93 protein-coding genes, 4 tRNA genes and 1 pseudogene (2 of these 98 cut by a window edge) are annotated in these 115,343 nt (G+C 71.5%); 75 read left to right on the top strand and 23 right to left on the bottom strand.

Features of this window, described 5'->3' with window-relative positions; genetic code table 11:
* Positions 1 to 2,482: the 5' portion of an aminopeptidase N gene (pepN, locus tag NMK44_RS09890; RefSeq protein ID WP_254740513.1), read on the bottom strand. The gene continues 89 nt to the left of window position 1, outside the view; only the first 2,482 of its 2,571 coding nucleotides appear in the window; the start codon lies at positions 2,480 to 2,482; its stop codon lies off the left edge, out of view.
* Between the two features lie 122 nt (positions 2,483 to 2,604).
* Positions 2,605 to 3,630, bottom strand: a complete 1,026-nt coding sequence (locus NMK44_RS09885; protein WP_254740511.1) for an aspartate-semialdehyde dehydrogenase — start codon at positions 3,628 to 3,630, stop codon at positions 2,605 to 2,607.
* A 322-nt stretch (positions 3,631 to 3,952) separates the two neighbouring features.
* Here NMK44_RS09885 and NMK44_RS09880 point away from each other — a divergent pair, with 322 nt between their 5' ends.
* Complete coding sequence (locus NMK44_RS09880) at positions 3,953 to 5,686, top strand: TIGR03767 family metallophosphoesterase (protein WP_254740509.1); 1,734 nt, start codon at positions 3,953 to 3,955, stop codon at positions 5,684 to 5,686.
* 49 nt (positions 5,687 to 5,735) lie between these two features.
* On the opposite strand, the gene NMK44_RS09875 is transcribed toward NMK44_RS09880, so the two are convergent.
* Positions 5,736 to 6,776 (bottom strand): hypothetical protein, encoded by a 1,041-nt coding sequence (locus NMK44_RS09875; protein ID WP_254740507.1) that lies wholly within the window; start codon positions 6,774 to 6,776, stop codon positions 5,736 to 5,738.
* Between the two features lie 111 nt (positions 6,777 to 6,887).
* Positions 6,888 to 9,488: an aminopeptidase N gene (pepN, locus tag NMK44_RS09870; protein ID WP_254740505.1), complete on the bottom strand. Its 2,601-nt coding sequence runs from the start codon at positions 9,486 to 9,488 to the stop codon at positions 6,888 to 6,890.
* Between the two features lie 166 nt (positions 9,489 to 9,654).
* Here pepN (NMK44_RS09870) and NMK44_RS09865 point away from each other — a divergent pair, with 166 nt between their 5' ends.
* Positions 9,655 to 10,290 (top strand): mycothiol-dependent nitroreductase Rv2466c family protein, encoded by a 636-nt coding sequence (locus NMK44_RS09865; RefSeq protein WP_254740503.1) that lies wholly within the window; start codon positions 9,655 to 9,657, stop codon positions 10,288 to 10,290.
* Positions 10,291 to 10,438: 148 nt separating this feature from the next.
* On the opposite strand, the gene NMK44_RS09860 is transcribed toward NMK44_RS09865, so the two are convergent.
* A complete protein-coding gene (locus NMK44_RS09860) occupies positions 10,439 to 11,080 on the bottom strand; it encodes a superoxide dismutase (protein ID WP_254740501.1) in 642 nt (213 codons plus the stop codon).
* Positions 11,081 to 11,305: 225 nt separating this feature from the next.
* On the opposite strand from NMK44_RS09860, the gene NMK44_RS09855 reads away from it, so the two are divergent.
* Both NMK44_RS09855 and NMK44_RS09850 read left to right on the top strand, forming a co-directional pair.
* Complete coding sequence (locus NMK44_RS09855; protein ID WP_254740499.1) at positions 11,306 to 11,728, top strand: hypothetical protein; 423 nt, start codon at positions 11,306 to 11,308, stop codon at positions 11,726 to 11,728.
* A gap of 106 nt (positions 11,729 to 11,834) precedes the next feature.
* Positions 11,835 to 12,179, top strand: a complete 345-nt coding sequence (locus NMK44_RS09850) for a hypothetical protein (RefSeq protein ID WP_254740498.1) — start codon at positions 11,835 to 11,837, stop codon at positions 12,177 to 12,179.
* Positions 12,180 to 12,193: 14 nt separating this feature from the next.
* On the opposite strand, the gene NMK44_RS09845 is transcribed toward NMK44_RS09850, so the two are convergent.
* Complete coding sequence (locus tag NMK44_RS09845; RefSeq protein WP_254740496.1) at positions 12,194 to 13,615, bottom strand: amino acid permease; 1,422 nt, start codon at positions 13,613 to 13,615, stop codon at positions 12,194 to 12,196.
* A gap of 291 nt (positions 13,616 to 13,906) precedes the next feature.
* On the opposite strand from NMK44_RS09845, the gene NMK44_RS09840 reads away from it, so the two are divergent.
* Entirely contained in the window at positions 13,907 to 14,521 is a 615-nt protein-coding gene (locus NMK44_RS09840) for a biotin transporter BioY (RefSeq protein WP_254740494.1), read from the top strand.
* Between the two features lie 150 nt (positions 14,522 to 14,671).
* On the opposite strand, the gene NMK44_RS09835 is transcribed toward NMK44_RS09840, so the two are convergent.
* Positions 14,672 to 16,138: an amino acid permease gene (locus NMK44_RS09835; RefSeq protein ID WP_254740492.1), complete on the bottom strand. Its 1,467-nt coding sequence runs from the start codon at positions 16,136 to 16,138 to the stop codon at positions 14,672 to 14,674.
* A 182-nt stretch (positions 16,139 to 16,320) separates the two neighbouring features.
* Between NMK44_RS09835 and NMK44_RS09830 the strand changes: the two genes are divergently transcribed.
* Complete coding sequence (locus NMK44_RS09830; protein WP_254740490.1) at positions 16,321 to 16,809, top strand: ribose-5-phosphate isomerase; 489 nt, start codon at positions 16,321 to 16,323, stop codon at positions 16,807 to 16,809.
* On the top strand, positions 16,809 to 17,618 hold the full coding sequence (locus NMK44_RS09825) for an Fpg/Nei family DNA glycosylase (RefSeq protein WP_254740488.1): 810 nt from the start codon (positions 16,809 to 16,811) through the stop codon (positions 17,616 to 17,618). The genes NMK44_RS09830 and NMK44_RS09825 overlap by 1 nt, the downstream gene beginning before the upstream one ends.
* 16 nt (positions 17,619 to 17,634) lie before the next feature.
* On the opposite strand, the gene NMK44_RS09820 is transcribed toward NMK44_RS09825, so the two are convergent.
* Entirely contained in the window at positions 17,635 to 18,864 is a 1,230-nt protein-coding gene (locus NMK44_RS09820) for a GNAT family N-acetyltransferase (protein WP_254740486.1), read from the bottom strand.
* Between the two features lie 128 nt (positions 18,865 to 18,992).
* Here NMK44_RS09820 and NMK44_RS09815 point away from each other — a divergent pair, with 128 nt between their 5' ends.
* The 3 genes from NMK44_RS09815 (at position 18,993) to NMK44_RS09805 (ending at position 23,630) form a co-directional block, all read left to right on the top strand.
* The gene (locus NMK44_RS09815) at positions 18,993 to 20,135 is read left to right on the top strand and encodes a PP2C family protein-serine/threonine phosphatase (protein WP_254740484.1); all 1,143 of its coding nucleotides are present in this window, start codon (positions 18,993 to 18,995) and stop codon (positions 20,133 to 20,135) included.
* A 124-nt stretch (positions 20,136 to 20,259) separates the two neighbouring features.
* Positions 20,260 to 21,108: an ABC transporter ATP-binding protein gene (locus NMK44_RS09810; protein WP_254740482.1), complete on the top strand. Its 849-nt coding sequence runs from the start codon at positions 20,260 to 20,262 to the stop codon at positions 21,106 to 21,108.
* A complete protein-coding gene (locus NMK44_RS09805) occupies positions 21,105 to 23,630 on the top strand; it encodes an ABC transporter permease (RefSeq protein ID WP_254740480.1) in 2,526 nt (841 codons plus the stop codon). Before NMK44_RS09810 ends, NMK44_RS09805 begins: the two co-directional genes overlap by 4 nt.
* Positions 23,631 to 23,724: 94 nt before the next feature.
* On the opposite strand, the gene NMK44_RS09800 is transcribed toward NMK44_RS09805, so the two are convergent.
* A complete protein-coding gene (locus NMK44_RS09800) occupies positions 23,725 to 24,915 on the bottom strand; it encodes an acyltransferase family protein (protein ID WP_254740478.1) in 1,191 nt (396 codons plus the stop codon).
* A gap of 617 nt (positions 24,916 to 25,532) precedes the next feature.
* Here NMK44_RS09800 and NMK44_RS09795 point away from each other — a divergent pair.
* A complete protein-coding gene (locus NMK44_RS09795) occupies positions 25,533 to 25,727 on the top strand; it encodes a hypothetical protein (RefSeq protein WP_254740476.1) in 195 nt (64 codons plus the stop codon).
* 97 nt (positions 25,728 to 25,824) lie between these two features.
* Here the strand turns inward: NMK44_RS09795 and NMK44_RS09790 are convergent.
* Positions 25,825 to 25,898, bottom strand: a tRNA-Gly gene (locus NMK44_RS09790).
* Positions 25,899 to 26,071: 173 nt separating this feature from the next.
* Here NMK44_RS09790 and NMK44_RS09785 point away from each other — a divergent pair.
* From NMK44_RS09785 to clpX, 5 genes are all read left to right on the top strand, one after another.
* A tRNA-Pro gene (locus NMK44_RS09785) sits at positions 26,072 to 26,148 on the top strand.
* A 154-nt stretch (positions 26,149 to 26,302) separates the two neighbouring features.
* A complete protein-coding gene (tig, locus tag NMK44_RS09780; RefSeq protein WP_254740474.1) occupies positions 26,303 to 27,727 on the top strand; it encodes a trigger factor in 1,425 nt (474 codons plus the stop codon).
* Positions 27,728 to 28,028: 301 nt separating this feature from the next.
* Positions 28,029 to 28,631 carry an ATP-dependent Clp protease proteolytic subunit gene (locus tag NMK44_RS09775; RefSeq protein WP_254740846.1) on the top strand — a complete coding sequence of 201 codons (603 nt, stop codon included), beginning with the start codon at positions 28,029 to 28,031 and terminating at the stop codon, positions 28,629 to 28,631.
* A 61-nt stretch (positions 28,632 to 28,692) separates the two neighbouring features.
* Positions 28,693 to 29,349, top strand: a complete 657-nt coding sequence (locus NMK44_RS09770) for an ATP-dependent Clp protease proteolytic subunit (RefSeq protein ID WP_254740844.1) — start codon at positions 28,693 to 28,695, stop codon at positions 29,347 to 29,349.
* A gap of 178 nt (positions 29,350 to 29,527) precedes the next feature.
* Entirely contained in the window at positions 29,528 to 30,814 is a 1,287-nt protein-coding gene (gene clpX / locus NMK44_RS09765) for an ATP-dependent Clp protease ATP-binding subunit ClpX (RefSeq protein ID WP_254740472.1), read from the top strand.
* A 130-nt stretch (positions 30,815 to 30,944) separates the two neighbouring features.
* On the opposite strand, the gene NMK44_RS09760 is transcribed toward clpX, so the two are convergent.
* Genes NMK44_RS09760 through NMK44_RS09750 form a run of 3 tightly spaced genes read right to left on the bottom strand, consistent with a single transcriptional unit; the run spans position 30,945 to position 33,793 of the window.
* Positions 30,945 to 31,790 carry a hypothetical protein gene (locus tag NMK44_RS09760; RefSeq protein WP_254740470.1) on the bottom strand — a complete coding sequence of 282 codons (846 nt, stop codon included), beginning with the start codon at positions 31,788 to 31,790 and terminating at the stop codon, positions 30,945 to 30,947.
* Positions 31,791 to 31,820: 30 nt separating this feature from the next.
* Complete coding sequence (locus NMK44_RS09755) at positions 31,821 to 32,855, bottom strand: hypothetical protein (protein WP_254740468.1); 1,035 nt, start codon at positions 32,853 to 32,855, stop codon at positions 31,821 to 31,823.
* Between the two features lie 29 nt (positions 32,856 to 32,884).
* Entirely contained in the window at positions 32,885 to 33,793 is a 909-nt protein-coding gene (locus NMK44_RS09750) for a hypothetical protein (RefSeq protein WP_254740466.1), read from the bottom strand.
* A gap of 122 nt (positions 33,794 to 33,915) precedes the next feature.
* Between NMK44_RS09750 and NMK44_RS09745 the strand changes: the two genes are divergently transcribed.
* The 17 genes from NMK44_RS09745 (at position 33,916) to obgE (ending at position 58,414) form a co-directional block, all read left to right on the top strand.
* Complete coding sequence (locus tag NMK44_RS09745) at positions 33,916 to 36,546, top strand: valine--tRNA ligase (RefSeq protein ID WP_254740464.1); 2,631 nt, start codon at positions 33,916 to 33,918, stop codon at positions 36,544 to 36,546.
* Between the two features lie 195 nt (positions 36,547 to 36,741).
* Positions 36,742 to 38,190, top strand: coding sequence for a peptidoglycan D,D-transpeptidase FtsI family protein (locus NMK44_RS09740; RefSeq protein ID WP_254740462.1), 1,449 nt, complete (start codon positions 36,742 to 36,744; stop codon positions 38,188 to 38,190).
* A gap of 52 nt (positions 38,191 to 38,242) precedes the next feature.
* Positions 38,243 to 39,754 (top strand): bifunctional tetrahydrofolate synthase/dihydrofolate synthase, encoded by a 1,512-nt coding sequence (folC, locus tag NMK44_RS09735; protein WP_308358450.1) that lies wholly within the window; start codon positions 38,243 to 38,245, stop codon positions 39,752 to 39,754.
* 1 nt (position 39,755) lies between these two features.
* Positions 39,756 to 40,112 carry a DUF4233 domain-containing protein gene (locus NMK44_RS09730; protein ID WP_254740460.1) on the top strand — a complete coding sequence of 119 codons (357 nt, stop codon included), beginning with the start codon at positions 39,756 to 39,758 and terminating at the stop codon, positions 40,110 to 40,112.
* Positions 40,113 to 40,187: 75 nt separating this feature from the next.
* Entirely contained in the window at positions 40,188 to 40,601 is a 414-nt protein-coding gene (gene ndk / locus NMK44_RS09725; RefSeq protein WP_254740458.1) for a nucleoside-diphosphate kinase, read from the top strand.
* Between the two features lie 318 nt (positions 40,602 to 40,919).
* Positions 40,920 to 41,939, top strand: coding sequence for a rod shape-determining protein (locus NMK44_RS09720; RefSeq protein ID WP_060944038.1), 1,020 nt, complete (start codon positions 40,920 to 40,922; stop codon positions 41,937 to 41,939).
* A gap of 152 nt (positions 41,940 to 42,091) precedes the next feature.
* A complete protein-coding gene (gene mreC / locus NMK44_RS09715) occupies positions 42,092 to 43,129 on the top strand; it encodes a rod shape-determining protein MreC (protein WP_254740456.1) in 1,038 nt (345 codons plus the stop codon).
* A gap of 6 nt (positions 43,130 to 43,135) precedes the next feature.
* The gene (gene mreD / locus NMK44_RS09710) at positions 43,136 to 43,852 is read left to right on the top strand and encodes a rod shape-determining protein MreD (RefSeq protein ID WP_254740840.1); all 717 of its coding nucleotides are present in this window, start codon (positions 43,136 to 43,138) and stop codon (positions 43,850 to 43,852) included.
* Positions 43,849 to 45,993 (top strand): penicillin-binding protein 2, encoded by a 2,145-nt coding sequence (gene mrdA / locus NMK44_RS09705; protein WP_254740454.1) that lies wholly within the window; start codon positions 43,849 to 43,851, stop codon positions 45,991 to 45,993. Before mreD ends, mrdA begins: the two co-directional genes overlap by 4 nt.
* Positions 45,990 to 47,192 (top strand): rod shape-determining protein RodA, encoded by a 1,203-nt coding sequence (rodA, locus tag NMK44_RS09700; RefSeq protein ID WP_254740452.1) that lies wholly within the window; start codon positions 45,990 to 45,992, stop codon positions 47,190 to 47,192. Before mrdA ends, rodA begins: the two co-directional genes overlap by 4 nt.
* Before the next feature lie 70 nt (positions 47,193 to 47,262).
* Entirely contained in the window at positions 47,263 to 48,840 is a 1,578-nt protein-coding gene (locus NMK44_RS09695) for a CYTH and CHAD domain-containing protein (protein WP_254740450.1), read from the top strand.
* A 102-nt stretch (positions 48,841 to 48,942) separates the two neighbouring features.
* Positions 48,943 to 50,868, top strand: a complete 1,926-nt coding sequence (locus tag NMK44_RS09690; RefSeq protein ID WP_254740448.1) for a TIGR03960 family B12-binding radical SAM protein — start codon at positions 48,943 to 48,945, stop codon at positions 50,866 to 50,868.
* A gap of 137 nt (positions 50,869 to 51,005) precedes the next feature.
* Positions 51,006 to 51,782, top strand: coding sequence for a TIGR03936 family radical SAM-associated protein (locus NMK44_RS09685; RefSeq protein WP_254740446.1), 777 nt, complete (start codon positions 51,006 to 51,008; stop codon positions 51,780 to 51,782).
* 220 nt (positions 51,783 to 52,002) lie between these two features.
* Positions 52,003 to 55,995, top strand: a complete 3,993-nt coding sequence (locus NMK44_RS09680; protein ID WP_254740444.1) for a ribonuclease E/G — start codon at positions 52,003 to 52,005, stop codon at positions 55,993 to 55,995.
* A 264-nt stretch (positions 55,996 to 56,259) separates the two neighbouring features.
* The gene (rplU, locus tag NMK44_RS09675) at positions 56,260 to 56,580 is read left to right on the top strand and encodes a 50S ribosomal protein L21 (RefSeq protein ID WP_176182991.1); all 321 of its coding nucleotides are present in this window, start codon (positions 56,260 to 56,262) and stop codon (positions 56,578 to 56,580) included.
* 14 nt (positions 56,581 to 56,594) lie between these two features.
* Positions 56,595 to 56,852: a 50S ribosomal protein L27 gene (gene rpmA / locus NMK44_RS09670; protein WP_009717948.1), complete on the top strand. Its 258-nt coding sequence runs from the start codon at positions 56,595 to 56,597 to the stop codon at positions 56,850 to 56,852.
* 128 nt (positions 56,853 to 56,980) lie between these two features.
* A complete protein-coding gene (obgE, locus tag NMK44_RS09665; RefSeq protein ID WP_254740442.1) occupies positions 56,981 to 58,414 on the top strand; it encodes a GTPase ObgE in 1,434 nt (477 codons plus the stop codon).
* 84 nt (positions 58,415 to 58,498) lie between these two features.
* On the opposite strand, the gene NMK44_RS09660 is transcribed toward obgE, so the two are convergent.
* Positions 58,499 to 60,586 (bottom strand): CDP-glycerol glycerophosphotransferase family protein, encoded by a 2,088-nt coding sequence (locus NMK44_RS09660; RefSeq protein WP_254740440.1) that lies wholly within the window; start codon positions 60,584 to 60,586, stop codon positions 58,499 to 58,501.
* Between the two features lie 338 nt (positions 60,587 to 60,924).
* Here NMK44_RS09660 and proB point away from each other — a divergent pair, with 338 nt between their 5' ends.
* From proB to NMK44_RS09635, 5 genes are all read left to right on the top strand, one after another.
* Positions 60,925 to 62,058: a glutamate 5-kinase gene (proB, locus tag NMK44_RS09655; RefSeq protein ID WP_254740838.1), complete on the top strand. Its 1,134-nt coding sequence runs from the start codon at positions 60,925 to 60,927 to the stop codon at positions 62,056 to 62,058.
* 358 nt (positions 62,059 to 62,416) lie between these two features.
* Complete coding sequence (locus tag NMK44_RS09650) at positions 62,417 to 62,899, top strand: DUF8830 family protein (protein WP_254740438.1); 483 nt, start codon at positions 62,417 to 62,419, stop codon at positions 62,897 to 62,899.
* Positions 62,900 to 62,990: 91 nt separating this feature from the next.
* Complete coding sequence (locus NMK44_RS09645; protein ID WP_254740436.1) at positions 62,991 to 64,289, top strand: glutamate-5-semialdehyde dehydrogenase; 1,299 nt, start codon at positions 62,991 to 62,993, stop codon at positions 64,287 to 64,289.
* 106 nt (positions 64,290 to 64,395) lie between these two features.
* Positions 64,396 to 65,034: an SCO2584 family spore wall biosynthesis protein gene (locus NMK44_RS09640; protein WP_254740434.1), complete on the top strand. Its 639-nt coding sequence runs from the start codon at positions 64,396 to 64,398 to the stop codon at positions 65,032 to 65,034.
* 145 nt (positions 65,035 to 65,179) lie between these two features.
* A complete protein-coding gene (locus NMK44_RS09635; RefSeq protein ID WP_254740432.1) occupies positions 65,180 to 66,262 on the top strand; it encodes an SCO2583 family membrane protein in 1,083 nt (360 codons plus the stop codon).
* 40 nt (positions 66,263 to 66,302) lie between these two features.
* Here NMK44_RS09635 and NMK44_RS09630 read toward each other — a convergent pair whose 3' ends face one another.
* Positions 66,303 to 67,490, bottom strand: a complete 1,188-nt coding sequence (locus NMK44_RS09630) for a M48 family metallopeptidase (RefSeq protein WP_254740430.1) — start codon at positions 67,488 to 67,490, stop codon at positions 66,303 to 66,305.
* Between the two features lie 104 nt (positions 67,491 to 67,594).
* Here NMK44_RS09630 and NMK44_RS09625 point away from each other — a divergent pair, with 104 nt between their 5' ends.
* The 7 genes from NMK44_RS09625 to NMK44_RS09595 all read left to right on the top strand — a co-directional run bounded on the left by NMK44_RS09625 (position 67,595) and on the right by NMK44_RS09595 (position 71,973).
* On the top strand, positions 67,595 to 67,747 hold the full coding sequence (locus NMK44_RS09625) for a hypothetical protein (protein ID WP_254740428.1): 153 nt from the start codon (positions 67,595 to 67,597) through the stop codon (positions 67,745 to 67,747).
* Between the two features lie 127 nt (positions 67,748 to 67,874).
* Positions 67,875 to 68,042, top strand: a complete 168-nt coding sequence (locus NMK44_RS09620; RefSeq protein WP_254740426.1) for a hypothetical protein — start codon at positions 67,875 to 67,877, stop codon at positions 68,040 to 68,042.
* 59 nt (positions 68,043 to 68,101) lie between these two features.
* The gene (gene nadD / locus NMK44_RS09615) at positions 68,102 to 68,713 is read left to right on the top strand and encodes a nicotinate-nucleotide adenylyltransferase (protein WP_254740424.1); all 612 of its coding nucleotides are present in this window, start codon (positions 68,102 to 68,104) and stop codon (positions 68,711 to 68,713) included.
* Between the two features lie 14 nt (positions 68,714 to 68,727).
* Positions 68,728 to 70,542 (top strand): LCP family protein, encoded by a 1,815-nt coding sequence (locus NMK44_RS09610; protein ID WP_308358449.1) that lies wholly within the window; start codon positions 68,728 to 68,730, stop codon positions 70,540 to 70,542.
* 195 nt (positions 70,543 to 70,737) lie between these two features.
* A complete protein-coding gene (gene rsfS / locus NMK44_RS09605) occupies positions 70,738 to 71,178 on the top strand; it encodes a ribosome silencing factor (RefSeq protein WP_254740422.1) in 441 nt (146 codons plus the stop codon).
* Positions 71,175 to 71,828: a histidine phosphatase family protein gene (locus NMK44_RS09600; RefSeq protein ID WP_254740834.1), complete on the top strand. Its 654-nt coding sequence runs from the start codon at positions 71,175 to 71,177 to the stop codon at positions 71,826 to 71,828. The genes rsfS and NMK44_RS09600 overlap by 4 nt, the downstream gene beginning before the upstream one ends.
* Positions 71,829 to 71,900: 72 nt before the next feature.
* Positions 71,901 to 71,973, top strand: a tRNA-Ala gene (locus NMK44_RS09595).
* Positions 71,974 to 72,051: 78 nt separating this feature from the next.
* Here the strand turns inward: NMK44_RS09595 and NMK44_RS09590 are convergent.
* Complete coding sequence (locus NMK44_RS09590) at positions 72,052 to 73,002, bottom strand: helix-turn-helix transcriptional regulator (RefSeq protein ID WP_254740420.1); 951 nt, start codon at positions 73,000 to 73,002, stop codon at positions 72,052 to 72,054.
* 183 nt (positions 73,003 to 73,185) lie between these two features.
* Here NMK44_RS09590 and NMK44_RS09585 point away from each other — a divergent pair, with 183 nt between their 5' ends.
* The 9 genes and pseudogenes from NMK44_RS09585 to NMK44_RS09545 form a co-directional block, all read left to right on the top strand.
* Positions 73,186 to 74,718, top strand: a complete 1,533-nt coding sequence (locus tag NMK44_RS09585) for an MFS transporter (protein ID WP_254740418.1) — start codon at positions 73,186 to 73,188, stop codon at positions 74,716 to 74,718.
* Positions 74,719 to 74,794: 76 nt separating this feature from the next.
* Positions 74,795 to 74,953 (top strand): hypothetical protein, encoded by a 159-nt coding sequence (locus NMK44_RS09580; protein WP_254740416.1) that lies wholly within the window; start codon positions 74,795 to 74,797, stop codon positions 74,951 to 74,953.
* Positions 74,954 to 74,958: 5 nt separating this feature from the next.
* Positions 74,959 to 75,192 carry a hypothetical protein gene (locus NMK44_RS09575; RefSeq protein ID WP_176183008.1) on the top strand — a complete coding sequence of 78 codons (234 nt, stop codon included), beginning with the start codon at positions 74,959 to 74,961 and terminating at the stop codon, positions 75,190 to 75,192.
* A 102-nt stretch (positions 75,193 to 75,294) separates the two neighbouring features.
* Positions 75,295 to 75,367 (top strand) — tRNA-Ala (locus NMK44_RS09570).
* 298 nt (positions 75,368 to 75,665) lie between these two features.
* Entirely contained in the window at positions 75,666 to 78,542 is a 2,877-nt protein-coding gene (gene leuS, locus NMK44_RS09565) for a leucine--tRNA ligase (RefSeq protein WP_254740414.1), read from the top strand.
* Positions 78,543 to 78,686: 144 nt separating this feature from the next.
* On the top strand, positions 78,687 to 79,415 hold the full coding sequence (locus NMK44_RS09560) for a hypothetical protein (RefSeq protein ID WP_254740412.1): 729 nt from the start codon (positions 78,687 to 78,689) through the stop codon (positions 79,413 to 79,415).
* A 134-nt stretch (positions 79,416 to 79,549) separates the two neighbouring features.
* The gene (locus NMK44_RS09555; protein WP_254740410.1) at positions 79,550 to 80,395 is read left to right on the top strand and encodes a DegV family protein; all 846 of its coding nucleotides are present in this window, start codon (positions 79,550 to 79,552) and stop codon (positions 80,393 to 80,395) included.
* Between the two features lie 684 nt (positions 80,396 to 81,079).
* Positions 81,080 to 81,772 carry a ComEA family DNA-binding protein gene (locus NMK44_RS42670; RefSeq protein ID WP_374215254.1) on the top strand — a complete coding sequence of 231 codons (693 nt, stop codon included), beginning with the start codon at positions 81,080 to 81,082 and terminating at the stop codon, positions 81,770 to 81,772.
* Positions 81,769 to 84,324, top strand: a pseudogene (locus NMK44_RS09545) (ComEC/Rec2 family competence protein); the annotation flags it as partial. The gene NMK44_RS42670 and the pseudogene NMK44_RS09545, both read left to right, overlap by 4 nt.
* Here the strand turns inward: NMK44_RS09545 and NMK44_RS09540 are convergent.
* Both NMK44_RS09540 and NMK44_RS09535 read right to left on the bottom strand, forming a co-directional pair.
* Complete coding sequence (locus tag NMK44_RS09540) at positions 84,320 to 84,787, bottom strand: pyridoxamine 5'-phosphate oxidase family protein (RefSeq protein WP_254740406.1); 468 nt, start codon at positions 84,785 to 84,787, stop codon at positions 84,320 to 84,322. The pseudogene NMK44_RS09545 and the gene NMK44_RS09540 sit on opposite strands and share 5 nt — an antisense overlap.
* Positions 84,788 to 84,933: 146 nt before the next feature.
* Positions 84,934 to 85,830: a winged helix-turn-helix transcriptional regulator gene (locus NMK44_RS09535; RefSeq protein WP_254740404.1), complete on the bottom strand. Its 897-nt coding sequence runs from the start codon at positions 85,828 to 85,830 to the stop codon at positions 84,934 to 84,936.
* 58 nt (positions 85,831 to 85,888) lie between these two features.
* On the opposite strand from NMK44_RS09535, the gene NMK44_RS09530 reads away from it, so the two are divergent.
* From NMK44_RS09530 to holA, 3 genes are all read left to right on the top strand, one after another.
* Entirely contained in the window at positions 85,889 to 86,557 is a 669-nt protein-coding gene (locus NMK44_RS09530) for an O-methyltransferase (protein ID WP_254740402.1), read from the top strand.
* Between the two features lie 72 nt (positions 86,558 to 86,629).
* Positions 86,630 to 86,908, top strand: coding sequence for a hypothetical protein (locus NMK44_RS09525; RefSeq protein ID WP_374215253.1), 279 nt, complete (start codon positions 86,630 to 86,632; stop codon positions 86,906 to 86,908).
* 95 nt (positions 86,909 to 87,003) lie between these two features.
* Positions 87,004 to 87,993, top strand: coding sequence for a DNA polymerase III subunit delta (holA, locus tag NMK44_RS09520; protein ID WP_254740400.1), 990 nt, complete (start codon positions 87,004 to 87,006; stop codon positions 87,991 to 87,993).
* Between the two features lie 43 nt (positions 87,994 to 88,036).
* Here the strand turns inward: holA and NMK44_RS09515 are convergent, their stop codons facing one another.
* The gene (locus NMK44_RS09515; protein WP_254740398.1) at positions 88,037 to 88,936 is read right to left on the bottom strand and encodes a hypothetical protein; all 900 of its coding nucleotides are present in this window, start codon (positions 88,934 to 88,936) and stop codon (positions 88,037 to 88,039) included.
* A 254-nt stretch (positions 88,937 to 89,190) separates the two neighbouring features.
* Entirely contained in the window at positions 89,191 to 89,457 is a 267-nt protein-coding gene (rpsT, locus tag NMK44_RS09510; RefSeq protein ID WP_254740396.1) for a 30S ribosomal protein S20, read from the bottom strand.
* A 205-nt stretch (positions 89,458 to 89,662) separates the two neighbouring features.
* Between rpsT and lepA the strand changes: the two genes are divergently transcribed.
* The 5 genes from lepA (at position 89,663) to NMK44_RS09485 (ending at position 97,351) form a co-directional block, all read left to right on the top strand.
* Positions 89,663 to 91,543 (top strand): translation elongation factor 4, encoded by a 1,881-nt coding sequence (lepA, locus tag NMK44_RS09505; protein ID WP_254740394.1) that lies wholly within the window; start codon positions 89,663 to 89,665, stop codon positions 91,541 to 91,543.
* A 286-nt stretch (positions 91,544 to 91,829) separates the two neighbouring features.
* Positions 91,830 to 93,719: an AMP-dependent synthetase/ligase gene (locus tag NMK44_RS09500; RefSeq protein WP_254740392.1), complete on the top strand. Its 1,890-nt coding sequence runs from the start codon at positions 91,830 to 91,832 to the stop codon at positions 93,717 to 93,719.
* Positions 93,720 to 93,913: 194 nt separating this feature from the next.
* On the top strand, positions 93,914 to 95,911 hold the full coding sequence (locus tag NMK44_RS09495; protein ID WP_254740390.1) for an ATP-binding SpoIIE family protein phosphatase: 1,998 nt from the start codon (positions 93,914 to 93,916) through the stop codon (positions 95,909 to 95,911).
* A gap of 65 nt (positions 95,912 to 95,976) precedes the next feature.
* On the top strand, positions 95,977 to 97,209 hold the full coding sequence (hemW, locus tag NMK44_RS09490) for a radical SAM family heme chaperone HemW (protein WP_254740388.1): 1,233 nt from the start codon (positions 95,977 to 95,979) through the stop codon (positions 97,207 to 97,209).
* A gap of 4 nt (positions 97,210 to 97,213) precedes the next feature.
* Positions 97,214 to 97,351 (top strand): hypothetical protein, encoded by a 138-nt coding sequence (locus tag NMK44_RS09485; protein ID WP_254740386.1) that lies wholly within the window; start codon positions 97,214 to 97,216, stop codon positions 97,349 to 97,351.
* On the opposite strand, the gene NMK44_RS09480 is transcribed toward NMK44_RS09485, so the two are convergent.
* Positions 97,344 to 98,171 (bottom strand): DUF3097 domain-containing protein, encoded by an 828-nt coding sequence (locus NMK44_RS09480; protein ID WP_254740384.1) that lies wholly within the window; start codon positions 98,169 to 98,171, stop codon positions 97,344 to 97,346. The two genes, NMK44_RS09485 and NMK44_RS09480, sit on opposite strands and share 8 nt — an antisense overlap.
* Before the next feature lie 22 nt (positions 98,172 to 98,193).
* Positions 98,194 to 98,931, bottom strand: a complete 738-nt coding sequence (locus NMK44_RS09475; protein ID WP_254740382.1) for an MBL fold metallo-hydrolase — start codon at positions 98,929 to 98,931, stop codon at positions 98,194 to 98,196.
* A gap of 175 nt (positions 98,932 to 99,106) precedes the next feature.
* Here NMK44_RS09475 and hrcA point away from each other — a divergent pair, with 175 nt between their 5' ends.
* The 12 genes from hrcA to NMK44_RS09415 all read left to right on the top strand — a co-directional run bounded on the left by hrcA (position 99,107) and on the right by NMK44_RS09415 (position 113,266).
* The gene (hrcA, locus tag NMK44_RS09470) at positions 99,107 to 100,123 is read left to right on the top strand and encodes a heat-inducible transcriptional repressor HrcA (RefSeq protein WP_254740380.1); all 1,017 of its coding nucleotides are present in this window, start codon (positions 99,107 to 99,109) and stop codon (positions 100,121 to 100,123) included.
* A complete protein-coding gene (gene dnaJ / locus NMK44_RS09465; RefSeq protein WP_254740378.1) occupies positions 100,124 to 101,260 on the top strand; it encodes a molecular chaperone DnaJ in 1,137 nt (378 codons plus the stop codon).
* A gap of 85 nt (positions 101,261 to 101,345) precedes the next feature.
* Positions 101,346 to 102,437: a nitronate monooxygenase gene (locus NMK44_RS09460; protein WP_254740376.1), complete on the top strand. Its 1,092-nt coding sequence runs from the start codon at positions 101,346 to 101,348 to the stop codon at positions 102,435 to 102,437.
* Positions 102,434 to 103,177, top strand: a complete 744-nt coding sequence (locus tag NMK44_RS09455; RefSeq protein WP_254740374.1) for a 16S rRNA (uracil(1498)-N(3))-methyltransferase — start codon at positions 102,434 to 102,436, stop codon at positions 103,175 to 103,177. The genes NMK44_RS09460 and NMK44_RS09455 overlap by 4 nt, the downstream gene beginning before the upstream one ends.
* Positions 103,178 to 103,278: 101 nt before the next feature.
* Positions 103,279 to 103,842, top strand: coding sequence for a hypothetical protein (locus NMK44_RS09450; RefSeq protein WP_254740372.1), 564 nt, complete (start codon positions 103,279 to 103,281; stop codon positions 103,840 to 103,842).
* 124 nt (positions 103,843 to 103,966) lie between these two features.
* A complete protein-coding gene (locus NMK44_RS09445) occupies positions 103,967 to 104,326 on the top strand; it encodes a histidine triad nucleotide-binding protein (RefSeq protein ID WP_254740370.1) in 360 nt (119 codons plus the stop codon).
* Positions 104,327 to 104,330: 4 nt separating this feature from the next.
* Complete coding sequence (locus NMK44_RS09440; RefSeq protein WP_254740368.1) at positions 104,331 to 105,251, top strand: ribonuclease Z; 921 nt, start codon at positions 104,331 to 104,333, stop codon at positions 105,249 to 105,251.
* Positions 105,252 to 105,484: 233 nt separating this feature from the next.
* Entirely contained in the window at positions 105,485 to 106,588 is a 1,104-nt protein-coding gene (locus NMK44_RS09435; protein ID WP_254740366.1) for a PfkB family carbohydrate kinase, read from the top strand.
* A gap of 169 nt (positions 106,589 to 106,757) precedes the next feature.
* Entirely contained in the window at positions 106,758 to 107,762 is a 1,005-nt protein-coding gene (locus NMK44_RS09430; protein WP_254740364.1) for a PhoH family protein, read from the top strand.
* Positions 107,763 to 107,774: 12 nt separating this feature from the next.
* Positions 107,775 to 108,272, top strand: a complete 498-nt coding sequence (ybeY, locus tag NMK44_RS09425) for an rRNA maturation RNase YbeY (protein WP_254740362.1) — start codon at positions 107,775 to 107,777, stop codon at positions 108,270 to 108,272.
* Complete coding sequence (locus tag NMK44_RS09420) at positions 108,269 to 109,582, top strand: hemolysin family protein (RefSeq protein WP_254740360.1); 1,314 nt, start codon at positions 108,269 to 108,271, stop codon at positions 109,580 to 109,582. The genes ybeY and NMK44_RS09420 overlap by 4 nt, the downstream gene beginning before the upstream one ends.
* A 432-nt stretch (positions 109,583 to 110,014) precedes the next feature.
* The gene (locus tag NMK44_RS09415; RefSeq protein ID WP_254740358.1) at positions 110,015 to 113,266 is read left to right on the top strand and encodes a beta strand repeat-containing protein; all 3,252 of its coding nucleotides are present in this window, start codon (positions 110,015 to 110,017) and stop codon (positions 113,264 to 113,266) included.
* A 144-nt stretch (positions 113,267 to 113,410) separates the two neighbouring features.
* Here the strand turns inward: NMK44_RS09415 and NMK44_RS09410 are convergent, their stop codons facing one another.
* Complete coding sequence (locus NMK44_RS09410; protein WP_254740356.1) at positions 113,411 to 114,895, bottom strand: MFS transporter; 1,485 nt, start codon at positions 114,893 to 114,895, stop codon at positions 113,411 to 113,413.
* Between the two features lie 119 nt (positions 114,896 to 115,014).
* On the opposite strand from NMK44_RS09410, the gene NMK44_RS09405 reads away from it, so the two are divergent.
* Positions 115,015 to 115,343 carry the 5' end (the start) of a helix-turn-helix transcriptional regulator gene (locus tag NMK44_RS09405; RefSeq protein ID WP_254740354.1) on the top strand. The gene runs 607 nt beyond the window's last position, so only the first 329 of its 936 coding nucleotides appear in the window; the start codon lies at positions 115,015 to 115,017; its stop codon lies off the right edge, out of view.

Here is a 115,343-nt window from a genome sequence, read left to right as displayed (position 1 = left end):
TCGGGTCGGCCGAGGCGAGCCAGGCGTCGGTGGCGTCCAGGGTGTCCTGGGAGACCTGGAGGGCCGGGTAGAGGCCGACCGCGATCTGCTGCGCCATCTCATGGCTGCGGCTGTTCCAGATCTCCTTCACCGTGGCGAAGTACCGCTCCGTGTACGGCGCCAGCAGCTCCCGCTGGTCGGTCTGGACGAAACCGCCGATCACCGCTTCCTGTACCGCGTTCGGCAGCTTGTCGCTCTCCACGACCGAGGCCCACGCCTCGGCCTTGGCCTCGGGGGTCGGCCGCGCGGCACGGGCGGTGGCCGCGTGGCGCTCGCCCGCCGAGGTCTTGTCGCGCTCCAGCTCCGCGGCGACGGCCGCCTCGTCGGCCCGGCCGGTGGCCGCCAGCCGCTCCAGCAGCGTCCAGCGCAGCTCGGTGTCGACGGCCAGGCCGTCGATCGTCTCCGTGCCGTCCAGCAGCCCGGCGACCAGGTCGAGCTGGGCGTCGGTGCGGGCGGTGGCGGCGAACGCCCGCGCCCAGGCGAGCTGGTGGTCGCTGCCGGGGGCCGCGGCCCGCAGGTGGGCGAGGGTGGCCTCGGTCCACGCGGTCAGGCCGGTGGGCCGCCAGTCCGGTGCCGCGTACAGCTCCAGGGCCAGCTTGACCTGGCGGTGCAGCGACTGGACGACGCCGATGTCGGACTCCTTGGCGATGCCCGACAGCACCAGCGACAGATAGTCGCGGGTGGCCAGTTCGCCGTCCCGGGTCATGTCCCAGGCCGAGGCCCAGGACAGGGCGCGCGGCAGGGACGCCTCGAAGTCGCCCAGGTGCTCGGTGACCACGGCCAGCGAGTCCGGGTCGAGCCGCACCTTGGCGTAGGACAGGTCGTCGTCGTTGAGCAGGATCACCGCGGGGCGCTTGGTGCCGGTCAGCCCCTCCACCTCGGTCCGCTCACCGTCCACGTCCAGCTCGATCCGCTCGGAGCGGACCAGCTTGCCGGTGGCGTCCAGGTCGTACAGGCCGATGGCGATGCGGTGCGGCCGCAGCGTCGGCTCACCGGTGGCGCCGGGCGGCAGCGCGGGGGCCTCCTGCCGGACCGCGAAGGAGGTGATGGTGCCGGTGGCGTCCGTGGTGATCTCCGGGCGCAGTACGTTGATGCCCGCGGTCTCCAGCCACTTCTTCGACCAGGTCTTCAGATCGCGGCCGCTGGTCTCCTCCAGTGCGCCGAGCAGGTCGGAGAGCCGGGTGTTCCCGAAGGCGTGGCACTTGAAGTACGCCTGGACGCCGGTGAAGAACTCCTCCATGCCCACGTAGGCGACGAGCTGCTTCAGCACGCTCGCGCCCTTGGCGTAGGTGATGCCGTCGAAGTTGACCAGGACGTCGTCCAGATCGCGGATCTCGGCCATGATCGGGTGGGTGGACGGAAGCTGGTCCTGCCGGTAGGCCCAGGTCTTCATGGAGTTGGCGAAGGTGGTCCAGGCGTGCGGCCACTTGCTGCCCGGGGCGTGCGCCTGGCAGGCGATGGAGGTGTAGGTGGCGAACGACTCGTTCAGCCACAGGTCGTTCCACCACTCCATGGTGACCAGGTCGCCGAACCACATATGGGCCAGCTCGTGGAGGATCGTCTCCGCGCGGGTCTCATAGGCCGCGTCCGTCACCTTGGAGCGGAAGACGTACTGGTCGCGGATGGTGACCGCGCCCGCGTTCTCCATCGCGCCCGCGTTGAACTCCGGGACGAAGAGCTGGTCGTACTTGGCGAACGGGTACGGGTAGTCGAACTTCTCCTCGAACCAGTCGAAGCCCTGCCGGGTCACCGCGAAGATCGCGTCCGAGTCGAGGAACTCGGCCAGCGAGGGACGGCAGTAGATGCCCAGCGGCACCGAGCGGCCGTCCTTCTCGTAGGAGCTGTGCACACTGTGGTACGGGCCGACGATCAGGGCCGTGATGTACGAGGAGATCCGCGGCGTCGGCTCGAAGCGCCAGACGTTGTCCTTGGGCTCGGGCGTCGGCGAGTTGGAGATCACCGTCCAGCCCTCGGGCGCGGTCACGGTGAACCGGAAGGTGGCCTTGAGGTCCGGCTGCTCGAAGCTGGCGAAGACCCGGCGCGCGTCCGGCACCTCGAACTGCGTGTACAGATACGCCTGCTGGTCCACCGGGTCGACGAACCGGTGCAGTCCCTCACCGGTGTTGGTGTACGCGCAGTCCGCCACCACCCGCAGTTCATTGCGCCCGGCCAGCAGCCCCGGCAGCGCGATCCGCGAGTCCGCGAACACCTCGGCCGCGTCCAGCGCCTCGCCGTTGAGCACCACCTCGTGCACCGTGGGCGCCACCAGGTCGATGAACGTCCCGGCGCCGGCCTCGGCGGCGTCGAAGCGCACCGAGGTCACCGAGCGGTAGGTGCCGCCCTCCTGCGCGCCTGAGAGATCGAGGTCGATCTCGTACGAGTCGACGGTGAGCAGGCGGGCCCGCTGCTGTGCCTCGTCGCGGGTGAGGTTCGTTCCAGGCACCTGGCATTCTCCTTGTGTCGCGTTTCCGGCCATCCTTCCACGGACACCCGCCCTCGCGGCGGTACGAAAAAGGGCCGGAGCGGACGGTCCGTCCGCTCCGGCCCCGGGTGCCTCCGGGCGGCTCAGCCGAGCTCGGCCGCCACCAGCTCCGCGATCTGCACCGCGTTCAGCGCGGCGCCCTTGCGGAGGTTGTCGTTGGAGAGGAACAGCGCGAGGCCGTGCTCCACGGTCTCGTCCGCCCGGATCCGGCCGACGTAGCTCGGGTCCTGGCCGGCGGCCTGGAGCGGGGTCGGGATCTCGGAGAGGGCCACGCCCGGGGCGCCGGCCAGCAGCTCATAGGCGCGCTCGACGCTGATCGGACGCTCGAAGCGGGCGTTGACCTGGAGCGAGTGGCCGCTGAAGACGGGCACCCGGACACAGGTGCCGGAGACCTTGAGCTCCGGGATCTCCAGGATCTTGCGGCTCTCGTTGCGGAGCTTCTGCTCCTCGTCGGTCTCATGGCGGCCGTCGTCGACGATCTTCCCGGCCAGCGGGAGGACGTTGAACGCGATCGGCCGGGCGTAGACACCGGGCTCGGGGAACTCGACGGCCGCGCCGTCGTGGGTGAGCTCGGCCGCGCGGTCGGCGGTCTTGCGGATCTGGCCGTCGAGTTCCGCGACACCGGACAGACCGGAACCGGAGACGGCCTGGTAGGTGGTGGCCACCAGGGCGGTCAGCCCGGCCTCCTGGTGCAGCGGGCGCAGCACCGGCATGGCGGCCATGGTGGTGCAGTTCGGGTTGGCGATGATGCCCTTGGGGCGGTCCACCGCGGCGTGCGGGTTGACCTCGGAGACCACCAGCGGGACCTCGGGGTCCATCCGCCACGCGGAGGAGTTGTCGATCACGACGGCGCCCTGCCCGGCGACCTTCTCGGCCAGCGCCCGGGAGGTGGCACCGCCCGCGGAGAAGATCACGATGTCCAGACCGGAGTAGTCGGCGGTGGCCGCGTCCTCGACGGTGACCTCGGTGCCGCGCCACGGCAGTGTGCGACCCGCGGACCGGGCCGAGGCGAACAGGCGCAGCTCCTCGGCCGGGAAGTCGCGCTCGGCGAGTATGTTGCGCACCACTCCGCCGACCTGCCCGGTCGCACCGACGATTCCGATCCTCATATCTACCCTTTTCCTCAGTCGTGCCTGTTCCGGACCCCCTACCCAGCGGCCAGTCTCTCAGGCTGTGACATAGCCCGCTCCTGGGTTTCGCCGCGGCGGCGTGCCGGCCGGGTTCCCTCCGGGATGAACACGGGGTGAGCGGAAGAATGCCTGTTCACCAGGGTGCGGTAACCGTTTGCTACCGCGGAGATCCACGTGTGGAGATCGGCGGCCGGCGTTGCCGCCGCGTTCACGCGTAAGCCACCCCCGGTGCCAACGATCCGGAGTGAGGGGCAGTTCCCTGCCCCGCCCGCTTCCGCGTATCCACCCGGGGAGATCGCGTATGTCCCGCATACGGTCCGCCGCCTCTGCCGTCACCGCCCTCGACCGCCGCACCTTCCTGGCCGCCACCACCGCCACCGGCGCCACCGCGGCGCTGGGTATCGCCTTCGGGCCCGGTACCGGCTCCGCGACCGCCTCACAGCCCCCCATGGCGCACGGCGCGGCCCGCCGGGTGGTGCAGGCGCCCGCAGCCCCCTCCAAGGCCGGCACCACGCTGGAGACGGTCTCGGCGGCGCACGGTGCGATCGGCTACCGCAGGCTCGCCGAGGGCCCGGCCTGGGCGCGCGGGGTGCGGACCGACATCGTGGCGGGCAAGGGGGGCCGGGAGGACCGGCGCACCGCGCTCGCCTCCTTCGTCCAGCTCACCGATCTGCACATCACCGATGTCCAGCACCCGATGCGCTACGAGTTCATGCGCTCGGGCCGCACCGGTGCCTGGCGGCCGCACGAGGCGCTGACCGTGGTCGGCGCCACCTCGCTCATCGAGCGGGTCAACGGACTGCGCGGCGGACCGGTCACCGGGGCGCCGCTGTCCTTCGTGATGACCACCGGCGACAACACCGACAACAACTCCACGATCGAGCTGGACTGGTTCCTGACCGCCATGAACGGCGGCCGGATCACCCCCAACACCGGCGACCCCCGGCAGTACGAGGGCGTCCAGAACAGCGGGATCAAGGAGTTCTGGCACCCGGACCGGGCGCTGCGCGACGCCGACAAGCAGCGCGGCTTCCCGCGCATCGACGGGTTCCTGGAGGCGGCGCTGCGCACCGTGCACAGCCCCGGGCTGCGGCTGCCCTGGTACTCGACCGTCGGCAACCACGACGACCTGGGCGGCGGGGTCTACTCCTTCGGCGGCGGCTATCTGGCGGAGCTGGCCACCGGCGACCGCAAACTCCAGATCATCCCGGCCGCCGAGGCCGCCAGGATCTACCAGGGCGAGCGCCAGGGGGCCGATCCGCGCGGCAAGGACATGAAGGCCCTGCTGCGCGCGCACGCCAGGGACATGCGCAGGGTCACCCCCGACGAGCGCCGCGCGCCGTTCACCCGGGCCGGGTACCTGGCCGCGCACCTCGACCCGGCGCGCACCGGCCCCGGCCCCGTCGGCCACGGCTACACCAAGGCCAATCAGGAACAGGACACGCTCTACTACTCGTTCCGGATCTCGGACGACGTCATCGGCATCAGCCTGGACACCACCGACCCCGGCGGCCACTACACCGGTTCCCTCGGCACCGCCCAGCTTCGCTGGCTGGAGCGGACGCTGAAGGCGCACCGGGACGACCACGTCCTGGTCTTCAGCCACCACTACAGCCGCAGCATGACCAATATGAATCACGACCCGGCCCGCCCCGGCGAGGCCCGCCACGGCGGTGACGAGATCATCGCGCTGTTCCGGCGCCACCCCCAGGTACGGGCCTGGATCAATGGCCACAGCCACCAGAACGAGATCACCCCGCACGGCACCTTCTGGGAGATCACCACCGCCTCGCATGTGGACTTCCCCCAACTGGCCCGGGTCATCGAGGTGGTGGACAACCACGACGGCACCCTGTCGCTGTTCACCACGCTCATCGAGGCGGCCGCCCCGCGCCGCACCGACCACTCCGACCTCTCCCAGACCGGTCTGGCCGCGCTCTACCGTGAACTGTCCTTCAACGCGCCCGGTGCCAGCCAGAAGCTGGCCGGGGACCCGGGTGACCGCAACACCGAACTGCTGCTGCGCAAGGGCTGATCACCCCACCGCACGGCGGCCACCGGGCGGCGGCCCGGTACCGCGCCCGTCACCGCGGCAGCACCACGACATACGGGGCCGGCTCGCGGTCGGCCGCCGCGATCAGGGCGGTGCGCACCACCGCCGCCTGCTCCTCCAGCCCCTCCCGCAGCCTCCGCGGGGTCGTCCGCACCACCGTGATGCCCAGCCCCTCCAGGTGCTCGCGCTTACGGGCGTAGGCGCCGCGCAGCGCGCACTCGTCGTGGCGCGGCGCCCGTGCGTCGATCTCCAGCGCCACGGCGTGGTCGCGCCAGTAGGCGTCCACCTCGCCGAGGGCCTGGCCGCCGGGCAGCCGCAGTTCGACGTTCCACAGCGGCTCGGGCAGCCCGTGGCCGCGCACCATGTCGTACAGCCGGCCCTCGGCGATGGCCCGGCCCTCGGCCAGCAGCGCGTCCACCGCGTCGATCACATACGGCCGGGAGAGCAGCCGGGCCTGGCTCAGCTCCTTGACCACGGCCCCCGCCTCGCAGTGGCCGTGGCGTACGGACTCGGTGAGCAGTCTGCGCACCAGCACCGCGTCGCCGAGCCGGGCGACCGCGTCGGCGAGCGCGCGGGCGACCGGGGCGGTGGGCACCCCGGCGAGGTACCGCGGGCCGGGCATCGTCTGGGAGCGGACGAACCGCACATAGCCGGTGGCGCGCAGCCGCCGGGTGCGCGGCACCAGCACATCGACGTGGTCCAGCGAGGCCAGCGGGGGAGCGGCGGAGAAGTGGTGCAGGGCCAGTGCCGCGAGCCCGGTGACCATCGCCTCGCCGTACGGCCCCTCGTCCCCGGCACCGCTGCCCGCCCCGCTCCCGGCCGCCGCCGTCTGGCGGCGGCTCGCGGTGTACAGCAGCGCCGCGTGCAGCCGCTCCTCGCTGGTGGCCGGGCCGGGGTGGAGCAGATGGACGCCGGGCAGGATCTGCTGCCACGGCCCGCCCTCCCGGCAGCGCTCCGCGGCGACGGCCGCGGTGACACCGTGTTCCCGGAGCTGGCGGGTGGTCAGGACCCGGCGCTGGACGTCGGTGAGGTGGTGGAGCGGACGGGGGGACAGCGGCGTGTCGTGGCTCATGCCCCGGCCATTCCCGCTCGCCCCACCCCACTCACCGCTGTTACCAACTCGTCGACAAACCCGGACAACACCGTCCTAAAGTACGGGAGTTCGAATCCCGAAAACGGTCCGTCAGACGGCTGCCCGGGTATCGCACTCCTGACCGCGCAGGGCGCGCGCCAGATCGTCCCGCGCCTCCAGCACCAGCCGTCGCAGCGCGGGCGCCGCGTCCGGCCGGGCGGCCAGCCAGTCGTCGGTGGCCTTCAGCGTGGTGGCGTCGCCCTGGGTGGCCGGGAACAGACCGCGCACGATGCCCATCGCGATCTCGATCGAACGCTCCTGCCAGATCCGCTCGATCATCTCGAAGTAGCGCGGTGCGTACGGCGTCAGCAGCTCCCGCTGGCCCGGCTGGTCGAAGCCCGCGATGGTGGCCTCCACCAGGGCGTTGGAGAGCCGGTCGGAGTCCACCACGGCCGCCCACGCCTCCGCCTTGACCTCGGCCGAGGGCCGCGAGGCCAGACAGCGCACCTGGTGGCGCTTACCGGACGCGGTGTCGTCCCGGGCCAGTTCGGCCGCGATATCCGACTCGTCCGCCGCCCCGGTCGCCGCCAGTGCCGCCACGAAGGTCCAGCGCAGCTCCTGGTCGACGTCGAGCCCGTCGATCCGGGCCGTACCGGCCAGCAGCCCGCGCAGCAGCCGCAGTTCGGAGTCGTCCGTGGCGAGCTGGGCGAAGAACCGCGCCCATGCGAGCTGGTGTCCGCTGCCCGGCTCCGCGCGCCGCAGTTCGGCGAGCGCGCCCTCCGCCAGCCGGGCCCCGGCCGCCTCGCGCGCCTCGGGCGCGGCGTAGTGGTGCAGGGCGGACAGCGCCCATGTCTGGACCATCTGGAGCACGCCGATGTCGGACTCGGACCCGGCGAAGCGCAGCACCAGACCCAGATAGTCACGGGCGGGCATCAGCCCGTCCCGGGTCAGGTTCCACACCGCGGACCAGCACAGCGCACGGGCCAGCGGATCGCTCAGCTCGCCCAGGTGCTCGCGCAGGGTGGCCAGCGAGCCCTCGTCGAAGCGGATCTTGCAGTAGGTGAGGTCGTCGTCGTTGACCAGGACCAGATCCGGCCGCTCGGCACCGGTCAGCTCGCCGACGACCGTACGGGGCCCGTCGACGTCGGTCTCGGCGCGGGCGTAGCGCACCAGCGCCCCGTCCTGGTCCTTCCGGTACAGCCCCACCGCGATCCGGTGCGGGCGCAGCGTGGGGTGACTCGCGGCGGCCTCCTGGACCACCGCCAGCTCGGTGATGTGCCCGGCCGCGTCACAGGTGAGCTGCGGGGTGAGCACATTGACGCCCGCCGTCTCCAGCCACGCCCGGGACCATGCGGCCATGTCCCGGCCCGAGGTCTCGGTGAGCACCGCCAGCAGGTCGGACAGCCGGGTGTTGCCGAAGGCGTGGCGCTTGAAGTAGCGCCGCGCGCCCTCCAGGAAGGCGTCCTGACCCGCGTAGGCCACGAGCTGCTTGAGCACCGAGGCGCCCTTGGCGTAGGTGATCCCGTCGAAGTTGAGCTTGGCGTCCTCCAGGTCACGGATGTCGGCGGTGACCGGGTGGGTGGAGGGGAGCTGGTCGGCGCGGTACGCCCAGGACTTGCGGCGGTTGGCGAAGGTGATCCAGCCGTCGGTGAACCGGGTGGCGCCGACCAGCGCGAAGGCGCCCATGAAGTCCGCGAAGGACTCCTTGAGCCACAGGTCGTCCCACCACTCCATGGTCACCAGGTCGCCGAACCACATATGCGCCATCTCGTGGAGGATGACGTTGGCCCGCCCCTCGTACGAGGACCGGGTGACCTTGCCGCGGAAGACGAACTCCTCGCGGAAGGTCACGCACCCCGGGTTCTCCATGGCGCCGATGTTGTACTCGGGCACGAACGCCTGGTCGTACTTGCCGAACGGGTACGGGTAGTCGAAGCGGTCGTGGAAGAAGTCCAGTCCCTGCTTGGTGACGGTGAAGATGTCGTCCGCGTCGAAGTGCTTGGCCAGCCCCGCCCGGCACAGCGCGCCCAGCGGGATCACCAGCTCCGTGCCGTCGGGCAGGGTGCGCCGGTAGGTGTCCGTCTTGTAGTGGTACGGGCCCGCGACGACCGCCGTGATGTAGCTGGAGATGGGCAGCGTCGGGGTGAAGTGGGTGGTGGTTCCGGAGCCGGAGGCGGCCGGTTCGCTGCGCGCCGCGGTGCCGTTGCTCAGCACGGTCCAGTGGCCGGGCGCGGTCACCGCGAAGGTGAACGGGGCCTTGAGGTCCGGCTGTTCGAAGGTGGTGAAGACCCGGCGGGCGTCGGCCGGCTCGTACTGGGTGTAGAGGTAGACCTCGCCGTCCTCGGGGTCGGCGAAGTGGTGCAGCCCCTCCCCGGTGCGGCTGTACGCGCACTGGGCGTCCACCACCAGCTCGTTCTCGGCGGCGAGCCCGTCCAGCGCGATCCGGGCCCCGTCGAAGACGGCCGCCGGGTCCAGCTCCCGGCCGTTGAGGGTCACCGAGGTGACCTCGGGCGCCACCAGATCGGCGAACGTCGAGGCCCCCGGCTCGGCGCAGCGGAACCGCAGGGTGGTGGTGGAACGGAACGTGCGCGGCCCCGGACCGGTGTGCGGCTCGACGGCCGACCGCACATCGAGCGCCACGTCGTAGGCGTCCACGGTCAGCAGCCTCGCCCGCTCCCGGGCTTCGTCACGGGTCAGGTTCTCACCAGGCACGACGCGGACTCCCTCGCTCTCGTCTCGAATATCGGACAGCGCGCATCATGTCACGCCGTACTCCCCGGGGGAATCGGGGAATGGGGCCCGATCACGCGTGCGTTGTCCGGAGGAGAGACCCGATATCGCCCTGCGTTCCGTAGGCCCCCCGCCCGAGGAGACACCCGTGACCGAGACCGCCAAGACCCCCGCCGACTTCTGGTTCGACCCGCTCTGCCCCTGGGCCTGGATGACCTCGCGCTGGATGCTCGAGGTGGAGAAGGTGCGCCCGGTCGAGGTGCGTTGGCATGTGATGAGCCTGGCCGTGCTGAACGAGCCCAAGCTGGACGAGCTGCCCGAGGAGTACCGGGAGCTGCTGAAGACGGCCTGGGGGCCGGTGCGGGTCTGCATCGCCGCCGAGCAGAAGCACGGCAGCGAGGTCCTCGGCCCGCTCTACACCGCCCTGGGCACCCGCTTCCACAACCAGGGGCTGGAGAAGAACCGCGAGACGATCGTGGCCGCCCTGGAAGAGGCCGGGCTGCCCGCCGAGCTCGCCGATGCCGCCGACTCCGACGCCTATGACACCGAGCTGCGCGCCTCCCACCAGGAGGGCATCGAGCTGGTGGGCCAGGATGTGGGCACCCCCGTGATCGCCGTACCGGGCCCGGAGGGCGAGCGCATAGCCTTCTTCGGCCCGGTGGTGACCCCCGCGCCCAAGGGCGAGGAGGCGGCGAAGCTGTGGGACGGCACCCTGATGGTGGCCTCCGTCCCCGGTTTCTACGAGATCAAGCGGACCCGGACGGTCGGCCCGATCTTCGACTGACCGGCGACCGGACGGCCGGTCACCGGACGGCCGTCGGAAGACGGCGGGGCCCCCGCGCGAGTCGACCGCGCGGGGGCCCCTTTTCCGCCTGCCAGGTGTTCGGTGAGAAGACGATCACGCAAGCAGGAGGTCTCTTACGGCAGGTCCGTTACGGCGCGAGCAGCAGGTTGTTCGCACGCTCCTTGGCGGCCGTGTAGCGACGCGCCACGTCCTGCCAGTTCACGACCTTCCACATGGCCTCGATGAAGTCCACCTTCTGGTTCTTGTACTGCAGGTAGAAGGCGTGCTCCCAGGCGTCGAAGACCAGGATCGGCACCGAGCCCTGGCCGACGTTCCCCTGGTGGTCGTAGACCTGCTCGACGATCAGCCGCCCGCTCACCGGCTCGTAGGCGAGGACACCCCAGCCGGAGCCCTGCGTGGTCGCCGACGCCTTGGACAGCTGCGCCTTGAACGCCGCGAAGGAGCCGAAGTACTCGGTGATCGCGTCGGCGAGCTCGCCCACCCCGTCCTTCTCCAGCGGCTCGCCGCCGCCGTCACCGGTCATGTTCTGCCAGTAGATGCTGTGCAGGATGTGGCCGGACAGATGGAAGGCCAGGTTCTTCTCCAGGCCGTTGATGGAGCCCCACTGGTCCTTGTCCCGCGCCGCCGCGAGCTGCTCCATCGTGTCGTTCGCGCCCTTGACGTAGGCCGCGTGGTGCTTGTCGTGGTGCAGCTCGATGATCTCAGGGCTGATGACCGGGGCCAGCGCCGAGTAGTCATACGGAAGTTCAGGAAGTGTGTAGATGGCCATGCGAAGCCCTCCGGGACCGGCTTAATGCAATTAGCTTGCAACTGCACGCTACCAGCAAGAACCTTCTCCGCCAGTGGGGAGTGGATCTCTGGTCCGAAAGAAGGAGGCGCGGTGCGTCCCCGGACCGAGGACCCACCCCGCCGCTCACCTGGGCGTGGCCTGATCCGACGCATGCGCGTGAGGAGCGGCGGACCTATGATCAAAGGTCGCTCGAAGGGGGAGGGCATGGATCCTCAGATCGCCGATCTCGCCAGGACCGCCGGCACCACCATGGTCACGCTGATGACCACCAACGCCTGGGAATCGGCCCGGGACGGCCTCGTCTCGCTCTGGCAGAGGTTCCAGCCCGCCAGGGCCGAAAGCATCGGCGAGGAGCTCGAGGCGAGCCGTGCCGATCTGCTGCTCGCGCGCGAGACGGGCGACGCGGAGTCCGAGGCGGAGCTGACCACGGAGTGGCAGGGCCGGGTGCGCCGGCTCCTGGTGGCGCGGCCGGAGGTCGCGGAAGAGCTGCGGCGCATCCTGGACGAGCTGAACCCCCGGCTGCCGGATCAGCGCCCCGCCGTCGGCGAGATCCATCTGACGGCCGAGGCGTCCGGCAGCGGCCGGATCTACCAGGCCGGCCGCGACCAGCACATCACCGAGCGGTGAGCGCCCCCATGCCGATCGACGGCCGCGCCTCCGGCCAGGCCCGGGTCTTCCAGACCGGCGGCGACCCTCATCGGCCGGCCGCCGGGCATCCTGCGGGACCGCGCCGATGCGGCGTGCCGCGGCTGACCCGGTCTGGCACTACCCGGACCACGCCGCCCAGCACCGACTGCTGGTCCTGGACAACGTGGACGATCCGACGGTCCTGGACGAGCACGACCGGAAGCTGAGCGAGGACTCGACGGCACTCGTCGACCAGGGTGCGGCGGGCACCGGCAGCGGCCGGTCCCGCCATCTTGTCGGCCACACCTGGCAGTTGTGCCTGGACGCCCTGGCCGGACAAGGACTGCCGGAGGCGTCAGCGGCAGCTCCTCGAACGACGCGAACGGGTGCTCGGACCCGAGCACCCGTTCGTCGTTCAGAACCGCGAGCGGCTAACCGACTGGCGGGCTGAAGCCCACCCCTGAGTCAGACCTTGCGGGTCACCGCCCGCTGGCGGACGTAGCCGATGATCGCCAGGGCGACCGTCAGACCGGCCGTGGCGTACAGCTGGCTGCGGGTGTCGGCCTCGCGGAGCATCAGGCCCAGCACACCGATCGTGGCGGCCAGCGCCACCCACGTGAGGTAGGGGAACAGCCACATCTTGACCACCAGCTTCTCCGGCGCCTCGCGCTGGAGCCTGCTGCGCATCCGGAGCTGGGCGACGGCGATGAAGGCCCACACCACCAGCACCGCGGCACCGACCATGTTGAGCAGCCACTTGAAGATGGTGTCCGGCCACCAGTAGCTCAGCAGCACCGCGACGAAGCCGAAGAAGGACGAGGCGAGCACGGTGAGCCGGGGGACACCGCCGCTGACCTTGCCCAGGAAGGCCGGGCCCTCACCGCGGGCGACCAGCGAGTACGACATCCGGGAGGCGCCGTAGATGTTGGCGTTCATCGCGGAGAGCAGGGCGATCAGCACGATGACGTTCATGATGTTGCCGGCCGCGGGGATGTCGAGGTGGTCCAGGACCGCCACGTACGGGCCGTCGGCCAGGATCGCCTTGTCGTCCCACGGGATCAGCGTGACGACGACCAGCATGGAGCCGACGTAGAACAGCGCGATCCGCCACATCGCGGTGCGCACGGCCGAGGCGACGCTCTTGACCGGGTTCTCGGACTCGGCGGCGGCGATGGTCACCGTCTCCAGACCGCCGTAGGCGAACACCGAGGCGAGCAGACCCACCACCAGGCCGTCCACGCCATTGGGCAGGAAACCACCGTCCCCGGAGAGGTTGGAGCCGCCCGGGGCGTCGGTGCCCGGGAGCACACCGGCTATCGCCAGGATGCCGAGAACCAGGAAGAGGGTGATCGCTGCGATCTTGAGCGCGGCGAACCAGAACTCGAACTCACCGAAGTTGCTGACCGCCGCCAGGTTGGTGCCGCAGAAGATCACCATGAACAGGGCGACCCACATCCAGGAGTCGGTGCTCGGGAACCACTGGACCATGATCCCGGCGGCGCCGATCGCCTCGGCCGCGATGCCCACGCACAGCAGCACCCAGAACATCCAGCCGGCGGTGAAGCCCGCCCACGGCCCGATCGCCCGCTCCGCGTGCACGGAGAAGGATCCCGAGGCCGGATTGGCAGCCGACATCTCGCCCAGCATCCGCATGACCAGCATCACCAGCAGCCCGGACATGGCGTAGGCGAGCACGATGGAGGGGCCGGCGGCGGCGATTCCGGCACCGGAGCCGACGAACAGGCCCGCTCCGATCACCCCACCAAGGGCGATCATCGACAGATGGCGCTGCTTGAGGCCGTGCGAGAGCGCGGGCGAGGCGGGTGTGCCCGCGCCGCTTGCCTCCATGTCGCGCTGTGGCGCGGAGGACGCAGGAGTCCGATTCATGTGCTCTTCTCTGTCCCTTGGGTGGGGGCGGACGGGTGCAAAACGAGCTCAGTGTGAGGCGTGTGTCCGGTGAGGACAACACTGAGAGCTGGATTGTCTGGATATCGGACACCTCGGTGACGCTCCGTATCGCTCCGTATCGCGGCGTATCGCGGCGCTATGCCAGAAGCCGCCAAGGGCGCGCTCCGCGCTTTGTGGTCAACCGATGGTGATCGGCACGGCCCCGCCGGGTTAGCGTCGCCCTATTGTTCACCACCGCTGTCCACCACCTCTCACCTGGGAGCTTCGCTGATGAGCACCGCCTCGCCCACCGCCCCGACCGGTACGGTCCTCGCGGACGTGGTCTTCCCCGCCCGCGCCGCCGGACGCCCCGACCGGCGCACCCTGGCCCGTGACGCCGTACTGGTGCTCGGCGGCGCCGCGCTGACCGGGCTGGCCGCGCAGGTGTCGGTGCCGGTTCCCGGTTCGCCGGTGCCGGTGACCGGCCAGACCTTCGCCGCCCTGCTGGTGGGCACCTCGCTGGGCGCCGGACGCGGTTTCGCGTCCCTGCTGCTGTACGCCCTGGCCGGGATGGCGGGTATGCCGTGGTTCGCCGAGGGCAGCTCCGGCGCCGCGGCCCCGTCCTTCGGCTATGTGCTGGGCATGATGCTCGCCGCGACCGTGGTGGGCGCCCTGGCCCGGCGCGGCGGCGACCGCGGGGTGCTGCGCACCGCGGGCACCATGGCGGTCGGCTCGGCGATCATCTACGCGGTCGGCGTTCCCTACCTGGCGCTGGCCGCCGACATCTCCTTCTCCCAGGCGGTCGCCGCCGGGCTGACCCCCTTCCTGATCGGGGACGCCCTGAAGGCCGCGCTGGCGATGGGCGCGCTGCCCGCCGCCTGGAAGCTGCTCGGCCGCCGCGGCTGAGCACCCGCCGTACATCGCCGTACACCGTCGTACGCCCTCCCCAGGGGCCGTATACGGAGCCGGGGCCCGCACCATCCACTGGTGCGGGCCCCGGCCCGTTGCGGCGTCGCTCGTCGTCACCCGGAGCCCCCGGAAGGGGCGGGGAGGCGGTTACGGAGCCACGGACTCCTTGGTCTTGCTCTCGGTGCTCTTCGCCTGGTGGCTCGGCGACATCTTGTCGCGGACCAGGGCGAAGGCCACCACCAGCGCGGCCACCAGCGCGGAGAGGAGCACCTGCTCGCGCCCGGCGTCGTCGGTGAGCATGTAGACCAGCACGAACGAGATCATGGCGATGGTCAGCCAGGTCAGGTACGGGAACAGCCACATCCGGACGACCAGCTTGTCCGGGTTCTCCCGCAGGATGATCCCGCGCATCCGGAGCTGGGTGAAGCAGATGACCAGCCACACGAAGAGCGCGATGGCACCCGAGGAGTTCAGCAGGAAGTCGAAGACGGTGTCCTTCCACTGGTAGTTGAACCAGACGGCGACGAAACCGAAGACGACCGAGCCGAGGATCGCGGCCTGCGGGACACCGCGGGAGTTGGTCCGGGCGAAGGCGGCCGGGGCGTCACCGCGCTGGCCCAGCGAGAACGCCATCCGGGACGCGGTGTACAGACCGGAGTTCAGGCAGGAGAGCACGGCGGTCAGCACGATGACGTTCATGACCTGGCCGGCGTGCGGGATGCCGATGGAGTCCAGCGAGGCGACGTAGGAGCCCTTGTCGGCGATCTGCTTGGAGTCCCAGGGCAGCAGGGTGATCACGACGAAGATCGAGCCCAGGTAGAACACCGCGATACGCCAGATGACGCTGTTGGTGGCCTTGGAGACGGCACGCTGCGGGTCCTCGGACTCACCGGCGGCCAGGGTGACGATCTCACTGCCCATGAACGAGAAGACGACCAGCAGCACACCGGTGAGGATCGCTCCCGGTCCGTTCGGCAGGAAGCCTCCGTGGTCGGTCAGGTGGTCCAGACCGGCTCCGGGGTTGTCCGAGCCCGGCAGGACGCCGAAGACGGCCAGTCCGCCGATCACGATGAAGGCGGCGATGGCGACGACCTTGATGCCCGCGAACCAGAACTCGAACTCGCCGTAGGAGGCGACCGAGACCAGGTTGGTGGCGGTCAGCACGACCATCACTATGAGCGCCCAGGCCCACTGCGGTACGGACGGTACCCAGCCCTCGAGGATGACCGCGCCCGCGGTCGCCTCCACGGCCAGCACCACGACCCAGAAGAACCAGTACAGCCAGCCGATGGAGAAACCGGCCCAGCGGCCGAGCGCCCGGTCCGCGTACGCGGAGAACGAGCCGGAGGTGGGGTCGGCCGCGGCCATCTCACCCAGCATCCGCATCACCAGGACGACCATCAGGCCGACGAGGGCGTAGGAGATCAGAATGGCGGGGCCCGCCTTGGCGATGCCCGCACTGGAGCCCACGAAGAGGCCGGCGCCGATCACTCCGCCGATGGCGATCATCGACAGATGTCGGTTCTTGAGTCCGGCCTTCAGGCCGTCGGGGGAGCCGGGGCCGGGGTCACCGGGCCTCTGCTGCTCCGAGGTGGTCGTGGGTTGTGCGCTCATGGGCTCGGTTCCTTTGCTCTCGGGTTACGAGCGACGCCAGTGAATCTCAGGAAGACCGTTTGATGAACCTTTGATTCCGGATTGTTACTTGAGCTTTCCTTGAGGTTCCTTGGTTTCGGCCTGGTTTTCGGGGTCGCATACCCGGCGCGGCAAGGGGGACACGGGCGTGTCACACTCGGGACATGCGCGTGTACCTCGGTTCCGACCATGCCGGTTACGACCTCAAGAACCACCTCGTGGAGTGGCTCAGGGCGGGCGGGCACGAGCCCGTCGACTGCGGCCCGCACATCTACGACGCCCAGGACGACTACCCGCCGTTCTGTCTGCGCGCCGCGGAGCGGACCGCCGCCGACCCGGACAGCCTCGGCATCGTGATCGGCGGATCCGGCAATGGTGAACAGATCGCGGCCAACAAGGTCAAGGGCATTAGGGCCGCTCTCGCGTGGAGTGAGCAGACGGCTGCGCTCGGTCGCGAGCACAACAACGCCAACGTGATCAGCGTGGGCGCCCGTATGCACACGGAAGAAGAGGCGACCAAGTTCGTCGAGATCTTCCTCAACACCCCCTACTCGGGTGAGGAGCGCCACACCCGGCGGATCGAGATGCTCGCCGCGTACGAGACCACCGGCGAGCTGCCCCCGATCCCGGCGCACCACCCCGATCACGGCTGATGCCCGAAGGGCACACCATCCACCGGCTGGCCGCCGACCACCTTCAGCGATTCGGCGGCCGGCCCGTCCGGGCCAGCAGCCCGCAGGGCAAGTTCGCGGACGGTGCCGCCCTGATCGACGGCCGCCCGCTGCACCACGCCGAGGCCCACGGCAAGCACCTCTTCCTGGATTTCGCCGGCTCCGGCTGGGTCCACGTCCACCTCGGGCTCTTCGGGAAGTACGGCTTCGGCCCGGCCCCCGCCCCGCCGCCCACCGACACCGTCCGGCTGCGGCTGGAGAACCCGGAGGGCTTCGCGGATCTGCGCGGCCCGACGGCCTGCGCGCTGATCACCGAGGACGAGAAGCAGGCGGTGCACGACCGGCTCGGCCCCGACCCGCTGCGCCCGGAGGACGACGGTGAGCGCGCCTGGGACCGGATCTCCCGCAGCCGGGTCAGCGTCGCCGCCCTGCTCATGGACCAGAAGATCGTCTCCGGGGTGGGCAATGTGTACCGCGCCGAGGTGCTGTTCCGGCACGGCATCGACCCGTACCGCCCCGGCCGCGGGCTCATCCGCACCGAATGGGACGCCATCTGGGCCGATCTGGCGGAGCTGATGCGCGAGGGCGTGCGGAACAACCGGATCGACACCGTCCGGCCCGAGCACACCCCCGAGGCCATGGGCCGCCCGCCCCGCGTGGACGACCACGGCGGCGAGGTCTACGTCTACCGCCGCGCCGGTCAGCCCTGCCACATCTGTGGCGGCGAGGTCCGCACCGCCGACCTCGCCGCCCGCAATCTCTTCTGGTGCCCCGGCTGCCAACGGGCCTGAGCGCCCGCTGACCGCCTCAGAAACCGTGCGGGAGCCAGGGGGCCCGGGTGCTCAGGAAGGCCGCCGACGCCGTCTGCAGCGCCCCCTCGCGCACCTCCCGTACCCGGCCCGCCCCCGCCAGGGCGTCCAGTGACACTCCGCCGAGGTACGCGGCCCCCAACTCCCGCACACCGAGCCGGAGATCGGGGGCGTCGGAGGTACGGGCGCAGGAGGCGCCCTTGGCGTCGCCGGTCAGCCGCCAGCGCCCCTCGTTCCAGGGGCAGAAGGAGTCGGTGACCTCCAGGACGACGTCCAGCGGGGCGGTGTACGCACGCGCCTCCAGCGCCGCGCCCACGTCCACCAGCCGTACGTGCAGCGAGTCCCGCAGCCGCACCTGGCACCGCCGGATGTCCGAGACCAGGTGCTGCCAGGGATCGTCGACCGGCCGGCCACCGGTGCGGATGACCGAGGTCAGGTCGATCTCGAACAGGAAGCGCCACAGCGCCGCGCGGGACGCCGGGTCCAGGGCCTCCAGATCGCGCAGCACGATCGTGCCCTTGGGGCCCGCCAGGTCCCAGTCCGGTTTGATGGCGAACCGGACGTACCCGGTGACCTCGCCGTCCGACTCGGCCAGCACACAGCGCAGCGGGGACGCGCCCTCGCGCTCACCGGGCGGGTCGAGCACCGGCAGCCGCTCCCACTCCGGCAGCCGCTCCAGCATGCCCGGCCGGGTGGGCACCAGCCGGGCGTAGACGGCCTCGCAGGCCCCGGTCCCGTCGGCCGGGGCCACCTCCCGCAGGGTCACCCGGTCGGTGCCCTCGGGGACGGTGAGCCGCACCCGGTCGGTGTCGATCTCCGCATACGCGCTCTGGGTGGCGATGCCGTAGCCGAACCGGCCGTAGATGTCCGGTTCCGATGCGGTCAGCACCGCCAGCGGCTCGCCCGTGGCGCGGATGTCGTCGAGCTGGCGTCTCATCATGGAGCGCAGCACACCGCGCCGCCGGTGCGTCGCCTGCACACTGACCATGGTCACACCGGGTGCGGCCACCGAGGCCCCGCCGGGAACCGTCATCCGGAAGCTGAAGAGGCCCGCGGTGCCGACGATGTCCGCGCCGTCCCAGACCCCGATCGAGCGCTCGCATTCGGTCAACTCCCGCCAGAGCCCCGATTCCTCGGGCGCTTCGGGAACTCCGCCGAATGCGAGTACCAGCTTTCCGTACCAATCATCCCAAACCGCAGGATCGAGCACGCGCAGCTCAGTCGTCATATTCCCATGCCTAGCAGCCGTTTCCCGTACACGCGAACGAATTTCGCTTACGATTGCCCCCCTGCGCGGGTGGTTCGACGCGCCACGAATCGACGCGCGTCCAAACGGGTGGGTAGGGTCCCGGTGCAATGACAGGCGGCGTGGACACTCCGATGGCCCGGATGCGCAGAGCACTGCACCGGGCTCGCACCGGCGTGCGCAAAGCCGGAGTGGACTACTTCCGCGGCGAGGGCTCCGACCGGCTGGCCCTGGCCATGCTGCTCCTCGGGGTCCCCGCCATCGCCTGCGGCACCATCGCCCAGCCCGACTGGTGCGCCCCCTCCGCCCTCGTACTGCCCATCGTCGCGGGCGGTCTGCTGCTGCGCCCGGCCAGCCTGCTCGCCCTCTACGCGGCCGCCGCCACCGCCCTGATCGTGGAATCCGCCGTCCTCGGCCCCTACACCGAGGAGGACGCCTCCTCCCGGGTCACCCCCGGCACCATCCTGGTCGTCGCCGCCGTCGGCTTCTTCGGCCTGCTGATCGCCCAGTTCCGCAGCCGGGTCGGGGTGCCCTGGCGGCGCGGCGGCACCATGCTGTTCGACCTGCGCGAGCGGATCCGGGTGCAGAGCAAGCTGCCCGGGCTGCCGCGCGGCTGGCACCGCGAGATGGCGCTGCGCCCGGCCGGGGGCCAGTCCTTCTCCGGTGACTTCGTGGTGGCCGCCCGCACCGGCGGCGGCCGCACCCTCGAGGTCGTTCTCACCGATGTCTCCGGCAAGGGCATGGACGCGGCCTCCCGCGCCCTGCTGCTCTCCGGCGCCTTCGGCGGACTGCTCGGCTCCCTGCCGCCGCACGGCTTCCTGCCCGCCGCCAACGGCTACCTCCTGCGCCAGGACTGGGACGAGGGCTTCGCGACCTCCGTCCACCTCGTCCTGGACCTGGACAGCGGCGACTTCGAGCTGTTCTCCGCCGGGCACCTCCCCGCGCTCCAGCTCAGCGCGGGCACCGGCAAATGGGAGGAGAAGGCCGCCGACGGCCCGCTCCTCGGCGTCTACGACGGCGCCCAGTTCGACCCCATCAAGGGCACCCTGCGCGCCGGAGACGTCCTGATGCTCTTCACCGACGGCCTCGTGGAGACCGCCGACCGCGACATCAGCGAGGGCATCGACCGGCTCACCGGCGAGGCCGACCGCTATGTCTCCTCGGGCTTCCACGGCGCCGCCTGGCATCTGATCGAGACCGTCGCCAAGGACGTCAACGACGACCGCGCGCTGCTGCTGATCTGCCGCGACTAGGACGGCCCCCCAGGTCACCGGGGGTTAGCCCCACCCCATACACACCGGAAACCGCCATGGCCGCGGCCGCTCCGCGCTCCGTACGTTCGAGGGGATCGGACGAACTCCTCGGAAGGCGGAAACCATGCGGCTGCGCGGGCGGCGACGCGGGCACCACACCAGCGGGCATCACACCGGCGAGCACCACCCGGCCGGAACCCGCGACCACGCCGTCGAACTGCGGGACGTGCGCCGCAGTTACGGCCGCGGCGGCAGCGCCGTACACGCCCTGCGCGGGATCGACCTCGCGCTGCCGCGCGGCAGCTTCACCGCCGTGATGGGCCCGTCCGGATCCGGCAAGTCCACGTTCCTCCAGTGCGCCGCGGGACTCGACCGGCCCACCGCGGGATCCGTGAGGCTGGGCGGCACCGAGATCACCGGCATGAGCGAGAACAAGCTCACCGCGCTGCGCCGCAGCCGCCTCGGCTTCGTCTTCCAGGCCTTCAATCTGCTGCCTTCGCTCACCGTCGAGCAGAACGTGCTGCTCCCCCTGCGGCTCGCGGGCGTCCGCCCGGACCGCCGCCTGGCCCGCGAACTGCTCGCCCAGGTCGGGTTGCACGAGCACTCCCGGCGCCGCCCCGGGCAGCTCTCCGGCGGCCAGCAGCAGCGGGTGGCCATCGCCCGCGCCCTGGTCACCCGCCCGGACGTCGTCTTCGCCGACGAGCCGACCGGCGCCCTGGACACCGTCACCGCCGCCGAGGTGCTCGTCCTGCTGCGGCACGCCGTGGACGCGCTCGGCGCGACGGTCGTCATGGTCACCCACGACCCGGTGGCCGCCGGCTACGCCGACCACACGCTCTTCCTCGCCGACGGCTCCATCGCCGACCGGCTGCCCCGCTCCCCGGCAGCCGAGATCGCCGAGCGGATGACCCGGCTCACCGGCCGGGTCCCCGCCGCCGCTGCCGCTGCCCTGGCCGGGGGACCGGTCCGATGAGGTCGTTCAGCAACGGACTGGCCCGCGCCGCCGTCCGGTTCAAACCGTCCGCCTTCGCGGGCACCTTCATCGCCCTGATGCTCGCCGCGGTGATCGTGTCCGCCTGCGGGATCCTGCTGGAGACCGGAATCAGAGCCTCCGTACCGCCGGAGCGGTACGCCGCCGCCCCCGTCGTGGCCACCGCCGATCAGAAGGCGCACTACGGCAGCGGGGACTCGGCCGACAGTGCGCAGGTCCCCGACCGGGCCCGGCTGGACGCCTCTCTCGTCACCACCGCCGCCCGCACCCCGGGCGCCGCCGCCGCGGCACCCGATCTGACCTTCCCGCTGCGCACCGCCGACGGCGGGCTGACCGGCCACGGCTGGGGAGCGGCTGCCTTCACCGGTATCGCCCTGGCCGAGGGCAGCGCACCGCGCGGCGGCGAGGTGGTGCTCACCGAGGCCGCCGCCCGCGCCGCGGACACCGGCGTGGGTGGGCGGATCACCGTGACCGCACCCGACGGCGACCACACCTTCCGGGTGTCCGGACTCGCCCGTACCACCGGCGCCGCGCAGTCCGCCGGGGACGAGGGTCCGGCCGCCTGGTTCACCGACCGCCGGGCGGGGGCGCTCAGCGGCCACCCCCGTGATGTCGACGCGATCCTCGTCCGCCCCGGACCCGGCACCACGGCCGACACGCTCGCCGACCGTCTGGAGCGGGCCTTCCGGGGCGCCGCCCACGCACCGGGCGTCCACACCGGCGACGGCCGCGGCGATGTCGAGGAGCCCGCGCTCGCCGAGGCGAAGGAGACGCTCATCGCCCTCGGCGCCTCCTTCGGCGGAGTGGCCACCGCCGTGGCCGTCTTCACCGCCGCGGGCACCGTCGCCCTCTCCGTCGGCCAGCGCCGCCGCGAATTCGCGCTGCTGCGCGCGATCGGCGCCACCCCGCGCCAGATCCGCCGGTCGATCGCCACCGAGGCCCTGCTGGTCGCGCCGCTCGCGGGCGCGGTCGGCTGTCTGCCCGGAATCGCCCTGGCGCGCTGGTGGTTCGGACAGCTCAAGGACAAGGGGGCGGTCCCCGGAGAGGTGGAGTTCGCGCTCTCCTGGCTGCCGCCGTCGATCGCCGTCGGCGCGGTCCTGCTGACCGCTCTCCTGGCGGGCCTGGCGGCCGCCCGCCGCCCCGCGCGGATCGCACCGGGCCAGGCCCTCGGCGAGGCGGCCGTCGAACGGCTGCGGTTCGGACTGATCCGTACGCCACTGGGCCTGGCCGCCCTCGTCGGCGGCTTCGTACTCGCCGGGGTCGCCGCCTCGGCCACCGGTGAGGACGCGGCCAACGCCGCCCTCGGCGTCGTGATGCTCTTCATGCTCGCCGTGGCGCTGCTCGGCCCGCATATCGCCCGGCTGTGCGCCTGGCTGTTCGGGATGCCGCTGCGCGCGGGATCCGCCGCGGCTCATCTGGCGTCCACCACCACCCGGGCCAACGCCGGACGGCTCGCCTCCGCGATCACCCCGATCGTGCTGGCCATGGCCTTCTCCTCCACCCTGGTCTTCCTGCACACCAGTGAGGAGCATGTGACGGCGGAGCAGTCCCGGGAGGGCATCGTCGCCGACCAGGTGCTCACCGCACCCGACGGCCTCCCGGCCGGCACCGCCGGACGGGCCGCGTCCGTCCGGGGCGTCACGGCGGCGGTGGGGGTCCTGCGTACCGGTGTCCTGATCCCGACCGGCTCGGGCGGATCCAGTCCGCTGGAAGGCGTCTCCGCCCAGGGTGTCTCGGGCGGCGGCCGTGCCCTGGCGGCGGTGCAGGACCTGGACCTCCGTACCGGCCGGCTGGACGATCTCGGCCCGGGCCGGGTGGCGGTCGACGCGAACGTGGCGGAGGCGGCGGGCGTCGGGGTCGGCGACCGGCTGCGGCTGCGGCTCCCGGACGGCACCGCTGTGCGGCCGAAGGTGGTCGCCACCTATGGACGGGGTCTGGGCCTCGCCCGGGTCACCTTCCCCCGCGAGGCGCTGACGGCCCATGTGACGTCGTCCTTCGACAGCACGGTGCTGGTACGGGACGACACGGGCGCGGACCGGGCGGCCGTCGCGGCGGCCCTCGGCCGGTTCGGCGCGCAGGTCACCGACCGGGACGGCTACGCGGCCGGCCAGGACGAGGAGCGCGAGCTCAACGCCTGGGCCAACACCACCATGGCCGCGGTCCTCGGCGGCTTCGCCGCCATCGCCGCCGCCAACGCCCTGGTGATGACGGTGCTCGACCGTCGCCGCGAGCTGAGCACCCTGCGGCTGATCGGCTCCACACACCGGCAGATCCTCGGGATGGTGCGCTGGGAGGCGCTGCTGGTGGCCACCGCGGGCATCGCCTTGGGCACGGCCATCGCCCTGGCGACGCTCACCCCGATGACCCGCGGGCTGACCGGGGAGGACCCGTACATCCCGCCGCTCACCTACGGCGCCTTCGCGGGCACCGCCGTGATGCTCGGCCTCGTGGCGACGGGGCTGCCCGCGCGGGCGGCGCTGCGCCGGAAGCGCCGGGGTCTCTAGAGCCGGGGTCTCCGTAGGCGGAGAGGAAGAGGGCCGGAGCCCATGGCTCCGGCCCTCTTCGCCGTTCCGTCCCGCGGATCCCCGGTGGGTGTGCTCAGGCCGCCGTCGTGGTGCGGCTGCGGGCCTGTTCGGCGGGGTCCTTCTTGAAGGCCCACGCCATCTTCGGCTCCATCGCGAAGCGGAAGGCACGCTGGACCGGGGGAGTGCAGAGCACCGTGATCACGGAGGCCGCGATGATCGTGACCGTGATCTCGCCGAGCGGCTTGTGCAGCCACGCGTAGTCGTCGAACCAGCCCCAGAAGCGGGAGCCCTTGGCGAGGAAGCCGTGCAGCAGGTAGCCGTACAGCGTTCCGGCGCCCAGCGCGGTGAACCACATATGGCGCCGCGGCACCCAGGCGAAGAAGCAGCTGACCAGCACGACCGAGCAGCCGAAGAGGGCCAGCGTCATCACCGGACCGGTCCACGGCGGAGCGCCGAGCTCCTGGACGCTGTCCCGGTGGTAGAACCAGGCCGAGTTCATCCGCGGCGCCGCCCAGTAGGCGAACGCCAGGGCGCACAGACCGATCGGCAGCGACAGCCAGCGCACCTCGCGCCGCCGGACCATCTGGAAGTGCTCGGGCTTCATGCACAGGCCCATCACGAAGAAGGGCAGGAACTGGAGCACCCGCTGGAGGTCGAGGTCATCGCCGATGTCGGGGGAGACCGACGCGAGCGTGGCGACCGCCAGCGAGAGCGGGACCGGCCAGCGGACCAGCTTCCAGATGGGCGTGGACAGCCGCCAGACGAAGAGCGCGATCAGGAACCAGGTGAGGTACCAGGGGTCCAGCAGGCTGAAGTCATACGTGGGGTCGTCGTCGGCCCAGCGCTTGAAGAAGGTGTACGCCACCTCGAAGATCACGTACGGGACCGCGATCCCGGTGATGAGCCGCTTGAGCCGGTCCGGCCGCATGTCGAAGCTGCGCGAGAAGTAGCCGGAGATCACGATGAAGGCCGGCATATGGAAGGTGTACACCGTCATGTACAGCGCTTCCGCGGTGCGGCTGTGATCCGTCAGCGGTTCCCAGGAGTGGGCCATCGCGACCAGCACGATCGCCAGGTACTTGGCGTTGTCGAAGAACGCGTCGCGCTGCTTCGGCTTCTGTCCGGCCGGAACGCTCGGGGCGGGCGGGGCCGCCTTGTGTTGTCCTGCTTCGTTGTCCCGCGAGGTGGGAGAGGGGGGCGCCGCCTCCTGGACCGGGGGGAGGGGAGCTCGCTGATAGCCGTGCGGGCGCAGGGAGTTGGTCACAGGCCCTCCCACCAGGAACTGGGAGAAACCGTCCGGGACCTCACTGCGCGAGGGGGAGTCATGGCAGCGTGGAACATCTAAGGCACGATAGCGCCGAAACCTGTATTGCGTAAAACCTCGTTCACTTCTTTGTGGCCAATACCCTCCATAGCTTGGCTGTTAACCCTCGGCGATCAAGTCGACAAAGCGATCCGATCACGTGATTTCACGGCTTTCGCTGTCCGTTCTGTCATGCTTCATACCCCTTAAATGGTGCATATGCCCCGCAGGAGGCTCTGGCGGAATGTCTGATTCATTGATGTTTTGTCACCCGCCCGAGCGACCGCCAGAAGAATTCTGAAATGGCCGCGCAGGCCGCCGGGTTGGCTATCGGACGCGTCTCGAAATTGATGTTCGGGCGACTCCTCGAATTGTGGGCAGCGTCACCCGTGTCCGCTTGTGTGATGGATTACCGGATGGGTACCGGAGGGGTGGGTGGGCTACGGGCACTCCGCCGGTGGCCACTTCACCCCGCTGCTGTGGAGCGGGAGTTGGTGGCACGATGGTGACCGCGGGGGTGTGCGGGGTCGCGTGCTTCCGGGCCGGAGACGTGTGCGACCGAGGGTGCGTGATCAGCTGTGGTCATTTCTCTGTCACTGGTGGTGCTGGTCGGCATCGTCCTGGTGCTGATGATCCGCAATGGCTCGATCAAGTGGGGTCCGGGTCTGGTGGCGATCCTCTTCGGCTTCCTGCTCGCCTCTTCGGACCTGGCACCGGACATCCAGGACTTCCTCGACTCGGTCGCGAACGCCATCAGCGACATAGACGTCTGACCCCGCCCGGCATCAAGGCATCAAGGCCCGGCATCAAGCGCGCACCACGCACAACGGCCCGGTTCCGGACATGATCCGGAACCGGGCCGAGGGCCTGTGGAGCGGGCGACGGGAATCGAACCCGCGTAGCCAGTTTGGAAGACTGGGGCTCTACCATTGAGCTACGCCCGCGCGCGCCGCATGCGCCCGGTCAGACCGGGACGGCACCGTCCGGAACGATCGCCCGGCGTGCGGCACGGCATGCATCGTAGCGGGTTCCGGCGGTTCCCCGCACACCCTTGCCCACCAGTCGAATATCCGGCGGCCAGGGCGTCCGCGGCCATGTACCCTACGTGTCGCACCGACGGGGTGTGGCGCAGCTTGGTAGCGCGTCCGCTTTGGGAGCGGAAGGTCGTCGGTTCGAATCCGGCCACCCCGACCATCACCGGCGACAAGATCGCGTTGTGGGGCGCGTCAGCCGTGCGGTTACTATGCAAGCTGCGCGTCTGTGTCTTTTCTCTGCCGGGCGCGATCCGCTGCGGACGCATCAGCGCATGCAGCAGAACACCACACGCCAGCCCCAAGGAGACCGAACCGTGAAGAGCGCCGTGGAGAACCTGAACCCGACCCGGGTTCGGCTCACTGTCGAGGTGCCCTTCGAGGAGCTCAAGCCCAGCCTCGACGCGGCGTACAAGAAGATCAACCAGCAGGTCTCGGTGCCTGGGTTCCGCAAGGGCAAGATCCCGGCCCGCGTGATCGACCAGCGGTTCGGCCGCGGAGCGGTGCTGGAGGAGGCCGTCAACGACGCGCTCCCGAAGTTCTACACCGAAGCGGTCAACGAGGGTGAGCTGAACCCGCTGGGTCAGCCCGAGGTGGACATCACCGAGCTCAAGGACAACGAGCTCCTGGCCTTCACCGCCGAGGTCGACATCCGCCCGGCGATCGAGATCCCCGACTACTCGGGCATCGAGGTCACGGTGGACTCCGTCGAGGTGTCCGATGAGGACATCGACCAGTCGATCGAGCAGCTCCGTGACCGCTTCGCCACCACCAGCGCCGTCGAGCGCGCCGCGGCCGAGGGCGACGTCGTCGTCATCGACCTCGAGGCCAAGGTCGACGGTGAGGTCCTGGAGGACGGTGTCGCCCAGGGCGTCACCTACACCATCGGCTCCGGTGAGCTGCTGGACGGTATCGACGAGGCCGTGACCGGCCTGGAGGCCGGTGGCTCCACCACCTTCACCTCCGAGCTCAAGGGCGGCTCCGCCCAGGGCAAGGAGGCCGAGGTCTCGGTCCAGGTCTCCGAGGTCAAGGCCCGTGAGCTGCCCGAGCTGGACGATGACTTCGCCCAGCTCGCCAGCGAGTTCGACACCCTCGAGGAGCTGCGCGCGGACAGCCGCAAGCGCCTGGAGCGGACCAAGAAGTTCGAGCAGGCCACCCAGGCCCAGGAGAAGGTGCTGGACGCCCTCCTGGAGCTGGTCGAGGTCCCGATCCCCGAGAAGCTGCTCGAGGACGAGATCAACACCCGCAAGCACAACCTGGAGCACCACCAGCTCGGCCAGATGGGCCTGAACCTGGAGTCCTACCTCCAGATGCAGGGCAAGACCGCCGAGGAGTTCGACGCCGAGCTCAAGGAGCAGGCCGAGAAGGGCATCCGCACCCAGTTCGTCCTGGACGAGCTGGTCAACAAGGAGCAGCTCTCGGTCGGCCAGGAGGAGCTCACCGAGCACCTGATGCGCCGTGCGCAGTCCTCCGGTATGAGCCCCGACCAGTTCGCCCAGGCCGTCGTCGAGGGCGGCCAGGTGCCGATGCTCGTCGGTGAGGTCGCCCGCGGCAAGGCGCTGGCCGTCGTGGTCGAGGCCGCCAAGGTCGTCGACGACAAGGGCGAGACCGTCGACCTGGACGACGAGGACGAGACCGGCGAGACCGTCGAGGCCACCTCCGAGGAGGGCGCCGAGACCGCCGAGACCGCCGCCGAGGAGACCCAGGCCGAGGGCGACAAGCAGGACAAGGCCGAGAGCTGACCCTCGTCCGCCCCTTAGCCCGTACGAACGGGCCCGAACGTCTGCACACGTCCGGGCCCGTTCGTGTTCCGCGAAGCGGTACCCCCGGGCCCGTGCCGGGGGCGGGACATGCGCTCAGAGCGAACAGTTCCTGATGCGGGATGGCGCCCGCCGACCAGCGCGTTAGGGTCCGTAGATACGAGGGCAGGGGAGTCTCACGAGCCCGCCGGAGCGCACCGGCGGCCATATCCCCCAGCCCAGAGAAGACGCTGAGACGGCCAGTCGCCGTCAGAGACGAGCAGGTGGATACGTGACGAATACGATGCCTTCCGCCGCCGGCGAGCCGACCATCGGTGGCCTCGGCGACCAGGTCTACAACCGGCTGCTCGGCGAGCGGATCATCTTCCTCGGCCAGCCGGTCGACGACGACATCGCGAACAAGATCACGGCGCAGTTGCTCCTGCTGGCAGCCGACCCGGACAAGGACATCTATCTCTACATCAACTCCCCGGGCGGCTCGATCTCGGCCGGCATGGCGATCTACGACACCATGCAGTACATCCAGAACGACGTGGTCACCATCGCCATGGGCCTCGCCGCCTCGATGGGACAGTTCCTGCTGAGTGCCGGCACCCCGGGCAAGCGGTTCGCGCTGCCGAACGCCGAGATCCTGATCCACCAGCCCTCCGCGGGCCTGGCGGGTTCGGCCTCGGACATCAAGATCCACGCAGAGCGGCTGCTGCACACCAAGAAGCGCATGGCGGAGCTGACCGCCTTCCACACCGGCCAGACCGTGGAGCAGATCACCCGCGACTCGGACCGTGACCGCTGGTTCTCCGCCGATGAGGCCAAGGCGTACGGCCTGGTGGACGACGTCATGGTGTCCGCGTCCAGCGTTCCGGGCGGGGGCGGCACCGGGGCCTGAGTCCCGCCGTCCCGTAACCGACCTCCAGCCCTCAGATCGCCACAGGATGGTGAAGACCCAGATGAACAACTTCCCCGGCAGCGGTATCTACGAACGCCCGATGGCCGAATCCCGCTATGTCGTGCCGCGCTTCGTCGAGCGCACCTCCCAGGGCATCCGTGAGTACGACCCGTACGCCAAGCTCTTCGAGGAGCGGGTGATCTTCCTGGGCGTGCAGATCGACGACGCCTCGGCCAACGACGTCATGGCGCAGCTCCTGTGCCTGGAGTCGATGGACCCGGACCGCGACATTTCGGTCTACATCAACTCGCCCGGCGGCTCGTTCACCGCGCTGACCGCCATCTACGACACGATGCAGTTCGTCAAGCCCGACATCCAGACGGTCTGCATGGGCCAGGCGGCCTCGGCCGCCGCCGTGCTGCTCGCCGCCGGTACCCCCGGCAAGCGGATGGCGCTGCCCAACGCCCGGATCCTGATCCACCAGCCGTACAGCGAGACCGGCCGCGGCCAGGTCTCCGACCTGGAGATCGCGGCCAACGAGATCCTGCGGATGCGCTCGCAGCTGGAGGAGATGCTGGCCAAGCACTCCACCACGCCGATCGAGAAGATCCGCGACGACATCGAGCGGGACAAGATCCTCACCGCCGAGGAGTCGCTGGCGTACGGTCTGGTCGACCAGATCGTCTCGACCCGCAAGACCTCCGTCGGCCTCGGCTGACGCACCGGTGACACCGCCCCCCTCGGACCGAGTAGGTCCAAGGGGGGCCCGAACCGGGGGCCCGGCAAGGTACCGTCATAGAGGGCCGGGGCCGGTCTCCGGTCACACAGCAGAAAGCGCAGCGCAAGCACCCGGGTCCGCGGAGCAAAGCGGATCCAAGGCGAAGGGGAAGCACCTCGTGGCACGCATCGGTGACGGCGGCGACCTGCTCAAGTGCTCGTTCTGCGGGAAGAGCCAGAAGCAGGTGAAGAAGCTCATCGCGGGCCCGGGTGTGTACATCTGCGATGAGTGCATCGATCTCTGCAACGAGATCATCGAGGAGGAGCTCGCCGAGACCTCCGAGGTGCGCTGGGAGGAACTCCCCAAGCCGCGTGAGATCTATGAGTTCCTCGAGGGCTATGTGGTCGGCCAGGAAGCCGCCAAGAAGGCGCTCTCCGTCGCCGTCTACAACCACTACAAGCGGGTGCAGGCGGGCGAGAACGGAGGCAACAGCCGCGACGACGGCATCGAGTTGGCGAAGTCCAACATCCTGCTGCTCGGCCCCACCGGCTCCGGCAAGACGCTGCTGGCCCAGACCCTCGCCCGGATGCTCAACGTCCCCTTCGCCATCGCCGACGCCACCGCGCTCACCGAGGCGGGCTACGTCGGCGAGGACGTGGAGAACATCCTCCTGAAGCTCATCCAGGCCGCTGACTACGACGTCAAGAAGGCCGAGACGGGCATCATCTACATCGACGAGATCGACAAGGTCGCCCGCAAGAGCGAGAACCCCTCGATCACCCGCGATGTCTCCGGTGAGGGCGTCCAGCAGGCACTGCTGAAGATCCTCGAGGGCACCACCGCCTCGGTTCCGCCGCAGGGCGGCCGTAAGCACCCGCACCAGGAGTTCATCCAGATCGACACCACGAACGTGCTGTTCATCGTGGGCGGTGCGTTCGCCGGTCTGGAGAAGATCATCGAGTCGCGGGCGGGCGCCAAGGGCATCGGCTTCGGCGCCACCATCCGCTCCAAGCGCGAGATCGAGGCCAGCGACCAGTTCCAGGAGGTCATGCCGGAGGACCTGGTGAAGTTCGGGATGATCCCGGAGTTCATCGGCCGTCTCCCGGTCATCACCTCCGTCCACAACCTCGACCGCGAGGCGCTGCTCCAGATCCTGGTCGAGCCGCGGAACGCGCTGGTCAAGCAGTACCAGCGGCTGTTCGAACTCGACGGTGTGGAGCTGGACTTCGACCGTCCGGCCCTGGAGGCCATCGCCGACCAGGCGATCCTGCGGGGCACCGGCGCCCGTGGTCTGCGCGCCATCATCGAAGAGGTGCTGATGTCGGCGATGTACGAGGTGCCGTCCCGCAAGGACGTCGCCCGGGTCGTCATCACCGAGGACGTCGTGCACTCCAACGTGAACCCGACCCTGGTCCCGCGCACCCGCGGCAGCGAGCCGGGCGAGCGCCACGAGAAGAGCGCCTGACCGCCTCAGCACCCCCGGCGCGGGCGTCAGCGCCCCCAGAGCGTACGAAGAGGGCCCCGGGTCTCCCGGGGCCCTCTTCGTACGCTCCTGGTGCCTCTGACGCGCGCCTGAGGGCGCCCCCGCGGCGCCCTCAGGCGGGCTTGCGGGTGTCCTTGTAGATTCCGGCGGTCACCTTGGCGAAGGCTTCCACGTCCACATCGGACGCGTCCTCGCTCTCACCGTCGACGTCCAGCACCATCGCGGCGTCCGTCTTCTCCGCCCAGGCGCAGGCCGGGGCGTAGAGCCGGTCGTAGATCTTGACGACCTCGCATTCGATGGCGGGGCCGTCCGCGCCGCCGGGCGTGAACTTCTTGCGCTTCCGCTCCACGCTCGGGGAGCTGTCGCCACCCTTGAAGCCCTTGAACATCGAGTCCTGGACCTTCCCGGGATCGCTGATCTCGCCGTACATACCGGAGAAGACCAGCCCCGAGTTCTCGTCGTCGGACTGGGTGTAGCGGGCCATGACGGAGGTCGCGCCCTCGGGCATGCTGTCCTGCACGGTCGTGCCCTCGTTCTTGAGGTCCGACGTGCCCTTGTCCAGCTTGTAGTTGCCCTCGTCGAGCTCCTTGGGGGTGACCAGCTTCATCGCCTCGGGCTTGTCCTCGCCACCGGTGAGCACCACGGCTCCGGTGACGGCCGCGGCCACCACCACGGCCGCGGCGGCCGTAATGGCGATGATCTTGGTTTTGTTGCGGCCGCCGCCGGTCCCGGGCTGGCCGGGGTAGGGAGGCTGGCCGTAGGGGCCCGGCTGCTGGGGGTAGCCGTACCCCTGCTGGGGTGCCTGCGGCTGCTGGGGGTAGCCGTAGGACGGGGACTGGGCGTACGGGTTGGGCTCGCCCTGCGGCTGCTGCTGACCCCCGCCGTACGGATTGGGCTGACCGCCACCGAACGGTCCGGGCGGAGGACCGGGCGGCGGCGGTGGCTGGTTGTAGCTCATGGGTGCTGGGGATTCCCCTTTCCGGTTCGGTTACTTGATCTCGACGCGCGCGTCCTTGCGGACGTTGGCGGTGATCTCGGCGGCCTCGTCCAGGGTCAGACCCCGGCCGGACACCGCGGACGCCGTGTCGGAGACCACCACGTAGCCGACGGTGCTGTGGTCACCCCACATGCAGATCGGGATGGTGAACGACTTGGCCCCGCTGGTGGCGGACGACCCCGGGTTGAACTTGGCGTTCTGGCACTTCATCACGGCGTCGTCGAGCCCGCTGGGGGACTTCTCCTCCGGGCTGCCGACCAGTTCGGCCGTGGCGCCGCTGGACCCGGCGGACGGGTCGTCCGTGGCGGCCTTGGCCATCTTGTCGAAGGCGCCGTCGACGACCTTCGCGGGATCCTTCACCTCGCCCCAGACGCCCTTGAACTCCAGGGCCTTGAGGTCCATGCCCGAGCCCGACTTGTAGCGGGCGCCGGTGCCCTCCGGGTCGGTCACGCCGAAGGCGGCGAAGTCGCGCTTGTCGCTCTCGGTCAGTGCGGAGCTCGCGTCCTGACCGGGCTCCTTCTTGTACTCCGAGGCCACCGTCTCCGGCGTCGTGAGCTTGTAGCGCTTGCCGTTGTCGGGGACCGAGCCGCCGACCTTGTCGCCGCCCTTGGCCTTGGATCCGCCCTTGTCGTCGTCACCGCCGCCCATGAGCACGATGCCGCCGATCACCGCGGCCACCACGACCACCGCGCCGATGGCGATGGCTATGCCCTTCTTCTTGTTGCCGCCCGGCTCCGGCTGGTACGGGCCCGGCCCGCCCGGCTGCCCGTAGGGCGGCTGCTGGCCGTACGGCTGCTGGGGCTGGCCGTAGGGCGGGGCGGGCTGCTGCGGCTGCTGCTGCGGGTAGCCGTAGCCCGGCTGCGGCTGGCCCTGCGGCTGCGCGTAGGGGTTCGGCGGCGGGGGCTGCTGCCCGTAGCCACCCTGCTGCGGGTAGCCGTAGCCGGGCTGGCCGGCGGCACCGCCCTGCCCGTAGGGACCCGGCTGCTGCGGCTGCTGGCCGTAGGGGCCCGGCTGGTTGTAGCTCATCTCAGTCCTTCGTTCGAACTCGGGTGTTGCTAGCTGTCCCGTGCGACGCGCGCGTCCTTGCGCACCTTGGCCGTCAGGTCGGCGGCGTCCTTCAAGGACATGCTGTCGCCCAGAACCGCGGCAGCCGGGTCCGCCATCACGGCCACGCCCAGGGTGTTCTCATCGCCCCAGACGCATGCGGGTGCCTCCATGGATCCCTGTTGCGATGTGAACTTCATCGACTGGCACTTCAGGACGTCCCCGTCGAAGTCCTCCGGGGTGAACTCCTGGGCCGAGCCGTTGGCCTCGGCGGTGCCGTTGTCCTGGAGGGTCTTGACGATGACCGCCAGGACGAGATCGGCGCCCCGCCGGGGGTCGGTCACCTCGCCCCAGACACCGGTGAACTTCATCATCTTCTTGCCGGCCGTCTGGTAGTCGGCGGCCACCAGGTGCGGGTCCTTGACGACCGGGACGCTCCGGAGGTCCTTGCGGCCCGCCGCCGACAGATCGCTGTCGTCGGTGCCCGACCCCTGGCGCTGGTACTCCGCCGCGACCGTCTTGGGCGTCGTCAGCTTGTACGGACCGCTCTCGCCGCCGAGCAGCACGAAGCCCCCCACCACCAGACCGCCCACGACCACCAGGGCGCCCACCGTGAGACCGATGGTCCGCCCCTTGCCGCGGCCGCCGGACGCGGGCGCGGGCGGCGGTCCGCCGTAGTAGCCCGCCCCCTGCTGCGGCGCCCCCTGCTGCGGAGGCCGGCCGTAGGGCGTCTGGGGCGGCGCCGCGTACGGACCCGGCGCGCCGTAGCCGCCCTGCTGTCCATAGCCTCCCTGCGGGGGCTGGGCGTATCCGCCGGGCTGCTGGGCATACGGATTGGGCACAGGCGGCTGACCGGCGCCGTACGGCCCTGGCTGACCCCCGTAGGGGCCGGGCTGCGGCGGCGGCTGCTGATAGCTCATCGTGCCTCTCTCCTTGATGCGCATGACAGGTGCGGAACATCCTTCCCGACGCGCTGCCGTGGCTTGGCGCCGGGGCCACAACGGGTTCGTAACGGACTGCCCCCGCCCTTTAGACTGCCGTCGTGACCGAGAACTCTTCGCAGCGCCCCGACGGGCCGAACAGCCACCCCGAACTGCCGACCCAGTACGCGCCGGCCGATGTAGAGGGGCAGTTGTACGAGCGCTGGGTAGAGCGAGGTTATTTCGAGGCCAGCGCCAAGAGCGACAAAGAGCCCTACACCGTCGTCATCCCGCCCCCGAACGTGACCGGATCGCTGCACCTCGGTCATGCCTTCGAGCACACCCTCATCGACGCGCTCACCCGGCGCAAGCGCATGCAGGGCTACGAGACGCTGTGGCAGCCGGGGATGGACCACGCCGGTATCGCCACACAGAACGTGGTCGAGCGGGAACTGGCCAAGGAGGGCGTCTCCCGCCACGACCTGGGCCGGGAGGCGTTCGTCGAGCGGGTCTGGCGCTGGAAGGGCGAGTCGGGCGGGCAGATCTCCGGCCAGATGCGGCGCCTGGGTGACGGTGTCGCCTGGAACCGCGAGCGGTTCACGATGGACGAGGGCCTGTCCAAGTCCGTCCAGACCATCTTCAAGAAGCTCTACGACGATGAGCTGATCTACCGCGCCGAGCGCATCATCAACTGGTGCCCCCGCTGTCTCACGGCCATCTCCGACATCGAGGTCGAGTACGACGACGAGGACGGCGAGCTCGTCTCGATCCGCTACGGCGAGGGGGATGCGTCGATCGTCGTCGCGACCACCCGCGCGGAGACGATGCTGGGCGACACCGCGGTCGCGGTCCACCCGGAGGACGAGCGCTACCGCCACCTGGTCGGCACCGAGATCGAACTGCCGCTCACCGGCCGTCGCATCCCGGTCGTCGCCGACGCCCACGTCGACCCGGAGTTCGGCACCGGCGCGGTCAAGGTCACCCCGGCCCATGACCCGAACGACTTCGAGATCGGCCAGCGCCACGGCCTGCCGAACCTCTCCGTCATGGACGAGCACGCGGTGATCACCGCCCACGGCCCCTTCCAGGGCCTGGACCGGCTGGAGGCCCGCAGCGCCATCGTCGGCGCGCTGCGCGCCGAGGGCCGCATCGTCACCGAGAAGCGGCCGTACACCCACTCCGTCGGCCACTGCTCGCGCTGCAAGACCACCATCGAGCCGCGGCTGTCCATGCAGTGGTGGGTCAAGGTCGGTCCGCTCGCCAAGGCCGCGGGCGACGCCGTCCGCGACGGCCGGGTGAAGATCCACCCGGAGGACATGTCGAAGCGCTACTTCGACTGGGTCGACAACCTCCACGACTGGTGCATCTCGCGCCAGCTCTGGTGGGGCCACCGGATCCCGGTCTGGTACGGGCCGGAGGGCGAGGTCGTCTGCGTCGGACCGGACGAGGAGCCGCCGAGCGGCGCGGGCTGGCACCAGGACAATGACGTCCTGGACACCTGGTTCTCCTCCGGGCTGTGGCCGTTCTCCACGATGGGCTGGCCGGAGCGGACCGAGAGCCTGGAGAAGTTCTATCCGAACTCCGTCCTGGTCACCGGCTACGACATCCTGTTCTTCTGGGTCGCCCGGATGATGATGTTCGGCCTGTACGCGATGGACGGCACCCCGCCGTTCCACACCATCGCCCTGCACGGGATGGTCCGTGACCAGTTCGGCAAGAAGATGTCCAAGTCCTTCGGGAACGCGGTCAATCCGCTGGACTGGATGGACCAGTACGGCTCCGACGCGGTCCGCTTCACCCTGGCCCGCGGCGCCAATCCCGGTGTGGACGTCCCGATCGGCGAGGACTGGGTCCAGGCGTCCCGGAACTTCGCCAACAAGATCTGGAACGCGACCCGCTTCGCCCTGATGAACGGCGCCACGGTCGAGGGCGAACTCCCCGCCCCCGAGCGGCTCTCGGCCACCGACCGCTGGATCCTGTCCCGGCTGAACGAGGTCGTCGCCGAGGTCGACGCGTTCTACGAGGACTACCAGTTCGCCAAGCTCTCCGACGTCCTCTACCACTTCGCCTGGGACGAGGTCTTCGACTGGTACGTCGAGCTGTCCAAGACCACCTTCGCCAAGGGCGGTCCGGAGGCCGACGCCTCGCGCCGCGTCCTCGGCGAGGTCCTGGACGTCACCCTGCGGCTGCTGCACCCGGTCGTCCCGTTCGTCACCGAGAAGCTGTGGACCTCGCTGACCGGTCAGGAGTCGGTGGTCATCGCCGACTGGCCGAAGGACAGCGGCTTCCGGGACGAGGCGGCGGAGCGGGAGATCGAGAACCTCCAGCAGGTGGTCACCGAGGTCCGCCGGTTCCGTGCCGACCAGGGTCTCCAGCCCGGTCAGCGGGTCCCCGCGCGGCTCGACCTGTCCGGTACGCCGCTGGCGCCCCATGAGGACGCCATGCGGTCGCTGCTGCGTCTCCAGCCCGCCGGTGAGGAGTTCACCGCGACCGCCTCGCTGCCGGTCGCGGGCGCGACGGTGGCGCTGGACCTGTCCGGTGCGATCGACGTCGAGGCCGAGCGCAAGCGGCTGGCCAAGGACCTCGCCGCGGCCGAGAAGGACAAGGCGCAGACCACGGCGAAGCTGGCCAACGAGGGCTTCCTCGCCAAGGCGCCGGATCACGTGGTCGAGAAGATCCGCACCCGGCAGGCGACCGCCGAGGCCGATATCGCCCGGATCACCGCCCAGTTGGCGGCCCTGCCCAAGGGCTGACCCAGGGCTGATCCACCGCGTAGCCACCAGCAGCGCCCCCGCCGTCCGACGGCGGGGGCGCTGACGCGTTCCGGCTCACTTCAGGCCCGGGGCACACCGGTCTCACAGCGGATGCACAGGTATGCCCCATCGGGAACCACAACGGACCTTCCGGGAGTCTTTCTCCATGTACGTCCCGGAAGGAGATCTGGCCGAATGAACAAGCCGCTGCGGAACGCCTCGGTGTTCTCCCTGCTGCTGGTGCTGACCCTGATCGCGTGGGTCACCTATGTCCAGGTGGCGCGGGGCAGCAGCCTCCGGGACAACCCGCACAACACCCGCAGGGCCATCGCCCAGTACGCCAACCCCCTCGGCGACATCGTGGTCGACGGCAAGCCGGTCACCGGCTCCCGGGCCACCGAGGGCAGTCTGCGCTACAAGCGCACCTACACCGACGGCGAGCTGTACGCGCCGGTCACCGGCTACGCCTCCCAGTCCTACGGCAGCAACCAGCTTGAGGCCCTGGAGCGCCCGGTCCTCGACGGCTCCGACAGCAGGCTGAAGAACCCCCTCCAGGCGGTCACCCGGGAGCGCTCCGAGCCCGGTGACGTGATCACCACGATCGACCCGGCCGCCCAGAAGGCCGCCTTCGAGGGGCTGGGGGACAAGACCGGCGCCGCCGTGGCGATCGATCCGGACACCGGCCGCGTCCTCGCCCTGGTGAGCACACCCTCCTACAACCCCGGCAGCTTCGCGGGCTCCTCCACCGGCGACCAGAAGGCGTGGCAGGCGCTCCAGAAGGACAAGAAGCAGCCGATGCTGAACCGGGCGCTGCGCCAGACGTACCCGCCGGGTTCGGCCTTCAAGCTGGTGGTGGCCGCCGCCGCGCTGGAGGACGGGCTGTACGACTCGGTGGACGTGGCGACCGAGAGCCCCGATCCGTATCTGCTGCCGGGCACCGCCACCAAGATGCGCAACGAGAACCCGTCCGCGCCCTGTGAGGACGCCACGATCCGTACCGCCCTCCAGTACTCGTGCAACACGGTCTTCGCCAAGATGGCCGTGGATCTGGGCCAGGAGAAGGTGGCGGCACAGGCCGAGAAGATGGGGTTCGGCGACTCCGAGCTGGACATCCCGGTGCGTGCCGCGAAGAGCGTCTATCCGGACGGGATGAACGACGCGCAGACCGGACTGAGCGGTATCGGCCAGTTCGACGTCACCGCGACCCCGCTCCAGATGGCCATGGTGACCTCGGCCATCGCCGAGGGCGGCAAGCTGATGACGCCGCATCTGGTGGACCGTACGACCGATGGCGGCGCGTCCGCCCTGGACCGTACCGAGCCGGAGGAGTACGGCCGGGCGATGTCCGAGGACACCGCGTCCGAGCTGCGCTCGGCGATGCGGACCGTGGTGGACGAGGGCACCGGCACCAACGCCCGGATCCCCGGGACGGAGGTGGGCGGCAAGACCGGTACCGCGCAGCACGGGGAGAACAACAGCGGTACGCCGTACGCGTGGTTCGTCAGTTACGCGGATGACGGCAAGGGACACAAGGTGGCGGTGGCGGTGGTGGTCGAGGACAGCGACGCCGCGCGCGCCGATGTCTCCGGCGGGGGTCTGGCCGGTCCGATCGCCCGGTCGGTGATGCGGGCCACGCTGGGCTGACGGTACGAGGCGCGCGAAGGACCCGAGGGTCCTGGCTCGTAGACTGGACCGTGTGAGCGAGCGCCCCCAGAACGAAGCCGACGAACCGGACGAATTCGAAGAGATCGTCGAAGCCGAGACCGACCGTGATCCCGACCTGGCGGTGATCGAGGCCGGCAGCCGCACCCTGCGCACCCAGTCCGGGCCGCCGCAGGGTGACGGCATCCCGGCCCGGCCCACCGACCCCGAGGTGGAGCGCGCGCTGCGCGAGGTGGAGGCCGAGCTGGCCGCGCGCTGGCCGGAGACCAAGCTGGACCCGTCGCTCGCGCGCATCGAGGCGCTGATGGACATCCTCGGCTCCCCGCAGCGCGCCTACCCCTCGATCCACATCACCGGGACCAACGGCAAGACCAGTACCGCGCGCATGATCGAGGCGCTGCTGGGCGCCTTCGAGCTGCGCACCGGCCGCTACACCAGCCCGCATGTGCAGTCCATCACCGAGCGGATCAGCCTGGACGGCGCGCCCATCTCCGCCGAGCGGTTCATCGAGACATACCAGGACATCAAGCCGTATGTGGACATGGTGGACGGACAGCAGGAGCACCGGCTGTCCTTCTTCGAGGTGCTGACCGGTATGGCCTACGCGGCCTTCGCCGACGCGCCGGTGGACATCGCGGTCGTCGAGGTCGGTATGGGCGGCTCCTGGGACGCCACCAATGTGATCGACGCGGGGGTCTCGGTGATCATGCCGATCTCCCTGGACCACACCGCCCGGCTCGGCACCACGCCCGAGCAGATCGCCGTGGAGAAGTCCGGGATAGTCAAGCAGGACGCCACCGTGGTGCTGGCACAGCAGCCGGTGGAGGCCGCGTCCGTGATCCTCAAGCGCGCGGTCGAGGTGGACGCCACGGTCGCCCGTGAGGGCATGGAGTTCGGGGTGCTCTCCCGTGAGGTGGCGGTCGGCGGTCAGCTGCTGACCCTGCGCGGCCTCGGCGGTGAGTACCCGGAGGTCTTCCTCCCGCTGTACGGCGCCCACCAGGCGCACAACGCCGCGGTGGCCCTGGCCGCCGTCGAGGCGTTCTTCGGCATCGGCACCCAGCACGCCCGCACGCTCGACATGGACACCGTCCGCACCGCCTTCGCCTCGGTCACCTCGCCCGGCCGGATGGAGGTGGTCCGCCGCAGCCCCACCGTGGTGCTGGACGCCGCCCACAACCCGGCGGGCGCGCGTGCCGCGGCCGAGGCCGTCACCGAGGCGTTCGGCTTCAGCCGGCTGATCGGTGTGGTCGGGGCCAGCGACGACAAGGACGTGCGCGGGCTGCTGGAGGCGTTCGAGCCGGTTTTCGCCGAGGTCGTGGTGACCCGCAACTCCACCCATCGCGCGATGGACGCGGACGAGCTGGCGGCCATCGCGGTCGAGGTCTTCGGCGCCGACCGGGTGCAGGTCGAGCCCCGGCTGGACGACGCGCTGGAGCAGGCTGTCACCCTGGCGGAGGAAGAGAGCGAATACTCCGGCGCGGGGGTCCTGGTCACCGGATCCGTGATCACGGTCGGCGAGGCCCGGCTGCTTCTGGGAAAGGGCTGAAATGCGAACGCTGTGCGCCTCCACCCTGATCGGTGAGTTCTTCGTCATCGGCTTCGGGGGGCTGGTCGCGATGAAGACGGCCGATCTGTCGGCCGGAGTCGTCTGGACGGTCTGCGCTGTCGCCATGGTGCTGTGCGTGCTGCTGTGCGGGATGCTCAGCCGTCCCGGGGCGGTGCAGATCGGCTGGGCCCTCCAGCTCGGCCTGGTGCTGAGCGGTCTGGTCGTCCCCGTGATGTTCTTCCTCGGCGCGGTCTTCGCCGGGCTGTGGTGGGCCTCGGTCCACTTCGGCCGGAAGGTCGACGCGGCCAAGGCCCGGTACGCCGGAGCCGGTGCCGCCCCGTCCGCTGACGCTGCGTAACGTGACCGCTGTTCACCCATGTAGCCTCTGCGGCACAGCTTCACCCGCATGCCATTTCTCTAAGGAGCCCGCACCGTGAGCCAGCGCACTCTCGTCCTTCTCAAGCCCGACGCCGTACGCCGAGGTCTGGTGGGCGAGGTCCTGGGGCGGATCGAGAGGAAGGCCGGCTGGCGGATCACCGCCCTGGAACTGCGTGAGCTGGGCCGTGACCTCCTGGAGCAGCACTACGCCGAGCACGTCGGCAGGCCGTTCTACGAGCCGTTGGTGGAGTTCATGTCCTCCGGCCCGGTCGTGGCCCTGGTCGTCGAGGGCGAGCGTGTGATCGAGGGGGTGCGGGCGCTGGCCGGTCCGACCGACCCGATCGCCGCCGCGCCGGGCTCCATCCGCGGGGATTTCGGCACCATCGTTCGGGAGAATCTCATCCACGCCTCGGACTCGGAGGAGTCCGCACAGCGGGAAATCAAGCTTTTCTTTCCCGGTCTCGCCTGATTCCCGCCGGATCCCGCCCGGCCCGGGCTAAATGATCATCAACTTGTCACACCCCTGCTGACCTGGGGGCGGCCGAATCTATCGGCCGCCCCTCCGCATATGCGGCCCGATCGGGGGAACGCATCTCCGCGACACGACGTCACCATTAGAGGGGGCGGGCTCGTGTTCTGCTGACAATGGCGGAGGACCCCCGCAGCGTGTTCGAGCGGGCGTGACTACGATGAAACCTCCGCGCCTCGCGGCGCACCCATCCTGCCGAACCTCAAGCAAGCAATCGCTCCAGTAGGGAAGGCCTGACGTATCCTCATGGGGAACAATATGTCGTTCATCGGCCGTGACATGGCTGTCGACCTCGGCACCGCCAACACGCTGGTGTACGTCAGGGGCCGCGGGATCGTTCTCAACGAGCCGTCCGTCGTCGCCATCAACACCAACACCGGCGGAATTCTCGCCGTGGGCGCCGAGGCGAAGAAGATGATCGGCCGGACCCCTGGCAACATCGTCGCCGTGCGTCCGCTCAAGGACGGCGTCATCGCCGACTTCGAGATCACCGAGCGGATGCTGCGGTACTTCATCCTGAAGATCCACAAGCGCCGCTATCTCGCCCGGCCCCGCGTGGTGGTGTGTGTGCCGTCCGGTATCACCGGTGTGGAGCGCCGTGCCGTCATCGAGGCGTCCACCCAGGCGGGTGCCCGCCAGGTGCACATCATCGAGGAGCCTATGGCCGCCGCCATCGGTTCCGGTCTGCCGGTGCACGAGGCCACCGGCAACATGGTCGTGGACATCGGCGGCGGTACCACCGAGGTCGCCGTGATCTCGCTCGGCGGCATCGTCACCGCGCAGTCCATCCGGGTGGCCGGCGATGAGCTGGACAACGCGATCATCCAGCACATCAAGAAGGAGTACAGCCTCCTGCTTGGTGAGCGCACCGCCGAGAACATCAAGATCACCATCGGCTCCGCGTTCGAGAGCGACCAGGAGGAGCACACCGAGATCCGTGGCCGTGACCTGGTCAGCGGACTCCCCAAGACCGTTGTCATCTCCGCCGCCGAGGTCCGCAAGGCGATGGAGGAGCCGGTCAACTCGATCGTCGACGCGGTCAAGACGACCCTCGACAAGTGCCCCCCGGAGCTCTCCGGCGATGTGATGGACCGCGGCATCGTGCTCACCGGCGGCGGCGCCCTGCTGCGCGGCCTGGACGAGCGGCTGCGCCGTGAGACCGGCATGCCGATCCACATCGCCGAGGACCCGCTGGACTCCGTCGCGCTCGGCTCCGGCAAGTGCGTCGAGGAGTTCGAGGCGCTCCAGCAGGTGCTGGACGCCCAGCCCCGCAGATGACAATCCGGCGGATCCGCCGCACAGGTCGACAGCCGCTGGCTGCCCGTGCGGCGGATCGCTGATATACAGGCATAAGGCTCCTTAAGGACCGGCCGTAGAGCACATATCGCCGGGACCGGTCCTACTCCGACGAGGAAGGCACGTCGCCGCACGTGAGGGACACACGAGAGAGCCGGCTGCTTCTGGTGCTGCTGGTCGCCATCGCGTTCGCGCTGATCACGGTGGACATCCGCGGCGGCGAGGACTCACCCCTCGACGGCGCGCGCCAGGCCGCCGCTTCGGTTTTCGGCCCGGTGGAGGACGGCGTCGCGTCCGCCGTCGACCCGGTCGGCAACGCGGTGGCGGCCGTCCGGGACTCCGACGACCGGCACAACCGCATCAAGGCGCTGGAGCAGGAGAACGCCAAGCTCAAGGCGCGGCTCGGCAGCAACGACCGCAACCGCGCGCGGGTGGTCGAACTCGACAAGCTGCGGAAGGTCGCCAGCCGCGGCCAGTACGGCATCAAGGGCGCCGAGGTCATCGGTATCGGCGCCGCCCAGGGCTTCTCCTGGACCGTCACCATCGACATCGGCAGCGACGACGGCATCCGCCGCGATATGACCGTCCTCAACGGTGACGGACTGGTCGGCCGGGTCACCACCGTCGGCCCCTCCACCTCCACCGTGCTGCTCGCCATCGACCCCGACTTCACCGTCGGCACCCGGATGGAGAAGTCCGGTGAGCTCGGCTTCGCGGGCGGTCGCGGTGACCGCTCGCTCCACGTCCAGCTGTTGAACGGCAAGGCGAAGATCAAGAAGGGCGACCGGATGGTCACCTTCGGCTCCCAGGCGGACAAGCCCTTCGTGCCCGGCGTTCCGGTCGGCAAGGTGGTCCGGGTGGACCCCACCGGCGGCGACCTCACCCGCACCCTCCAGGTGCGCCCCTACGTGTCGTTCAGCAAGCTGGACATCGTCGGCGTCGTGGTCGAGCCACCGCCCTCCAACCCGCGGGACACCGTGCTGCCGCCCAAACCGGCCAAGCCCAAGCCGACGCCGACGGTCACCGTGACGGCGACCCCCTCCGGCAACGCCGACCGGCGGGGCAACACGGCCGCCGGGAACGGCACGACGGGGAACGGGAACGGCACGACCGGCAACGGCACCGCCGCCAACGGGGACAACGACGCCGCCAACAGCGACAACGGGGACTGACCGATGCTGCACCTCAACCGGATCCTCCTGTCGACCCTCCTCGTCCTCTTCGCCCTGCTCACCCAGATCTGCGTACTGGCCCGGCTCCAACTGCCCGGCGCCGTCCCGGATCTGCTGCTGCTCGTCGTCCTCGGGCTCGCCCTGGTCTACGGCCACACCGGCGGCGCCCTCATCGGCTTCGGCGCCGGGCTGCTGGCCGACCTCGCGCCCCCCGCCGACCACGCGGTCGGCCGCTACGCCCTGGTGCTGTGCGTCATCGGCTATCTGGCCGGGCTCGCCAAACCGGAGAGCGGCCAGCTCCGGTCGGCCACCGGCCCGATGCTGGTGGTCGTCGGGGCGGCCATCGGCGCCACCCTGCTGTACGCGGGCGTCGGCGAGCTCGTGGGCGATGACGCGGCCCGCCATGTGGGCCTGAGCAAGCTGCTGTTCACCGCGGCCCTCTACGACCTGCTGCTGGCTCCCTTTGCGGTACCACTGATCATGACGCTCGCCCGGAAGGCCGAGAACGATCCGATGGCCGACAGCGCGGGCGGCCCCGGCGGTGACAGCGCGTCCCGCTGGATCAGCGCCGCGGGCGGGGTCCGCACCGCGCGGGCGGGCCGGATGAGCCGGCTCAAGCGCATCGGCCGCCCGGCCCGGATCGGCGGCCAGCGCGGCGGCGGTCTCCTGGCCAAGGCGGGCAAGGGCCGGACGGGACGTATCAAGGGGGTCAAGCGCCTGTGAGCAACATTCCCGAGACCGGGCGGACCCCGCGGGTCACCGTCCGGCTGGTCGCCATCCAGATCCTCGTCTTCTCCCTGCTGCTCACCCTCGGCGGACGGCTGTGGTACCTCCAGATCCGCAACGGCGACGAGTACACCAGGAAGGCCGCCAACAACCACGTCCAGCAGGTCGTCCACCCGGCGGTGCGCGGCTCGATACTGGACGCGCGGGGCGTGCCGCTGGCCGACAACGAGACCCGGCTCGTGGTCTCCGCCAGCCGGACCGCGCTCATGAAGGAGCCGGACGACGGCAAGGCCGTGCTCACCCGGCTCGCGGGCGTGCTGAAGATGAAGCCCGACGACGTCCAGGACAAGGTCCGGCTGTGTGACGCCAAGACGCCGCAGCCGTGCTGGAACGGCTCCCCCTACCAGCCCATCCCGATCACCGACGAGGCCAGCCCGCAGCAGGCCCTGCAGATCCGGGAGCGCGAGGAGGACTTCCCCGGGATCAGCGCCGAGCCCACCGCCGTGCGCCGGTACGCCGCGCCCGCCGGGTCCAACGCCGCGCAGGTCCTCGGCTACCTCTCCCCGGTCACCGACGAGCAGATCAAGAAGGCCGAGAAGACCAAGTCGCCGCTGCTCCGCTCGGACCAGGTGGGCAGCAACGGCCTGGAGCACGAGTACGACAGCCGGCTGCGCGGCAAGGCCGGGGTCACCCGCTACGAGGTCGACAACCTCGGCCGGGTGATCGGGCAGAAGGAGAGCCAGAAGGCCCGCCCCGGGGACAACGTCGTCACCAGCATCGACTCCCGCGTCCAGGCGGTCGCGGAGAAGGAGCTGGCGCAGGCGATGAAGGACGCCCGCAAGGTGCACGACCGGAACACCGGCATCAACTACAAGGCCGACTCCGGCGCGGTCGTGGTGATGGAGGCGAAGACGGGCCGGGTGGTGGCCATGGCCTCCAACCCGACCTATGACCCCAACGCCTGGGTCGGTGGTATCTCCGGCAAGGACTACAAGCAGCTCACCGGCAAGAACTCCAACTACCCGCTGCTGAACCGGGCCATCCAGGGCCAGGCGGCCCCCGGCTCGATCTTCAAGGTGATCCCGACGACCGCCGCGGTCAACGCCGGGTACGACTTCGACGGCCGCTTCCCCTGCACCAGCTCCTTCAGTATCGGCAGCCAGGTCTTCAAGAACTTCGAGTCCGCCAACTACGGCTCCATCAACCTCGGCCGGGCCCTTGAGGTCTCCTGCGACACCGTCTTCTACAACCTCGCCTACGAGCAGTGGAAGAAGGACGGCGGCAACAAGCCCAGGAAGAAGCCCGCGGACTGGTTCTACAAGACCGCCCACCAGTTCGGCCTGGGCAAGGAGACCGGGATCGACCTGCCCAACGAGGTCACCGGCCGGGTCCCGGACCGCCAGTGGAAGAAGGACTACTGGAAGGCCAACAAGGACGGCTGGTGCAAGAGCGCCAAGAAGGACGGCGACTACGGCCAGCGGCTCTCCTACGAGAACTGCCTCGAGGGCATGAAGATGCGCGCCGGTGACTCGGTGAACTTCTCCATCGGCCAGGGCGACACCCTCGTCACGCCGATCCAGATGGCCACCATCTACTCGGCCATCTCCAACGGCGGCACGCTGTACGACCCGAGCATCGGCAAGGCGATCATCAGCCCCGACGGCAAGAAGGTCACCAAGATCAAGCCCACCCCGCACGGCAAGCTGCCGATGAACGCGGCCACCCGCGACAAGATCGACAGTGCGCTCGCCGGTGTGGCCACCCGGGGCACCGCCGCCTGGCGGTTCGGCGGCTGGCCGCAGGACAAGATCCCGATGCACGCCAAGACCGGTACCGCCGAGGTCTACGGCAAGCAGACCACCTCGTGGTTCGCGACGTACACCAAGGACTACTCGGTCATCATGACGATCTCCCAGGGCGGTACCGGCTCCGGGGCCTCGGGCCCGGCCGTTCGCAAGATCTACAACGCCCTCTACGGCATCGGCGGCAAGGGCGGTATCGACAAGAAGAAGGCGCTGCTGCCCGAGCCGCAGGCCGATCTCCCCAAGATCGAGTCCGATGGCTCCATCGAGGCCCAGCCCCTGGGCAAGCAGTTCGCCGTCACGGCGAACGACCGGCGCAGGGGGGCACAGCGATGAGCGCGTCCACCCGCGACTACTCCGTCCGCCGCTTCACTCCGGAGCGCGGCACCTGGAGCAAGCTGACCGCCCGTGACTCGCTGGTGCGGCGGCTGGACTGGGTGCTGCTGGTCTGCGCGCTCGCGCTGTCCGCCATCGGCGCGGCGCTGGTGTACTCCGCGACCCGCAACCGCACCGAGCTCAACCAGGGCGATCCGTACTACTTCCTGGTCCGGCACGCCCTCAACACCGGTATCGGGCTGCTGCTGGCCATCGGCACCATCTGGCTGGGCCACCGCACCCTGCGCGGGGCGGTGCCGATCCTCTACGGGCTCTCCGTGGTGCTGGTGCTGGCCGTGCTCACCCCGCTGGGCTCGACCGTCAACGGTGCCCACGCCTGGATCCAGGTCGGCGGCGGGTTCTCTCTCCAGCCCTCCGAGTTCGCCAAGATCACGATCATCCTGGGGATGGCCATACTGCTGGCGACCCGGGTGGACGCGGGCGACCGGGTGCACCCCGATCACCGCACCGTGGTCCAGTCCCTCGGGCTGGCCGCGCTGCCCATCGCCATCGTGCTGCTGATGCCGGACCTCGGTTCGGTGATGGTCATGGCGGTGATCGTGCTCGCCGTACTGCTGGCCTCCGGCGCCTCCAACCGCTGGGTCGCCGGGCTGATCCTCACCGCGGTGACGGGCGCGGTGCTCATCTGGCAGCTCGGCGTGCTGGACCAGTACCAGATCGACCGCTTCGCGGCCTTCGCCAACCCCGCCCTGGACCCGGCCGGTGTCGGCTACAACACCAACCAGGCGCGGATCGCGATCGGTTCGGGCGGGCTCACCGGCAAGGGGCTGTTCCACGGCACCCAGACCACCGGCCAGTTCGTGCCCGAGCAGCAGACCGACTTCGTCTTCACGGTGGCGGGGGAGGAGCTGGGCTTCCTCGGCGCGGGCCTGATCATCGTGCTGCTGGGGATCGTGCTGTGGCGGGCCTGCCGTATCGCCCGGGACACCAGTGAGCTGTACGGAACCGTCGTCGCCGCCGGGATCATCGCCTGGTTCGCCTTCCAGGCGTTCGAGAACATCGGGATGACGCTCGGCATCATGCCGGTGGCCGGACTGCCGCTGCCGTTCGTCTCCTACGGCGGTTCCTCGATGTTCGCCGTCTGGATCGCGGTCGGTCTGCTCCAGTCCATCCGGGTGCAGCGGCCGGTTTCCGCCTGACGCCGTCATCAGTCGCTCCGAGGGCTCCGGGGGCTCCCCGCACCGGCCCCGGAGCGACTAAATTCGGTTCATGGTGGACACGATGCGGGAGATCGAGCGCAAGTACGAGGCGAACGGGACCACCAAGGACGGCGGACTGCCGGACCTGACCGGCGTCGACGCGGTCGCGGACATGACGGACCGCGGTGTGGTCACGCTGGACGCCACCTACTACGACACCCCCGGCCGCAGACTGGCGGCCGACGGGGTCACCCTGCGCCGCCGCACCGGCGGCGGTGACGAGGGCTGGCATCTCAAACTGCCCGTGGGCGAGGACACCCGGGACGAGATCCGCGCCCCGCTCTCGGACACCCTGCCCGGTACGCTCGCCGCGCTGGTCCGCTCCCGGGTCCGGGCCACCGAGCTGATACCCCTGGTCCACCTGCTGTCCGAGCGGGACGTCAAGCACCTGGTGGACGCCGACGGCGCACTGCTCGCCGAGATCTCCGCCGACCGCGTCACGGCCCGGCGGCTGGCGCCGGAGACCGGTGAGCCGGTCCGCTGGACCGAGTACGAGGTGGAGCTGGCCGAGGGCGGGGACCCGGCGCTGCTGGACGCGCTGGAGCCACGGCTGACCGCGGCGGGGCTGCGCCGTTCGGCGGCGCCCTCCAAGCTGGCGCGGGCGCTGGCCGAGACCGATCCGGCACGGTCCGCGAAGGAGCCCGCCCAGGAGAAGTCCGCCCGGAAGAAGTCCGCGAAGAAGCCGGCGAAGAAGCCGGCCGGGGACACCGCGGGCGATGTCGTCCTCGGCTACGTACGCCGCCAGATCACCGCCATCGTCGCCCTCGACCCCGCCGTACGCCTGGACACCCCCGACTCCGTCCACCGCATGCGCGTCGCCACCCGCAGGCTGCGCTCCGTCTTCCGCTCCTACCGGAAGGTGCTGGATCGCGCCGTCACCGACCCCATCGGCGCCGAGCTGAAGTGGCTCGCCGCCGAACTGGGCGTCGACCGTGACCGCGAGGTGCTCACCGCGCGGCTGGCGGAACGGCTCGCGGAGGTCCCGGTCGAGCTGCGGCTCGGCCCGGTCGCCGCCCGGCTGCGGATCTGGTCCGAGGCGCGCCGCCAGGGCTCGCGCGGCCGGCTGCTGGAGGTCCTGGACGGTGAGCGCCATCTCGCCCTCCTCGACCGGCTCGACGGGCTGCTCGCCGACCCGCCGCTGCGCCCGGCCGCCGCCCGCCCCGCCGGGGAGGTGATCCTCGATGCGGTGCTGCGCGACTACGGGCGGCTCGCCGAGCGCGTCGAGGCGGCCCTGCACGCCCCCGCGGGCCATGAGCGCGACCTCACCCTCCATGAGGCGCGCAAGGCCGCCAAACGGGCCCGCTACGCCGCCGAGGCGGCCCGCCCCGCCCTGGGCAAGCCCGCCAAGCGGTTCAGGAAGCTGATGACCGGGGTGCAGGAGCTGCTCGGCGACCACCAGGACGGTGTGGTGGCCCGGGAGGCGCTGCGCGAACTGGGCGTCCAGTCCCATGCGGCGGGGGAGAGCGCCTTCACCTACGGGCTGCTGTACGGCCGTGAGGAGGCCCTGGCCGCCGCCCGGGAGCGGGAGCTGCCGGAGCTGTGGGCCGAGGTCTCCCGCCCCGCGCACCGGGCGGCGCTGCGGCGCTGACCGGCCCGGGGGCGGCTCCACCGCGGTGTGGCGAGAGGGTGCCCGCGGGACCGGTACGCTTGAGGGTCACCCCTGTCAGCTCACGAAGGTATCTCCCACACGATGTCTGTCGAGTCGGTCTTCCCACAGCTCGAGGCCCTGCTCCCGCATGTGCAGAAGCCGATCCAGTACGTAGGCGGGGAGCTCAACTCCACGGTCAAGCCGTGGGACGACTGTGACGTCCGCTGGGCGCTCATGTACCCCGACGCCTACGAGGTCGGTCTGCCCAACCAGGGCGTCATGATCCTCTACGAGGTCCTCAACGAGCGCGAGGGTGTGCTCGCCGAGCGCACCTACAGCGTCTGGCCGGACCTCGAGGAGCTGATGCGCAAGCACGAGGTGCCGCAGTTCACCGTGGACGCGCACCGCCCGGTCGCGGCCTTCGACCTGTTCGGCGTCTCGTTCTCCACCGAGCTGGGCTACACCAACCTGCTCACCGCGCTCGACCTGGCCGGGATCCCGCTGGACGCCGCCGACCGTACCGAGGACCACCCCGTCGTGGTCGCGGGCGGTCACGCCGCGTTCAACCCCGAGCCGATCGCGGACTTCATCGACTGCGCGGTGATCGGCGACGGTGAGCAGGCCGTGCTGGAGATGACCGAGATCACCCGGGCGTGGAAGGCCGAGGGCCGCCCCGGCGGCCGCGAGGAGCTGCTCTTCCGGCTCGCCCGCACCGGCGGGGTCTACGTACCGCGGTTCTACGACGTGGAGTACCTGGCCGACGGCCGGATCTCCCGGGTGGTGCCCAACCGTTCGGGCGTGCCGTGGCGGGTTTCCAAGCACACCGTGATGGACCTCGACGAGTGGCCGTACCCCAAGCAGCCCCTGGTGCCGCTGGCCGAGACGGTCCACGAGCGGATGTCGGTGGAGATCTTCCGCGGCTGCACCCGTGGCTGCCGCTTCTGCCAGGCGGGCATGATCACCCGTCCGGTGCGCGAGCGCTCCATCACCGGTATCGGCGAGATGGTCGAGAAGGGGCTGAAGAACACCGGCTTCGAGGAGGTCGGCCTGCTGTCGCTGTCCTCCGCCGACCACACCGAGATCGGCGATGTCGCCAAGGGGCTGGCGGACCGGTACGAAGAGGACAAGATCGGTCTGTCCCTGCCCTCGACCCGGGTGGACGCGTTCAACATCGACCTGGCCAATGAGCTGACCCGCAACGGGCGCCGGTCGGGTCTGACCTTCGCCCCCGAGGGCGGTTCGGAGCGCATCCGCAAGGTCATCAACAAGATGGTCTCCGAAGAGGACCTCATCCGGACCGTTTCCACCGCGTACGGCAACGGCTGGCGCCAGGTGAAGCTGTACTTCATGTGCGGTCTGCCCACCGAGACCGACGACGACGTCCTCCAGATCGCCGACATGGCGACGAAGGTCATCGCCAAGGGCCGTGAGGTGTCCGGCAAGAACGACATCCGCTGCACTGTCTCGATCGGCGGTTTCGTCCCCAAGCCGCACACCCCGTTCCAGTGGGCGCCGCAGCTCAGCGCCGAGGAGACGGACGCCCGGCTGGAGAAGCTGCGCGACCGGATCCGCAGCGACAAGAAGTACGGACGCTCCATCGGCTTCCGCTACCACGACGGCAAGCCGGGCATCGTCGAGGGCCTGCTCTCCCGCGGCGACCGCCGGGTGGGCGCCGTCATCCGCGCCGTCTACGAGGACGGCGGCCGTTTCGACGGCTGGCGCGAACACTTCTCCTACGACCGCTGGATGGCGTGCGCCGAGCGGACCCTGCCCGGCTTCGGGCTGGACGTCGCCTGGTACACCACCCGCGAGCGCTCCTACGAGGAGGTCCTGCCCTGGGACCACCTGGACTCCGGGCTCGACAAGGACTGGCTCTGGGAGGACTGGCAGGACTCGCTCGACGAGACCGAGGTCGAGGACTGCCGCTGGACCCCCTGCTTCGACTGCGGCGTCTGCCCGCAGATGCAGACCGAGATCCAGATCGGCCCCACGGGCCGCAAGCTGCTGCCGCTGTCGGTCGTGAAGTAGCCGAACCGTCGACGGACAGCCCACAAAGTAGGCTGGAACGTGCCGGGCCGAGCCGGCCCGGCACGGAAAAGCCAGGAACACAAGGAGACACTCCCCTGGGCAAGCGACAGCCCGAAGGCCCGCCGCCCGCACCGGCGGTGCAGCGCATCCGTTTGCGCTACACCAAGCGCGGCCGCCTCCGGTTCACCAGCCACCGCGACTTCCAGCGCGCCTTCGAGCGGGCGCTGCGCCGCGCCGAGGTGCCCATGGCGTACTCGGCGGGTTTCACCCCGCACCCCAAGGTGTCGTACGCCAATGCCGCACCCACCGGCACCGGCAGTGAGGCCGAGTACCTGGAGATCCAGCTCACCGAGGCGCGTGACCCCGACACGCTGCGCGCCCTCCTCGACGAGTCGCTGCCTCCCGGCCTGGACGTCATCGACGCCGTCGAGGCCAGGACGTCCGGTATGGCGGACCGGCTGGAGGCGTCCGTATGGGAGATCCGGCTGGACCGGGTCGCCCCCGCGGACGCCGAACGGGCCGTCACCGCCTTCCTCGCGGCCGACACGGTCGAGGTGGAGCGCCGGACCAAAAACGGGTTGCGGACCTTCGACGCGCGTGCCGCCGTGGTCCGGCTGGAGGCGACCGGCGCCCCGGCCGATAGGCCGGTGGACGGTGGCTGTGCGATACTGCGGCTGGTAGTACGGCATCTGACACCTGCCGTACGACCCGACGACGTCCTGTCCGGTCTCCGCGCCACGGCCGACCTGGCGCCGCCGGTCCCCGCAGCGGTGACCAGGCTGGCGCAGGGGCTGCTCGATGAGGAGTCCGGCACGGTGACCGACCCGCTCGCGCCCGATCGCGAGGCAGTCACGGCCGCCCCACCCACGGCCGCCGAGCTGACCGCCGCGATGGCGCCGGAAGGTTCCGCGTAAGGACCGCCGTCGATGCGCCGCCGATGCACTTGGGAGCCACCCGGGTCCGGCTGGCGCACTGACCAGGAGACTTTCGCCGGTCCCGGCCATGTCCGGTCCCGGCGAGCGAGACGACAGCTCCCGTGCGGCGCCCACGCCCCGGACGGCGGCACCCGCGCACAGCGCGGCTGCGGCCGGAAGCAGGCGCGGCGCCCGGGAGCGTGACGGGAGAACCGCCCGCATGCTCGAGCCGATTGAGCCGATCGAACCTGTCCAGCCTGTGCAGCCCCTGGGACAGAGCGCGCCCCGCGTTGGCGCCGCCCCCGGGGACGCCCAGGACGGCACCCCCAGCGACACCCTGCCGCCACGCCGCCGCCGCGCGGCGTCCCGGCCCGCCGGACCTCCGGCGGGCGTGGTGGGCGACGCCGAGACCGTCGCCCCCGCCGTGCCGGCCATACCGGCCGAGGAGATCGCCGCGGTGACCGCCTCCGAGCCGGCCGCCGCCGCGTCCGACGCCGCGCCGCCCGCGCGTTCCCGCCGCCGTGCCACCCGTAAGGCCACGGCCCCGGCCGGAGCACCCGAGGCCGCCGAAACGGTCGTCCCCGCCGAGGCCGGACGGGGTACGGAGCCCGCCGCGGAGCCGGTGGCCGAGCCGGTCACCGAGACCGCGCCGCCCGCCCGCAGCCGCCGCCGTGCCACCCGCAAGGCCGCGGCCCCGGCCGGAGCGCCGCAGAGTGCCGAGACCGTCGTGGCCACCGATGAGCAGCCCGCCGAGGCCACGGCCGACACCCCCGCCGAGCCCGCCGCCGACTCCGCGCCGCCCGCGCGATCGCGTCGCCGCGCCACCCGTAAGGCGACCGCTCCGGCGGGCGCTCCGCGGTCGGCCGACGAGGACGCGTCGGCTACGGCGGCCGCTGGCGGCAGTGGTGAGGAGGCCACCGCCCCAGCCGCAGTCGCAGCCGATGCCCCGGCCGAACCGGCCGAGGAGGCGCCGCGCGCCCGCCGTCGTCGCGCCACCCGCAAGGTGACCGCCCCGGCCGGTGCGCCGGAGGCGGCCGAGCCGGAGACGGCCGCGGCCGCCCCGGAGCAGAAGCCCGAGGAGACGGAGGAGGCCGCCGAGGCCGAGACCGTGTCCGCCGCTCCCGCGCGCACCCGTCGCCGCGCCACCCGTAAGGCCGCGGCCGCCGCCGAGACCGCTTCCGCCGACGCCCCCGCGGCGTCCGAGGGCGCTGGGGCGGAGCCCGAGCAGGAGCCCGCGCCGCGCCGCCGCCGGGCCGCGCGCCCGCCGACGGCCGTCTTCCAGGCGCCGGTCTTCACCGAGCCGGTGTTCCAGACCCCGGAGAGCGCCGCCGCCGAGGCCGCGGCCGCCCAGGGCGAGGAGACCGCCGAGACCGAGGCCAAGGCCGAGGAGGAGCAGCCCGCGGCCGAGACCGCGGCGCCCGCCCGCCGCCGTCGCCGCCGTCGTGGTGAGCCCGCCGAGGAGCGCACGGAGGCCGAGGAGACCACCGCGCCCGCCGAGGCCGCCGAATCCGCGGCACCGTCCGAGGCCGAGGCCGAGACCGAGACCGAGGCCGAGGAGCAGCACGCCGAGGGCGAGCAGGGCGACGAGGAGTCGGGTGACCGCCCGGCCCGCCGCCGTCGCCGTGGCGGCCGTCGTCGCCGCCGTGGTGAGACCGCCGACGCCGAGGGCGGCGAGGGCCGCGCCGAGGGCGAGGAGCGTGACGAGGACGAGTCCGCCGCCGAGGCCGAGGGCGACGGGGAGTCCGGTGGCCGGTCCGACGAGGGTGCCGGAGCCGATGAGGGTTCCAGCAGCAGCCGTCGTCGCCGTCGCCGTCGCCGCCGCAGCGGGGACAGCGACGTCGAGTCGGGCGGGGACGACCCGGAGCGCACCGTCGTCAAGGTCCGCGAGCCCCGCAAGAAGGACGCCGAGTCCGGCACCAGCGCCGACGAGGTGCAGTCCATCAAGGGCTCCACCCGTCTGGAGGCCAAGAAGCAGCGCCGCCGCGAGGGGCGCGAGCAGGGCCGCCGCCGGGTGCCGATCATCACCGAGGCCGAGTTCCTGGCCCGCCGCGAGGCGGTCGAGCGGGTCATGGTGGTGCGGCAGAGCGGTGAGCGCACCCAGATCGGGGTGCTGGAGGACAACGTCCTCGTCGAGCACTTCGTCAACAAGGAGCAGTCCAGCAGCTACGTCGGCAACGTCTACCTGGGCAAGGTCCAGAACGTGCTGCCGTCGATGGAGGCCGCCTTCGTCGACATCGGCAAGGGCCGCAACGCGGTGCTGTACGCGGGCGAGGTGAACTTCGAGGCGCTGGGCATGGCCAACGGGCCGCGCCGGATCGAGACCGCCCTGAAGTCCGGGCAGTCGGTGCTGGTCCAGGTCACCAAGGACCCGATCGGCCACAAGGGCGCCCGCCTCACCAGCCAGGTCTCGCTGCCCGGCCGCTACCTGGTGTACGTGCCCGAGGGCTCGATGACCGGTATCAGCCGCAAGCTGCCCGACACCGAGCGGGCCCGGCTGAAGCAGATCCTGAAGAAGATCGTTCCCGAGGACGCGGGCGTGATCGTCCGCACCGCCGCGGAGGGCGCCAGCGAGGATGAGCTCGCCCGCGACGTCCAGCGCCTCCAGGCGCAGTGGGAGGAGATCCAGAAGAAGGCGAAGAGCGGCAACGCCCCGTCGCTGCTCTACGGCGAGCCGGACATGACCGTCCGGGTCGTCCGCGACATCTTCAACGAGGACTTCTCCAAGGTCATCGTGAGCGGTGACGACGCCTGGGACACCATCCACGGCTATGTCTCGCATGTGGCGCCCGACCTCGCCGACCGGCTCCAGAAGTGGACCTCGGACGTCGATGTCTTCGCCACGTACCGGATCGACGAGCAGCTGATGAAGGCGCTGGACCGCAAGGTCTGGCTGCCCAGCGGCGGTTCGCTGGTGATCGACCGGACCGAGGCGATGATCGTCGTCGACGTCAACACCGGCAAGTTCACCGGCCAGGGCGGCAACCTGGAGGAGACGGTCACCAGGAACAACCTGGAGGCGGCCGAGGAGATCGTGCGCCAGCTACGGCTGCGCGACCTCGGCGGCATCATCGTGATCGACTTCATCGACATGGTGCTGGAGTCCAACCGGGACCTGGTGCTGCGCAGGCTGCTGGAGTGCCTGGGCCGGGACCGCACCAAGCACCAGGTGGCGGAGGTCACCTCGCTGGGTCTGGTCCAGATGACCCGTAAGCGGGTCGGCCAGGGGCTGCTGGAGTCCTTCTCCGAGTCCTGTGTCCACTGCAACGGCCGCGGCGTGATCCTCCACATGGACCAGCCCACCTCGGTCGGTGGCGGTGGCGGCAAGCGCAAGAAGAAGAAGTCCGGTGGCGGCCAGCAGGCGCCCGAGCAGGACCGGGCCGCCGCCGAGCCGGAGACCGAGCCCGAGGGCGAGACGGTCGTCGAGGCGGCCGAGGAGGTCGCGGCCGAGGCCGCGGCGCCCACGGCCCTGCCGGAGCCGGTCTTCGCGGCCGACGAGGAGCTGTACAGCAGCGCCGCCGAGGCCGAGGCCGCCGCCGGCCGTGGCCGTACCCGCCGCCGGGCGACCCGGAAGGCGTCCGCCCCGGCGGGTGCCCCGAAGGCCGCCGCGCAGCAGGAGGCCGTCGTGGTCGTCGGCGCGGACGAGCACAAGGAAGCGCCCCAGGCCGAGAAGGCAGGGAAGGCCGGAAAGCCCGAGAAGAAGGCGCGGCGGTCCGGCAAGGCGTCGGAGCAGGCCGCCGAGGCCCCGGCCGAGGTGCCCGCTCCCGCCGCCCCGGAGGCCGTCGAGGTCCCCGAGGCTCCCGAGGCCGCTCCCGCGCCGCGTGCGCGCCGCCGGGTGACCCGGAAGGTGTCCGCCCCGGCGGGCTCGCCTGCGGGTGCCGAGGACGCCGCCGTGGTGGTCGTGGGCGCGCCCGCGGCCGACTCCGCGCCGGAGCCCGAGCCGGTGGTCGAGGCGGCGGAGGCCGCCGAGGCCGCACCGGCTGACGGCGAGGCCGCGGCTCCGGCCAGGAAGACGGCGCGCAAGACCGCCGCCAAGAAGGCCCCGGCGAAGAAGACGGCCGCGAAGAAGACCGTGGCGAAGAAGACGGCCGCCAAGAAGACGACGGCCAAGAAGACCACGGCGAAGAAGACCACGGCCAAGAAGTCGGCGTCGAAGAAGACCGCGGCGGCGGAGCAGCAGTCGCCGCAGGCGGTCTCGGCCGCCGCCGACGACTGACGGCCGGTCGTCCCACGGCCCCGGAGGGGCGCCTCCTCACCCGAGCAGGCGCCCCTCCGGGCTCTGGTAGCCTTGACCCTCGGCGTCTGTACGCCAAACCCCTGAGCAGATCCCTCCCGCTCCGTCGGGAGAGGCCGCTCGGCCGAAGATGAATCACAAGCGGCAGTCGTCGCGCGGAATCACTCGGTTGTCATGACCCGTGGAGGGTCATGTGGAGCGGCTGGCATCAGAGGTCCCGTCTTCGAACGAGAGAGTGAGAACCGCGTGTACGCGATCGTGCGCACCGGCGGCCGCCAGCAGAAGGTGGCCGTGGGCGATGTCATCGAGGTCGACCGGATGTCCGACAGCAAGGTCGGCGACAGTGTCGAGCTCTCGACTCTGCTCGTCGTCGACGGCGACGCCGTCACCAGCGACCCCTGGGTGCTGGCCGGCGTGAAGGTCCACGCCGAGGTTGTCGACCACCACAAGGGTGCCAAGATCGACATCCTGAAGTACAAGAACAAGACCGGTTACCGCAAGCGGATCGGCCACCGCCAGCTGCACACCGCGCTGAAGATCACCGGCATCGACTCGGCTGCGAAGTAAGGGACTGAGGAGACATGGCACACAAGAAGGGCGCATCGTCCACTCGGAACGGTCGCGACTCCAATGCCCAGCGGCTCGGCGTCAAGCGCTTCGGCGGCCAGGCCGTCAACGCGGGTGAGATCCTGGTCCGTCAGCGCGGCACGCACTTCCACCCGGGCACGGGCGTCGGCCGCGGCGGCGACGACACGCTGTTCGCGCTGGCCGCCGGTGCGGTGCAGTTCGGCACCCACCGTGGCCGCAAGGTCGTGAACATCGTTCCGGTCGCTGAGTAATCAGCCCCGGCGCGACACGCACACCTTTCCGAGGGCGGACCGCTCTTTCCCGTGACGGGGAAGCGGGTCCGCCCTCGGCGCGTTGACCACCACAGAACACGTACCGAACACCTCTGGAGGCATCCGTCATGACCACCTTCGTGGACCGCGTCGAGCTGCATGTCGCCGCGGGTAACGGAGGCCACGGCTGCGCCTCCGTACACCGTGAGAAGTTCAAGCCGCTGGGCGGCCCGGACGGCGGCAACGGTGGCCGCGGCGGCGATGTGATCCTGGTCGTCGACCAGTCGGTCACCACGCTGCTCGACTACCACCACAGCCCGCACCGCAAGGCCACCAACGGCAAGCCCGGTGAGGGCGGCAACCGCTCCGGCAAGGACGGTACGGACCTGGTGCTGCCGGTTCCGGACGGCACCGTCGTGCTCGACACGAAGGGCAACGTCCTCGCCGACCTCATCGGCCAGGGCACCACCTTCATCGCCGCCCAGGGCGGCCGCGGCGGCCTCGGCAACGCGGCCCTCGCCTCGGCCCGCCGCAAGGCCCCCGGCTTCGCGCTGCTGGGCGAGCCCGGCCAGACCGGCGATATCGTCCTGGAGCTCAAGACCGTCGCGGACGTGGCCCTCGTCGGCTACCCCAGCGCGGGCAAGTCGTCGCTGATCTCGGTGCTCTCGGCCGCCAAGCCGAAGATCGCCGACTATCCCTTCACCACCCTGGTGCCCAACCTCGGCGTGGTCACGGCCGGTTCGACCGTCTACACCATCGCGGACGTCCCCGGGCTGATCCCCGGCGCCAGCCAGGGCAAGGGCCTCGGCCTTGAGTTCCTGCGCCATGTCGAGCGGTGCTCGGTGCTGGTGCACGTCCTGGACACCGCCGCGCTGGAGTCCGAGCGCGACCCGGTGACCGACCTCGACGTCATCGAGGCGGAGCTCGCGCAGTACGGCGGTCTGGACGACCGGCCGCGCATCGTGGTGCTCAACAAGGTCGATGTGCCCGACGGCAAGGACCTCGCCGACATCATCCGTCCGGATCTGGAGGCCCGTGGCTACCAGGTCTTCGACGTCTCGGCGGTGGCCCACCTCGGCCTCAAGGAGCTGTCGTTCGCCCTGGCGAAGATCGTCGGCGACGCGCGTGCGGCCAAGCCCCAGCAGGAGGCCACCCGAATCGTCATCCGGCCCAAGGCCGTGGACGACGCGGGCTTCACGGTCGTTGCCGAGGACGGCTCCTACCGGGTGCTGGGCGAGAAGCCCGAACGCTGGGTCCACCAGACCGACTTCAACAACGACGAGGCCGTCGGCTACCTCGCCGACCGGCTGAACCGCCTCGGTGTCGAGGAGGAGCTGGTGAAGGCCGGTGCCCGCGCGGGCGATGAGGTCATCATCGGCCCCGAGGACAACGCGGTCGTCTTCGACTGGGAGCCGACCATGAACGCGGGCGCGGAGATGCTGGGCCGCCGCGGTGAGGACCACCGCTTCGAGGCCCCGCGTCCGGCCGCGCAGCGACGCCGGGAGCGCGAGGCGGAGCGCGACGAGGCGCAGGAGGAGTTCGACTCCTTCAACCCGTTCTAGCCGCGCCGCGGCCCGGGAAGGGCAGACGGATATGAGAAGGGCCCGGGAGGAAGCTCCCGGGCCCTTCTGGTGTCCTTGCGCGGATCAGACCGTCGCCGTCTCCTCGGGCTCCGGTGAGCCGGGCTCCAGCTCCATCTCCTCGGCCGCGTCACGGGCCTCGCGCTGCGAGGGGATCTCGTCCGCCAGCCGGGTGGCCATCCGGGCCCGGCGCCGGTCGGCCTCGGCGCACAGGTCCAGCGACGCCTGGTTGAAGCGCACCAGCGACGGCGGGTCGGACGGACCGAGCAGATGCACCTTCAGCTCCGCGCGGGCGGCCGCGAGGGTGTCCTGCTCCGGGTTCCGCACCGCGGCCAGCAGCTCCGCGACGCCCGAGCCGTCCGGGGTGAGGATCGCGGCGGCGCGCACGGTCGGGAAGCCCGCCCGGAACTCCTCCTCCGGCATCCCGCTGGTGTTCGCCACGGCGTACGGCTTCTCGCTCGTCAGGTAGTCGGAGACCACGCTGGAGACATCGCTGATCAGCACGTCGGCCTGGTTGAAGCAGGTGAAGATCGCCGGACGCGGGCCGGTGACGATCTGGTGCTCCCAGTCCGGCAGCGAGGCCCAGTAGGCGCTCTCCCAGGCGGCGGTGGCCGCGGCGACGCCCGCCGCGCGGTTGTCCTCCGGGGCGTCCTGGATCTTCATCCGCTCGATCTCGTCCGCGCTGGGGCGGAACGCGGTGCTGGTGAGCCGGTTGAGCTCATCGGCCCGCCGGGCCAGCTCGGCGGCGGCCTCCGCGCCGGGCCGGTCACCGTCGCGGCGGGTGTTCGCCTCGGTGATCATCGCCTTGATGCGCTCGTTGGCGCTGCCCGCGCGGGGGTCGACGGAGCCGGTCATCGGGTGCGGCTTGTACAGCAGCCGGACCTTGGGGTCGGCCAGCAGCGCGCGGACGATGTTCTCGCCCGCGAGCACCACCGAGGTGTTGCCGGGGTTGCCGTCCCAGCCCTCCCAGGTCGGCGCGTAGAGCACGGTGGTGAACTCGCCCGTGGGCACGCCCGCGTGGGGGCGGATGGGCGCGAGCTGCGGACGGCCGACCTCGACCACGTCCTTGTCCTCGACGCCGATGTCGGCGAGCTGGTAGCGCTCGCGCGCGGCCGGGCCCGCGACCCACACCTCGTCGTACGCCTTGGCGTACGGGTTGCAGCTCGAGAGCTTGTCGCTCTCGCCGTGGTTGGTGAACGCGTGCTTGATCGAGGGGATGCGCAGCACCTGGGAGGTCTTGCCGGAGTTCGCCGGGTGCAGCAGGACCTTGAGCGTCGAGTGCTCCAGCCGCATCAGGTGCGCGACCTTGGGGAGGCAGACGATCGGCACATCGGTGGCGTCGATCTTCTGCACCATGAACCGCTCACGGAGCACGATGATCGGGTTGCCGTCGAGCGCGGCGAGCGTGGAGAGCCACATGTTCGCCTGGTAGGCGGAGGAGTTGCCGCCGGAGAAGTACATGCCCACGGTCGGCTGGTACTCGGCCAGCCAGTTGTCCAGCCACTCCAGGGCCTTGGCCTCGCCGGCCACACGCTTGCGCGGCAGCAGCCAGGTGCCCAGGTGCACGGTCCCGCCGAGGGCGATCAGCAGCGCGACCGCCAGACCGGCACCGCCCCACCAGCCGTTCTTCGTGGCCGCGGTGACCAGCAGACCGGCGGTGGCCGGAACGGCCAGCCGCAGCAGCCGGCGGCCGTGCTGGCGCGAGAACAGCCGCGGCGGGGCGTCGCTCAGCCGCAGCGCGGACGCGTCGATGTTGCGCGTCACGAAGGGGAGCTGCCGGGAGCGGCGGACCAGTATGGCCACCGCCTGGCACGCGAAGTGCAGCACGTAGAAGGCGAGCAGCGCCACGGTGAGCGGCGCCTGCTCGTGCAGCGGGTTGATGCCCTCGATCCGCAGCAGCCCGACCATGATGAGCATGTCGCGGAACAGCTGGCGCACCGTGACGTCGAAGCGGACCTTGCCCAGCAGCGACAGCAGACCTGGCTGCTTGTGCTGGAGGAAGAGATCGAGTGCGAGACCACACGCCGAGGAGACGATGAGGAGAGGTACGTTCGGAAGCACGGCGCCGACGAGCTGTGTGGTGAAGAACACCACCATCGCGAGCAACGCCGTCAGCTGTACGACCCGGCGTGGGGCGAATCCGGCAGAGGGCACGGGGAGGGCTCCTGGCAGGAGGGCAACGGACGGATAAGGGGGACCCCTGACCGTATGCCGACGTCCGGCCCGGTAGCAATCCGCGCAGGCGCCAACCGCCCCGAACCGGGTCCAAACGATCACCGGGGAGGCGGTGCGCGGCACGTCCGGGGGCTGGAACGCGCAGGCGGGCCAGGGCGCGCCTGCCGTAGATTGCCCCCTTGTCATGATGAGTGTGCAGGGCATGCGTTCTGTGGGGCGTACGGTGCGTGACCGCCGCCTCCGGACGTGTGATGAGGCCGGGGACGGAGCAGGGGAGCGGAGTGACTGAGCAGGACGGGTCGGCGGTACGGGACGAGGTGGCCGCCGCCCGCAGGATCGTGGTCAAGGTCGGATCGTCCTCCCTCACCACCGCGGCGGGGGGTCTGGACGCGGACCGGGTCGACGCGCTGGTCGACGTGGTCGCGAAGGTTCTGCAGGGGGCCGGGGGCGAGCCGGAGACGCCGGGGGAGGGCAAGGAGATAGTCCTCGTCTCCTCGGGCGCCATCGCAGCCGGGCTGGCCCCGCTGGGCCTGGACCGCCGCCCCCGTGACCTGGCCCGGCAGCAGGCCGCCGCCAGTGTCGGACAGGGCCTCCTGGTGGCGCGCTACACGGCGTCCTTCGCCCGCTACGGGCGGCGGGTCGGCCAGGTGCTGCTCACCACGGACGACACCAGCCGCCGTGCCCATTACCGGAACGCCACCCGCACCCTGGACCAGCTGCTGGCCATGGGCGCGCTGCCGATCGTCAACGAGAACGACACGGTGGCCACGGACGAGATCCGGTTCGGCGACAACGACCGGCTGGCGGCCCTGGTGGCCCATCTGGTGCGGGCGGATCTGCTGGTGCTGCTCTCCGATGTGGACGGCCTCTACGACGGCGACCCCCGGAGCCCCGGCACCTCCCGGATCGACGAGGTCCGGGGGCCGAAGGACCTGGACGGGGTGTCGATCGGCAGCGCGGGCCGCTCCGGGGTCGGCACCGGCGGCATGGTCACCAAGGTCGAGGCGGCCCGGATCGCGGCCGCGGCGGGCGTACCGGTGGTGCTCACCTCCGCCAGCCGGGCCGGTGACGCCCTGCTCGGCCGCCGCACCGGCACCTATTTCCACCGCACCGGCCGCCGCTCGGCCAACCGGCTGCTGTGGCTCGCGCACGCCTCCGCGCCGCGCGGCGCGCTCACCCTGGACGACGGGGCGGTACGGGCGGTGGTGGAGCGGCGCACTTCGCTGCTCCCGGCGGGTATCGCGTCGGTGGAGGGGGACTTCACCGCGGGGGACCCGGTGGAGCTGCGGGACACCGAGGGGCGCGCGGTGGCCCGGGGGCTGGTCAACTTCGACGCCAAGGAGATCCCCCGGCTGCTCGGCCGGTCCACCCATGAGCTGGCCCGTGAGCTCGGACCGGCCTATGAGCGGGAGGTCGTGCACCGCGACGACCTCGTGGTGCTCGACCGCTGATCCCCGCTCGTGGCGGGTGCCCGTGCCCGGGCCCCGGCCCGGCGGGCGCGCGGCCGTTCTCCCGGCGCCCGCGCACCGGCTCCCCGCGCCGCGCGCGGGCGGGCGGGGGCGCGGGCGGTGGAGGGAAAGTGGGGAGGAATTCGCGACAAGTCCGTGTCATTCCTTGGAGACCTTGTGCAAAAAGGCCCCGCGGCACCCCCTCGGCTGGTCAACTTTGTTCCACGGGGCCGCGAGGGCAGCGGGCCCGTGGTGGGCCGCGGCGGCCCCGGAGCGTGAGCGGAAGCCGCGGACCATCGCCACACCGCCACTAGTGCTCCGCCCGCGGACGAGCGGAGCAGCGAGCTACAGGAGGCCGCCGGTGAGACGAGGGCGCCCGGGGGCGTCGCCCAGAGGAGCGGCGGAGCGCACCCTGACCAGTGTCGGAACGGGCGATATCGGTACCTCGGCCAGGGAGGCCGGGACCGGGGAGACCGCGGCGCGGGCCGCCGGGCGCGTGGAGAGCTCCCGGCTGTGGCACATCACCCTCAGCGTCTCGGGCGTCGAGGCGCCGCTGCGGGAGGTCCGCCGGGCCCTGGAGCAGCTGGCCCATGACCACCCCTTCCTGCTGACCAGCCGCTACGCCAACGATCACGCCGAGATCCGGTACTGGGAAGAGGCCCGTGATCTGCACGACGCGGCGGCGGTCGCGCTGCGGCTGTGGGGTGAGCACCGTTCCACGGCCAACCTCCCGCCGTGGGAGATCGTGGGGCTCGAGGTCATCGACCGTGACACGTATCACCAGCGGATCGCGGAGGGCTACGGTCCGCCACCCGCCTCCCCGGTGGGTGTGCACCCGTTCTGAGGACGGATGTGCGCCCCCGGAATGTGAGAACACCATCTCGAAGAGCGGAACAGGGGGCAGATCGGGCGCGCGGGCTCAGTAGGCTGCGTGCATGACCAGCGCACCCACGTCGCCGCTCACCGACCCCTGGCCGAAGTCTCCGGTCCTCCAGGCCGCCTACCGGGCCCGTGCCGCGGCCGCCGATCTCGCCCCGCTGCCGCGTGCCGTCAAGGACGACGCGCTGCTGGCGATGGCCGACGCGCTCGAGGTGCGCACCAAGGAGATCGTCGAGGCGAACGCGACCGATGTGGAGCGGGCCCGTGCGGCGGGCACCAGCGAGTCCATCGTCGACCGGCTGACCCTCACTCCCGAGCGGGTGCGTGCCATCGCCTCGGACGTCCGGGACGTGGTGGCGCTGCCGGACCCGGTCGGCGAGGTGGTGCGCGGTTCGACCCTGCCCAACGGGATCGACCTGCGCCAGGTGCGGGTCCCGCTCGGTGTCGTCGGCATCATCTACGAGGCCCGGCCCAATGTGACGGTGGACGCGGCCGCGCTGTGCCTGAAGTCGGGCAACGCCGTACTGCTGCGCGGCTCTTCGTCCGCGTACCACTCCAACAGCGCGCTGGTGAAGGTCCTGCGGGACGCCGTCGGCGGTGCCGGACTGCCCGCGGACGCGGTGCAGTTGGTGCCCGGTGAGAGCCGGGAGTCGGTCCGTGAGCTGATGCGGGCCCGCGGTCTGGTGGACGTGCTGATCCCGCGCGGCGGCGCCTCCCTGATCCGCGCCACCGTCGAGGAGTCGACGGTGCCGGTCATCGAGACCGGTACCGGCAACTGCCATGTGTACGTGGATGCCCAGGTGGATCTCGACATGGCGGTCGACATCCTGGTGAACTCCAAGGCCCAGCGGCCGAGCGTGTGCAACGCGGCCGAGACGCTGCTGGTGCACCAGGACATCGCCGCCGAGTTCCTGCCGCGCGCCCTGGAGGCGCTGGCCGACGCCGGGGTCACCGTGCACGCCGACGAGCGCGTGCTGGCGCTGGCCGAGGGCGCCAAGGCCACCGTGGTCCCGGCGGTGATGGACGACTGGGAGACCGAGTACCTCTCGTACGACATCGCGGCGGCCGTGGTGGACTCCCTGGAGGCCGCGGTGGCCCACATCCGGCTGTGGTCCTCCGGCCACACCGAGGCCATCGTGACGACGTCCCAGGCGGCCGCCCGGCGGTTCACCCAGCTGGTGGACTCCACCACGGTCGCCGTCAACGCCTCGACGCGTTTCACCGATGGCGGTCAGTTCGGCTTCGGTGCCGAGATCGGTATCTCCACCCAGAAGCTGCACGCCCGCGGTCCCATGGGTCTGCCCGAGCTGACCTCGACCAAGTACATCGTCACCGGCGACGGACACACCCGCTGACTCACCCGTTCGGGGGATACCCGACGGGGGGTTGCCTTGGGGTGGATCTTCCCCCGAATACCATTTCGCCCTGCCCAAATTGACCCGTCCGGTCTACTCTGAACGGGTGCCGGACGACGTGGGGGGCAAGCCGTTCCCGAACGGCGACGAGCCCGACGACCGCGGCCACGGAGAGGCGAACGACGAGTTCGCCGCCGTGGTCTTCGATGAGGACTTCGTACGGTCGGCCCTGATCCATGAACCGACCGCGGTGGAACGGATGCTGGCGGCCGCCGAGGCCCGTGCCGAGGCCGAGGCGTCCCGGCGGCGCCCCGCCGGGGTGCCCTCCGAGGACGAGCCGTTCGAGGACGGTTACGGCCCGGACGGCGAGGCCGGATACGGCTACGACCCCGATGACACCGACCCTGACGGCCGTTTCGGCCACGACCGGGACCCCGACGGCCTCTACGGCCCGTACGGCCCCTACGGGCGGTACGGCGGCGCCGGGCGGCCCTATCGCGGCCATGTCCGATGGCAGCGCCCCGTGGCCTGGCTGCTGGCCGTCCTGATGGGCGTCGGGGTGGTCGCCCTGGCCTTCACCGCCGTCTTCCGGGGCGCTTCGGGCAACCGCCAGGACCCGTCCCCGCCGCCGGCCACCAGCGGGGTCGACGGCAGCCCCACCGGACCGCCGCGGCTGGAACCCTCGCCGTCCTCCCCGGCCGAGTCCGGGACGCCCCCCGCCTCCAGCGCCCGCCGCTCGCCCTGAGCGCCCCCGCTCCGGGGCCCGCCCGGAGCCCGCGCCCGGGCCCCTCTAGCACGTCGCGCGGTATGCGGCGTTTCCTCCCGGAGCCGTCCGAAGTTGTGGAGTACCGCCGCGTTTACCGGTGCCCCCCGCGACCTACTCTTGAGGTATGACCGGGCGTGGAGACCCTCCCGAGGGGACACCCGACGGCGTCCCGGGAGGTGGTGAGGACGAGTACCGCTCCGTCGTATTCGACGAGTCGTTCGTTCGTGCTGCCCGGCTCCAGGAGTTCTCGGCCCGGGAGCGCATGGGCGAGCACGCGCGGGCGGTGCGCAGTCGTCATGCCTGGGCCAGGGCCGGGGCGTCCCGGCAGGCCGTCGTCCTCATCCTGCTGATCGCCCTCGCCTTCGCCGCGGCCGTCTACATGGGGGTGCGCCACCCCTACCAGGCCCCGCCGCCGCAGACCGTGGAACCGCTGCGCAGCAGTGTGGTGCCGCTGGCGCCGCGCGGTGAGGTGCCCGGCGGGGCGCCGGAGAAGCTCTTCCGCGACAGCCCGGCCGCCGAGTTCCGCACCGGCGCCCAGGGGGTCACGCTGCCCGGGGCCCGGCGTACCCGCAGCTTCACCGAGAGCCAGGTGATGGCGGCGCTCACCACGGCCAAGGAGTACGTGGTCACCTCGGCCCTCGACCCCGGTGTGCTCACCGGCGGCCCGGTGCGCATGGTGCGGCTGCTGCTGGACCCGGCCCAGCAGCACCAGTTCGACCAGAGCTTCGAGCATCCGGTGGACGACGGGCGCCATGCCGCCACCGGCTGGCTCACCCGCTTCAACCCGGCCGAGGTCACCCTGGCCGACAGCCCGGTGCGGGTGCGGGGCACCCTCAGCGTCGTCGAGCGCAGCCCCGCCACCCTGGAGATCACCGCCGACCACGTCTTCGTCTACGCGGTGCAGCGGGCCCATGAGCGCGGCCCGGACCACGCCGCGCTGTTCACCGTGCGGCGCGAGTCGCGGTTCCGCTTCGACCGCGAGGATCTGCGCGACCACCATCTGGAGCTGGTGCAGAGCGCCGTGCTGGCAGGCCCGCAGTCGTGCGCGGCGAACGCCTCGGGCTATCTGCGGCCGCTGCTCGCCGGACAGAGCGCCAGGGGCGACGTCCCGGACGGCACCGACCCGTACGCACCGGGCCGGACGCCCGTCTCGCTCTGCGGCGCCCTGACGCCCGGCTCCCAGCCCCGGACGGGCGGCGGCTCGTAGCGGCGTCCGTACGCCCGCGAGGGGCCCGCTACGGCACGGCTCAGCCCTTGCGCGGGGTGTCGGGTCCGTCCTCCGGCCCGTCCTCGCGTCCGCCACCGGACGGGGTGCCGTCCTCGCGGTCCGTGCCGTTTCCGCCGGAGCCGCCCTCCCGGTCCGGCCCCTGGGGCGTCTCCCCGCCGGGACGGCCACCGCCGCTGAACCGGTCCCGCAGCTTGCTGCCCAGGTCCCCGGCACCGCCCGCCACATCCCGCACGAACGACATCAGCGGGTCCTTGCTGGTGCGCACCGACTCCGCGTAGTGGCTGGCGGACTCGCGGAACGATTCGCCGACCGAGGTGTCCTTGTCCTCGTCGCGCCGCGGGTAGTGCCCGTCCATGAGCCGCTGGTAGTCACGGCCGGCGGCCCACTTCTTGAGCTCGGCCGCCCGCACCGTGGTGAACGGGTGGCTGCGCGGCAGCATGTTGAGGATCTTGAGGACGGAGTCGCGCAGGTCCCCGCTCGACTCGTACTCCTCCGCCTGCTCCAGGAACGCGTCCACGTTCATCTCGTGCAGGTGGTGGCCGCCCGCGAGCTTCATCAGCCCGCGCATCGACGCCTGGAGGTCCTGGCCCACCAGCAGCCCGGCCCGGTCCGCCGACAGCTCCGATTTGCGGAACCACTCGCGCAGCGCCGTCACCAGGGCCAGCACCGCCACGTTGCCCAGCGGGATCCAGGCCACCTTCAGCGCGAGACTGGTGAGGAACAGCAGTATTGTCCGGTAGACCGAGTGGCCGGAGAGCGCGTGGCCCACCTCATGGCCGATGACCGCCCGCATCTCCTCCTCGTCGAGGAGTTCCACCAGCCCGGTGGTCAGCACGATGATCGGCTCGTCCATGCCGATGCACATCGCGTTCGGCTGCGGGTTCTGGGTGATGTACATCGCCGGGACCTTCTCCAGGTCCAGGATGTAACAGGCGTCCCGCAGCATGTCGTTGAGGTGCGCGAACTGCCGGTCGCTCACCCGGACCGAGTCCGACAGGTACAGCAGCCGCAGACTGCGCTCGGGCAGCAGTCCGCTCAGCGCCTTGAACGCGGTGTCGAAGCCGGTCAGCTTGCGCAGGGCGACCAGCGCCGAACGGTCCGCGGGGTGCTCGTACGCCCGTGACGAGATGCCCGGGAACCGCCGCCGGCTGCGGCCCGGCACCCGCTCCTGTCCGCCGCCCTGTCCAAAGGTGCTGCTGTCGCCCATGTGGCCCCCTCGTCGCCGATACCGCGCCGGGCCGCCTCGGTCCTGCCCCTACCCCCGGCGGACCCCAGCCTAGGCCCTGACCGGCGGGGCGTTAGCGTGGAGACATGCCCGATATGACTGGCCTCACCGAAGTGCTCGCCGCCAACTCCAAGGACGCCGGACCGGGTGCGCTGCTGCGCACCATCATCGTCGTCGGTGTGGTGGGAGCGGTCCTGCTCGCCTGGTTCCTGCTGCGCGGCTACGGCAAGCAGGACTGACCCCGCGCCCAACCCCCGACCGGGTACGGGACGTCAGGGGCGGCGCGGAGAGCGGGGCCGAACACGGCTCGCATACGATGTGGCCGACGTGATTCGACGCCTAGACCCCGATAGGTAGTGCCCCGCGATGAGCGCTTACAGCACCGCACACACCCTGGCCACCCTTGCCGCCGAGGGTGGCGAGCACCACACCGACACCCACGCGAGCATCAGCCCGTATGTGACCGGTGGTGGCGCGCTGCTCATCCTGCTGCTGCTGCTGTGGATCACCACCCGCTTCAACCGGGACCGCTGACCGGGGCCGTGGACCCTGCGGGCCCCGGCCGCGGACCGGGCCCAGTAGGGTCTGCACGCATGGAAGAGCAGAAGGTGCCCGGCAAGCGGCGGCTCGGTGTGATGGGCGGGACGTTCGACCCGATCCACCACGGACACCTGGTCGCGGCGAGTGAGGTGGCGTCGCAGTTCCACCTCGACGAGGTGGTGTTCGTGCCCACCGGGCAGCCGTGGCAGAAGAGCCACAAGAAGGTCTCCCCGGCCGAGGACCGCTATCTGATGACGGTCATCGCGACCGCCTCCAACCCGCAGTTCTCGGTCAGCCGCATCGACATCGACCGCGGCGGGCCGACGTACACCACCGACACCCTCCGGGACCTCAAGGCGTCCAACGGTGACGCGGACCTGTTCTTCATCACCGGCGCTGACGCGCTCGCCCAGATCCTCACCTGGCGCGACGCCGAAGAGCTGTTCTCGCTCGCCCACTTCATCGGAGTGACCCGGCCGGGGCACATACTGGCCGACCCGGGTCTGCCGGAGGGCGGGGTGTCCCTGGTCGAGGTGCCCGCGCTGGCCATCTCCTCCTCGGACTGCCGCTCGCGCGTCGTGCACGGCGAACCCGTCTGGTACCTGGTGCCGGACGGCGTGGTGCGCTACATCGACAAGCGCGAGCTGTACCGGCACGACTGCTGATAGGGGTACGCCCGGTGAATGACGGACAGGACCCGTACGACCCGTACGCGCAGGATCCGTACGCCCCGGAGCCGCGGATCTACGGCTACGACGCCTATGGGCGTCCGGTCTACCAGCCGCAGGCCGGGCAGCAGACCTATGACCCACAGCAGGGTTATGACCCGCAGCAGAGCTATGAGCAGGGGCAGGGGCAGGCGTACGACCCGTACGGGCAGGCGCCGCCTCAGGGCGGACAGCAGGGGCAGGGCGGCTACGGCTACGACCCGTACGCCCAGCAGCACGCCCAGGCGGCGCATCCGCAGGCGCAGCAGCAGCCCCAGGCCCAGCCGTACGACCCGTACGCCGCCCCGCAGCAGTACCCGTACGACACCCGGCAGCAGGGCTACGGCTATGACTACGCCGCCCCCACCGTCCCGCCGCAGCGCGAGGCGCACCCGTACGAGGAGCTGAGCCCCGAGGCGCTGCGGGAGGAGCAGCGGTCCGGGCCCGCCGCGGACGAGCCGGAGCCCGCCCGCGGGCCGGGCGCCGCGGGGGCAGCCGGCCCGTCGGGGGCGAAGGACGACCCCGACGAGGACTACCGGACCGAGCAGTTCTCCTTCGTCGAGGAGGAGGACGAGGAAACCGACGACGTCATCGACTGGCTGAAGTTCGCCGAGACCCGCACCGAGCGGCGCGACGAGCGCAAGCGCAAGGGCCGCAACCGCATGGTCGCCCTGATCGTGGTGCTGGTCCTGGCCGCCACCGGCGGGGTCGGCTACCTCTGGGCCGCGGGCAAGCTGCCGGGAGTGTCCGGCGGGACGTCCGACGAGGCCGCGGGCGGTCCGCAGCAGCGCGATGTGATCGTGGTCCACCTGCGCGAGACCAAGGGCGGCCGCAGCTCCACCGCGCTGCTGGTGGACAACGAGACCACGGGCAAGGGCACCACCGTCCTGCTGCCCAACGCGCTGTCCGTCTCCACCGAGGAGGGCGGCTCCACCACACTGGGCAAGTCGGTCACCGACGAGGGTTCGGACTCCACCCGGGAGTCCCTGAGCACCCTGCTGGGCTCGCGGATCCAGGGCACCTGGCGGCTGGACACCCCGTACCTGGAGAACCTGGTCGAGCTGGTCGGCGGGATCACCGTGACCACCGACGCGGTCGTGCCGGACAAGCAGAAGGGCGCCGCTCCGCTGGTGAAGAAGGGCCCGGAGCAGCCCCTGGGCGGCCAGGGCGCCGTGGCCTACGCCACGTACCGGGCGCCGGGCGAGCCGCAGACCAAGCAGCTTGCCCGGTTCGGGCAGGTCATGCACGCGGCGCTGAAGAAGCTGTCCAGTGACGAGAAGGGCGCGACCAGCACCGTGGAGTCGCTGGCCCAGATCCCCGATCCGTCGCTGTCGGAAGCGCAGCTCGGCGCCTCACTGGCCCGGCTGGCCGGACAGGCCAAGGGCGGCGACTACGACACCGCGATGCTGCCGGTGCGCCAGGACGGCACGCTCAGCGCGCGGGCCACCGACCATGTGGTCAAGGATGTCCTCGGCGGCGCGGTCAAGAACACCGGGGGCGACGCCCCGCGGGTCAGCGTGACCAACGCGGGCGGCACCGCGGACGCGGCGGGATCGGCCCGGGTGACGCTGGTCAACGGCGGTTTCACGGTCGTCTCCGCGACCGAGGGCGGTGGCACCCCGCAGTCGGTCTCGCGGGTCACCTACGTCCGGGCCGCCCAGGCGGCCCAGGCCAAGGAGGTCGCCAAGACCCTGGGCCTGTCCGCGAGCGCGGTGCGCAAGGGCAAGGGCGCGGCCAACGCGGACATCACCGTCGTCCTCGGCCGGGACTACCGGGGCGGGAGCTGAGCGCCCGACCCCTCCGCAGGACCACCGCGGCGGCCGCCTCCGGGCGGCCGCCGCGGTCGTGTGTGTGCGGCCGCTGTGGCGTGTGCGGGGCGCTCGCCGGTCCTGGCACCGTCCTGGCACGACGGGGTGGCGGCGGGGCGTGAGACCCTTGGGGTGCCAGACCCTCGGGGTACGAAGACGACCGAAAGCCAGCCTGTGACCGCCACGGACCGCTCCATCGAGCTCATCAACGCCGCCGCCCAGGCAGCCGCCGACAAGCTCGCGCACGACATCATCGCGTACGACGTCAGCGACGTCCTCTCGATCACCGACGCCTTCCTGCTGGCCTCGGCGCCCAACGACCGGCAGGTGAAGTCGATCGTCGACGAGATCGAGGAGCGGCTGAACAAGGAGCTCGGCGCCAAGCCGGTGCGCCGGGAGGGCGACCGCGAGGCCCGCTGGGTGCTGCTGGACTACGTGGACGTCGTGGTGCACGTCCAGCACAGCGAGGAGCGGGTCTTCTACGCCCTGGAGCGGCTGTGGAAGGACTGCCCGCAGCTTGAGCTCCCGGAGGACGCCGTCGCCACCCGCGGCAAGGCGGAGGAGTACGCGCAGGCCCACGGCGACGGCGGCCCCGCTGGCGGTGAGCTGAGCTGAACGGCACCACCGGTGGCCGGGGGCGCCGTGTCGTCCTGTGGCGGCACGGCCAGACGGCCTGGAACATCGAGCGCCGCTTCCAGGGCTCCCTGGACATCGAGCTGACCGAGACCGGGGTCGCGCAGGCACGCCGCGCGGCCCGGCTGCTGGCCGGGCTGAAGCCGGACGCGATCGTCGCCTCCGACCTCAAGCGGGCCGCGGCCACCGCCGCCGAGCTGGCGGCGGTCACCGGTCTGTCGGTCTCCCACGACGCGGCGCTCCGGGAGACCTACGCCGGGCAGTGGCAGGGGCTCACCCATGACGAGATCATGGCGCGCTTCGGTACCGAGTACACCGCGTGGAAGCGCGGTGAGCCCATCCGCCGCGGTGGCGGCGAACTGGAGACCGAGGTCGCCGACCGGGCCGCCCCGGTGGTCCTGGAGAGTGCCGACAAGCTGCCCGACGGCGGCACGCTCGTGGTGGTCAGCCACGGCGGCACCTTCCGCACCACCATCGGCCGGCTGCTCGGTCTGGAGCCCCGGACCTGGGAGGCGCTGGGCGGCCTGTCCAACTGCTGCTGGTCGGTGCTGGGCGAGGGGGTGCGCGGCTGGCGGCTGCTGGAGCACAACGCCGGATCGCTGCCCGAGCCGGTGCTCGGCGACGACGACTGAGCGGATTTCCTTTTCCGGCTGGTCACCGGCTATGCTCCTACTCGTTCGAAGCGCTCCGGCGCAGGGAACAGCGGGGCTATAGCTCAGTTGGTAGAGCGCCTGCATGGCATGCAGGAGGTCAGGAGTTCAATTCTCCTTAGCTCCACAGCACCGCGCCGGTCCCGTCCCCTTCCGAGGGGGCGGGACCGTTGCTTTTCCCGCCCCCGTTGCTTTTCCCGGCCCGTCACACGCGGTCGGCGGACCGGGCCCGCCCGTCGCGCGCCGCCCGCATCGCGGAGAGCGGGCGGACATGGACGGAGCAGCCGATCAGCGGGTCGTGGATGCCCCGTAGCCGCTCCAGGAAGAGCCGGCTCTCCTCGCCGTCCGGGGTGTAGACCACGACCCGGTTCTCCGGCGCCCCGTTGATCTGCATCGACGTGGAGATCAGCCGTATCGCGCCGACCGAGGCATGTTGCACCACCTTGATCCGCGAACCGGGCGGGGCGACGTCCCCGGTGCGCCAGAGCCGGGCGAAATGATCGCTGGCGGCCAGCAGCCGGGTGAGGAACTCCTCCCACGCGGGCTCGCCCAGATGCCGTCCGTACGCACCGCGCAGCGTGCCCACGATGACCGGCAGCTCCTGGTCCAGGTTGTGCAGCGCGACGCAGCAGCGCTGGTTGACGAAGAGCTGCCACAGCACGTTCCGCTCGGAGGGTGAGGTCAGCAGCATCGACGGAAACAGGTGCTGGTAACCGGCGTTGTACGCCAGGATGTCGTAGCGGGCGTTGTAGACCACGGCCGGGAGCGGATCGAGCGCGTCCAGGATGCCCTGCACCTCGGGGCCGACGGTGCCCGCGTCCCGCGCGCGGTCCGGGACGTACGGGACCTCCGCCAGGTGGTACAGGTGCTCGCGCTCGGCCGGGTCGAGCCGCAGGGTGCGCGCGACCGCGTCCAGCACCTGCACGCTCGCGTTGATCGGGCGGCCCTGCTCCAGCCAGGTGTACCAGGTGACGCCGACCCCGGAGAGCTGGGCGACCTCCTCCCGGCGCAGCCCGGGGGTGCGGCGGCGCAGCCCGGGCGCCATCCCCACGTCCGCCGGGGTCACCCGGGCCCGGCGGCTGCGCAGGAACGCGGCCAGCTCGGGCCGCCGCCGCTGCTGGACGGTCTGCCGGTGTCCGGCGGTGTTCACGCTCATCGTCGATTCCCCTGTCCCCCGTGGCGGCGCCGTCCCCCGTGGCGGACGCCCCCGTGACGGCCCCCGCGCGAGGGACCACCGGTACTCCATGGTCCCGGCGGCGGCCGGATACTGCCAGGTGCTGCCACTACCAGCATCGGCGGGCTCTCGTTACCGGTACCGGCGGGCCCGCACGCTCGGCTCATGACGCACACTCCGACCACCCCCCTCCCCGCCGAGGACTCCGCGGCAGAGCCCGCCGAGGACTCCGCACCCAGTAAAGACCGGCCCACTGACACTCCCGCCGCCGTCCCCACCACCCGGCGCGCCCCACGCCCCGGCTGGCTGCTCGCGATCGTGCTGACCGGCCAGCTCATGGCCGTGCTCGACGTCTTCATCGTCAATGTCGCGGCACCGACCGTGCGCACCGATCTGCATGCCTCCGACGCCGGACTCCAGCTCGTCATCGCCGGGTACACCATCGCCTACGCCGTACTACTGATCACCGGAGCACGGCTCGGCGCGCTCTTCGGCCACCGGCGGATGTTCCTGTCCGGGCTCGCCGGGTTCACCGCCGCCTCGCTGGCCTGCGGTCTGGCCCAGGGCACCGGACAGCTGATCGCCTTCCGGTTCATCCAGGGCGCGGCGTCGGCCATGATGCTGCCGCAGGTGCTCACCCTCATCCAGCGGACGTACACGGGCGGTTCGCGGGCCCGGGCGCTCGGCGCGTACTCCGCGGTGCTCGCCTCGGGGGCCGCCGCCGGACTGGTCGTGGGCGGTGTGCTCGTCGAGGCCGACCTGATGGGCACCGGCTGGCGTCCGGTCTTCCTGGTGAACGTGCCGATCGGGCTGCTGCTCCTCGTCCTCGGACCGCGGCTGATGGGCCCGCCGGAGGAGGCGCGCGGCCCGGCCGGCGGGCTCCGCGGCGGACTGGACCTGCCCGGTCTGGTGCTGCTGGCCGCGGCGGTCCTGCTGTTCACGGTGCCCATGGTGCTCGGACCGGAGCGGGACTGGCCGCTGTGGGGCTGGCTCATGCTGGGCCTGAGCGTGGTCCTGACGGCGCTGTTCGCCGGATACGAGGCGCGGCTGGCCCGGCGCGGCGGCAGGCCGCTGATCGCCCCGCGGGTGCTGCGGGCGCCCGGGATGGCGGTCGCGGTGGTCCGCATCATGCTGGGGATGGCGGCCAACGGCGGCTTCCTGTTCGCCACCACCCTGCACGTCCAGGGCGGGCTCGGCTACAGCGCCATGCGGGCCGGGCTGACCTTCGTGCCCTCGGCTGCGGCGTTCGGCACCCTGGCGCTCAACTGGCAGAAGCTGCCCGCGCGCTGGCAGCCCGCCCTGGTACCGGGCGGATTCGCGCTGGCGGCCGTGTCGTTCACCGGACTCGGTCTGGTGCTGCGCGACGGGGGCGACGGCGGCTTCTGGCTCTACCTGGTGCTCGCGGGCACCGGAGCGGGTCTCTCGCTCGCCTACGGGCCCGTGCTGACGCGGACGTTGGCGACGGTGCGGCAGCAGGACGCGGCGGACGCCAGCGGTGTTCTGGTGACGGCCGCTCAACTCGGACTGCTGAGCGGAGTCGCGGTCTTCGGCACGGTCTTCCTGACCGCGGTGGAGGGCTCGGCGCCCGGAGCGCACGCCTCGGCGGACGCCCTGTGGGTGACCTGCGTCGCACTGGCCGCGACGGCGGCATGCGGAACGCTGCTCGGTCTGGCGAGGCGTGTGAGGCATCTCCGCTGACCTGGGCGTCGTCCCGTGGCAGAATCGGACGGCCGGAGGGGCAGGGGCCGACAGTCCGATGGGGAGGGCAGGTGGGATGCCGACCAGCATCCTCGACGCGATCGAGGACCTGTCCGACACGGATCGGCCGGGCATCGCCTGCCCGTCCTGCGGTTCCGGCAAAGTGGCTCAGGTCCTCGGCGACAACGGCGGTGTTTCCTACGTGTGTACGGCCTGCGGGCACAGCTGGAGCTGAGTGACATGGGAGCACACAGCCGGAAATGTGACTGGTGCGGCAGCGGTACGCCGATCGTCCGCGACATGGAGCCGCTCAACTCCGACTACCAGTACTGGTGCGCGGAGTGCGCACGGGCGCTGATCATCAAGGGCGATCCCATCGAGACCTACCGGGAGCTCGAGGGCGAGCCGATCTACGGCCGGCTCCTCGACGAGCACTGCACGCTGAAGCGTTTCTATTCGTTCGCGACGGCGTGACCGGGCCCGCTCCGGCCCCCGCGGCAATCGATTTGGCGGAAGGCCGGGGCGTCCGTGTAATGTAGGCGATGCCGCCGAGGGGAACCGGGCGGAGTAAGACCTGGGGCTATAGCTCAGTTGGTAGAGCGCCTGCATGGCATGCAGGAGGTCAGGAGTTCAATTCTCCTTAGCTCCACAGCGACCGGAGACGGACTGTCCGATATGGACGGTCCGTCTCTTTTGTCTTCCCTCCTTCTCCGCCTCCCTGCCGCGATTCCCTCGCTGCGAGCCCTTGGCCCCCTGCGGTAACCTGACTCCATGCGTGCCGTACGCCTTCTGCTTAGCGGGCCGCGCTGATCCAGGGCCGACCGAGAACTGCTCCGGTCGGCATCGGCGCGGCGTCCCCTCCTGTGCGAGGGGTCTTTTTGTTTCGAAGGGCCAGAGGGAGCCGTTCCCTACCGCAGGCAGAGACGACCGATGGAGCTTTGAGGATCATGAGCGAGACCACTGCCGCGGCCGAGGTGGCCGCGCCGCACCGCTACACGGCCGCCCTGGCCGCTGACATCGAAGCCCGCTGGCAGGACTTCTGGGACGCGAACGGTACGTATGACGCGCCCAACCCGAGCGGTGACCTGGCCGGTGACGCCGAGGCCGCCGCCCGGCCCAAGAAGTTCGTCATGGACATGTTCCCGTACCCGTCGGGTGCCGGACTGCACGTCGGACATCCGCTGGGCTACATCGCCACCGATGTCTACGCCCGCTACCACCGCATGACGGGCCACAACGTCCTGCACACCCTGGGCTTCGACGCCTTCGGCCTGCCCGCCGAGCAGTACGCGGTGCAGACCGGCACCCACCCCCGGGTGAGCACCGAGGCCAACATCGAGAACATGCGGCGCCAGCTGCGCCGGCTGGGCCTGGGCCACGACCCGCGCCGCTCCTTCGCGACGATCGAGCCGGACTACTACCGCTGGACCCAGTGGATCTTCCTGCAGATCTTCAACTCCTGGTACGACCAGGAGGCGCGGACCGCCCGCCCCATCGCCACCCTGGTCGAGCAGTTCGCCTCCGGTGAGCGCCCGACGCCCGACGGCCGCCCCTGGGCCGAGCTGACCGAGGCCGAGCGCGCCGACGTCCTGGGCGGCTACCGCCTGGCCTACGCCTCGGACGCGCCCGTCAACTGGTGCCCCGGGCTGGGCACCGTGCTGGCCAATGAGGAGGTCACCGCGGAGGGCCGTTCCGAGCGCGGCAACTTCCCCGTCTTCAAGGCCAAGCTGCGCCAGTGGAACATGCGCATCACCGCCTACGCCGACCGGCTGCTGTCGGACCTGGACCCGCTGGACTGGCCCGAGGCCATCAAGCTGCAGCAGCGCAACTGGATCGGACGCAGTGAGGGTGCCCGGGTGGACTTCCCGGTGGCCGAGCGCCCCGAGGCGAAGATCACCGTCTTCACCACCCGCCAGGACACCCTGTTCGGCGCCACCTACATGGTGCTGGCCCCCGAGCACGGCCTGGTGGACGAGATCGTCCCGGCCGCCTGGCCCGAGGGCACCCACGAGGTGTGGACCGGCGGGCACGCCACCCCGGCCGAGGCCGTCGCCGCGTACCGCAAGCAGGCCGCGGCCAAGTCCGATGTGGAGCGGCAGGCCGAGGCCAAGGACAAGACCGGTGTCTTCACCGGCGCGTTCGCGGTCAACCCGGTCAGCGGCGAGCCGGTGCCGGTCTTCATCGCGGACTATGTGCTGATGGGCTACGGCACCGGCGCGATCATGGCCGTGCCGGCCCATGACAGCCGCGACTTCGCCTTCGCCCGCGCCTTCGAACTGCCCATGCGCTGTGTGGTCGAGCCGTCGGACGATCGCGGCACCGACCCGTCCGACTGGGACGACGCCTTCGCCTCGTACGAGGCGAAGATCGTCAACTCGGCGGGCGAGTCCGTCTCGCTGGACGGTCTGGGCGTCGTCGAGGCCAAGGCCCGCATCACCGAGTGGCTGGAGGCCCGCGGCATCGGTGAGGGCACCGTCAACTTCCGGCTGCGCGACTGGCTGTTCAGCCGTCAGCGCTACTGGGGCGAGCCCTTCCCGATCGTCTACGACGAGGACGGCATCGCCCATCCGCTGCCGGAGTCGATGCTGCCGCTGGAGCTGCCCGAGGTCGACGACTACGCGCCGCGCACCTTCGACCCGGACGACGCCGACACCTCCCCGGAGACCCCGCTGTCCCGGAACGAGGACTGGGTCGATGTGGTGCTGGACCTGGGCGACGGCCGTGGCCCCCGCCCGTACCGCCGCGAGACCAACACCATGCCCAACTGGGCCGGTTCCTGCTGGTACGAGCTGCGCTACCTGGACCCGCGCAACGAGGACCGGCTGGTCGACCCGGACATCGAGCGCTACTGGATGGGCCCGCGCGAGGGACAGCCGACCGGCGGGGTCGACCTGTACGTCGGCGGTGCCGAGCACGCCGTACTGCACCTGCTGTACGCGCGCTTCTGGTCCAAGGTGCTGTTCGACCTGGGCCATGTCTCCTCGGCCGAGCCGTTCCACAAGCTGTTCAACCAAGGCATGATCCAGGCGTATGTCTACCGGGACAGCCGGGGCATCGCCGTGCCGGCCGCCGAGGTCGAGGAGCGCGACGGCGCCTACTGGTACGAGGGTGAGAAGGTCACCCGGCTGCTGGGCAAGATGGGCAAGTCCCTGAAGAACGCCGTCACGCCGGACGAGATCTGCGCCGAGTACGGGGCCGACACCCTGCGGCTGTACGAGATGGCGATGGGCCCGCTGGACGTCTCGCGCCCCTGGGACACCCGCGCGGTCGTCGGCCAGTACCGGCTGCTGCAGCGGCTGTGGCGCAATGTCGTGGACGAGAACACGGGCGAGGCCGTCGTCGTCGACGCGGAGCCCGACGAGGCGACGCTGCGCGCCCTGCACAAGGCGATCGACGGGGTCCGGCAGGACATGGTGGGGCTGCGGTTCAACACCGCCATCGCCAAGATCACCGAGCTGAACAACCACGTCACCAAGGTGCGCGAGGTGCCGCGCCAGGTGGCCGAGGGCCTGGTGCTGCTGATCGCCCCGCTGGCCCCGCATATCGCCGAGGAGCTGTGGCGCAAGCTGGGCCGCACCACCTCGGTCGTCCACGAGCCCTTCCCGGCCGCCGACCCGGCCTATGTGGTGGACGAGACGGTGACCTGCGTGGTGCAGATCAAGGGCAAGGTCAAGGCGCGGCTGGAGGTCGCCCCCTCGATCACGGAGGACGAGCTGGAGAAGCTGGCCCTGGGTGACCCGGCGGTGGTGGCGGCGCTGGACGGCGCGGACATCCGCAAGGTGATCGTGCGGGCGCCCAAGCTGGTCAATATCGTTCCGGCCTGATCCGGCACCTTCCCGTACGGGCGGGGGGGGGGGGGGGGGGGGGGGCGCCCCCCCCCCCCCCCCCCCCCCGCCCGGTCCGTTTAGGGTGGAGGGACGAGTGCCGTTGCCGCGTGCCGCCGCCGTGACCGACGCCAAGGAGCGCACATGGAAGCCATCTGGATCCTGTTGGTGCTGTTCCTCGTCTGTGCGGGAGCGGGCGTCTACGCCACCGCGCGGGCGGTCAAGGCGGCCAAGCGGGGCATCGACCGCACGGTGCACCAGGCCCGGCGCTCGGTGGAGGACACCCGGCTGCGGGCCCGCCAGTTCGCCCAGCCGGGCACCGCCGGAGAGCTGGCCGAGCTGCGGCTGTCCTTGCGTTCCTCGATGCACGCCACCGAGCAGGCGCTGACCGCCTCGGCGGAGCAAGACCGCTCGCTCTCGGAGTCGTTGGACCTGTTCCGGCGGCTCAGCGAGCACGGGCGGGAGCTGGAGGAGGAGCTGAAGCGGCTGGAGCGTGATCCCGACAAGGCCAGGGTCACCGCCCTGCTGCCCGAGCTGCGCGACCGCACCCAGCGGATCACCCACTCCGCGGACTCGCTGCGCTGGGCGGCGCGGGACCGTGCCCAGCGGTTCGCCCAGGACGATCTGGACACGCTGGGGCGTGAGATCGACGTGGAGGCGGGGGCGCTGCGGCACTGGACGTCGGAGTCGGAGGAGCCGTCGGGGGCCGGGGCTCCGTCTGCGTCCTCGTCTTCACCTCGGAGTGGCTCCGAGGGGGCTGCCGGGCGGGCATCCGCCCAGGAGCCGCCGTCGATCGGTACGACGCCCCGCGCGGAGGGCTACGCCTGGCAGAAGCCGTGGCGGAAATCCGCCCGTCCGGAGAACACGGCCTGACGCGGTACGGACGGCCGGCGGTAGCGGGCGGTGCCGACCCGGGTGGGCCGGACACGGCCCTGACCGGTACGGTCAGTGATCGTCCGGCGGGGTCGCGCTGTCGGCCCGGCGCGTCCCCCGATAACCTCCCTGTCATGTCCCGCCATGTCGCGATCGTGACCGATTCAACGGCGTACCTGCCGAAGGAGGCGATGGAGCGGCACCGCATCACCGCCGTTCCGCTGACGGTGGTGCTCGGAGACCGGGCCCTGGAGGAGGGCACCGAGATCTCGGCGCGTTCCCTCGCGCAGGCCCTCCAGAAGCGCAGGCCGGTGACCACCTCCCGGCCCAGCCCCGAGATGTTCGCGGCGGCCTACCGTGCCGCCGCCGAGGAGGGGGCGACGGGCATCGTCTCCCTCCATCTGTCCGCCGAGATCTCCGGTACCCACGACGCGGCGGTGCTCGCCGCCCAGGACGCCCCGGTGCCGGTGCGGGTCGTGGACAGCGGCATGGTCGCGATGGCGCTGGGCTTCTGCGCACTGGCGGCGGCCGAGGCGGCGGAGGGCGGCGGCTCGCTGGACGACGCCGTGGCGGCGGCCCAGAAGCGGGCCGACGGCACGGCCGCCTACTTCTACGTGGACACCCTCGACTACCTGCGGCGTGGCGGCCGCATCGGTACGGCGCAGGCGCTGCTCGGCTCCGCGCTGGCCGTCAAGCCGCTGCTCCAGCTCGACGGGGGGCGGATCGAACTGCGGGAGAAGGTGCGCACCGCCTCGAAGGCCATCGCGCGGCTGGAGGAGCTGGTGGTGGAGCGGGCGGGACAGAGCCCGGTGGACATCGCGGTGCAGCATCTGGCGGCGGGGGAGCGGGCGGCGGGGCTCGCGGAGCGGCTGCGGGAGCGGGTGCCGGGGCTGGTGGAGCTGTATGTGGGGGAGGTGGGCGCGGTGATCGGCGCCCACACCGGGCCGGGACTGCTGGGCGCGATCGTCTCGCCGCGGTAGGGGTGGCGGGAGCGGTGGCCGTGGCGGGAGCGGTGGCCGTCGCGGGAGCCGCGGCTGTAGCGGGAGCTCGTTCACCCGTCGGGGTGGCCGCGATATCCACAACCGCCGGGTTGTCCCCGGGATATGGGGCGTCCCGGCGGGTTCGGCCGGATGTGCCTACCGTCGGGAGGCATGAGGTCATCGTCACAGACAGTAATCATCGGTGTGGAGCGCGGTCGCCATCGTGGGGGCGGCGCGGGCCGCATGCGCGGCCGGGGAGCCCGGCCCGGGTCGTGTGCGGGTGCGGCGTCGCCCTTGCCTTCGCTCGCACTCCCCGCCGGACCCGCGTCCGTACCTCCTCGGGCGCCCGCGCCCGCGTCTTCGCCTTCGCCTTCGCCTTCGGCACGCGCCGCGGCGCTGCTGGCCGGGCCGGTGGCGCCGGCGCGGCTCGCGGGCCCGTCCGGCGGCGGGCGGGAGGGGCAGCACGGGGCGCGTGCGCTCGGCAGCCGGGACGGACCGGAAGGGGCCGAGGGAGCCGGCGGCACTGACGAACCGCTGGGGGCCGATGGCGCTGGGGCTGATGAGGCCGAGGGCGGTGAGGTCGGGGCCGGGTCCGGGTCCGGCCGAGTGACGTCGGGGCGGGGCCAGCGGTTCCGGCTCATGGTGCGGGAGCGGCTTCCGACCTGGCTCCAGGTGCGCTGCGGCATGCGGCTCAGAACCCTCGCGGCGCTCACGGTTGCCCTCCTGGTGGCGGTGGCCTTCGCGGTGCACCACTTCTGGACCGGCCGTCCGCAGACCGTGCGGGCTCCGGAGCCGGAGCCGCCGCGCGCCGCGCCCGCGGGGTCCGTTCCCGCCCCCGGCGGGCGGCCCTCCGACGGGCGGGCAGGGCCGGGTGCGGGGCGTTCGGTCGTGGTCGATGTGACGGGCAAGGTGCGCCGCCCGGGGCTGCGCACGCTGCCGACGGGCGCGCGGGTGGACGACGCGCTGGAGGCGGCGGGCGGGGTGCGGCCGGGTGCGGACACCAGCGGGCTGAACCGGGCCCGCCCGCTGGTCGACGGTGAACAGATCGTGGTCGGCGCCCCGGCCGGACAGGCGCCGGGCGGCGGCGCGCCCGTGGCCGGGAGCGCGGGAGCGGGCGGCGCACCGGGCAGTGGCAGCGGCGCCGCGGGGGCTCCCGGGGCCACGGGCGGACCGGGGGCGCCCGGCACCCCGGTCAGCCTCAATTCCGCGACCCCCGAGCAGCTCGACACCCTGCCGGGCGTCGGCCCGGTGCTGGCGCGGCACATCATCGACTACCGCACCCAGCACGGCGGTTTCCGCAGCGTCGACGAACTCCGCGAGGTCAACGGCATCGGTGAGCGCCGGTTCGCCGATCTGCGTCCGCTGGTCGGCCCATGACGGTTCAGCCCACCCGGGCCCGCGCGGCGGTGCACGCCGCGGCGGCCTCACCGCGCGGCGCGTCCGAGCCCCGCCAGGAGGGACCGCCGGACCTCCGCCTGGTGCCACCGGCCCTCACGGCCTGGGCCGCCGCGGGCATCGCCCTGGGCACACCGGGCGGGACCGTCGCCGTGGGCTGCGCCGTGGCCTGCCTGGTGGCGGGTGTGCTGCTGCTCCGGGCCCGCCGCCACGCGCCCCGCCCCGGTTCCGGGGGGCGGGCCGCCGACTCCCGGGAGCGCGGCGCCGGGTGGCACGGGCGCGCGGCGGGCGCGGTGGCCGCGGCACTGCTGTGCGGTGCCGCGGCGGGGACGGTCGCCGTGCTGCACGCGGCCGAGGTGCGGCACGGCCCGGTCCCGGAGCTGGCCCGGGAGTATGCCGGGGTCACCGCCGAGGTGGAGATCACCGCCGACCCCCGGCTCACCCGCCCCCGGGTGCGGGGTGCCGCGCCCGCGCCTGTGGCGGTGGTGGTCGAGGCGGAGGTCGGCCGGATCACCGGACCCGACGGCACCACGACCGCCACCCGCGCTCCGGTGCTGATGACGGTCCGGGCGGGCGCCGGGCGGGAGCGGGCGCGCTGGCTCGCGCTGCTGCCCTCGACCCGGCTGCGGGTGCACGGCCGACTGGCACCGCCGCTGCGCGACGGGGACCGGGTCGCGGCCGTGGTGCGGGTCGACGGCGGCGGGCCGCCGCGGGTGACCGGCGCCCCGAGCGCGCTCCAGAAGCGGGCGGGACGGCTGCGCGAGGGGCTGCGGAGCGCCACGGACGGGCTCTCCGCGGACGCGCGGGCGCTGCTGCCGGGGCTGGTCGTGGGGGACACCTCACGGGTGCCGCCCGATCTCGACGAAGCGTTCCGGGCCACGGATCTGCTGCATCTGATGGCGGTCTCCGGCAGCAATCTGACGCTCGTCCTCGCCCTGCTGACCGGACCGCCCCGGCTCGCCGCACGGGCCGAGCGGCGGGGGCTGGCGGCCGCGCTCGGGCTGCGGCTGAGGACGACAGCCCTGCTCGGCGGCGCGCTCACCCTGGGCTTCGTGATCGTGTGCCGTCCCGAGCCCAGTGTGCTGCGCGCGGCGGTGTGCGGGCTGATCACCCTGCTCGCCCTCGGCACCGGACGGCGCAGATCGCTGCTGCCCGCCCTGTCCGCCGCCGTTCTGGCGCTGGTGCTCTACGACCCCTGGCTGGCGCGGAGTTACGGTTTCGCGCTCTCCGTCCTGGCCACCGGCGCGCTGCTCACCTTCGCGCCGGTGTGGTCCGCGGCGCTGCGCCGCCGTGGTGTGCCGCCGCGCTGGGCGGAGGTGCTGGCGGCGGCCGCGGCCGCCCAGGCGGTGTGCGCCCCGGTCGTGGTGGTGCTCACCGAGCGGGTGAGCCTGGTGGGGGTCCCCTGCAATCTGCTGGCCGAGGCGGCGGTCGGCCCGGCCACCGTCCTGGGGTTCGCCGCGCTCGCCGTGGCCCCGCCGGCCCCGCCGCTCGCCGGATGGCTCGCCCACCCGGCCGGATGGCCCGCGGAGTGGATCGCCGAGGTGGCCCGGAGGGGCGCGGCCCTGCCCGGCGCGGAGCTGGACTGGCCGGGCGGCTGGACCGGTGCCCTGCTGCTGGCCCTGGCCACGGTGGCCGCGGTCCTGGTGGGCCGCCCGGTGCTGCGGCGCGGGTGGCTGTGCGCGGTGTGTGCGCTGGTCCTGCTGCTGGCCATCGTCCGCCCGGCGCCGCTGGCCCGGGTCATCACCGGCTGGCCACCGCCCGGTTGGCGGCTGGTGGCCTGTGATGTCGGGCAGGGGGACGCACTGGTCCTGGCGGCCGGGCCGGGAACGGCGGTCGTGGTGGACACCGGCCCCGAGCCACGGGCCGTGGACCGCTGTCTGCGCTCCCTGGGCATCGTCCGGATCCCGCTGCTGGTCCTCACCCACTTCCACGCCGACCATGTGGCCGGTCTGACCGGCGCGCTGCGCGGGCGCGGGGTGGGTGCCATCCAGACCACGAGCCTGGCGGAGCCGCCCGGCCAGGCAGGGTCCGTACGGCGCAGCGCGCGGGAAGCGCAGGTTCCGGTGGTCGTGGCGGAGCCGGGGGAGCGCCGTCGGCTCGGATCGCTGTCCTGGGAGGTTCTGTGGCCCGCGCCGCCGTCCCCGGCGGTGCCCCCGGGCACACCCGCCGTACCGCCGACGGAGGGGGCGAACGACGCGAGCGTCACCCTGCTGGTGCGTACCGCGGGACTGACCGTCCTGCTGCTCGGCGATCTCGAACCACCCGCCCAGCGCGCCCTGCTCACGGCCCACCCCGGGCTGCCCCGGGTCGATGTGGTCAAGGTCGCCCACCATGGCTCCGCCTACCAGGACCCCCGGCTGATGGACCGCCTCCGCCCGCGTCTCGCGCTGATCTCCTGCGGTGCGGACAATCCGTACGGACACCCGTCCCCGCGTACTGTGGCGGCCCTGCGGGCCCGGGGCGCGGCGGTGCTGCGGACCGACACCGACGGTCCGGTCGCCGTGACCGGCCCCGCGCTCCGCGCGGTGCTCAGACGGCCCACACGCCGTCGCGCATCAGGTGCCGGGCCGGGAGTTCGGCCTCCTCGTACCAGACCTGCACCTCGGTGGGCGTCACCCGGTAGTAGGCGTAGGAGGGCCCGTTCCCCGGGCGCCGGGGATCCCACCGCGAGGTGGCCGCGAAGGCATCGGCGGTGGCGACCGGCACCTCGTCCAGGCCGAACACCTCCACCGTGCCCGCGATCAGCACCACATCCCGGGTGTCGGCCAGGGAGAGCCGGGCCCGGCCGACCTCGTTCAGATTGCGGCCGGTGGGATTGGTCCGGCGGGTGGAGAGCCAGACCGCTTCGCCGTCCCACAGGAACGACAGCGGCACCAGACAGGGCACCCCGTGTCCGTCGGCGGAGGCCACCCAGATGTCCGCCTCCCGCTCCAGCCGCTCCAGCAGGTCCTTCTTGCGCTGCCGCTGATCGCGCACCGCCACCGAACCGTCCGCCATGCTCCGCTCCGCCCCTCTCGTCCGCTGCTCCCGCGCGCACGCTATCCGCGCGGCGCTGCCCGGCGCTTCGGGCGCGCGACGTAGGGCCGGGGGCGTACGACGGCGCCCAGGGCGGCAGGGCGGCAGAGCGGCAGACGGTCGGGGCGTCAGGGCGCCGGGAGCGTGTCCGCCGTTCTCCGGGCCAGGGCCAGGGCCTCGTCCACGGCCGCCGGGATGTCGGTCACCGGGTAGAGCGCGTGCCGGACGGTGCGGTCCGCGCCGGAGACCACCAGGATCAGCCGTTTGAGACGGAGTTGCTGCGCCGCGCGGAAGGAGGGGAGCCGCAGCGCGGCGGCGAACCGCAGTTCGCCGTCGGACAGCAGTGGGAACGGCACCTTCTCGGCGGCGGCGAAGGCGGCCTGTTCATCGGGGCGCTGGGTGCTCACCCCCCGGACCGCCGCGCCCGCCGCGCGGAAGGACTCCCAGGCATCGCGGAACAGCCGGTTCTCCAGGGTGCAGCCCACCGCCCCGGGGATATCCGCCCAGTTGTCCGGCAGCGGTGAGGGCATCCCGGTCGCGGGATAGGTGAACAGCACCGTGACCGGACTGTCTTCGGCGACCACGTCATGGGTGGAGCCGTCGGAGCCGGTGAGCGTGAGGCCGGGCGGTACGGCGCCGCCCACCAGCTCGCGGACCCGGGCCGTCTCCGCACTGCCGTCCTCGGCGGTGGCGGTCAGGGTGCCGTCGCCGAACAGCCAGCGGTCGGCCCAGTCCTGCATGCCGATCAGCACGGGGAGGAACGCCCGGCCCCGTTCGGTCAGTTCGTAGGTGTGGCGGACCGGCCGGTCCTGGTAGGGGCGGCGTTCCAGCACCGCATGGTCGACCAGCGCCTTCAGCCGTTCGGTCAGCACCTTGCGGGAGATGGCCAGCTCCCGGGCCAGCTCGTCGAAACGGGTGTGCCCGCGCGCGACCTCGCGCAGGACGAGCAGGCTCCACCAGTCGCCGAGCACACCCGCGGTCCGGGCGATGCCGCAGACATCGTCGAGGTCTCGCTTCCTTGTCATCGCCGCCCATAGTAAGTTCCTCTTCGAAACCGTGTACGTTCCGAAAGGAAACTCACTGATGTCGCTGGCTCGGTGGACCGAGGTCGACGCCTACTTCAACGCCCTGCTCACCCCCGCCGACCCGGCCCTGGACGCGGCGCTCGACCTCAGCGCGGCGGCCGGTCTGCCGCCGCACCAGGTGGCCCCCAACCAGGGCAAGCTGCTGCATCTGCTGACGAGGATCCGGGGCGCGCGCCGCGTGCTCGAGATCGGCACCCTCGGCGGCTACAGCACCATCTGGCTGGCCACCGCCCTGCCCGCGGACGGCCGGCTGATCTCCCTGGACGCCGACCCCCGGTGCGCCGAGGTCGCGCGCGCCAACGTGGCGCAGGCGGGGCTCGCGGATGTCGTGGACATCCGCACCGGACCGGCGCTGGACTCCCTGGCGCGGCTGGCCGAGGACGACGAGGACCCCTTCGACGTGGTCTTCATCGACGCCGACAAGCCGAACAACCCCGGCTACCTCCAGTGGGCGCTGCGGCTGACCCGCCCCGGCAGCCTGATCATCGGCGACAACGTGGTGCGGGACGGCGCGGTGACCGACCCCACCAGCACCGACCCCAAGGTCCAGGGCGTCCGGCGGTTCACCGAGCTGATGGCCCGAGAGCCGCGGCTGACGGCCACCGCGGTGCAGACGGTCGGCGAGAAGGGGTACGACGGGTTCACCCTGGCCCTGGTCACCGGCTGAGCCCATGGCTTAAGGGCACCGGCTGACGTCACCGGCTGCCCCGGGCCGCCCGGCGGCCGCGCCGCGCGCCCGATGCCGGACAATGTCCCGGTGATCGATGAAGGACTGAACGGCGCCCGGCACATTCTGGTGCTGCCCGACCGCGATGCGGCCGAAGAGGTCGCCGAGGCGCTTCCCCAGCGCTTCCGTGTCGCCCATGAGCCCCAGTTGGTCCGGGACGCGCTCGCCGGGGAGGACGACGCCGAGGACGCCCAGTGGCTGGTGGTGGTCGAGGACCCGGCCGGGGAACTGGACCCGGCGGCGCTGGAGGAGTTCGCCGAGGAGCACGAGGGCTGGCTCGAGGCCGAATAGCGGCCCGCGCTCCCCTCGGCGAGCCCGGCCGCCGGCCCCAGCCCACCCGGTCGTCCGGCGGGGGATGTCGGTGGTCCGTGGGATGCTGGACCGCGATGGCCAGGAAGACGACGACCGACGATCCGCTCGCCCCCGTGACCCTCGCCGTGGGGCAGGAGGACCTGCTGCTCGACCGCGCCGTGCAGCAGGTCGTGGCGGCCGCCCGCGCGGCCGACGCGGACACCGATGTGCGCGACCTCCCCCCCGACGCGCTCCAGCCCGGCACCCTCGCCGAGCTCACCAGCCCCTCGCTCTTCGCCGAGCGCAAGGTGGTCGTGGTGCGGAACGCGCAGGACCTGTCGGCCGACACCATCAAGGACGTGAAGGGTTATCTCGGCGCCCCCGCCGAGGAGATCACCCTCGTCCTGCTGCACGCGGGCGGGGCGAAGGGCAAGGGGCTGCTCGACGCGGCCCGCAAGGCCGGGGCGCGCGAGGTCGCCTGCCCCAAGATGACCAAGCCCGCCGACCGACTGGCGTTCGTGCGTTCGGAGTTCCGCGGTACGGGGCGGTCCGCCACCCCGGAGGCGTGCCAGTCGCTGGTCGATGCCATCGGCAGTGATCTGCGTGAGCTGGCCAGCGCGGTGTCGCAGCTCGCCGCGGATGTCGAGGGCACCATCGACGAGGCCGTCGTCGCCCGCTACTACACGGGCCGTGCCGAGGCGTCCAGCTTCACCGTCGCCGACCGGGCCGTCGAGGGGCGGGCGGCCGAGGCGCTGGAGGCGCTGCGCTGGGCGGTGGCCACCGGGGTGGCCCCGGTGCTGATCACCAGCGCCCTGGCCCAGGGCGTCCGCGCCATCGGCAAGCTGGCCTCGGCCCCGCGCGGCGCGCGCCCCGGCGATCTCGCCCGGGAGCTCGGTATGCCCCCGTGGAAGATCGACCGGGTGCGGCAGCAGATGCGGGGCTGGTCGGCGGACGGGGTGGCGGTCGCGCTGCGCGCGGTCGCCGAGGCGGACGCGGGGGTCAAGGGCGGCGGGGACGATCCGGAGTACGCCCTGGAGAAGGCCGTCGTGGCCATCGCCCGCGCCGCCCGTTCGGGCCGCTCCTAGCGGAAGCGCCCACCGCTCGTAGCGACCCGCCGGACCTCCCGGATCAGTCCCGCATCTTCTCGAGCGTGGCCTTGGCGCTCTTCTTCAGCATGTCGGTGGCCTCGTCGCTCGTCTTGGCCCTGGAGTCGGACGAGCTGGAGATGTACTCCGACCACGTGGACTGATAGGTGACCCAGCCGTCGCGGACCGCGAGGATCACATACGCCCCGCTGGTGCTGGAGCTGGACCGGTTGGTCTGCGTCACCACGTACGCCTCGTCGCCCAGGCCGCCGACCGCCTTGACCTCGTAGCTGTAGCTGGAGGACTTCTGGTCCTCGTAGGCCCGGTAGGTGGCCTCGAACTCCGGCGCCGGATTGGTCTTCTTGTGCCGCGATGCCGTGGTGTACAGCCACACCGAGGAGTAGTCGCTGCTGGAGGCGGTGTCGGGCTTGAAGTCGATGTTGCAGGTCATCGAGTCCAGGGCCGGGTCCTGGGAGCTGCTGTGCGTCGGGTTGGACGTGCTGGAACTGCTGTCGTCCTTCTTGTCGTACCCCTCGGTCTCGAAGGTTTCGGTGTCCGTCGAGTCGCACAGGTTGTCCGTGTACACATACCCGGCGAGATCGGGCTTCTCCTTCTTCTCGCCGCCGCCGAACCCTCCGGTGGCCAGTACGACACCGGCCCACACCGCCGAGGCGACGACGGCCCCGCCGAGCCCCCACAGCCAGCCCTTGCCGCCCTTGCCGCCACCGCCCGCAGGGATGCCCGGAGGCATCGCGGGCGACATGCCCATGGGCGCGCCGGTCTGTCCGTACCCGGCCGCGGGCATGGCGGCCATCGTGGGCTGGGCGTAGGGATTGGCTGCCTGCGGCTGGGGCTGCTGGGGCACGCCGTAGGCGCTGTGCTGAGGCTGCTGGGGCGGCTGAGGCTGCCCGTACGGATTGGGTGTCTCCCCCGGTATCGACATGACGTGAACATACCCGAAAAAACAGGGAAAGCCCCTCGCTGTCCTGGGGAAAGGACGGCGAGGGGCTTCCCGGTGGAATGCTGTGCGCCGCACCCGCGTGGCGAACGCAGGCCGTGTGCGGCGCGGTGCCGCAGTCAAGCTGTCGGCAGCCGGTCGGAGCGGGTGAGAGGGACCGCTGGGCCCGGACCGGCGGATGGGGCGGGATCCGCCCCGATCGGGACGGTGTGCGCCCCGTGAGGCATCAGCCCCGGACGTCAGCCCTTGAGGCCGGCGACCTGCTGCGCAAGCGCCGACTTCTTGTTGGCGGCGTTGTTCTTGTGGAGCACGCCCTTGCTGACGGCCTTGTCCAGCTTGCGCGCGGCGCTGCGGGCGGCGGCGGTGGCCTTCTCGGCGTCACCGGCGGCCACGGCCTCACGGGTGCGGCGGATGGCGGTCTTCAGCTCGGACTTGACGGCCTTGTTGCGCTGACGGGCCTTCTCGTTCGTCTTGTTGCGCTTGATCTGGGACTTGATGTTCGCCACGTAAAGAGCCTTTGCAGGTTCGTTGGATTTAGCTGGTCGTGATGCTGTGACCGGAGCCGCCCAGGGGCGGCACGAGACACAGTGGGCCAGGTTACCAGCAGGGTCTGTGGCGTCCCAAACCCGGAAGCGGTCGCCAGTCATGGGACCATGGACGGACTGATACAACCCCGATTACACCGAGTCCCGCCTAGACACAGGACCCTGCGTGCCCGCGACCCCTACCAATGTGCCGGAGCCGAGCCGTACCGACCCGGCTCTCATCCGTAACTTCTGCATCATCGCGCACATCGACCACGGCAAGTCGACGCTCGCCGACCGCATGCTCCAGCTGACCGGTGTGGTCGACCAGCGACAGATGCGTGCGCAGTACCTCGACCGCATGGACATCGAGCGCGAGCGCGGCATCACGATCAAGTCCCAGGCCGTCCGGCTGCCCTGGGCGCCCCGGCAGGACGAGGGCGGGTCCGCGTCGGCCACCCACATCCTGAACATGATCGACACCCCCGGCCACGTGGACTTCACCTACGAGGTCTCGCGCTCGCTGGCGGCCTGTGAGGGCTGCGTCCTGCTGGTCGACGCGGCGCAGGGGATCGAGGCCCAGACTCTCGCCAACCTCTATCTGGCGATGGAGAACGACCTCACGATCATCCCGGTCCTCAACAAGATCGACCTCCCGGCCGCCCAGCCCGAGAAGTACGCCGCCGAGCTGGCCCACCTCATCGGCTGCGACCCGGCCGATGTGCTGAAGGTCTCGGCCAAGACCGGCGAGGGCGTCGCGGAGCTGCTGAACCGGGTCGTGGAGCTGGTCCCGGCCCCGGTCGGGGTCAAGGACAGCCCCGCCCGCGCGATGATCTTCGACTCGGTCTACGACCCCTACCGGGGCGTCGTGACGTATGTGAAGGTCGTGGACGGCACGCTCAACAAGCGTGAGCGGATCAAGATGATGTCCACCGGCGCCGCCCACGAGCTGCTGGAGATCGGCACCAACTCACCCGAGATGACCCCCTCCGACGGGCTCTCCGTCGGTGAGGTGGGCTATCTGATCACGGGTGTGAAGGACGTCCGCCAGTCCAAGGTCGGCGACACGATCACCCAGTTCAGCAAGGGCGCCGAGGAGCCGCTGGGCGGCTACAAGGACCCCAAGCCGATGGTGTTCTCCGGGCTGTACCCGCTGGACGGCTCGGACTACCCGGAGCTGCGCGAGGCCCTGGACAAGCTCCAGCTGAACGACGCCGCCCTGGTCTACGAGCCGGAGACCTCGGCCGCGCTCGGCTTCGGCTTCCGCGTCGGCTTCCTGGGGCTGCTGCACCTGGAGGTCATCCGTGAGCGCCTGGAGCGCGAATTCGGTCTCGACCTGATCGCCACCGCGCCCAACGTGGTCTACCGCGTGGACATGGAGGACGGCACCGAGCACACGGTGACCAACCCCAGCGAGTTCCCGGTGGGCAAGATCGACACGGTCCATGAGCCGGTCGTCCGGGGCACCATCCTCGCCCCGAGCGAGTTCATCGGCGCGATCATGGAGCTGTGCCAGAACCGCCGCGGGGTCCTGCTCGGCATGGACTACCTCTCCGAGGACCGGGTCGAGATCCGCTACACCCTGCCGCTGGCCGAGGTCGTCTTCGACTTCTTCGACCAGCTCAAGTCCAAGACCCGCGGCTATGCCTCGCTGGACTACGAGCCCACCGGTGAGCAGACCTCCGACCTGGTCAAGGTCGACATCCTGCTGCACGGCGACAAGGTCGACGCCTTCTCCGCGATCACCCACAAGGACAAGGCGTACGCCTACGGCGTCCGGCTGGTCGCCAAGCTGCGCGAGCTCATCCCGCGGCAGAACTTCGAGGTGCCCATCCAGGCCGCCATCGGCTCCCGGGTCATCGCCCGTGAGACGGTCCGCGCCATCCGCAAGGACGTCCTCGCCAAGTGCTACGGCGGTGACATCTCCCGTAAGCGGAAGCTGCTGGAGAAGCAGAAGGAGGGCAAGAAGCGGATGAAGATGGTCGGCAGCGTGGAGGTGCCCCAGGAGGCCTTCATCGCGGTGCTGTCCTCCGACTCCGACGGTGGGGACGCCAAGGGGAAGAAGTGACGCGCGCCGTCGCGGTGATGTGATGCGCGGCGCGTCACGTGTGATGCGTGACGAGTGACGTGAAATGTGTGGTCAGCGGGCCCGGTGTGAAGGATGCGCCGGGCCCGTTGCCATGGTGGGAGAGGTGCGGTGCGTCCAGGTGTGAAGGGTGCGGCGCACCGCCCGTCGTCGTTTGAACAACGTGACCCACAACCCCTTACGCGGTAAGGATTCGGCCCTTACGCTGATCACTGCTCGAAGGTTACTCGCGAGTCACCAAGCAATGAGGCTGGCCCCGGAGGATGCCGTGACCGACACACAGACTTTGCTCGAGAACCGGCCGCCGTCCCTGGCGACACACTTCCTCCAGCGCGTCGAGAAGACGCCTGAGAAGGAGGCGTTCCGCTATCCGGTCCCGGCCGCCTCGGGTACGGGCCCCGACGAATGGCGCCCCCTGACCTGGCGCGAAAGCGCGGATCGGGTCTTCGCCATCGCCGCCGGTCTGATGGGTCTGGGCGTCCGTCCCGAGGAGCGGGTCGCGCTCGCCGCGGCCACCCGGGTGGAATGGGTCCTCGGCGACCTCGGTGTGCTCTGCGCGGGCGCCGCGACCACCACGGTCTACCCCAGCACCAACGCCGAGGAGACCGCCTTCATCCTGTCCGACTCCGGCAGCCGGGTGCTGATCGCCGAGGACGGCGCCCAGCTCGCCAAGGTGCGTGAGAAGCGCGACCAGCTGCCCGAGCTGATCCATGTGGTGGTGATCAACGCCGATGACGCGGTCCCGGCCGCGGGCGACCCGGAGGGCTGGGTGCTCTCCCTCACCGAGCTGGAGAAGCGGGGCACGGCCTATCTGGAGCAGCACCCCCAGGCCGTGCGGGAGCGGATCGACGCGCTGCGCGCCGACCAGCTGGCCACGCTCATCTACACCTCCGGCACCACCGGCCGCCCCAAGGGCGTACGGCTGGCGCATGACTCCTGGTCGTACATGGCCATCGCGATCGGCAGTGTCGACGGGCTGCTCTACGCCGACGATGTGCAGTACCTGTGGCTGCCGCTGGCGCACGTCTTCGGCAAGGTGCTGACCGCCGGGCAGATCTACGTCGGTCACACCACCGCCGTGGACGGCCGCGTCGACAAGATCATCGAGAATCTCCCGGTGGTCCGTCCGACCTATATGTGCGCGGTGCCGCGGATCTTCGAGAAGGTCTACAACGGAGTGGTCGGGAAGGCACGCGAGGGCGGCGCGGCCAAGTACAAGATCTTCCAGTGGGCGGCCGGGGTCGCCCGGGAGTACGCCAAGACGTACCAGGACAACTTCCGCCGCACCGGCACCCCTTCGGTCCCGTTCGCCCTCAGGACCCAGCACGCCCTGGCCGACAAGCTGGTCTACGGCAAGCTGCGCGAGGCCTTCGGCGGCCGGCTGCGCGCCGCGGTGTCCGGCTCGGCCGCGCTGGCGCCCGAGATCGGCTACTTCTTCGCGGGCGCCGGGATCAACATCCTGGAGGGCTACGGCCTCACCGAGTCCAGCGCCGCCAGCTTCCTCAACCCGGTCGACTACCGCACCGGCACCGTCGGCAAGGCGTTCCCCGGCACCGAGGTGCGGTTCGGCGAGGACGGCGAGATCCTGCTGCGCGGCCCCGGCGTCATGCAGGGCTACCACGGGCTGCCGGACCTCACCGCGCAGGTGCTGGAGTCCGACGGCTGGTTCCACACCGGTGACATCGGCGAGCTGTCGCCCGACGGCTACCTGCGGATCACCGACCGCAAGAAGGACCTGATCAAGACCTCCGGCGGCAAGTACGTGGCCCCGGCCGAGGTCGAGGGCCAGTTCAAGGGCGTCTGCCCGTTCGTCTCCAACATCCTGGTGCACGGCGCCGACCGGAACTACTGCACCGCCCTCATCGCCCTCGACGAGCCGACCATCATGGGCTGGGCCAAGGAGCACGGCCTGGAGGGCAGGTCCTACGCCGAGGTGGTCGCCACCGACGAGGTGCGGCAGCTCATCGACGGCTATGTGCAGCGGCTCAACGAGGGGCTGCAGCGCTGGCAGACGATCAAGAAGTTCCGGCTGCTGCCGCGCGATCTGGACGTGGAGCACGGTGAGTTGACGCCCAGTCTGAAGCTCAAGCGACCGGTGGTCGAGCGTGAGTACAAGGACCTGATCGAGGACATGTACGCCGGTACCCGGGAGGTCTGACGGGAAGTTCACCGTGCCCGGTTGCGCCGGGCACGGGAATTTTTCCCTCATCGCGGCTCACTTGCGTAACTCAGTGCATATGAGGGCGGTCGGTCTGTCACGCTGTCCCTGCCGGTGCCCTTCGCACCGGATGCGGATACGGCACTATGACGGAGCTTCTCAGGAGCCGCACAGTGGGGACGTCATCTTTCGCCATGTCTGGCGGGCCGGTCGACACCGGCGGGGTGGCTGTACCGGCCGGGGGCGTGGGCCCCGTCCGGACCAGCGCGTCGGCCCGCGCCAGCCTGCCCGGAACCCCGCTCGCGGCCTCCGCCGCGCGGCGGTTCGTCCGGGCCGCCCTCGCGGACTGGGCCGCGCTGGAGGTGCCCGCCGCCGACCGGATCACCGAACGGGTCGCGGACGAGGCGGTCCTGCTGGTGAGCGAGCTGGTCACCAACGCCGTGGTGCACGCCGGTACCGCCGTCGAGCTGAGCTGTGCGCTGGACGTCCCTGGCCATGAGGGCGAACCGCCCTCGCTGGTCGTGGAGGTGACCGACCACCACCCCACCCGGGTGCTGCGCGGTGAGCCCCCGGACGGGGAGGAGCCGGAGTACACCGGCGGCCACGGGCTGCGGCTGGTGGCCGGGGTCGCCGAGGCCTGGGGCACCACCTACCGGCGCACCAGCAAGACCGTGTGGTTCCAGCTCGCCGTCGGCGCGGACACGGACGACGGCCCGGCGGCCGCGGGGTACGACGGCCCCGGGCGGGACACCGTCCGGCTCGCCGAGCGCGCCCTGCCGCGCGAGGCGCGCCCCGTCGAGCTGATCGCCCCCGCCCCGCGGCGGGCGCCCGCCCGCCGCCACGACCCCGAGTGGGCCCGGCACGGCGCGCTCTCCTTCCTCGCCGAGGCGTCCGACATGCTCGCCGGACAGTTCGACGAGGAGCTGGTGACCTCGCTCGCCGTCCAGCTCCTGGTGCCGCGGCTCGCCGACTGGTGCGCGGTGTGGCTGGACGCCGTGAGCGGTCCGCCGCGGCTGGTGCGGGTCTGGCACGCCAGCGAGAGCCGGCTGGAGGAGCTGCGGCGGGTCCTGGAGAAGGAACCGCCCCATCTGCCCGCCGCCGCGCGCGGTGACGCCGTGGAATGGCCGTGGCCCGCCGACCCCGCCGCGTACGGGCCCGGCGGGGCCGCCCTGGCCTGCCGGCTGATCGCGGGCGGCCGGGCGATGGGCACGCTGCTGATGGGGCGCGCCGGGCTGGTGCGGATGCCCGGCGAGGTCGTCGGGCTGATCGAGGACTTCGCCCGCCGGGTCGCCCTGGCGCTGGCCTCCGCCCGCCGCTACACCCGGCAGGCCGACATCAGCCGGGTCCTCCAGCGCGGACTGCTGCCCTCCGGTATCCCGCGCATCCCCGGTGTCGAGTCGGCGGTCGTCTACGAGCCGACCGGCGAGATCTCCGCCGGGGGCGACTTCTACGACGTCTTCCCGGCCCGTGACGGCCGCTGGGGCTTCGTCCTGGGCGACGTCTGCGGCAACGGCCCCGAGGCGGCCGTGGTGACCGGTCTGGTGCGGCCCTGGCTCCGGCTGCTGGCCCGCGAGGGGTACGGCGTCGGGGAGGTTCTCGACCGGCTCAACCAGCTGCTCGGCGAGGAGGCGGTGGAAGCGGCGGTCGAAGGCGCCGCCGAGGCGGTGGTCGCGGGCGTGGAGGCGGCCGGGGTCGGTGTCGGCGTCGCGGAGCTGGTGGATGCCGGGCTCGTCGGTTCGGGGCTGCCGCCGGGCGGCGGCATGGCCCGCTTCCTGTCGCTGCTGTACGGGGAGCTGGAGCCGCTGGGCGGCGGGGACGGCGCCGGAGGCGGGCTGCGCTGCACCCTGGCCAGCGCGGGCCATCCGCTGCCGCTGGTGCTCCGGCCGGACGGCTCGGTGCGCACCGTCGCCGAACCGCAGATACTGCTGGGCGTCGTGGACGATGCCGCGTACGAGAGTGAAACGTTTGACCTCTCGCCCGGCGAGACGCTCCTGTGCGTCACGAACGGGGTGACCGAGCACCGCTCGGGCAGCCGCCAGTTCGACGACGAGGAGGGGCTCGCGGCGGTCCTCGCCTCCTGCGCGGGGCTGAGCGCCCGCGCGGTCGCGGAGCGGCTGCGGGAGGCGGTGCACGCCTTCGCGGCGGAGCCGCCGGACGACGACCTGGCGATGCTCGTCCTGAAGGCCCTCTGACGCGTCCATGGTCCTCCCACCGGGGGCGGCGGGAGGACCGGGGGCGATGGCGGACAATGGGTTGCATGCCTTCCGTACTGCCCGATGGTGAGCCCATGCCCGAGGACGGTGCGCTGCCCCCCGCCGCGCTCGCCGGGGCCGCGCGGCGCCCGCTGGGCTTCTATCTGCACGTGCCCTACTGCGCCACGCGCTGCGGGTACTGCGACTTCAACACCTACACCGCCAGTGAGCTGCGCGGTTCCGGCGGGGTGCTGGCCTCGCGGGACAACTACGCCGAGCAGGTCACCGAGGAGGTGCGGCTCGCACGCAAGGTGCTGGGCGACGACCCGCGCCCGGTCGAGACCGTATTCGTGGGCGGCGGGACCCCGACCCTGCTGGCCGCGGCCGACCTGGGCCGGATGCTCGCGGCCGTCCGCGAGGAGTTCGGGCTGGCGGACGGTGCCGAGATCACCACCGAGGCCAATCCGGAGTCGGTGGATCCGCGCTATCTGGCGGAGCTGCGTGAGGCCGGGTTCAACCGGGTCTCCTTCGGGATGCAGAGCGCCCGCCGGCATGTGCTGAAGGTGCTGGACCGCACCCACACCCCCGGCCGCCCCGAGCAATGTGTCGCCGAGGCACGGGCCGCGGGCTTCGACCATGTGAACCTCGACCTGATCTACGGCACCCCGGGCGAGAGCGACGACGACTGGCGGGCCTCCCTGGAGGCCGCCCTCGGCGCCGGACCGGACCATGTCTCGGCCTACGCGCTGATCGTCGAGGAGGGCACCCAGCTTGCCCGCCGGATCCGGCGCGGCGAGGTGCCGATGACCGACGACGACGTGCACGCCGACCGCTATCTGATCGCCGAGGAGCTGCTCTCGGCCGCCGGTTTCGAGTGGTACGAGGTCTCCAACTGGGCCACCACCCCCGAGGGCCGCTGCCGCCACAACGAGCTGTACTGGCGCGGCGCCGACTGGTGGGGCGCGGGGCCCGGCGCCCACAGCCATGTGGGCGGCGTCCGCTGGTGGAACGTGAAGCACCCCGGCGCGTACGCCCAGGCCCTCGGCGAGGGCCGGTCGCCCGGCGCGGGCCGCGAGCTGCTGGCCGACGAGGAGCGCCGCGTCGAGCGCATCCTGCTGGAGCTGCGGCTCTCCGAAGGCTGCCCCCTGGACCTGCTCCGCCCCGCGGGCGCCGCGGCCGCGGAGCGGGCCCTGGCGGACGGCCTGCTGGACCCGGCGCCGTACCGGCACGGGCGGGCCGTGCTCACGCTGCGCGGGCGGCTGCTGGCGGACGCTGTGGTGCGGGATCTGGTGGACTAAGTGCGTGCTCCTCACCGAGCCGAAGGAGGCCGGCGAGGAGGCCGGCTACTGGACGGAACGGGCCAGCGAGTTCGGTGACCCGGTCACCGTCGAGGCGCTGGACTTCACGCTGGAAACCAGCGACTTCCGGACACTCAGCTGACCCCCACCGTCACGAAGTCGATCAGCTCCTCCACCCGGCCCAGGAGTTCCGGCCGCAGGTCCTTGTAGGAGTGGACCGAGGAGAGGATCGCTTGCCAGGCGGCGCCGGTGTTCTCCGGCCAGCCCAGGGCGCGGCAGACGCCCGTCTTCCAGTCCTGGCCGCGCGGGACCCCGGGCCAGGCGGCGATGCCCACCGAGGACGGTTTCACCGCTTCCCAGATGTCGATGTAGGGGTGGCCGACGACCAGGACATGGTCACCGGTGACCTCGGCGGCGATCCGGGACTCCTTGGAACCGGGCACCAAGTGGTCGACCAGAACGCCGAGCCGGGCATCCGGGCCGGGGGCGAACTCCCGGACGATGGCGGGGAGATCGTCCACACCCTCCAGGTACTCGACGACCACGCCCTCGATGCGCAGGTCGTCGCCCCAGACCCGCTCCACCAGCTCCGCGTCATGGCGCCCCTCGACATAGATACGCCCCGCGCGGGCCACCCTCGCCCGCGCCCCCGGTACCGCGAGGGACCCCGAGGCCGTGTGCCGGGGCGCGGAGGGGGCCGTCGCGCGCGGGCGCACCAGCGTGACGACACGGCCCTCGAGCAGGAAGCCGCGCGGCTCCATGGGGAAGACACGATGTTTGCCGAAGCGGTCCTCCAGAGTGACCGTCGGACCCTGCGCGGTCTTCTCGCAGCGGATCACCGCCCCGCAGAACCCGGTGGTGACCTCCTCCACGACGAGGTCCGGTTCGGCGGCGACCTCCGGGGCGGGCTGTGACCGCTTCCAGGGCGGGGTCAGGTCCGGGTTGTCGTATCGGCTGCGCATCCGGCTGACGATAGCCGCGCGCCTAGCGGGACACGCCGAAGCGGGCCGCCAGTTCGTCACGCTGGGTGCGGACGAACTCCGCGTCCACCACCGATCCGTGGCCCGGTACGTACCGCGCCTCCTCACCGCCCAGCTCCAGCAGCCGGTCCAGGGCGGCGGGCCATCGCGCGGGGATCGCGTCGGGCCCCGCCTGCGGCGGTCCGGACTCCTCGACCAGATCGCCGCAGAAGACCACCTCGGGCCGTCCGGGGACCAGGACCGCCAGATCGTGGGCGCTGTGCCCGGGGCCCACGTTCGCCAGCAGCACCCGCCGGTCGCCCAGGTCGAGGGTGAGCTCCCCGGAGACCAGGTGGTGGGGGAGGACCAGATGGTCGGCGGCCTCGGTGGCGGCTCCCCGGTCCACCCCGTGCCGGATGGCGCTCTCGCGCAGCTCCTCCCGCTCCGAGCGCAGCAGTTCGTCCAGGCCCGCCGCCCCGTACACCTCGCACCCCGAGAAGGCGGCCGTGCCCAGGACATGGTCGAAGTGCGGATGGGTGAGCGCGATCCGGGTGGGGCGCATCCCGGCGAGCCGGGTGATCTGGGTGCGCAGCGCGGCCCCGTCACGGAGCGTGGCGCCGGTGTCCACCACGAGTACGTCCGTGCGCCCGACGACCACGCCGATGGTCTCGTCCCAGCCGGGCATGCGCAGTCGCGCCACCCCGGGGGCGATGGTCTCCCAGCCCGCCTCCTGCCACCGCGACTCTTCCCAACACGTCTCCATACCGAGACGCTAGCTCCTCGGGCGATAGCGTGGCGGGTCGTGCGGGCTCCGCCACACGTCGGCTCTTGCCCCGCCCACCGCACCCCGCCGTACACTGGCGGAGGGGTTCTGGCACTCGTGACCGTTGAGTGCCAGGGGGACCACCTGAAGAGACCGCTGGACTGGAGGTGCGCGGGTGCTCAGCGAACGCAGACTCGAGGTGCTGCGTGCCATTGTCCAGGACTACGTGGGCACCGAGGAGCCGGTCGGCTCCAAGGCCCTCACCGAGCGCCACCGGCTGGGGGTCTCCCCGGCCACGGTCCGCAATGACATGGCCGCGCTGGAGGACGAGGGCTTCATCGCCCAGCCGCACACCAGCGCCGGACGTATCCCCACCGACAAGGGCTACCGCCTCTTCGTGGACAAGCTGGCGGGAGTGAAGCCGCTGTCCACCCCTGAGCGCCGGGCCATCCAGAACTTCCTGGACGGCGCCGTTGACCTCGACGACGTGGTGGGCCGCACCGTCCGGCTGCTGGCGCAGCTGACCCGGCAGGTCGCGGTGGTGCAGTACCCGTCGCTGACCCGTTCGACGGTGCGCCATGTGGAGCTGCTGCCGCTGGCCGCGGCCCGGGTGATGCTGGTGCTGATCACCGACACCGGCCGGGTCGAGCAGCGCATGGTGGACTGCCCCTCGCCGGTGAGCGAGGAGTCCCTCGCGGATCTGCGGGCCCGGCTCAACAGCCGTGTCGTGGGGCGGCGGTTCGCGGATGTGCCGCAGTTGGTGCAGGATCTCCCGGAGTCCTTCGAGCAGGAGGACCGGGGGACGGTCACGACCGTGCTGGCGACCCTCCTCGAGACGCTGGTGGAGGAGACCGAGGAGCGGCTGATGATCGGCGGCACCGCGAACCTCACGCGTTTCGGGCATGATTTCCCCCTGACGATCCGGCCCGTTCTGGAGGCGCTCGAGGAGCAGGTCGTCCTCCTCAAACTGCTGGGCGAGGCCAAGGACTCGGGTATGACCGTGCGGATCGGGCATGAGAATGCTCACGAGGGGCTGAATTCCACCTCGGTGGTCGCGGTCGGCTACGGTTCGGGCGACGAGGCCGTCGCCAAACTCGGCGTGGTCGGACCGACCCGCATGGACTACCCCGGAACGATGGGAGCGGTACGCGCAGTGGCACGTTACGTCGGACAGATCCTGGCGGAGTCGTAAGTGGCGACGGACTACTACGCAGTCCTGGGCGTGCGGCGTGATGCCTCGCAGGACGAGATCAAGAAGGCATTCCGCCGGCTCGCGCGTGAGCTGCACCCGGATGTGAACCCGGACCCGAAGACCCAGGAGCGGTTCAAGGAGATCAACGCCGCTTACGAGGTGCTCTCGGACCCGCAGAAGAAGCAGGTCTACGACCTCGGCGGGGACCCGATGTCGGGCGCGGGCGGAGGCGGCGGAGCCGGTGGCTTCGGCGCGGGCTTCGGCAACTTCTCCGACATCATGGACGCGTTCTTCGGCACCGCCTCGCAGCGCGGACCGCGGTCCCGCACCCGGCGCGGCCAGGACGCCATGATCCGTCTCGACGTGGAGCTCAGCGAGGCCGCGTTCGGGACCACCAAGGACATCCAGGTCGACACCGCGGTGGTGTGCACCACGTGCAGCGGCGAGGGCGCCGCGCCGGGCACCTCGGCGCAGACCTGTGACATGTGCCGGGGCCGTGGTGAGGTCTCCCAGGTGACCCGCTCCTTCCTGGGCCAGGTCATGACCTCGCGGCCGTGTCCGCAGTGCCAGGGCTTCGGCACCGTGGTGCCGACCCCGTGCCCGGAGTGCGCCGGTGACGGACGGATCCGTTCGCGCCGCACCCTGACGGTGAAGATCCCGGCCGGTGTGGACAACGGCACCCGGATCCAGCTTGCGGGCGAGGGCGAGGTCGGGCCGGGCGGCGGTCCGGCAGGCGATCTGTACGTGGAGATCCACGAGGTCCCGCACCCGGTCTTCCAGCGCCGCGGCGACGATCTGCACTGCACGGTGACCATCCCCATGACGGCGGCGGCGCTCGGCACCAAGGTGCCGCTGGAGACGCTGGACGGCCTGGAGGAGGTCGACATCCGGCCCGGTACCCAGTCCGGCCAGTCGATCCCGCTGCACCAGCGCGGTGTCACCCATCTGCGGGGCGGTGGCCGGGGCGATCTGATCGTCCATGTCGAGGTGACCACTCCGACCAAGCTGGACGCGGAGCAGGAGGAGCTGCTGCGCCGTCTGTCCAAGCTGCGCGGCGAGGAGCGCCCCACCGGCGAGTTCAAGCCAGGGCAGCAGGGGCTGTTCTCGCGCCTGAAGGATGCGTTCAACGGACGCTAGGCGTCCCCGGACCCTCCGGCCGCGACCGCCGTCGCGGCCCGAGTCCGGTTGCCGTTCGGTGCGGAGCGCATGACACGATGTGGCCATGCCCTCCGCACTGACCGATCTCTTTCGGTATCCGATCGTGCAGGCGCCGATGGCGGGCGGGGCTTCCTGCCCACCGCTGGCCGCCGCCGTCTCCGAGGCCGGTGGCCTCGGTTCCCTCGCCGCCGGGTACAAGACCCCGGAGGCGATGTACGAAGAGATCAAACAGCTGCGCGGGCTGACCGGCCGCCCCTTCCTGGTCAACCTCTTCATGCCGCAGCCGCCCACCGCGGACCCGGGCGCCGTCGAGGTCTACCGCGAGCAGCTCGCGGGTGAGTCCACCTGGTACGAGACACCGCTCGGTGACCCCGACGCGGGGGCCGACGACGCGTACGAGGCGAAGCTGGCGATCCTGCTCGAGGACCCGGTGCCGGTGGTCTCGTTCACCTTCGGCTGCCCCACCCGTGAGGTCCTGGGCGCGCTGGCCGCGGCCGGTACCCGCACCGTCGTGACGGTGACCTCGCCGGTCGAGGCGCAGACCGCCCAGTGGGCGGGCGCCGACGCGCTCTGTGTGCAGGGCGTGGAGGCGGGCGGCCACCAGGGCGGCTTCCGCAACGACCCGGCCGAGGACGGCATGGGCGGCGGACTCGGACTGCTCTCGCTGATCGCGCTGGTCCGCGAGACCGTACGGATCCCGGTCATCGCCGCGGGCGGGCTGATGCGCGGTGCGCAGATCGCGGCGGCGCTGGCCGCGGGCGCGAGCGCGGCCCAGCTGGGCACCGCGTTCCTGGTCACCCCCGAATCGGGGGCCAACGCCCTGCACAAGCGCGCCATGACGGACCCGATGTTCGGCAGGACCGAGCTGACCCGCGCCTTCTCCGGGCGTCCGGCCCGGGGCCTGGTCAACCGTTTCATCCGCGACCACGGCCCGTACGCCCCGGCGGCCTACCCCCAGCTCCACCACCTCACCTCCGGGCTGCGCAAGGCCGCGGCCAAGCAGGGCGATCCGCAGGGCATGGCGCTGTGGGCCGGACAGGGCCACCGGCTGGCCCGTGAGCTGCCCGCGGGGAGGCTGGTGGAGACCCTCGCCGCCGAACTGGACGCGGCGCGCGCCGGGTTGACCGCCGGGGCGTTCCACGGCGAGGCCCGGTGACCGCCCCGGTGTTCGTGGCCGACTCCCTCCAGGGGGCGGCCGCGGGGACCCGGGTCGCGCTGGAGGGGCCCGAGGGGCGGCACGCCGTCTCCGTACGGCGGCTGCGCGTCGGCGAGTCCGTGGTGCTCACCGACGGCCTCGGTACGGGCGTCTCCGGCACCGTGGCGGCCGTCGAGGGCAAGGACCGGCTGCTGGTGGAGGTGGCCGGGGTGCGCCATGAGGAGCGGCCCAGCCCGCGGATCACCGTGGTGCAGGCCCTCCCCAAGGGCGACCGCGGTGAGCTGGCCGTGGAGACCATGACCGAGACCGGGGTGGACGCCGTCGTGCCGTGGACCGCGGCCCGCTGTGTCACCCAGTGGAAGGGCGAGCGCGGGCTGAAGGCGCTCGGCAAGTGGCGGGCGACCGCCCGCGAGGCGGGCAAGCAGTCCCGCCGGCTGACCTTCCCCGAGGTCGCGGACGCCATGACGACCAAACAGGTTGCCCGACTTCTGGCCGACGCCGACTTCGCGGCCGTGCTCCATGAGGAAGGCAGTACCCCGCTGGCCACGGCCGAACTGCCCGCCGACGGTGAGATCGTGCTCGTGGTGGGCCCCGAAGGCGGAGTCTCGCCCGAGGAGTTGACGGCCTTCGCGGCGGCGGGCGCGGCACCGTACCGGCTGGGTCCGAGCGTTCTGCGCACGTCGACGGCCGGAACGGCGGCCGCGGCGCTGCTGTTGGGGCGTACCGGCCGCTGGGGCTGAGCCCCCGGCAGGGCCCGTTCCCCGAAAGCCGCCCCCCGGCCGGGGCACGGTGGCCGACGATGGTCTTCCGGTTCGCCGCGCTCGGTGGGAACCTGTCCCCTATGGGGGTATTGAGCCATGTAAGGCATCGGTACGGTCGTCCGCTCCTGGCCGTCGCGGTATCGGTCGCGGCCGCCGTCGCGGTGACCGGGTGCGACCCCGAGGACAACGGGGTCAGTGCGATCGTCGTCGCGGTCACCACCGACAAGGTCGCCTCCCGCGCCCTGGACAAGGGCGGGGTCGAGGTCCGCTGGCTGACCTGCAACGCGGATCTGAAGAGCGGCCGCACGGCCGGTGCTTCGGCCTCGGACGACGCCAACCGCGAACGGGACGAGGGGACCGGGACCGACGCCTCGGTCGACTGCCGCGGTGAGACCGCGAGCGATAAGAAGATCGAGGTCAGCGGCAGGGTCACCTTCGTGCGCAAGAACCATTGCGTCCGGGGGCACTTGACGGCCTCCGTGGACGGGCACCGGGCCTTCGAGGCCCGGGTGATCGGGGAGTGCGACGGCGGGGACGACGACCGGGACCCCGGCCGGGGCGACGACCGTGAGACCAGCCGCCCCGAACCGCACCGCAGCTACCCCCTGGACCACCGGACGACCGAGGGCACCCAGGGCAAGTAGCGGCGGCCCGGGGGCGGGCGGAAACGGGCGGGGCGGCCAGGCCCAGGGGATTCGCGCGCACCGTCGGCGGGGCGTCCCGGTACCATCCGGTCCGTATCAGCCGACGATCCACGAGGAGCCACCGGTGGCGGGAGAACCGCAGGCCGACTGCCTGTTCTGCAAGATTGTCTCGGGGGAGGTGCCGGCCACCGTGGTCCGCGAGACCGACACCACGGTCGCCTTCCGCGACATCAACCCCCAGGCGCCGACCCACGTCCTGGTGATCCCCAAGGTGCACTACCCGGACGCCGCCTCCCTCGCCACGGCCGAACCGCAGATCACCGCCGATGTGCTGCGCGAGGCGGGCGCGGTGGCGGCCGAGGAGAAGATCGACGGCACCGGTTTCCGCGTGGTGTTCAACACCGGCTCCGGCGCCGGGCAGACCGTCTTCCACGCGCACGCCCACGTACTGGGTGGCCGCGGCCTCAACTGGCCCCCGGGATAGTCCGGTGTCCGCACGCGAACTGGTCGTCCTCGGCACCGCCAGCCAGGTCCCCACCCGGCACCGCAACCACAACGGCTATCTGCTGCGGTGGGACGGCGACGGACTGCTCTTCGACCCCGGCGAGGGCACCCAGCGCCAGATGCTGCGGGCCGGTGTCGCCGCGCATGACATCGACCGGATCTGTGTCACCCACTTCCACGGGGACCACGCGCTGGGGCTCTCCGGGGTGATCCAGCGGATCAACCTGGACAAGGTGTCGCATCCGGTGACCGCCCACTACCCGGCGAGCGGACAGCGCTTCTTCGAGCGGCTGCGCTACGCCACCGCGTACCGCGAGACGGTGCCGCTGGCCGAGCAACCGGTCGAGGGCGAGGGCGGGGTGATCGCCCGGACCCCCGCCTACACGCTGGAGACCGCCCGGCTCTCGCATCCGGTCGAGTCCTACGGCTACCGGCTGGTCGAGCCCGACGGCCGCCGCATACTGCCCGAGCGGCTCGCGGCGCTCGGCGTCCGCGGCGCGGACATCGGCCGCCTCCAGCGCAACGGCGGGCTGGAGCGGGACGGGCGCACGATCAGCCTGGAGGAGGTCAGCGAGGCCCGCCGCGGCCAGCGCTTCGCCTTCGTCATGGACACCCGGCTGTGCGACGGCGCGTACGCCCTGGCGCAGGGGTGCGACCTGCTGGTCATCGAGTCCACCTTCCTGGACGAGGACGAGTCGCTGGCCGTCGAGTACGGCCATCTCACCGCCGGACAGGCGGCCCGGCTGGCGGCCGGGGCGGGTGTCCGCCATCTCGTCCTGACCCACTTCTCCCAGCGTTACGGGGACCCCTCCGACTTCGAACGCCAGGCCCGCGCCGCGGGTTTCGAGGGGGAGCTGACGGTGGCGCAGGACCTGATGACCGTGGCCGTGCCCAAACGCCGCTGAGGCGGCGCGTGGGGGGTGCGGTGGTTCCGGGCGGTCCCGCGCCCCGGCCCGGCGTGCGGCCTCGCTGCCACGTGCCGCCGGGCGGTGCGCGGGCCGTTGCGGACCGCCCCCGGCGCCGGCCGCGCGCCGCCCGCCGCGGGGCGGTTTCGGGCACACTGGCGGCACCCGCTTCCCCACGGCGGGGCACGGCCGTGGGGGCGCCGATCACGACCGGTTCGACCTGGGAGCACACGGTGACGACATACGACGGCGACGAGCACGCGGCGGGCCGTCCCCTGCTCGACCCGCTCGCGGCCGTTCGCGGGCCCGGCGATCCGGCCTGCGACGTCTATCTGACGGGCACCGTCTTCCTCGACATCATCTTCACCGGCCTGGACTCCGCGCCGATCCGCGGTACCGAGTCCTGGGCGCGCGGCATGGGGTCCAGCCCCGGCGGCGTCGCCAACATGGCCACCGCCCTGGCCCGGCTGGGACTGCGCACCTCACTGGCGGCCGCCTTCGGCGACGACCACTACGGCGACTACTGCCGGGACGCGCTCGACCGCGGTGAGGGGATCGACCTGGAGCTGTCCCGGACCATCCCGGGCTGGCACTCCCCGGTGACCGTCTCGATGGCCTACGAGGGCGAGCGCACGATGGTCTCCCACGGCCATGAGGCACCACCGCCCGAGGAGCTGGCCCCGAGCTGCCCGCCCCCGGCCCGCGCCGCCATCGCCTCGCTCGTCCCCGGGCGCCGCGAGGAGTGGGTGGCGGAGGCCGCGCGCAAGGGCAGCCGGGTCTTCGCGGACGTCGGCTGGGACGACACCGGCCGCTGGGACCCGGCCGACCTCGCCGATCTGGAGCACTGCGAGGCGTTCCTGCCGAACGCGGCCGAGGCCATGAGCTACACCCGCACCGACTGCCCGCGCGCCGCCGCCCGTGCGCTCGCCGACCGCGTACCGCTCGCGGTCGTCACCCTGGGCGCCGAGGGGGCGTACGCGGTGGACGGCCGTACCGGCGAGACCGCCGAGGTGCCCGCGATCACCGTGGAGGCGCTGGATCCGACCGGTGCCGGGGACGTGTTCGTGGCGGGCTTCGTCACCGGCACCCTCGCCGACTGGCCGCTGGCCGACCGGCTCGCCTTCGCCGGGCTGACCGCCGCGCTCTCCGTCCAGGAGTTCGGCGGTTCGCTGTCCGCGCCCGGCTGGGTCGAGATCGCCGCCTGGTGGCAGCACACCCGTGCCTACGACGAGCAGCCGCTGCGCCGTTACGCCTTCCTGGACCGGATACTGCCGGGCGCCGCCCGCCCCTGGCCGCTGCGCCGGGCCGTCCCCACCATCGGCTTCCGCCAGGCGTGACCGCCCCGGGCCCGGCCGCGGCGCCGGTCCCCGGGGGTGGTGTGATGGACGGGTACGGAGTAAAAGCGCTCGGGTCTTGTCGGTGCTCCGTCGTACCCTGGTATCCCGAGGTTGTCGCGCGGCGAGAACCGCTTGCACAGGAGGTAGGAGCAGGCCCGAGAGCCGGCCCATGACGCAACCAACCACAGCACGGCAGGCGCATGCGCAGTTCACGGTCCCGAACAAGCACCCGATGGTGATGGTCCTGGGATCCGGGGATTCGCTGCTGCGTGTGATCGAGAATGCGTTCCCGGCGACCGATATCCACGTGCGGGGCAATGAAGTCAGCGCGACGGGGGATCCGAAGGAAGTCGCCCTCGTCCAGCGCCTGTTCGACGAGATGATGCTGGTGCTCCGCACCGGTCAACCGATGACGGAGGATGCGGTGGAGCGCTCGATCTCCATGCTGCGCGCGGCGGAGAACGGGGAGGGCGAGGCGGAGGAGACGCCCGCCGAGGTGCTCACCCAGAACATCCTCTCCAACCGCGGCCGCACCATCCGTCCCAAGACGCTCAACCAGAAGCGCTATGTCGACGCCATCGACAAGCACACGGTCGTCTTCGGTATCGGCCCCGCGGGCACCGGCAAGACCTATCTGGCGATGGCCAAGGCGGTCCAGGCGCTCCAGTCCAAGCAGGTCACCCGGATCATCCTGACCCGTCCCGCCGTCGAGGCGGGGGAGCGGCTCGGGTTCCTGCCCGGCACGCTCTACGAGAAGATCGATCCCTATCTGCGGCCGCTGTACGACGCGCTGCACGACATGCTCGACCCCGATTCCATCCCCCGTCTGATGGCCGCGGGCACGATCGAGGTCGCACCGCTGGCGTATATGCGCGGCCGGACGCTCAACGACGCGTTCATCATCCTCGACGAGGCGCAGAACACGAACCCCGAGCAGATGAAGATGTTCCTGACCCGGCTCGGCTTCGACTCCAAGATCGTGATCACGGGTGACATCACCCAGATCGACCTGCCCGGCGGGACCAAGAGCGGTCTGCGTCAGGTGCGGGAGATCCTGGACGGCGTCGACGACGTCCACTTCTCCATGCTCACCAGTACCGATGTGGTCCGGCACAAGCTGGTCGGCCGTATCGTCGATGCGTACGACCAGTACGACAGCCGCAACGGAAAGTAATCAAGAAGCCCCATGGCGATCGACGTCAACAACGAATCCGGCACGGACATCGACGAGCGGGCGGTGCTGGACGTCGCCCGCTACGCCCTGGCCCGGATGCGCATCCACCCGCTCTCCGAGCTCTCGGTGATCGTCGTCGACGCCGACGCCATGGAGCAGCTCCACATCCAGTGGATGGACCTGCCGGGTCCGACCGATGTGATGTCCTTCCCGATGGACGAGCTGCGGCCGCCCGTGAAGGACGACGAGGAGGCCCCGCAGGGCCTCCTCGGTGACATCGTGCTCTGCCCCGAAGTGGCCCGGAAGCAGGGCGAGGAGGCGCCGACCGGACACTCCATGGACGAGGAGCTCCAGCTCCTCACCGTCCACGGTGTCCTCCACCTCCTCGGCTACGACCACGAGGAGCCGGACGAGCGGGCCGAGATGTTCGGCCTCCAGGCCGCGATCATCGACGGCTGGCGCGCCGAGTACGGTCTGACCGGTCCCTCCCCGGCTCCCACGACCCGATGAGCGGGCAGCTCATCGCGGCGGCCGTCCTGCTGGTGGTGGTCGCCTGGCTGGCGGCGTGCGCCGAGGCGGGTCTGGCGCGCACCACCCGGTTCCGCGCCGAGGAGGCCGTGCGCACCGGGCGGCGGGGCAGCGCCAAGCTGATGCATGTCGCCGAGGACCCCACCCGCTACCTCAATGTCGCACTGCTGGTCCGGGTGGCCTGTGAGGTGGCGGCGGGCGCGGTGGTCACCTACGCCTGTCTGCAGGAGTTCCCCGAGACCTGGAAGGCGCTGACGGTCGCCATCGGCGTCATGGTCCTGGTGTCGTACGTCGCCGTCGGCGTCTCACCGCGCACCATCGGTGCCCAGCACCCGCTGAACACCTCGACCGCGGCCGCCTACGTCCTGATCCCGCTGGCCCGGGTGATGGGCCCGATCCCGCCGCTGCTGATCCTCCTCGGCAACGCGCTCACGCCCGGAAAGGGGTTCCGCAAGGGCCCGTTCGCCTCCGAGGCCGAGCTGCGCGCCCTGGTCGACCTCGCCGAGCAGGAGTCGCTGATCGAGGACGAGGAGCGGCGTATGGTCCACTCCGTCTTCGAACTCGGCGACACCCTGGTGCGCGAGGTGATGGTGCCGCGCACCGACCTGGTCGCCATCGAGCGCTACAAGACCATCCGGCAGGCGCTCACCCTGGCGCTGCGCTCCGGCTTCTCCCGGATCCCGGTCACCGGGGAGAACGAGGACGACATCGTCGGGATCGTCTACCTCAAGGACCTGGTCCGCAAGACGCATATCAACCGCGAGGCCGAGTCCGAGCTGGTCTCCACCGCGATGCGGCCCGCCGCCTTCGTACCGGACACCAAGAACGCGGGCGATCTGCTGCGCGAGATGCAGCAGGACCGCAATCATGTGGCCGTCGCCATCGACGAGTACGGCGGCACGGCCGGGATCGTGACCATCGAGGACATCCTCGAGGAGATCGTCGGTGAGATCACCGACGAGTACGACCGGGAGCTGCCGCCCGTGGAGGACCTGGGCGACGGCACCCACCGGGTCACCGCGCGGCTCGACCTCGGCGATCTGGGCGAGCTGTACGGCACGGATCTGGAGGACGAGGACGTCGAGACGGTCGGCGGACTGCTCGCCAAGGCCCTGGGCCGGGTGCCGATCGCGGGAGCCACGGCCGAGGTCGACATCCCCGAGGGCGGTACGGACCCGGCGCTGAAGGCCCTGCGGCTGACGGCCGAGTCCCCGGCCGGGCGCCGCAACCGCATCGTCACGGTGCTGGTCGAACCGGTCCGGGAGACCGCCGCCGCCGAACCGGAGTCCTGACCCCGCAGCCGGCACCACATACGGTCCTCACCGCGCCGCGGTCCGCCCCCACCGGGCGGGCCGCGGCGCGGTGTTGTGCGTCGCACCCACGCTCGTATGCGCACATCCACGCGCCCCCCGGCCGCCTCGGCGCGGCCGTACCCACGCCGTGGCACCCCGCTACGCCCGCGCAATGGGGCGCGCGGGGCCGCGCTGCGCCATCCGGGTGGAAAGGGCCCCCGCACCCTGGTCCATCTGGCCTAGACCCCTGCTTACTTGCAGATACCGACTGATGGGTCGCCCATACCTCTGTCGGGGGACGGCCGGCTTGTCTACTTGACGTAGACGGTCGGCCGTATGGGCACCCCCGTACAGATGGCCACGGCCTCCGCGGAAACACCTCGCGGGGGCCGTGCGGCCCATTCCTTACCGCAACGGGAAAGGGCCACTCTCATGGCTGCCTCGACCACTGCGGTGACGTCCACGCCGAACCCCTCGGTCTTCGGCCAGACCGTCACCTTCACCGCGACCGTCGCCTCCGTACCACCCGGGACGTTCACACCGACCGGTACCGTCGACTTCACCGTGGACGCCGGCGCTCCCGTGACCGTCCCCGTCGACGGGGCCGGTCAGGCGTCGTTCACCACCAGCTCCCTGAGTGTGGGGCCCCACACGGTCACCGCCACCTACAGCGGTGACGCCAATCTCGACCCCTCGACCGGTACCAACATCCAGCAGGTCAACGCGGCGGTGACGACCACCACCCTCACCGTGTCGCCGAACCCCGCGGTGTGCGGGCAGGACGTGACGCTGAGCGCCACGGTGGCCACCGTGCCCCCGGGCGCCGTCCCCACCGGTTCGGTCACCTTCATCGTCAGCGACGACGGCCCGGCGCTGGTCCAGCCCCTGGATGCCGCAGGACAGGCGTCGGTCACCGTCCCCGGCCTGGAGGTGGGCGCCCACCTCGTCGCCGCCTTCTACAGCGGCGACCCGGGCTTCTCCCCCTCCAACTCCGCCCTGGTGCCGCTCACCGTCAACCAGGCCACGTCCGCGGTCGCCTTCACCGCGACGCCGGACCCCTCGGTCTGCGGCGCGGCGGTGACGATGTGCGCCCAGGTGACGGTCGAGGAGCCCGGCACCTGTACCCCGACGGGCTCGGTGACCTTCTCGGTCACCGGCGGGCCGACGCTCACCGCGCCGGTCGACGCCACCGGTATGGCCTGCGTCACGACGGATGAACTCCCCGTCGGCACCGACACGGTGACGGTCACCTACTCGGGCGACGAAGGCGTCGCGGGCTCCAGCACGACGGGCACCGTCACGGTGGACCAGGGCACGTCGACCACCACGGTGACGGCGTCGCCGAACCCGGCGTCCTGTGGTGAGGCGGTGACGATCTGCGCCCAGGTGACGGTCGGTGCGCCGAGCACCTGTGTGGCGACCGGTGATGTGATCTTCGTGGTCTCGGGCGGTCCGACGCTGACCGGCACGCTGGACGCCACCGGTATGGCGTGTGTGACCACCACCGCCCTGGGGGCGGGCAGCCACACCGTGACCGCCACCTATGTGGGCAACGCCGACGTCCAGGGCTCCACCGGCACCACGTCGGTCACCGTGGACCAGGGCACCTCGACAACCGCGGTGACGGTCACGCCCAACCCGTCGTCCTGTGGTGAGGCGGTGACGATCTGCGCCCAGGTGACGGTCGGCGCCCCGAGCACCTGTGTGCCGACCGGGACCGTGACCTTCGTGATCTCCGGTGGTCCGACGCTGATCGCCACGCTGGACGCCACGGGTATGGCGTGTGTGACCACCACCGCCGTCCCCGTCGGTACGCACACCGTGACCGCCACCTACGCGGGCAACGCCGACGTCCAGGGCTCCACCGGCACCACGAGCCTGACGGTCAACCAGGCGACGTCCACCACGACCCTGGACGTCAACCCCGATCCGTCGGTGTGCGGCCAGGCCGTGACCCTGTGCGCCCAGGTGACCGTGGCGGCGCCCGGGACCTGTGTGCCGACCGGCGACGTGACCTTCGTGATCTCGGGCGGTCCGACGCTGACCGCCACGCTGGACGCGACCGGTATGGCGTGTGTGACCACCACCGCCATCCCCGTCGGCACCCATGCCGTCACCGCCACCTACGCCGGTGACACCGGTGTCGCGGGCTCCACGGCCACCGGAGCGGTCGGGGTGGGGCAGGGCAGTTCGACGACCGCGGTGACGGTCACGCCCAACCCGTCGTCCTGTGGTGAGGCGGTGACGATCTGCGCCCAGGTGACGGTCGGCGCGCCGAGTACCTGTGTGCCGACCGGGACCGTGACCTTCGTGATCTCGGGCGGTCCGACGCTGACCGGCACGCTGGACGCGACCGGTATGGCGTGTGTGACCACCACCGCCGTGCCCGCGGGGAGCCACACGGTGACGGCGACGTACGCGGGTTCCACGGACATCACCGGCTCCTCCGGTACCGCGACGGTCAATGTGAACCAGGCGGCCTCCACCACGGCGCTGACGGTGAGCCCCGATCCGTCCGTGTGCGGCCAGTCGGTGACCCTGTGCGCCCAGGTGACCGTGGTGGCGCCGGGGACCTGTGTCCCGAGCGGGACCGTGACCTTCACCGTCTCCGGCGGTCCCACCCTCACGGGCACGCTCGACGCCAGTGGCCAGGCGTGTGTGACCACCACCGCCATCCCGGTCGGCCCGCACACCGTGACCGCCGGTTACGCGGGCAACGGAGGGGTCGCGGGCTCGACGGCCACCGGTTCGCTCACCGTCAACCAGGCCGCCTCCACGACCGCGTTGACCATCACGCCCAACCCGTCGGTGTGCAGCCAGTCGGTCAACCTGTGCGCCCAGGTGACCACCACGGCGCCCGGCACCTGCACCCCGACCGGCACGGTGGTCTTCACCGTCGCGGGCGGTCCGACGCTGACCGGCACGCTCAACGCCAGTGGCCAGGCGTGCGTCACGGCCACCGGCCTCGGCGTGGGCCCGCACGCGGTGACGGCGACCTACGGCGGCAGCACCGGGGTGGCGGGGTCGACGGCCAGTGGCACGGCCACCGTCAACTCGACGCCGACCACCACCACGCTCACCTCCTCGCCCAACCCGTCCGGCCTCGGCCAGACGGTGACCTTCACCGCGACGGTGGCCCCGGTGGCTCCGGGGACGGGCACCCCGACCGGCACGGTGACGTTCGTGATCAGCGGTGGGCCCACCCTCACGGGCACGCTCAACGCCTCCGGAGTGGCCACCGTGAGCACCAATGCGCTCACCAGCGGCCCGCACACGGTCGTGGCCACCTATGGCGGCGACACCTGCTACAGCTCGTCATCCGCCACGCTCGTCCAGAACGTGTCCGCCGCGTCCACCACCATGACGGCGACCCCCGCGTTGATCCGGCTGCGGATCAACGGAACGCTGATCATCCCGACCCTGAGCGCCACGCTCAAGGACAATGCCAACAACCCCCTGCCGGGGCGGACCGTCACCTTCGTGGCCAACTCCGCCTTCGGCCCGATCAATCTGGGCAGTGCGGTCACCAACGCCAGCGGTGTCGCGACGCTTACCAATGTGACCGTGCCGCCGACCGTGCTCTCGGCCTCGTCCTACACCGCCTCGTTCGCGGGAGCGCCCGGACTCAGCCCGTCGTCGGCCACCGCCACGCTGACGTTCCAGCCGTCGCCGGTCCTCCCCTGAGGACGGCGCGGACCCTCCCCCGGGCGGCCCCGCTCACAGGCCCCCGGGGGAGGGCACATCACCCCGCCCAGGGCGCACCCTGACCCACCCACAGCTGCGCCGGACCGCGTCCAGCGGCCCGGCGCAGCTGCGGTGCGCGCGCCGTCAGCCGCGGGCACGGCGTCCGCGCAGCCCGAAAGCGGCCGCCAGCGCGATCAGTGCGACCACCGCCGCGTCGACGCCGATGCCCAGCCGCACACCGTCCAGGGTCGCGGCCGCGAAGCCCGTGCCGCCGTCGCGCAGCGTGGCGATACGGGCCGAGGCGAGGGCGCTGAGCAGCGGGATGCCCACGGTGAGCCCGATCTGCTGGGAACTGGTCACCAGCCCGGTGGCCAGGCCCTGTTCATGGTCCGGCAGCCCGGAGGTGGCGATCACGCCATAGGAGACGATCACCCACAGATGGGCCACGCTGGCGAGGCTCACCGCGGTCATGGCCAGCCAGGCGCCGGTGGTGGCGTGTTCGCCCAAGCCCACCATCAGGGCCGTCAGCACCGCCTGGATCAGCATCGAACCGACCAGGGTGCGACGGGCGCCGAACCGGCCGATCACCTTGGGCGCGACCATCCCGGCGACCGCCGAGAGGACGCCCTGCACACCGAAGATCAGGCCGGTGACGAACGTGGACAGCTCCAGCACCTCCTGCAGATAGAGCGTCAGCAGGAAGATGACCGCGCTCATCGCGGCGAAGGTGGTCAGCCCGGCCAGATTGCCCCAGGCCACGGTGGGCCGGCGCAGCATCGGCAGCGACACCAGCGGTTCCTTGGCCCGCGACTCCACGACGACGAACGCCACCAGCAGCAGGGCGCCCCCGGCCAGCGCCACGATCACGTCGGCACCGCCGAAGCCGCGCTCGGCGGCCGTGGAGAGGGCGTAGATGACACCGAGCAGTCCGCCGGTGACGGTCACCGCGCCCGGTACGTCCAGCCGTGGCCGCCGCGGATGCCGCGACTCCGTCAGCAGCCCCGGGGCGGCGGCCAGCACCAGCAGGCCCGCGACGGTGAGCAGCCCCATCGTGGAGCGCCAGCCGAGGGCGTCGGTCATCCCGCCGCCCAGCACCATGCCGATGGTGAAGCCCAGCGACATCAGGGTGCCGCTGAGGCCCAGGGCGCGTTCGCGCTGCGGGCCCTCGGCGAAGGTGGTGGTGAGCAGCGACATCCCGGTGGGCACGATGAGCGCCGCGCCCAGTCCCTGGACGGCCCGTGCGGCGAGGAAGACGGCCGGGTTCCAGGCCAGCGTGGCCAGCAGGGACGCCACCGTGAACAGCGCGAGCCCGGTGAGGAACAGTTTGCGCCGTCCGTACAGATCGGCCACCCGGCCGAAGAACAGCAGGAACCCGCCGGAGGGCAGCGCGAAGGCGGTGACCGCCCACTGGAGGTCGGACTGGCCCATGCCCAGATCCCGGCCGAGCACCGGGAGGGCCACGTTCAGGATCGAGAAGTCCAGCGCCACCATGAACTGGGCGGCGCACAGCACCATCAGGATCAGCTTGGCGCGGCCGGTCAGCCGCGGGGGCGCCGGATCGGGGACCGGGGGAGCGGTACCGCGTCCGGCGGCCGGTTCGGAGAGGACGGAGGAGGAATCGATCGCCATGGTCAACAGGTTCGAATGATCCGCGAGGACGTGGGGAGCGGGCACTTATCCTGTTGGCCGCACCACCAGTCTCGGTGCGAGCATGCTGGTGGTGACGGACCGGTGCGGAGGGGGACGGTATGGCGGCAGCCGCGGAGACGACGACGGGGACGGGGGCCATCGGCAGGTCGCATCGCCGCCAGGAGCTGCGGGACTTCCTGATGAGCCGCCGGGCCCGGGTCAGCCCGGCCGACGCGGGCCTGCCGGACGGCGGCCGCCGCCGTACGCCCGGGCTGCGCCGGGAGGAGGTCGCGGTCCTGGCCGGGGTGGGCGCGTCCTGGTACCAGTGGCTGGAGCAGGGCCGGGACATCACCGTCTCACCGCAGGTGCTGGACGCGGTGGCGCGGGTGCTCCGGCTCAACGACCCCGAGCGCCGCCACCTTTATGTGCTGGCCGGGCTCAATCCGCC

Source organism: Streptomyces cucumeris, assembly GCF_024295805.1.
Taxonomy (GTDB): domain Bacteria; phylum Actinomycetota; class Actinomycetes; order Streptomycetales; family Streptomycetaceae; genus Streptomyces; species Streptomyces cucumeris.
This window is presented reverse-complemented; position numbering and strand designations above follow the sequence as displayed.

Excerpts from the sequence above, each read along its gene's own strand:
- NMK44_RS09420 (WP_254740360.1), top strand. The coding sequence starts at position 108,269 with ATGAGCGGGCAGCTCATCGCGGCGGCCGTCCTGCTGGTGGTGGTCGCC.
- NMK44_RS42670 (WP_374215254.1), top strand. The coding sequence starts at position 81,080 with ATGCGGCTCAGAACCCTCGCGGCGCTCACGGTTGCCCTCCTGGTGGCG.
- NMK44_RS09755 (WP_254740468.1), bottom strand. The coding sequence starts at position 32,855 with ATGAGCTACAACCAGCCGGGCCCCTACGGCCAGCAGCCGCAGCAGCCG.
- NMK44_RS09830 (WP_254740490.1), top strand. The coding sequence starts at position 16,321 with ATGCGCGTGTACCTCGGTTCCGACCATGCCGGTTACGACCTCAAGAAC.
- NMK44_RS09635 (WP_254740432.1), top strand. The coding sequence starts at position 65,180 with ATGACCGGGCGTGGAGACCCTCCCGAGGGGACACCCGACGGCGTCCCG.
- NMK44_RS09770 (WP_254740844.1), top strand. The coding sequence starts at position 28,693 with ATGAACAACTTCCCCGGCAGCGGTATCTACGAACGCCCGATGGCCGAA.
- NMK44_RS09695 (WP_254740450.1), top strand. The coding sequence starts at position 47,263 with ATGGTGGACACGATGCGGGAGATCGAGCGCAAGTACGAGGCGAACGGG.
- NMK44_RS09560 (WP_254740412.1), top strand. The coding sequence starts at position 78,687 with ATGGAAGCCATCTGGATCCTGTTGGTGCTGTTCCTCGTCTGTGCGGGA.
- NMK44_RS09885 (WP_254740511.1), bottom strand. The coding sequence starts at position 3,630 with ATGAGGATCGGAATCGTCGGTGCGACCGGGCAGGTCGGCGGAGTGGTG.
- NMK44_RS09525 (WP_374215253.1), top strand. The coding sequence starts at position 86,630 with ATGCCGGACAATGTCCCGGTGATCGATGAAGGACTGAACGGCGCCCGG.
- hemW (WP_254740388.1), top strand. The coding sequence starts at position 95,977 with ATGCCTTCCGTACTGCCCGATGGTGAGCCCATGCCCGAGGACGGTGCG.
- NMK44_RS09720 (WP_060944038.1), top strand. The coding sequence starts at position 40,920 with ATGTCGTTCATCGGCCGTGACATGGCTGTCGACCTCGGCACCGCCAAC.
- NMK44_RS09875 (WP_254740507.1), bottom strand. The coding sequence starts at position 6,776 with ATGAGCCACGACACGCCGCTGTCCCCCCGTCCGCTCCACCACCTCACC.
- NMK44_RS09625 (WP_254740428.1), top strand. The coding sequence starts at position 67,595 with ATGCCCGATATGACTGGCCTCACCGAAGTGCTCGCCGCCAACTCCAAG.
- NMK44_RS09850 (WP_254740498.1), top strand. The coding sequence starts at position 11,835 with ATGCGGCGTGCCGCGGCTGACCCGGTCTGGCACTACCCGGACCACGCC.
- NMK44_RS09740 (WP_254740462.1), top strand. The coding sequence starts at position 36,742 with ATGAACAAGCCGCTGCGGAACGCCTCGGTGTTCTCCCTGCTGCTGGTG.
- NMK44_RS09825 (WP_254740488.1), top strand. The coding sequence starts at position 16,809 with ATGCCCGAAGGGCACACCATCCACCGGCTGGCCGCCGACCACCTTCAG.
- NMK44_RS09590 (WP_254740420.1), bottom strand. The coding sequence starts at position 73,002 with ATGAGCGTGAACACCGCCGGACACCGGCAGACCGTCCAGCAGCGGCGG.
- NMK44_RS09575 (WP_176183008.1), top strand. The coding sequence starts at position 74,959 with ATGGGAGCACACAGCCGGAAATGTGACTGGTGCGGCAGCGGTACGCCG.
- NMK44_RS09805 (WP_254740480.1), top strand. The coding sequence starts at position 21,105 with ATGAGGTCGTTCAGCAACGGACTGGCCCGCGCCGCCGTCCGGTTCAAA.
- holA (WP_254740400.1), top strand. The coding sequence starts at position 87,004 with ATGGCCAGGAAGACGACGACCGACGATCCGCTCGCCCCCGTGACCCTC.
- NMK44_RS09555 (WP_254740410.1), top strand. The coding sequence starts at position 79,550 with ATGTCCCGCCATGTCGCGATCGTGACCGATTCAACGGCGTACCTGCCG.
- NMK44_RS09495 (WP_254740390.1), top strand. The coding sequence starts at position 93,914 with ATGTCTGGCGGGCCGGTCGACACCGGCGGGGTGGCTGTACCGGCCGGG.
- NMK44_RS09775 (WP_254740846.1), top strand. The coding sequence starts at position 28,029 with ATGCCTTCCGCCGCCGGCGAGCCGACCATCGGTGGCCTCGGCGACCAG.
- NMK44_RS09475 (WP_254740382.1), bottom strand. The coding sequence starts at position 98,931 with ATGGAGACGTGTTGGGAAGAGTCGCGGTGGCAGGAGGCGGGCTGGGAG.
- NMK44_RS09620 (WP_254740426.1), top strand. The coding sequence starts at position 67,875 with ATGAGCGCTTACAGCACCGCACACACCCTGGCCACCCTTGCCGCCGAG.
- NMK44_RS09450 (WP_254740372.1), top strand. The coding sequence starts at position 103,279 with ATGGGGGTATTGAGCCATGTAAGGCATCGGTACGGTCGTCCGCTCCTG.
- NMK44_RS09580 (WP_254740416.1), top strand. The coding sequence starts at position 74,795 with ATGCCGACCAGCATCCTCGACGCGATCGAGGACCTGTCCGACACGGAT.
- NMK44_RS09680 (WP_254740444.1), top strand. The coding sequence starts at position 52,003 with ATGCTCGAGCCGATTGAGCCGATCGAACCTGTCCAGCCTGTGCAGCCC.
- NMK44_RS09540 (WP_254740406.1), bottom strand. The coding sequence starts at position 84,787 with ATGGCGGACGGTTCGGTGGCGGTGCGCGATCAGCGGCAGCGCAAGAAG.
- NMK44_RS09690 (WP_254740448.1), top strand. The coding sequence starts at position 48,943 with ATGTCTGTCGAGTCGGTCTTCCCACAGCTCGAGGCCCTGCTCCCGCAT.
- leuS (WP_254740414.1), top strand. The coding sequence starts at position 75,666 with ATGAGCGAGACCACTGCCGCGGCCGAGGTGGCCGCGCCGCACCGCTAC.
- NMK44_RS09415 (WP_254740358.1), top strand. The coding sequence starts at position 110,015 with ATGGCTGCCTCGACCACTGCGGTGACGTCCACGCCGAACCCCTCGGTC.
- NMK44_RS09835 (WP_254740492.1), bottom strand. The coding sequence starts at position 16,138 with ATGAGCGCACAACCCACGACCACCTCGGAGCAGCAGAGGCCCGGTGAC.
- NMK44_RS09430 (WP_254740364.1), top strand. The coding sequence starts at position 106,758 with ATGACGCAACCAACCACAGCACGGCAGGCGCATGCGCAGTTCACGGTC.
- obgE (WP_254740442.1), top strand. The coding sequence starts at position 56,981 with ATGACCACCTTCGTGGACCGCGTCGAGCTGCATGTCGCCGCGGGTAAC.
- NMK44_RS09410 (WP_254740356.1), bottom strand. The coding sequence starts at position 114,895 with ATGGCGATCGATTCCTCCTCCGTCCTCTCCGAACCGGCCGCCGGACGC.
- NMK44_RS09630 (WP_254740430.1), bottom strand. The coding sequence starts at position 67,490 with ATGGGCGACAGCAGCACCTTTGGACAGGGCGGCGGACAGGAGCGGGTG.
- NMK44_RS09730 (WP_254740460.1), top strand. The coding sequence starts at position 39,756 with ATGCGAACGCTGTGCGCCTCCACCCTGATCGGTGAGTTCTTCGTCATC.
- NMK44_RS09840 (WP_254740494.1), top strand. The coding sequence starts at position 13,907 with ATGAGCACCGCCTCGCCCACCGCCCCGACCGGTACGGTCCTCGCGGAC.
- NMK44_RS09880 (WP_254740509.1), top strand. The coding sequence starts at position 3,953 with ATGTCCCGCATACGGTCCGCCGCCTCTGCCGTCACCGCCCTCGACCGC.
- NMK44_RS09530 (WP_254740402.1), top strand. The coding sequence starts at position 85,889 with ATGTCGCTGGCTCGGTGGACCGAGGTCGACGCCTACTTCAACGCCCTG.
- NMK44_RS09515 (WP_254740398.1), bottom strand. The coding sequence starts at position 88,936 with ATGTCGATACCGGGGGAGACACCCAATCCGTACGGGCAGCCTCAGCCG.
- NMK44_RS09460 (WP_254740376.1), top strand. The coding sequence starts at position 101,346 with ATGCCCTCCGCACTGACCGATCTCTTTCGGTATCCGATCGTGCAGGCG.
- NMK44_RS09535 (WP_254740404.1), bottom strand. The coding sequence starts at position 85,830 with ATGACAAGGAAGCGAGACCTCGACGATGTCTGCGGCATCGCCCGGACC.
- nadD (WP_254740424.1), top strand. The coding sequence starts at position 68,102 with ATGGAAGAGCAGAAGGTGCCCGGCAAGCGGCGGCTCGGTGTGATGGGC.
- NMK44_RS09810 (WP_254740482.1), top strand. The coding sequence starts at position 20,260 with ATGCGGCTGCGCGGGCGGCGACGCGGGCACCACACCAGCGGGCATCAC.
- rodA (WP_254740452.1), top strand. The coding sequence starts at position 45,990 with ATGAGCGCGTCCACCCGCGACTACTCCGTCCGCCGCTTCACTCCGGAG.
- NMK44_RS09480 (WP_254740384.1), bottom strand. The coding sequence starts at position 98,171 with ATGCGCAGCCGATACGACAACCCGGACCTGACCCCGCCCTGGAAGCGG.
- NMK44_RS09750 (WP_254740466.1), bottom strand. The coding sequence starts at position 33,793 with ATGAGCTATCAGCAGCCGCCGCCGCAGCCCGGCCCCTACGGGGGTCAG.
- NMK44_RS09820 (WP_254740486.1), bottom strand. The coding sequence starts at position 18,864 with ATGACGACTGAGCTGCGCGTGCTCGATCCTGCGGTTTGGGATGATTGG.
- ybeY (WP_254740362.1), top strand. The coding sequence starts at position 107,775 with ATGGCGATCGACGTCAACAACGAATCCGGCACGGACATCGACGAGCGG.
- NMK44_RS09645 (WP_254740436.1), top strand. The coding sequence starts at position 62,991 with ATGACCAGCGCACCCACGTCGCCGCTCACCGACCCCTGGCCGAAGTCT.
- NMK44_RS09585 (WP_254740418.1), top strand. The coding sequence starts at position 73,186 with ATGACGCACACTCCGACCACCCCCCTCCCCGCCGAGGACTCCGCGGCA.
- NMK44_RS09760 (WP_254740470.1), bottom strand. The coding sequence starts at position 31,790 with ATGAGCTACAACCAGCCACCGCCGCCGCCCGGTCCTCCGCCCGGACCG.
- NMK44_RS09845 (WP_254740496.1), bottom strand. The coding sequence starts at position 13,615 with ATGAATCGGACTCCTGCGTCCTCCGCGCCACAGCGCGACATGGAGGCA.
- NMK44_RS09855 (WP_254740499.1), top strand. The coding sequence starts at position 11,306 with ATGGATCCTCAGATCGCCGATCTCGCCAGGACCGCCGGCACCACCATG.
- rpmA (WP_009717948.1), top strand. The coding sequence starts at position 56,595 with ATGGCACACAAGAAGGGCGCATCGTCCACTCGGAACGGTCGCGACTCC.
- NMK44_RS09860 (WP_254740501.1), bottom strand. The coding sequence starts at position 11,080 with ATGGCCATCTACACACTTCCTGAACTTCCGTATGACTACTCGGCGCTG.
- NMK44_RS09815 (WP_254740484.1), top strand. The coding sequence starts at position 18,993 with ATGACAGGCGGCGTGGACACTCCGATGGCCCGGATGCGCAGAGCACTG.